Origin of the sequence: Acinetobacter sp. YH16053 (assembly GCF_013417035.1) — a bacterium.
Classification (GTDB): Bacteria; Pseudomonadota; Gammaproteobacteria; order Pseudomonadales; family Moraxellaceae; genus Acinetobacter; species Acinetobacter towneri.
This window is the reverse complement of the sequence record NZ_VPEP01000005.1, coordinates 115,343-216,337: the sequence shown is the minus strand read 5'-3', so window position 1 is coordinate 216,337 and position 100,995 is coordinate 115,343. Positions and strand designations below refer to the sequence as shown.

Sequence of the window (100,995 nt, the reverse complement as noted above, 5' to 3'; positions counted from 1 at the left end):
AGTATTTGGATTGTCACTGCTTGCTCCAAAGTTAACATGTTGAGCAGTCCAAAAAGACCACTATATTAACCAAGGGGGTCAATTTTCAAATGCTGTTGGGGGGTCATTTTTACATTGCCGCTAACATAGCAGAGATTTTGAGTAATGACTGTGATCCAGAAGTTAGAAAAGCATGTGTTGCAGTGGATGAAGATTTTGCAAAAATGCTAGTCACAGATGATGATATAGAAATTCGTAAAGCTTGTGCTCAATATTATTCTGGTGCTATTCAACTGATGGCGGATGAAGAACCTGAAGTTAGAAAAGTTTGTGCTGAACATTACCAATGCGCTTTAGGGTTGATAAATGACAGTGTTGAAGAGGTGAGAGAGGTTGCTAGATTGACTATCGACAGTAATAGAAACCTTGAATTCTCGTTTGATTAAAAAATAGCCATTTGGTGTGGATTTAAAAATAAGGATACAATTGAGGATATAATAAAAATTATTTTTAAAAAAATACATATAAAACAGAAATTTACTTAATATGTTCGATCTCCGCTGAGCGCACCAAATTAGTATATAAGCATTGAACTGTAATATAAAAAATAGTTGAAAAGTATATAAAAAATTAAGATAAACATTCGATCTTATTTGCCATAGCCTGATCACGTTTTTCAGCATATAAAACTCACATATTTTAAAACTGAAAAATCTGAGGGCAGCTTCGTGGGCTATATCGTTAAACTCATTCCAGAAAACTTATATTTTGTTCCGCATGATAATGAAATTGGTACCACGGAATTTCGCAGTAAAGCCGTCGCAGAAGGTTTGTTCTACGATTATGCTGAAGCAACAGCAATGGTAAAGCTATACAATAAAGATATGCTGCAAGATGTTGATTATGAAATTGAGTTAATTGAATAATCGTCGACTTCTTATTATTTGAAAGTATCGCCAAGTTATGCAGAAGCTAATCGCAAAGCTGGAGCTTTTAACCGCATAAAATTATGCCGTAACTGAAAATTAAATCAATTGAAATTTTGCTGTGTGAATGTGTTGAAATGTAGTGGGCTATTGCAGCAAAAAATAAGTTTCACTATATTAAAACTACAGTAGGTCATTCAATGTAATAGACGCTACGATGCAGTTGGACGGATCAATGACAGCTCGTTGAGTTTGTAACTCTTGTTCAAACAATAAAATCAGCACTAGCCTTCCAACATAAAAAAACTCGCAGCAATGCGAGTTTTTTCTGTGCTAGAATGAAAAACAAGCAAATTTACTGTGGTTTTGTAAGTTGTAAATAAAATTTTAAAAAATATGTGTTTGAATTTGTTAGATAATTTAAATTTAGATTAAAAAAATACTACATTGTCAAACAATCTAACAACTCACTTTTTTAAAAAATTTATAAGCTATGGTATAAAAAATTTCCGTCAAGAAAAAGGGAACAACAATGACGCAAATCATCGATATTAAAGTTAAAGACCAGTTTAGCCATATTTACGAAGCAAAAGCATTGCTACGTAATATCCCAGAAACTTCATTGGCAGCGGGTTTGGCACTATTTCACAAAATTGAACACATTATTGTGGAAGGTGAAGTGATTTTACCAAGCATCGAACTTTTGTTTGAAAGCCGCGAGTCTGATAGTATTTTCCGTGTGTTGGAGTAAATATTTGTGAGACTACTTTATTTTTAGAAAAGCTCATTTCGATGAGCTTTTTTGTGCGCAGGATTTTTAAAGCACACGTAAATAAAGTGCTCATTAAGTGTAAAACATATCGCTTTAAACCGTCTGATCTTCTACAAGTTGGATATTTACATCGTATTTATCAAACTCTTGAATAATTTTTTGAATGACCGCTTGCCCAATGTCATCATCGGGTTGAAAACTCAACTCTTGATTGGTTTGACTATCAAAACATTCAATTTGCAAGATTTGCCAGAGCTGGGCATCTGTACTTTGTTGAATCACTATGCGTCGCGGTTGTAAATGTGCTGAAATTTGACGCGGCAACACATTGGTAATCGCTAACTGTATTTGGCTTTCCTGATCTTTTGGGCTTAAAAAGGTAATCACCCAATTGCCAACTTTACTGAGTTGCATTGGATTGTCATAAGCATCAAACGCTAAAAAAAATGCATGATTCATCATGACCCTGTGCCTCAACAATTCTGGAAAATACTATATCGCTGATTTTTATGAGTCGGGGCTATGCCGCTAAAGTCTTAGCTTTTATAGGAATAATGGATCTAAGGTTTATATGTGTTTTTAAGGTGTTGAAAAGTAATAAAAATAAATTAATCCATATGTCCCTGAGCATGGTTTTAATTGTTAAAAAGACTTAAAACTAAGTAAAAAAATCTAAGCTTTAAGTCGGATTAAGCTTTTGCAGAGAGTGGTTGATTTGCTGCAAAATCTGATTGAGTGCTTTCGGTGGTAAACGAGTTTCTTGCAAAGAGGTAATCCATTGCATTTGGCAGAGTTTTAAGCTGCGAATATCCTGAGCTTGTAAAATTCGCTGAATCAGTTGTTTTGCCATTAATCCACAATGACGCTGCAAAGTATCCATCATTAGAAATTTTACATCTTCAAAACTCAAAGCGGTAATTTCAGGCTGTATTTCTGCTTGGGGTTCAGGTTGTTCAGCGGGCTGTTCTGTATTGATGGCAGCTGCAACACGTGCTTCTAAATATGCAGGAACTGAATTTACTTGAAGATGTTGGGTGTGGATTGGTTCTGCCAAACTTTCAGCATGCGCTTGCGGGGTGCTGCTTGCAAGTTGGCTATGAATTTCTGTGTGTAAAGTGGTAGATGATGGCTCTTGCTCTTGTTGCAGCAGAATGTTAGCCGTTTGCTCTTGGTGTTGCAAAGTGTCTTGCTCAAGCGCAGCAGGGGCAATCAGGTGCATATCTAATAGCTGTTCAATCAATTCAGGTGGTGCAAGACGTTGCTTGAACTGATCTCCGAGTAAATCAAAATCTTCAGTACCAATCAGTACCAATAAACGACGTTGACGTGCATTTAAATCACGTGTGCGCTGTTGTAATGCATCTAGACCGAGTTGAGTTTTTTGATAATTAAACATGAGCCTTAATTTATTTCCCCAATAAATTAAGGCAAAGCATAGACTTTGAAAATTACAATAATATGAATAATTTATGACAGGTAAATGCAATAAGATTCACTTGAAACATTTATAAAGTCAAAATGCTGGTATTTTCGAGCGCCTTGCGTAAGTAAGGATCTAAATCTTCTTGTCTTAATAACCATTGCACATAATCGGCAGGAAGGTCGGCAATTGCCGTACCACGATGTTTACCAAAATTGATAATTTGTGGAATACGTGCTTCTTCTGAGGCGATATAGAGTTCTTCAATACTTTGAATTTGTAGTTGATGAACTTCATGCATCAAAATATTGGCCGTTAAAATAATATCCATATCGGCACGATGCGCTTTTTTAATCATGTCACGCGCTTTTTCGCTGCCTTTGGTAATCATATAAATTAAAGCTGAAATATTGTGTGCTTCGGCGTTTGGCCATACGCGACGTGCAAGTGCCAAAGTGCAAATGGCTTTAATTTTAGAAGTATCCACACCACATTTTTCTAAAGCGCGAATATCGTAATCAATATTATGCCCAATGATATAGGTGGTTTCGGCAGGTAATTCAAAACTGCTGTAATGCGGTTGATCAATTAAATCCGATTCTAAAATATGATGCACCGCCATCGCTGCGAATGAAATAGGCTCATCAACTTGATACAACTGATCGAAAATTTTACTTTTATCTAGACTGATTTTGCCATCTTGAATTTGAATGGGGGCGTAGGCAATCTCAATGGGTTGTCCATTTAAAGTATGGGTTTCTGTGTCGAGAATAATAGCCTGCATGTCCTGATTCGCTTGCGTCATTCAATAAAAATGCAATCTAACATTAGCCGCTGCGTATGACAAATTGAATTGAAATTTAATAGACAACTGTATATGTGATCAATTTACTGATTTTTAACGTAAGTATTTAATTTTAAATAAAATACACTTGCATATTAATTATCCAAATCTTGCCTAATACGGTAAAGAAGCGTACAAATAAAGATTGCGAAGGATGCAATCAATAAGAATATGAAGATAAGGGTAAACAAATGAAAAAAATATGGTTAAGTGTGGCTTTGGTCAGTAGCAGTTTGTTTTTAACCGCCTGTAATGATGATCATGACGATACTAGCGTTGTAGTAATTGATGATGGTATTCCGAAACATAGTATTATCAATCCTTTGGTGCTTACACCTAAAGCTTATGATGCGTCAGATATGTCAGCAACAGCAGCGGAAAGTGTCATAATGACCTACAAAATGTTAGGGGTAAATGGAAATGAAGTACAAGCGACTTCTTTGTTATTTACACCTAAAACAGCACCACCAATCACGGGTTGGCCTATTGTGGTTTGGGCTCATGGCACGACAGGTGTGGCAGATGATTGTGCACCGAGTAAAGCACCTTTAAATATGTATATTAAGGGGATGATTGATCAATTACTGGCAGCAGGTTATGTCGTGGTCGCCCCAGACTATGAGGGTTTAGGTGAGCCAAGTGAAAATGAAGCCCATCCTTTCTTAAACTTGCAGAGTGCTGCATTTTCTATTACAGACGCGGTGGTTGCAGCACGTAATTATTTGGGTAATCAAGCCGCCAAACAATGGATGACTGTAGGACATTCGCAAGGTGGACATGCTGCTTTAGGTGCTGCGCAGTATGCTTCACGTGCTCAGTTAGATTATAAAGGTACGATTGCGATAGCACCTGCTTCTAATTTAGCTGCGATTTTGACAGTGGGAGAACAGCGAGCAGCTCAATTAACAAATTTAGAAGAAAAAATTAATACTTTAGCTATGCTGGATACTTATACAGCACTGATTACGGCGGGGCTAAAAAATAAAAATCCTAGTCTAGGCTATCAGCAAGTGTTTAAATCTCCAACTGATGGGATTGCAGCACTTGCAGACACGGAATGTTCAGATGTTTTAGGTGCAACACTAGGGGCAGCAATGGGGCAATATGCTGCAGGAAATAAGTGGAGTATCGATGGATATCCGCGGACGCAACCGAATTTCTTAAGCTTGCCAGATGTGAGTCAATTTTTATCGAAAGATTCGCAACCATTACAAGTCAAAGTTAATCAGCCAGTTATTATTTACCAAGGTGGGGCTGATGCGGTAGTACCTAAAGATGCAACAGATTTATTATTGAGTGGTCCAGCAGCTAAGCAATCGAATATTCAATACCATGTAGATATGACTTGGAACCATAGTACTGTGTATGTGAATAATATGGATGAGATTGTTAAAGATGTGCAATCGTTAATGCCTATTCAATAAGTCATTGAATTACGATAAAGATTGATTTGACCTGAAATAGCTCGTGTTTTATCTGAAACATGAGCTATTTTTATGTAAAACTGAGCAAAGTTCATTCTCTCAGTTCACAAACTTTATGCTACAATACGCGCCAATCTTAGCACGGCTTAAAAGCCCTAAATTAATAGGACCTCGCTAATGTTTGCCAATATTTCTATTGCCGAATTTGATCCAGAATTAGCTCAAGCGATCACCAATGAAGATGCGCGCCAAGAAGCTCATATTGAGTTAATTGCTTCTGAAAACTACTGCTCACCTGCAGTAATGGAAGCTCAAGGTTCAAAACTTACCAATAAATATGCAGAAGGCTACCCAGGCAAACGCTACTACGGCGGTTGCGAATACGTAGATATTATTGAACAACTGGCGATTGACCGTGCTAAAGAACTCTTTGGTGCAGATTATGCTAACGTTCAACCACACGCTGGTTCACAAGCAAACTCTGCAGTTTACTTAGCTTTACTTAACCCAGGCGATACTGTGTTAGGTATGAGCTTGGCACATGGCGGTCACTTGACTCACGGTGCAAAAGTAAGTTTCTCTGGTAAAACATATAATGCTATTCAATATGGTTTAAACCCAGAAACTGGCGAAATTGATTACGAAGAAGTTGAGCGTTTAGCGCTTGAACACAAACCACGCATGATTGTTGCGGGTTTCTCTGCGTATAGCCAAATTGTAGATTGGCAGCGTTTCCGCGACATCGCAGACAAAGTTGGTGCTTATTTATTTGTAGATATGGCACACGTAGCAGGTCTAGTGGCTGCTGGTGTATATCCGAACCCTGTGCAAATTGCTGACGTAACGACTACTACTACACACAAAACATTGCGTGGTCCACGTTCTGGTCTAATTCTTGCGAAAGCAAACGAAGAGATCGAGAAAAAATTACAATCTGCTGTGTTCCCTGGTAACCAAGGTGGTCCATTGGTACACGCAGTTGCAGCAAAAGCAATTTGTTTTAAAGAAGCAATGGCGCCTGAATACAAAGCGTATCAACAACAAGTTGTTAAAAATGCGCAAGCGATGGCTGAAGTTCTTATTGAACGTGGTTATGATGTAGTATCTGGTGGTACGAAAAACCACTTGTTCTTGCTTTCTTTAATCAAGCAAGATATTACAGGTAAAGATGCAGATGCATGGTTAGGTGCTGCGCACATTACTGTAAACAAAAACTCTGTACCGAACGATCCACGTTCTCCATTTGTAACTTCTGGTATCCGTATCGGTACTCCAGCGGTAACTACACGTGGTTTTGGTGAAGCAGAAGTACGTGATCTTGCAGGTTGGATTGCAGACATTCTTGACAGCAAAGGTGACGAAGCTGTAATTAATACTGTAAAAGCAAAAGTTGAAGCTGTTTGCGCGAAATTCCCAGTTTACGCAAAATAAGCATAGCCTTGAGAAAAGCCCCTCAAGGGGGCTTTTTTTATGGATGTAAAAAATTGATTTTTCGTTCAATAAGCTGAATTTCTGTTATAACTTAAGCGTATTGAATATGATTGTAGGCAAGCTGATGATGACAGTATTGTCGGAATGACAGGAATAAAAGTAAATGATTAGACCAAAGATTATTATTTCAGAACAAGATTTGCACCGTTTGGAAACGATGCTTGAGCATCAACCGAAATTGACGCCAACGATGCAACATCTAGAAGATGAATTGGCACGTGCTGAAGTGGTTGCGCCACAAGATGTACCGAATAATGTGGTGAGCATGAATGCCCGCGCATTGATTACCATTGCACCTGCAAAAGAACCGACTGAAATTACCTTGGTTTATCCGCATGACTTTAAAGGTGAGAAAGGGCAGGTGAATGTGGTTGCACCTGTCGGGACTGCCATTTTAGGTTTAGCTGAAGGTCAGGAAATTGAATGGCCACAGCCCGATGGTCATATGATGAAAGTCAAAATTGAGAAGATTTTGTATCAGCCAGAGCGTGAAGGCGATTATTTATAATCTGTTTATCATCCTGCGTTAGGAACATTGAAAGCCATGTTGATCATGGCTTTTTTATGCACTGGTGTTTTGAATCAGGCATCTTGTGACTGATGTTATGCGAATCTATAAAAAAGCATTTAAGCAGATCGAAATAAAAAATTGCAAAATATTACATGACCTTAGCCGAAAAACACGTACTATAAAATCATGTAAAGAGGGTTGTGATGGTCTATGGCTCAGTTTGAAGTGTTACTGCCTTTGCAAGAGATTACGGTGGATCGTGCAGAGCTTTTGGCGATTCAACGCAATGATTTAGTTCCGTTGTTGAATGATCAATATCGTCTAAATCATTATGCAGATCAGGTGATTCAAGCGCAGTCAGTTTTATTGGATGGGGTGGATCCACATTTAACTCAGCAATTGAGTGTGACCATTGAGCAGTTGATTCAGGCGCTTGGCAAATCTAAAAAAGTGTTAAAGCAACGTAAGTTTAATGCACTACAAAAGTGGCTAGGCATAGATTTGGAATATGGCGCGGGGCAAGTGCAATATTATAAAAACCTAGATCATTTATTAGGACAAGCAGATCGTTTAAGCCAAAAGCTGCAAATCGAAATTCAGAAATCACAATCACGTTTTCAGCAGTTGGTTGGTTTGCGTGAGCAAATGGCGAAATACATTCAAGCTGCCGATGAGTTTTTAGTGGAATATCCACGATTTGTGCGCAATCAGCATCCTTTGGATAATTTTAGCGAACGACTGGCCAAGAAAATTTATAGTTTAAAGACTTTGCAAAGTAGTAATGATATTGCGATTACTCAAATGCAACTTTCACAGCAACTCTCTTTTAGTTTGTTAGATCGCTTTAAAGAAGCGCAGCAGGTACTCATTCCTGCATGGCAATATCATGTCAAACAAAGTCAGCAAAGTGGCTCACACAGTCAGCTAGAAAAGCTGGATCAAAGTCGTGAGCATTTAATTAAGACATTAAGAAAATCCTTAGAAAAACCTGCGCAATCATAAGGCATGGTTTTGATTAGATAGAGGCGAAATATGACAACTTCTGAACAACGCAACGTCGCTGTGCAAGTGAGTGATGAACAGACTCAGCAACAATTTCAGCAACTCAATTTGCAGGAAATTGGCTTACAGCCTGATGACTTTCAGGAGGTGCTGGCTGCGCGTAAAGAATTAAGCGATCTTAGCCATCATTCGGTTGCAGAATATGGCAAAAATATCGCCACTAAAACGTCAAGTTATACCGATGAGCTTTTAGGTTTGGTGCAAAATAAGGATTTGGATGTCACAGGGCAAAAGCTGAATCAGGTGGTGCAGGTTGCACAGCAGTTAAATACCAACAGTATTTTAAATCCAAACAAAAGCAGTGGCTTTTTGGGTGGTTTATTCAATAAGTTAAAAGGCGCTAAACAAAGTTTTGATCAAAACTTTAACAGCACCAAAGCGCAAATTGATAGTCTGGTCACAGAAATTGAAAGCTCACAAAATGGTTTAAAAAACCGTGTAGATACACTGGATAAAATGTTTCATGGTGTGCAAGATGAATATAAACAATTGGGGATTTATATTGCAGCAGGTAAGTTAAAACAGCAGGAAATTCAGCAGCAAATTTCTGAATTTTCCGCGCAGCCGCAGGATCAGACCACGACTCAAAAAATTTATGATCTCAATCATCTTGCTAATAATTTAGAAAAGCGGGTGAGTGATTTGCAGGTGTTGCAACAATCTGCCATGCAAACTTTGCCGATGATTCGGATTATCCAGTCCAATAATTTAATGTTGGTCGATAAATTTTATGCGATTAAAAACATTACCTTACCTGCGTGGAAAAACCAGATTAGTTTGGCGATTTCTTTAAATGAGCAGAAAAACAGTGTGCAACTGGCCAACAGTATTGATGATGCCACTAATGAATTGCTGCGCCGTAATGCAGATTTATTGCATCAAAACTCGGTTGATACTGCCAAAGCCAATCAGCGTTCGGTGATTGATATTGAAACCCTTGAACACGTACAAAATACCCTCATTAAAACAGTGAACGATGTGATCCAGGTACAAAAAGAAGGCATGCAAAAACGTGCAGAAGCGACTACGCGTTTGCGAGCCTTACAGGAGAATCTGAATCAATTGGTGATTGGTTCAAGTCAACAGTCTGGTCAATAAATGCATTTTGACAATGACTTCATTTAATCTGAAATTTACCTGATAAGGAGTCGGATTTGCCCCCACTTGATGAATATGCCATTCAGCCACAGCAGCTAAAAACAGGTGTTGTGGCATTACAGCAGCGTCAAAAAAAGCTCAGTTTTTTGGCTGTGCTGTCTATGACGGTGGTGCTTATATCGGCAATTGGCTTTTTTATTCAGCAAGATGTGATTTATAGCTTCTTTGGTTTAAGCACTGAAGTTCAGCAATTACACATGCCTGCAAGTGTCGATGCGACTTTGGCAAATTTAGGGCAGCAACCTGATTATTTTTTCAGTTTGTTGAACTGGTTGGGTTGGTTGATTTTAAAACTGTCGGTGTCATTTATTGGTGCATTCGTTCTAGTTCATCTACTCAAGAAAATTCGTTTTTTTTATATTCGCTTTCAGTCCTTTGTCTTGAAATTTGTAGCTTGGTTGCTGAGTTTTATCTTACTATGGTCGGCATTGAGTTATGTTCAGCATGACCGACAAGATGATACACAGCAGGTATATGCCAAAATTGTGCATTATGAAAAGCACATTCAAGAAAGTGAATTGGCGCGTTATTTACAAAATGCAGACATGGCAACGCCTGTTAAAGCCTATTTGTTGGCGCAAACGGCATTGATGCATCATCCCGCAGATAAAGATGCAGCCATTCCGCAAGTGTTGACCTTGGTCAAAGCAGAGCAGCAAGATCCGCAATTTTTACATTATGGATTTAAACCTGAACAATTATGGACGATGCAGCAGCAAGTTTATGGCAAAGCTTTAACGCCTATGGCGCAAAGCGTACATAAGCAAGTGCAGCAAGCACAGCAATTAAATACGCTGGTTTATTATATGAATCTCGCGGTTATGGCGCTTATGTTAATACTGTCTGCGGTACTCTGGTTTTTATCGCGACATTTACAGCAGCGTATTCTGCGGATTCAACAACAACTTGAATAAAAAATGATTAGGCTCAATTGCTTAAGGCAGACATTCAGTTTTTATGTTAATGTCTAAATTGAATAGCTTTAGGTATTTTAAATGAAATAGTAAGCTTGAAACTCACTATCATTTAAAAAAACGATCATAAATATAAAAATAAACCGTTTCCCCTATGTAACTATTTTTCGTAAGATGACATCAACAAATAAATTTACTCCCTTGGAGACGTTAGCCATGTTAGACCAAAATACTTCTACACAACTTAAAACTTTATTAGAACGTCTTGAAAGCCCAATCGAGCTTGTCGCGACTTTAGATGGTTCTGATAAATCTGCCAAAATTAAAGAATTGGTTGAAGAAATTGCAGCACTTTCGCCACAAGTTACTGCACGTTTTGACGGTAACAACGCACGTGCACCAAGTTTTGGGATTGCAAAAGTAGGTGAGCAACCGCGCGTATTCTTCGCAGGTTTACCAATGGGGCACGAGTTCACTTCATTAATTTTGGCTTTATTGCAAACTTCTGGTTATGCACCAAAAGTATCGGATGAAGTATTAACGCAAATCAAAGAATTGAATCTTTCATCTCACTTTGATGTGTTTGTATCGTTGAGCTGCCACAACTGTCCAGATGTAGTACAAGCTTTGAACCTCATTGCGATTTACAACCCTGGCACAACAGCAACCATGATTGATGGTGCATTCTTCCAAGAAGAAGTTGAGCAGCGCAAAATTATGGCTGTGCCGATGGTATTCCAAGATGGCAACCACATTGGTCAAGGTCGTATGACTTTGGAAGAAATTGTAGCTAAATTAGATACAGATTCTGCGAGCAAAGATGCAGCGAAACTGAATGCCAAAGAGGCGTTTGATGTCTTGGTAATTGGTGGCGGCCCTGCAGGGAATACATCTGCAATCTATGCAGCACGTAAAGGTATTCGTACAGGTATTGTGGCTGAGCGGATGGGCGGTCAGGTGATGGATACCATGGATATTGAAAACTTCACTTCTATCCAAAAAACACAAGGTCCAAAGTTTGCGGCAGAAATGGAAGCGCATGTGCGTGAATACGATGTCGATATTATGAATCTACAAAAAGTATCTGCCATTAAAGGTGCTGATGAAACTGCCAATGGTTTGGTCGAAGTGACTTTGGAAAATGGCGCAACACTTGAATCGAAAACGGTGATCTTGTCTACAGGTGCACGTTGGAGAGAGATGAATGTACCTGGTGAAGCAGAATACCGTACCCGCGGCGTGGCATACTGCCCACACTGTGATGGCCCGTTGTTTAAAGGCAAACGTGTTGCAGTGATTGGTGGTGGTAACTCAGGTGTAGAAGCAGCGATTGACCTTGCAGGGATTGTAGAGCATGTGACTTTGGTAGAGTTTGATACTAAATTACGTGCAGACCAAGTCTTGCAAAACAAATTGAACAGCTTGCCAAATACTACTGTAATTACCAATGCATTATCGACTGAGGTGATTGGTGATGGCGCACAAGTGACTGCGTTGAAATATAAAGACCGTGCGACAGATGTTGAGCATACTGTTGAACTTGCAGGAATTTTCGTACAAATTGGTTTATTACCAAATACGGACTTCTTAAAAGAGTCAAAAGTAGAGCTGACGAATCGTGGTGAGATTGTGATAAATGAGCGCAATGAAACCAATGTAAAAGGTGTATTTGCGGCAGGTGACTGTACAACTGTACCGTACAAGCAAATCATCATTGCAACAGGTGAAGGCGCGAAAGCATCACTTTCAGCATTTGATTACATCATCCGTTCAGGTCAATAAGTCTGAACGAATACATCTGAATACGCGGATTAACCATCCTTAAATTGTATTCGCTAAAAAGATAGCGCCTGAGTTCCCCAATACTCAGGCGCTATGTTCAGTAAAGTGCGTTATCGCACAGTATTAAAAGTTTATTTATTCTATTTTTGGTTTTAAGAACTGAGTCGGCTAACAACTCAGTTCTTTTTTTATTTTTAACATCCAGTTTGATTTACAGCAGTTAGATTCATTTCAGTCTAATTAGCCTTATTATTTTGTCCAAATAAATTCAACTGATTAAACTTTTCCTGTAGCTGCTCTTTGGTTTCGACATGCTCAGGATGCGGAATAATACATTCAATTGGGCAGACTGAAACGCAGGTTTGATAGTCATAAAACCCAACACATTCTGTGCAACGCGCCACATCAATTTCATACACCTTTTCACCCTCATAAATTGCTTCATTCGGGCATTCGGGTAAGCACATATCGCAATTGATGCATTGGTCGGTAATCAGGAGTGCCATCGCAATACTCGCTTAGTTTATTGCCACTTAGTTGGCTTGATAAGCCAACGATGAGGCAGAAATATCTGCAGTCGAATTTGGTAAGTTGCGAATCAGCAGGGCATAACGCATATCGACATCTGCAGGTATAGGGATTTCTACAATATGCCCTGAACCTTTGGCATCTTCAATCAGATTGCCTTTTTTATCTTTAATTTCAGTTAAAGTGAAATAGATATTGCCTTGTGGCGTCATCAATTCTAGAGAATCGCCCACTACAAAACGGTTTTTTACATCAATTTTAATGTAGTCACCATTACGTTCTAAGACTTCACCACAAAATTGCTGATGATCAAAACTTGATGAACCTGTTTCGTAGTTTTGGTATTCGCTGTGCACATGACGACGCAAGAAACCTTCGGTATAACCACGGTTAGCTAGGCCTTCTAATTGAGTCATTAATGCAGGGTCAAATGGTTTGCCTGCAAGTGCATCATCAATGGCTTTACGGTAAATTTGTGCAGTACGTGCGCAGTAGAAATAAGATTTGGTGCGACCTTCAATTTTTAGTGAATGGATGCCCATTTTAGTTAAACGGTCAACGTGCTGCACTGCACGTAAATCTTTAGAATTCATAAAGTAAGTGCCGTGTTCATCTTCTTCGGCAGCAAACATATCTTCGTCATTACGTTGTAATAACACAGGCTCGTTAAATTGATGCTGTGCCTGCATGTGTTGTTCATCTGCATCGGCAGTTTCAGAAAGATTTTTGACAGGAATTACGTCACCTGTTTCATCTTCTTTTGCATCGTGAATTTTATATTCCCAACGGCAGGCATTGGTACATGCGCCTTGGTTGGCATCACGTTTATTCATATAGCCTGAAAGCATGCAACGACCTGAATAGGCCATGCACAGCGCACCATGCACAAATACTTCAATTTCCATGCCAGGCACGTTGTTTTTAATTTCTTCAATTTCATCAATCGACAATTCACGCGAAAGAATGACACGGGTTAAACCCATATTTTGCCAGAATTTCACCGTTGCCCAGTTCACCGCATTGGCTTGTACCGATAAATGTACAGGCATGTCGGGGAAATTTTCACGCACCATCATAATCAGACCTGGGTCAGACATGATCAGCGCATCGGGTTGCATGGCAACCACAGGTTCTAGGTCACGAATAAAGTTTTTGAGTTTGCTGTTATGCGGTTGGATGTTCACCACCACATAAAACTTTTTGCCTAATTCATGTGCTTCTTGAATACCAATTGCTAAGTTTTCATGATCAAATTCGTTATTACGCACGCGCAAACTGTAACGCGGCTGACCTGCATAGACTGCATCTGCACCATAAGCAAAGGCATAGCGCATGTTTTTTAAAGAACCAGCAGGAGAGAGAAGTTCGGTGACGTGGGAAATGGTCATGATCAAAAAGCAATAGCAGAAATATGGCTTTATTGTATGAATCTAAATTTAGGATTCAACCTAGTAAATAGCTCGGGATTCAGAAGAAAACTTGTGCTGAAACGCTGGGGCTAATCTTGATATAGAAAGTTCCTCATCCTGAGCTATACAAAACGCACGAGAAGGGACTTTCAATACCAATTTGACAGATTGCTTATAATCAATTTCTGATGGATGAAAGCGTGTTAACGTACACGTTGCCCATGTTTATCAATCACCACTTCACCATCTTCTTTGCTGAAGCTTTTTAATTGTGGTTGAGTGAGCAAGTCTAAGACCAGTTCAGAAGGGCGGCACAGTTTCACACCTAACTCGGTCACGACAAATGGACGATTAATTAAAATCGGATGCTCGACCATCAATGCAATTAATTCCGCATCGCTGTGTGAGCTACCTTCAAGTTGCAACTGTTCGTATGGTTCTACATTTTTGCGGATTGCATCGCGCACGCTTAAACCTGCTTGTTGAATCATGCTAGTAAGTTCAGCTTGTGTAGGTGGGGTTTTTAAATATTCAATAATTTCAGGTTCTTGTCCTGTATTACGAATTAATTCTAAAGTATTGCGTGACGTTCCACAGGCAGGGTTATGAAAAATTTTGATGCTGTTGCTCATGCGTAGTGACTCGTTTTAGGTCGATAAAATTTCAATATTGCATTTATATATGGATATGCGTATATTCGCAATAGTTAATATTGAAGTGCAGATAAAAAATGAATCAAACTGATTTTTTTAAATGTTTGTCAGACCCAACCCGACTGGACATTCTGAAATTGGTGATGGCTCAACACAATATTTGTGTATGCGAATTGACAGAACAATTGCAGTTAAATCAACCGAAAATATCACGTCATTTGGCGTTGTTACGGAATTTATCTATTTTGCTAGATCAACGTCAGGGGCAGTGGGTGTATTACCGTTTGAACCCAGATTTACCCGAATGGGCGTTTGCTGTTTTAAATATTATCGCGCAGCAAGATGTCAGCCCGATGACGCACATCAACCCTACAATTTCAACACATTGCGAGTAAGCACATGGCACAGTCCAAACTTTCTTTTTTAGATCGTAATCTGACCTTATGGATTTTTATTGCCATGGGGCTAGGTGTTGCGATTGGCGTGGTATTTCCTGCAGTATCGGCAAGCTTAGATCAAATGAGTGTGGGAACAGTCAACCTTCCTATTGCGATTGGTTTGATTTTGATGATGTATCCACCATTGGCAAAAGTCGATTACGCAGCTTTGCCAGAAGTGTTTAAAGACCGCCGAACCTTGTTGTTGTCTTTGGTACAAAACTGGTTGATTGCTCCGTGTTTGATGTTCGCTTTGGCGATTATTTTCTTGCAAAACTATCCTGAATATATGACAGGTTTGATTTTAATTGGTCTGGCACGCTGTATCGCGATGGTCTTGGTCTGGAACAACTTGGCGTGTGGTGATAACCAATACGTGGCAGCGTTAGTCGCGTTTAACAGTATTTTCCAGATTGTATTCTTTAGTACTTATGCCTGGCTGTTTCTGAGTTTCTTGCCGCCGTATTTTGGCGTGGCAGGACAAGTGATTGATGTTGGTTTTTGGACAATCACCCAAGCTGTTTTAATCTATTTGGGTATTCCTTTTTTGATGGGCTTTTTAACACGCTTGATTTTAGTGAAAAGCAAAGGCTTAGATTGGTATCAAACGTCTTTTTTACCCAAAATTAGCCCATTTAGTCTGTTGGCATTGCTATTTACCATTGTGGCGATGTTCGCACTAAAAGGCGCAGAAGTACTGAGCTTGCCGATGGATGTTTTACGCATTTCCATTCCATTGATTATTTACTTCGTTACCATGTTCTTTATTAGCTTCTTTATGAGCAAATGGATGGGCAATGATTATCCACGGACGACCGCCATTTCCTTTACCGCAGCAGGGAATAATTTTGAATTAGCACTTGCTGTTGCCATTGCAACGTTTGGCTTGGCTTCTCCCGTTGCATTTACCACGATTATTGGCCCTTTGGTTGAAGTGCCTGTGTTGATTGCTTTGGTGAGTGTGTCTTTATGGCTGCGTAAAAAGTTTTATCAAAATGAGTCGATTGTCAGTTCAAAGTAATTTTCTTCATTTTGAGGTTTAAGATAAAAACATGGGCATGCGTTGCCCATTTTAGTTTTAAGAGTATGCAGCATGGTATTACCCAATATTGATTTAGATTTATTGCCTACACCAAGTTTTGAACAGGTGCAGGCAAAGCCGTTGAACCATCCGCCACGTATTTTATTGATGTACGGTTCAAACCGTGAGCGTTCTTATAGTCGTTTGGCGGTACAAGAAGCAGGCAGAATTTTGGAGCACTTTGGTGCTGAGGTAAAAATTTTCCATCCTAAAGGTTTGCCTTTACCAGAAGATGGCGATGCTTCACATCCCAAAGTCCAAGAGTTACATGAATTGCTGGCGTGGGCAGAAGGCATGGTTTGGTGTAGCCCAGAACGTCATGGTTCGATGAGCTCAATTTTTAAAGCACAAATTGACTGGATTCCACTTGCCGCGGGTGCAATTCGTGCCACACAAGGTAAAACGCTTGCTTTAATGCAGGTGTGTGGCGGGTCGCAGTCATTTAACAGTGTCAATCAATTACGTATTTTAGGACGTTGGATGCGGATGATCACCATCCCCAATCAGTCTTCTATTCCTAAAGCCTTTTTAGAGTTTGAGGAAGATGGCCGCATGAAAGCGTCTAGCTATTACGACCGTATTGTCGATGTGATGGAAGAGTTATATAAATTTACTTTGCTGACTCGCGGGCAAGCAGCATATTTGGTAGATCGTTATTCTGAACGTGTGGAAACTGCCGAGCAGCTATCGAAGCGTGTTAATCAGAAGTGTTTATAATCCAATTTTAGATACGTAAATACTGCATTACAAAAGGCTTAGAGAGCGATTATTCGGCTTCAAGTCGCTTTAAAATCTGACAATCATCAATGGTTGTTTGCGTGGTGCAGGCTTGTCTAAGTTGCTGAAGTTGTAGCTGAAAATGCTGCAACTCGGCAATTTTATCTTCTACATGCCTTAAATGTTCATCAATCAATTCATTCACAGCGCAGCAGTTTTGTTTCGGCTGTTTTTCTAATTCAATTAAGGCTTCAATTTCTTTTAAGTTCATATCTAAAGCACGGCAACGCTTAATAAAAATCAAACGCTTGAGTGCCTCATCGTTGTAATAGCGATAATTATTTTCGGCACGAAAGCTTGGGGTGAGTAAGTGTTTCTTTTCATAAAAACGAATTGTATCTGTGCTGACTCCAACTTTTTTAGCTAATTCATGAATTAAATATTGTGCCATACTTGACCTTGGACTAAGTCTATAGTTTTAAATGAGCATAATCGAAACAGTTTCATTTTGAAAGAAGGTGTGTCTATGGCATGTACGTGTAGTCATGAACCTGCGCCAATCAAACCGAATAGTAAATATAGAACCGCGTTATGGATTGCATTGGTGATCAATCTCAGCATGTTTTTTATCGAGTTGATAGGTGGTGCCTATGCCCATTCATCATCCCTATGGGCAGATTCACTGGATTTCTTTGGAGATGCTGTCAATTACGGGATTTCACTTGCGGTGTTAAGTGCAAGTTTGTATTGGCGTGCTACTGTGGCTTTGGTCAAAGGCATCACGATGGCCTTGTTTGGTGTGGTGGTGATGGGCAAGGTTATCTATGCCTATATACAGGGTATTCCACCTGAAGCCATAACCATGGGTATTATTGGGATCATCGCCTTATTAGCCAATGTGGTTACTGCATTGATTTTATATGCATTTCGAGATGGTGATTCGAATATGAAATCGGTGTGGTTATGTAGCCGTAATGATGCGATTGGTAATTTCGCAGTTATTTTGGCGGCAGTGGGTGTATTTGGTACGGGTAGTTTGATTCCAGATCTTGTGGTAGCCGTGATTATGGCGAGTTTGGGCTTAACAGCGGGGTATCATGTGATTCAGCAAGCTTTGGCTGAACGAAGAATGAATGTACCAGAATAAAGAATAAACGTAAAAAGCACTCCATCTGATTTGAGTGATTTAGATGGAGTGCTTTTAATTTTTTGTAGTCGCAATAATTTTAAAATTTGAAGTAAAAATAACGATAAGTTATTCCAAATTGCTATTTACAAAAAATAATATATAACTAAAATTAAAAATAAATTGATGTATTTAAAAATAATTTACACGATGAATAATATTTAATTTTTTTTAAATTGAGGGTTAAATGAAACTAATTAAATTATTTTCTATAGCAAGCCTGATTGCTTTGGCTGGCTGTAGTTCTAAAGTAGTGACTTATGATACTGCAGGGCAAGTGATTGGTTCATGTGTCGCTACACAGGGCTTTATTTTGGGGGCTAAAGCTGTGTGTTATGGTGGTGCCAACATACAAGGCATTAACTATTCTAAAGTAGATGAGCGCACGGGTTTATTGCCAACCATACCAAATAATTCGCAGATTTCACTGCAACAAGACTAATTTTTTAGAGGGGTAATACAATGAAAATTTCTAGTTTAATCGCATTAACAGCGGCTATTCTGATGACAGGTTGTGCTTCAAAAGTGACAACTTATGATTCGAGTGGTCGTATGATTGGTTCATGTCAGGCAGAGCGTGGGTTTGTAATTGGTGGTGGTGCACACTGTGAAGGACGTGCTAACCAAGAAGGTCGCAGTGTACGTTAATTGATGCTAATGACAAAAAACCGAGCTATTTAGCTCGGTTTTTTTAGATTCAACAGCTTTTATTTTTCAACGAAAGCACGTTCAATCACGTAATCGCCCAATTCACCCATACGTGGTGATTCTTTTAAACCATGTTGGTCAAGTAATGCTGCAACATCTTTTAAGAATGCAGGGCTACCACATAACATGGCACGGTCAGTTTCAGGGTTAAAACGTGGTAAACCAATTTTTTCAAAGATTTCACCTGATTCAATTGCCGTGGTCACACGTCCTTGGTTTGGATATTCTTCACGTGTAACGGTTGGGTAATATACCAGTTTTTCACGAATACCAAGTTCTTGGAAAAACTCGTGATTTGGTAATTCATTTAGAATTAAATCTTGATAAGCCAATTCAGAAATGAAACGTGTACCGTGAACCACAATCACTTTTTCAAAGCGTTCATAAGTTTCAGGGTCGCGGATGGTTGCCAAAAATGGAGCTAGACCTGTACCTGAAGAAAGTAAGTATAGGTTTTTACCAGGATTTAAATCATCCAGTACCAAAGTGCCTGTAGGTTTTTTAGAAACCAGCAATTCATCGCCCACTTTTACTTTTTGTAAAATAGACGTTAAAGGGCCATCAGGTACTTTAATTGAGAAGAATTCTAGCTCTTCTTCATAGTTAGCACTGGCAATCGAGTAAGCGCGCATTAAAGGCTTGCCATTTACTTCCAGACCAATCATCACAAATTGACCGTTTTTAAAACGTAGTGCGGTATCGCGAGTCGTTTTAAAACTGAATAAAGTGTCATTCCAGTGGTGTACGTGAGTAATCTTTTCGACGTTGAAAGCAGCCATTAAAGGTCTCAATAAATTATCAAATTAGAACAGCTTGCTATTCTAATCTAAAATCATTCTCTATAAACTGAATATATTTAATTGAGCTTATCAGAAAAAGTGATGAAGACTGATCTAAAAATGCCAATAATCGGATTTATGCACTCTCCCTACCGAGAAAAATTTGGTATTCCTCGTCAACCGAATCTGGTACAAGTCGAATCGTATATTGAAATGCAGGCGCCTTATAACGATGTGTTGGCATTTGAAGGGATCGAAGCGTTTAGTCACTTATGGTTAATCTGGCAATTTCACGACAATAAAAACCAAACCGATGCTCATCCAACCGTACAGAAACAGCAAAACCCCTGTTTTCGTGCACAAGTGCGTCCGCCACGTTTGGGTGGTAATCAAAAAATAGGTGTGTTTGCGACGCGCAGCATGTATCGACCTGCACCCATTGGTTTGTCTGTGGTGCAATTTAAACAGGTCAAAAAAGTGGGTAAGTCACTGCGAGTTTATGTGACAGGAGCAGATTTGTTGCATGGCACGCCTATTTTGGATATTAAACCTTATATTCAATATTCAGATGCTGTGCCTGATGCACAAAGTGGTTACGCGCAAGATGAACCCATAAGAAAAACAGTGCTATGGATGGACACAGCCGAAGCGCAAAAAAATCAGTTGCTCGAATCTGGCGTATTACAGCCACAAATTGTGCAGGAATTGGAACAGGTCTTGTCTTTAGATCCACGACCTGCATATCAGGATGATGCTGAACGAATTTACACCATGAATTTTGCAGATTTTGATGTCAGTTTCCGTGTTGATCAGCACGCAGTACATATCCTAAAAATTGTTTTAATCGCTGTCGATTAAACCAGCATATATAAAATAGCCACCAACGCCAGCATGTGCAGAATTTGGGCAGGGGCGAAATACAGTGCAAAGCGCAAACCACCAATGAGCGCGGCATTGACGCATTTGGCAATCGCATGTGCCACCACACCTAAAATTAAGGCATACAAAAGTACCTGCTGGCTCGGTGGACCTTGCATCACCACGGTTGCAATTGCGGCATGAACCTCAAATAACGAGGCGAGCAGGGTACCAATGATTAAACCTGCATCCCCAAGGGTTTGTTCCAAGCCGTATACCATCGCTTGAATTGCGGTCAATGTCGCCACAATAATTGCGGCTTCTTTAAGGCTAAACATACGGGTATCGGTTTCTGGCTTTGCCGTTGCCGTACTTTTATGTTTTTTGAGCAACCAGACACCCGCTACAACCAAAATCGCGATTCCGACCAAACTTGGAATAATTAATAACTTAAACCAAATCAGATTGACACCCGCCACAATAATCAACATTTGCGCTAAAGTCGCCACGCAAGACATCAGCGCTGCACCTGCGTTGGCACGTGCTTCACCACGACCTGCGCGTACTTCCATGCCTAAACTGGCAATGGTTGCTGTGCTTGATACAAAACCTGAAGCAATCGCAGACAACATGAGGGCATTGCTGCTTGAGAGTAAGCGCTTAGCGATATGCGCTAAAGCCTGCACACTTAAAATTAAAATCAATAATTTTAAAATCACATAAGGATTAAGTACATTGCCCCATAGTGCGGTATTGGGTGTCAGCGGCAAGGCAATTAACACCAAAGCCAGTAAGAACAAGCCATCACGTAGTTCAGCTTCGGTAATCCACTGACTGACAATGCCATGCATGGTGTGCTTGGTCATGAGTAAACCTGTCAAAATAACCGATAAACCTGCTGCCAATGGAATATTCCATAAACACAATGCACCAATAAAATAGGTCATCACGAAGGCAAGTTCGGTGGTAGCGCCGGGGTCATCTTCCGTTTGATTTTTGAGGGAATATAAGCCAATTCCCCCAACAATCAACGCACCCACAATGGCAATGCTCGTGCCCAATAAGAAGCAAATGGCACCTAATAATGCGCAAATTCCAAAGGTACGTACGCCTGCAAAACGGTGATGTTGTCCATTTTTTTTACTGCGTTCACGCTCTAATCCAATCAGTAAGCCACAGCCAAGTGCTGCTGCAAACATGGTGAGCAGTTCGGGAAAATTGGTTGTAACCAAAGATGGAGGAGTCAGAAAATCCACAGCAACATTCCAAATACAAGGTGTTATTTTAAACATCATATATTTGAATTGTGTTTATCGCCATTTATGAATCTATTTTCACTCTAAAATTATGGCTTAATCGAACCATACAAGATTACTGTATTAAAGAAGTCATTCAGCCCTGAAAGCAAACTCTGCTATAGTAAACCCAGATTTTGGGGCATATAACAATGAATTTTAATTTTGAAATAGACAGTACTTGGTGCTTAGAACAATTAGTCAAAGATGGTAAAATTACCGAACGTGATCAGGCTTTGGTACAAACCACGCATCGTCAACGTGATCAATTAAAATGGCATCCGTTACAATGGATTGCCAACTTTAATTTGGTCGATCAAAGTCATCCCCAAACCACTTTAACTTTAAACCGTTTATGCCAATGGCTGGCTGATAAATCAGGCTTGCCATTCTATATTATTGATCCGTTAAAAGCCGATGTTGCTGCTTTAACAGCTGTGATGTCGCAGGAATTTGCACTGCGTAACCGTATTTTAGCGGTGGAAGTGACTGCAGATGCGGTGTTAATTGCGACAGATCAACCTTATAAAAAAGAATGGGTTGCCAACTTAGAACATAGTTTATTGCCCAAAAAAATTCAGCGAGTTTTACTCAGCCCAGATCAATTACAGCGTTATTTGATCGAATATTACCAAGTGAGTCGCGCAGTACACTCATCACAAAAATCTTCTGCACATGACCGTGAAAATAAAGGGGTCGAGGCTTTATTGCAATTGGGCGATACCCAAAACCCAGATGCCAATGATCAACATATTGTGAAGTTGGTGGATTGGGTGCTGCAATTTGCCTTTGAACAAGGCGCAAGTGATATTCACCTCGAACCACGTAAAGACACAGGCAAAGTACGTTTTCGTATTGATGGCGTGTTGCACACCATCTATAACATGCCTGCCAATACGCTTACCGCAGTCATCTCACGGATTAAAATTTTAGGGCGTATGAATGTAGCCGAAAAACGTAAACCGCAAGATGGACGTTTAAAAACCCGAACTCCAAAAGGACAAGAAACTGAACTGCGTTTATCGACCTTACCAACGGCGTTTGGCGAAAAACTGGTGATGCGTATTTTTGACCCAGAAGTATTGGTACGCAGTTTTCAGCAATTGGGTTTTGATAGTCGTTTGTTGAATGAATGGCATGCCCTGACTGCACATAGTCACGGCATTATTTTGGTTACAGGCCCTACAGGTTCGGGTAAAACCACCACGCTGTATTCATCGCTAAAGCAATTGGCTACCGATGAAGTCAATGTCTGCACCATTGAAGACCCGATTGAAATGTTAGAACCGAGTTTTAACCAAATGCAGGTGAATACTGCAATTGATTTAGGTTTTGCCGATGGTGTGCGTGCCTTAATGCGTCAAGACCCTGACATTATTATGGTCGGAGAAATTCGAGATCAGGATACCGCAAATATGGCGATTCAAGCGGCACTGACGGGGCATTTAGTTTTATCGACACTGCATACTAATGATGCGCCGTCAAGTTTGACTCGTTTGCATGATTTGGGCGTGCAGCCATTTTTGACTGCTGCCACAATTTTAGGCGTTTTGGCACAGCGTTTGGTGCGTAAGCTATGTCCGCATTGTAAGCAGGAAGGCTCAATAAATGAAAAAGACTGGGAACATTTGACCTTTGACTACATTATGGAAATGCCTGCACAAGTGTTTAAACCTGTCGGATGCGATGAATGTCGTCAAACGGGCTATAAAGGTCGGGTCGGAATTTATGAGTTTATGCCTTTAAGTTTAGACACCAAACAGCTCATCAGTGCCAATGCCAATTTAAATGAATTACGTCAGCAAGCTAAAAAAGAGGGCATTGAACCGTTGCGTATTGCAGGCGCACGCAAAGTTTTAGAAGGCATGACCACTTTAGAGGAAGTGTTGCGAGTCGTGCCATTAAATTAGCAGATTCAAACTTTTTACGATGAATTTTAAAAAATGGAAATCTTAAGATTCAGCTCATCTTGCTTTGTTTTAATCACCATAACGAAATGAGCAACACAAAAAGGTGAAGCAATGAAATTTACAATGAAAGCAATGTTGATGGCAGGTTTAATGGCAATGGCTTCAATCACCATGGCAAACGACAGCATTAACACCCAAGCACTACATCAAAATGTAACTGTAAAACAAGCTTTAAGCCTGAAAGATGACAGCAAAGTGCAGTTAAAAGGTTATGTGGTGAAATCTATTGGTGATGAAAAATATCAGTTCCGTGATAACACAGGCACTATTACGGTCGATATTGATGATGACTTATGGAATGGCAAAGCCGTTTCTGCCAAAACGCCTGTTACCTTAATTGGTGAAGTGGATATTGATCACAAGCCTGCAAAACGTATTGAAATAGATGTCGATCAGGTTCATTTCTAACATTCAATGCGTGCGCATGATTTACTTCAAGCAGCATTCATCACTGAAAAACCACATACCTCACAGGAGGGATGTGGTTTTATAATTCTTAGATTCTTAATTGAAGTACATCAAAAATAACAGAGGATGGCATGCGACTACTCTTGGCTGAAGATGATGTATCACAAGCAGAAAGTATTAAAACCTGGCTGGAAATGGATGGTTATAATGTCGATTGGGTCGAGCGTGGCGATCACGCCATTTTAGCCATTCAGCAGCATCATTATGATTGTGTGTTGTTAGACCGTGGGTTGCCTAAAAATAGCGGTGATGAAATTCTGCACGCTTTACGACAGCAGCAACAGGACACACCTGTTATTTTTATTACTGCGCGCGATAGTATTCAAGATCGGGTACAGGGACTTGATTTAGGTGCCAATGATTATTTGGTCAAACCGTTTAGCCTTGAAGAACTCTCGGCGCGGGTACGCAGTCAGTTACGCAATGCGCAAAGTCATCCGACACAGCAGCTTGAATTTGCCAACTTGGTTTTAGACACGCAAAGCAAACAAGTGAAAGTAGATGATCAACAGGTCAATTTAACGGCCAAGGAATTCCAGATTTTACATAAACTGATGCAAAACCCGCAGCATGTGGTGACTCGTGAACAGCTCGAAGAGTCTTTATATGCATGGGGCGATGAAATTGAAAGTAATGCGATTGAAGTATTTATTTATCAATTACGCAAAAAAATTGGCAGTAGCCGCATTAAAACCATACGAGGTTTAGGCTATCGTATGCAGCAAGATAACTAATTCAGTTTGATCTCCGCATGTCTAAACAGGTCATTTCTTTACAATCCAAACTGGTTAAAAGCTCCGTTTTAAGCTCGGTCTTGGCGGGTGGACTCGCCCTGATTTTATTATTGGCGGTTGCCAGTTACCAAACCATGCAAGTCCATGACGAGATTATGGATGAAATAGCCGATATGTTGCTGCGAGCAGACTTGCGTGACCATGCAGGCAATCAGGTCGATGAGTTGAGTGAGCAATTTCATATTGCCTATCAATTGGGATTAGATGATCTGATTTTGACCACCTCTGAAGATGAACATGACATTTCTCAGCTTCACTTGCCTCAGCTTGCCGTGGCATCTGAGCATGGTTTTTCATTTCACTGGCAAGATGGGCAAATTTGGCGCAGCTATGTGGCAGAGGAAGATGGCTTGCATGTGATTGTCGTGCAGCCGCTTAAATATCGCTTTAAGGAAATTGCTGCAACCAGTTTGGGCTATGCCGCTATTTTATTGCTGTTGTGGTTGCTGCAATGGGCCATTGTACATTTTATGATTGGTCGTCAATTTAAGCGGATTCAGCAACTCTCCCAACAAATTGCAGAAAAAAATCAACATGATTTGACGCCAATTATCCCCACACAACCTGAATTGAAAGAACTGCAACCGATGCTGCAGCAATTGAATAAATTGTTGGGGCGGGTAGAGCAATCTTTAATTGCAGAACAGCGATTTACTGCAGATGCTTCGCATGAATTACGTTCTCCTTTATCTGCTATTCAATTGCGTTTGCAGGTGCTAAAACGTAAATACCAACAACAACCTGAGTTGGCACAAGATTTAGAGCAAATTCAGCGTGATGTCAGTCGTGGTACACAAGTATTGGAAAATTTGCTGTTATTGGCACGTTTAGACCCGACAGATGCGGCATCGTTAAATAAAAGTGCGGTATCTATAGCAGACTTGGTGCAGGAAGTTTTACAAAGTCTGACGCCGTTTATTCAGGAAAAAGCCATTCAGATTCAGTCAGATATTCAACCGATACAAGTGCAAGGCAATCCTGAATTGCTATTTAGCTGCCTGCGCAACTTGATTGACAACGCAGTGCGTTATGCAGCACCTCAAGGACGTATTTGGATTGAAGCGAAACCGCATGAATTGATGCAGGAAATTTGCATCGCCGACAATGGTCATGCAGTGACTGATGACGTTTTGGCACGTTTGGGCGAACGCTTTTACCGTGCTTTAGGCAGTAAAACTCAAGGTTCTGGTTTAGGACTGTCGATTTGTAAGAAAATTATAGAGTTGCATGCAGGAAAAATTGAATTTTCACGTGCTGAACAAGGTGGTTTAAAAGTGCGTATTTTGTTGCCTAAAGCCCAGTTGTAAATATGATTGGTTTTAGGAAGCAAGTTAAAATTAAACAAGTCAGAACTTAAAAGCAGTATGCGCTGATTCATACTGCTGTTTCCACGTTTATTATTGTGTTGATTATTTTAATTATTTTGTGAGAATAAGACGATTGTTACGGGTTAAGCGTAAACGATATTCTTCGCCTGCATGCAAAATACGAATTTCGCGTCCTAGCGCAAACAAGTTATTTGAATGTAACATAGGTAGGGCATGCTGAGTGTCTGAATGACGTGAAAATAAATTAAATGGGGCGTTCATTTTGAGTTACTCCGTGGTGTGTAAGAATTGTTTTAAATGATAATCATTATCATATAAGCCTGTCAACGGATTATTTTTGATTTTATAAAAGTCTACAATTTGCAGTTAAACGTACATTGCAGAAAAGGAAACGGGTTCATGTCCAAGCCAAATATTCATGTGGCAATTGCGCTGTTATTTCATCAAAACAAAGTGTTAGTGGGTTGGCGCGAAGCCAAACAACATCAGGGCAATAAACACGAGTTTCCTGGTGGAAAAGTGGAAGCAGGCGAAACTCCTGTAGATGCCTGCCGCCGTGAGGTGTTTGAAGAAGTTGGTATTGGCATACAGCATTGGCATGCCTTTGATATTATTTGCCATGAATATGATGATGTGATTGTCAATCTGCATATTTTTCAGGCTGCTGTACCTGCGGCTTCATTAAAAGATATTCAAGTGCCTTGGACATGGTTTAGCCGTCCGCAACTTTTAGAGCTGAATTTTCCGCAAGCCAATCGTGCAATTGTGCAACGACTAGTGTGGCAACAGGCAATTAAAGTCAGTGAAGATTTAAAACATTTAGCAAATTTGCCTAAGCAAAAACTGCTGTATTGGCGGGTTGAACCCAATGCTGCATGCAAGGTCGAATTGTCAGAATATTGCATTGAGCAACTGGGGCAAGTGATTGTCAATTTGGAATTGTGGAAGCAATTAAATACGATTCAGCAACACGCCATTGCAGCAATTCATTTAAAACAATCGCAACTGATGCAATTACAAAAGGGCGATTTAAAAGTTGGGCAGCGTTATATTGCAGCGTGTCATGATATTGTTTCGGCACAACATGCACAGCAAATTGGTTGTGAAGCAATTTTACTCAGTCCTGTTTTAGTAACCACCACGCATCATGATGCCACACCTTTAGGATGGGAAAAATTCCAGCAGATCGCTGAATTTGTCGATATTCCTGTTTTTGCTTTGGGTGGCTTAACTCAAGATGATTTAACTACCGCAGAGCAGCATCATGCCTATGGCATTGCAGGTGTACGTTTTATTTGATTTTTTCTAGTTTGCGCAAATAAAAAAATCGCTGATGTAATCACACTCAGCGATTTTTAGTTTATTAAATTATCGTCCTTACAAATCTTTCAAAGCTTGTTGGGCTTCCGCAAGGCTTTTGGCATTATTTTGTTGCTGTGCTGCTTTTTGAATGACTAGCCATAATTGACGTTTCATAGCATCGCTTTGTGCATAGCTTAAACCACGACGTGCCAAGGCTTCTGCATTAGCGGGTTGCTTCTTTTGGTTGGCAATTAAAGCCAAATATAAATAGGTTTCAGCCGCTTGCGGGGCAAGTCGCTGCGCTTGCAAAGCTGCTGTTTCGGCCTGATTGAATTGACCTTGTTTATAAGCGGTCTGGGTTTGCTGCATCAACTTTTGAAAAGCAGGCAAACTACGACCATCCTCTAATTTTTGTTGCACGGTTTGTTGTGGCACCACCACTTGCAACGATTGACGCTTAATTTCTTCACGTTCATAAGGACGAATCACCACACCTTCTGGTGTCGTCACAGTTTTAGGTTTTTCAGGCACAGGCTGAGGAGCAGGCGGTTCAGGTAAACTCTGGCAAGCTACAATCGTTGCCATCGCACCCATAGCGAATGTGGTGAAAAAAACTTGTCTTAAACGTGATAATTTCATAAGCGTAACTGACCGATATCCTCAAGTTTAATTGATATAACTGCCACTTGAGATGACACGACCATCGGTATTGTCATCTGTTACGGGTTCAGTTTCACGGATATAATTTTCGATACTGTCACTGGTTTCAGGAGCTGTTTGCTGAGTTTCAGTATCGGGTTGGTAAACGGGTTCAACTTGATAGTGTGAAAAACCACATGCGGTTGCCTGACGCGGTACATTATTACGATTCACTGGAATATACATCGCACCTTCACAGCCTTGTGCAGATAAATGCCCAGAACTGCGGTCAATCCAATGCCATTGAACTTGTTCGGTCTGACGTAAGTTGACAGGTTTTTGACGCAATTGCTGCATCACATTACTCCAGACAGGCAAAGCACCAGACGAGCCTGTTAAGCCTGTGACTTTGTTATCATCCAAACCAAGCCATACAACGGCTAAATAATTGCCTGAATAGCCCGCAAACCATGAGTCACGGGTATCATTGGTTGTGCCTGATTTACCCGCCAATTTTAAATCTGTCGATAAGCTATTATATGCCGCACGACCTGTACCAGAACTCATGACTTGCTGTAAACCATAATTCAAAATATAAGCGGCAGAAGGATCAATGGTTTGTTGCACAGTTAAACCATAACGATCCAGTAAACGTCCATTGGCATCGACTACGGTGCGAATCGCTTTGGTCGGATATTTAAAACCACCTGTGGCAAAGTTACCGTAAATGTCCATCACTTGCATTGGTGATAAATCTACCGCACCCAAGAAAATAGATGGATATTGCGGAACCGCATCACTTGGTACACCAAATTTAATGAGGTGATTACGGAAGGTAGATAATCCAAACTCCTGTCCCAAACGAACTGCAGATAGGTTATAAGACTGAGATAGGGCTTGTGACATAGACACAATCCCATGATCGCTGCCGCTATAATTACGTGGTGTCCAAGATTTACCATCAATTGGGATGCTGATTTGGCTGTCTTCTACAGGACTTGCCCAGTTATATCGACCAGACTCAATCGCACTTAAATAAATAATTGGTTTGAGCAGTGAGCCAACTTGACGTTTGGCATCCAAGGCACGGTTAAAACCCGTAAAATCTTGCGTAGAACCTACCGCTGCCACTAACTCGCCATTTTCAGGATGAGAAATTAGCACCGCGCCTTGTAATTCTTTTAAACGCTTTGGATTGGCTTTGCTTAAACGCTCAACCGATGCTTTAAAAGCATTTTGTACGTTGGTTTGTGCAATCGGATCAAGCGTCGTGAAGATACGCAAACCCTGATTGGTCAAATCTCCTTCTTGATATTCAGTACGTAATTGACGGCGGACAATATCTAAAAAGTCAGGGAAACGGGCAGGGCCAATGGTCGGTTTTGTAATGACATTTAAGGGACGCGCAGTTTCTTTTTCATATTGTTCTTGGTTTAAATAACCCATCACCAACATATTGTTTAGTACAATGTCACGACGTTTTTTGGCAGCTTCAGGGTTGCGCCAAGGATTATATAATGATGGACCTTGTACCAAACCGACCAAAAAGGCTTGTTGTGAAATGTTTAGCTCACGCAACGGCATACCAAAATAAAACTGTGAAGCTAGACCATAACCATTAATAGAATAGTTACCGTTTTGACCTAAATTCACCTCATTTAAATAGGCTTCTAAGATTTCATCTTTGCTGTAATGTAGTTCAATCAGCATGGCCATGAGTGCTTCATTGGCCTTACGTTTTAAGGTGCGTTCTGGGCTTAAATAAAAGTTTTTCACCAATTGCTGCGTAAGGGTAGAACCACCCTGACGTTTGCCACCAGTGACGTTACTGACAATAGCACGCGCAGTACCACGAATTGAAACGCCGTGGTGTTGATAGAAATTACGATCTTCAGTGGCAATAAGGGCTTCAATCAGCGGTTTAGGTACTTTATTCAGTTTAATCAGCACACGATCTTCATTGTGCTGTGGATAAATTCCGCCAATCAACATCGGTTCTAAACGTGCAATACCTGTATTAGATGGTTTGGTGGCGCTCACTTCACTAATTTGATTGTTGGCAAAACTGACTTTTAAAACCTGTTCAGGTTCGACACTGTCTCCAAAGTCAAAACCACGGGTATGCACAAATAAAGTATTACCATCGCTGACATAACTGCCTGATTTAGCGTAATTATCTGTATTTTTATAGCCAAGTAGTTTTAGTTCTTGAGTAAAGTCGGTCTGGCTGACAGGTGCATTGTTATACACTTCTAATGGGCGTGCAAAAACCTTGGCTGGAATATCCCAACGCTGTCCTTCAAATTTGTCTCTGACAATATTATCCAGACGAATCAAGTAGATACTAAATGCAATAAATCCACCAATAACGATGATGCAAAATAGTAATGCAATTATGCCTATGCCACGCTCAGACTTCATAAATCGCGATAAGATCCTGATAAATTTTGCTAATCATGCGAAGCTTTTACTGAATTTGCAATAATTAATCTGTGACTGAAGGGAAAATATCGTCATAAAATTGAGCAGAAATGTAGTTTTAAAGTTTTTTTAAATCAACTAGGTTAGTGCTATGATAGGCGTCGAATCGTAGCGGAGCGATATCGCAGGTGCAAATTTCACATAAGAACTTTCGGAACATTGGACTGATTGGCCGTCCAGACAAATATTCTGTCGTAGAAACATTATGTCTGATTCACGACCATATTTTAGGATTGGGTTTGCATCCCGTTTTTGATTCAGAAACTGCTCAACTTGTACCTTATAACAACACCCAAACAGTCAGCCGTGCTTTATTAGGTGAAGTGGTCGATTTGGTGATTGTAGTTGGTGGTGATGGTTCATTGCTGCACGCAGCGCGCGCTTTGGTTAAATACAATACCCCTGTAATTGGTGTGAACCGCGGGCGTTTAGGCTTTTTAACCGATATTAAACCGACAGAAGTAATCTTTAAACTCGATCAGGTTTTGCAAGGACATTTCCAGTCAGACCGTCGTTTTTTACTGGAAATGGAAGTGCGCTCTAAAGGCGAAATCATTTATGAAGCGATTGCCTTAAATGATGTGGTGCTACATTCGGGTAAGTCGGTTCACATGATTGACTTTGAACTGAATATTGATGGGCAATATGTCTATCGTCAGCACAGTGATGGTTTAATCGTTTCAACCCCAACAGGTTCAACGGCTTATGCCTTGTCAGGCGGTGGCCCAATTGTGCATCCGAGCATGGATGCAATTGCATTGGTGCCTATGCATCCTCATACCTTGTCTTCACGCCCAATTGTGGTGGGTGGACACAGCGAAATTAAAATCAATATTCGTGAAAACCGTGTATTGCCAATGGTCAGTGCCGATGGTCAACATAGTGTTTCATTAAATGTCGGAGATAGTTTGCATATACGCAAACATCCTTATAAATTAAATTTATTACATCCACCAGGTTATGACTTCTATATGGCTTGTCGTACTAAGTTAGGGTGGAATCAAGATTTTGAATCAATGCAACAGCAGGATGAATGATGAATATTGAACAAATGCTTGCCGTACTCGATCCTGAAATTGTTGGACGTTTAAAAACGGCAATTGAAATTGGCAAGTGGCCAAACGGTGTTGCGCTGACCCAAGAGCAACGTCAAATTTGTATGCAAGCAGTGTATGCGTGGGAAATGAAAAACCTGCCTGAAACTGAGCGTAGTGGCTATATTGACCGTGGCACTAAAGAAGAAGGCGAGCAGTGTGATGACGATCATCACAAGCATGAAGAATTTAAACCGATTCGTTTTGTTTAAATGATGCAAAACTGCTTTCATGAAAATTGAAAGATGAAAAAGACACCTGAGATGGGTGTCTTTTTTTGTATCTTCAATGACGTTTTAGTTGTGACGATTTTGCCAAAGCTGCTGTGCATTTTGCATTGCTGCCGCATAATCATCACAAACGCCCATGGTATATAAAGCGATACCTATGGTTTCAGTAATGGCGACTTCACCATACTCATGAGTTTGCTGACCTAGCCAGACGGCTTTAAATACTGCCAAATCCAATTCTTCTTCTACAGGGCTACGGTTATCGGTCAGTTTAGGCAGTTCGTGTTCATATAAAGCGCCATTTTTGATGCCACAAATTAATGTCTTGGCATCAGGGTTGCGCTCAAATTCACCGCCTTCGCCTTTAATTACTGCACTGTTTTGATAACCCAACTGAAATGCGGCTTGTTGATGCGAGCTGCGATAGGCAGGGTGAAAAATCGCCTGCATGGTGGCTTTGGCATTAAAAGGGTTGATTAAACGGGCAAGGGTATGAATGGGTGAACGTAAACCCATCACATTGCGTAAATTAATCAACTCACTCAAAATCGGTGAAATAACATCCAATGGTAAGTAAGCAAAATTACGCTGTGCCAATTGCTGTTCAACGTCTAGGTCATTTTGGCAAATTGGATAATCTAAATATTGCAGTGCTTGTTCGGTATATAAACGGTTGATGGTATGCCCAGAAGCACCATGCATCACCACTTTATAGTTATGTTTTGCTAAAGTCAGCGCTGCCAATAAAAACCACGGATAATGTCTGCGTTTACCTGCATAAGATGACCAGTCTAAATCGACCTGAAGCGGTTTAAATTGCAGTTGATCACGGGTGGCTTGCACAAAACCTGCCAACTCCTCTACAGATTCTTCCTTCACACGCAGCAGCATTAAAAAAGCGCCTAATTGAACGTCCAAGACTTCATTGCGCAAAATCATAGAAAAAGCTTGATAGGCCTCGTCATAGGTCAGTGAACGTGCGCCTGTTTTGCCTTTGCCAATAATTCGAATAAATTGTGCGAATGGATGTTCTGCATCTTTATAAATATTTCTTTTATTGGGGTTTGTATTTGGCATAAGCGAGTTCACACACATCTTTAGTTAGTATACTAGTGTATAAACTTCGGCAACAGTTTGCAGCACTATTCACAGCTTCAGCTTGTACGAGCTGCCACAAGTTTCATTGCATATCTGAAATGACGATTAAAGTTTGACTGTAAAGTAAGACAATCTGTAGGGATAACACATGACAGCCTGTATAAAAATGCATAGCATGGATACTATTGAAAACAACAATTGAAAAATAAAGGATTGGATATGCTGGCTTATGATGCTGATTTAGAATTATTTAGAGATAACTTTCGACGTTTTATGCAGGAGCATATTGCACCGCATTATGCTGCGTGGGAACGTGAGGGCATCATGCCGCGCAGCGTGTGGAATCTGTTAGGTGAAAATGGCTTTTTATGTATTGATGTGCCTGAAGAATATGGCGGCTATGGTGTTCCAACGCATTATTCCCTAATGTTGGTCGAAGAGTCGGCACGTGCAGGTTATAGCGCACTCTCTACAGGTATTTCCTGTCACTCTGAAATTGCTGCGCCGTACATTTTGCATATTGGTACAGAAGAACAAAAACAATACTGGCTACCTAAAATGGTGTCGGGTGAAGTAGTTGGTGCAATTGGCATGACCGAGCCAGGTGCGGGTTCAGACTTACAAGCCATGCGTACTAATGCCATTTTGCAAGAAGATCATTATGTACTGAATGGCTCTAAAACCTTTATTTCCAATGGTCAGCATGCAGACTTGGTGGTTTTGGCAGTAAAAACTGATCCGCAAGCACGTGCCAAAGGCGTGTCGCTCATGTTGGTCGATACTCACTTGGAAGGCTTTAAAAAAGGCACCAATTTGGAAAAAATTGGTTTGCATTCACAAGATACGTCAGAGCTATTCTTCGACAATGTCAAAGTGCCGAAAAACCAACTGTTGGGACAGGCAGGGCATGGTTTTGCCTATTTAATGCAAGAATTGCCACGTGAACGTACCGCGATTGCAGCCACAGCATTGGGTGCTATTCGTGGTTCAATTGATGTGACCACACAATATGTGCAAGAGCGTCAGGCGTTTGGACAAGCCATTGGTCAGTTCCAGAATACCCGTTTTGTTTTGGCACAGGCTAAAATTGATGAATTGGCAACCGCTGCTTTTTATAATCAAAACGTCGAATTGTATATGCAGGGCAAACTGGACGTCGAAACTGCAGCCGCTTTAAAAAGCTTTGCGACAGATATGCAAATGAAAATTGCCGATCAATTGCTGCAACTGTTTGGCGGTTATGGCTATATGACGGAATACCCGATTTCTCGTTTCTTTGTCGATGCGCGAATCCAGCGAATTTACGGTGGAACCAATGAAATTATGAAAGAAATTGTCGCGCGTGGTTTATTGGGGCGTTAAAACAATGCCTAAAAGTCCAATTGAATAAAGATCAAGGATCATCTCCAGAGTCAGCCCAGTGCTGGCTCTTTTTTTATGAATTTGATCAGACTTAAAAGCAATGAGCTGATTGATAATTACACTTAAAAATAAAATTACACCGCTTAGAATTAGAGATGCAAAAAAGAAAAGCATAGTTGCCCAGTTTTAAGCGGTACGTTGTGCAAAGTTGCGGCTTAAGTGTATAGATTGGTGATGCTTTGATCAACTGTATGTTTTTAAATCTGAAACACTGAAAGTTGTATTGCGCAACATTTGAAAGCTAACTATTGTTATACTATTTGCAAAATGTTTATGAAGGGCGACATAACAATGATCCAAGACGATCAGAACACAACGACTTCTCTTGATCTCGCTAAAATCCGTGAAGATATTGACTCTGTAGATCAACAGATTCAGCAGCTGATTAACCGTCGAGCACGACTTGCTGAAGCGGTGGCGAAAGCAAAATTTGCAGCAGAAGAGAGCCCGTTGTTTTACCGTCCTGAACGTGAAGCGCAAGTTTTACGTAATGTTATGGAACGCAACGAAGGGCCGTTGTCTGATGTGACCATGGCACGTTTATTCCGTGAAATTATGTCGGCATGTTTGGCACTTGAAGCGCCACAAAGTATTGCGTTTTTAGGGCCAATTGGTACTTATACGCATTCCGCAGTACTTAAACATTTTGGTCAAGATGCGATTGTGCGTCCTTTGCCTACTATTGATGAAGTTTTCCGTGAAGTGGAAGCAGGCAGTGCACACTATGGTTTAGTACCTGTCGAAAACTCATCTGAAGGTGTGGTGAACCATACTTTAGATTGCTTTAAATCATCGCCATTAAATGTGATTGGTGAAGTAGAATTGCGTATTCATCACCAATTCCTTGTGTCAGAAAACACTCGTAAAGACAGCATTAAACAAATTTATGCGCATCAGCAAACTTTGGCACAATGCCGTAAATGGTTAGATGTACATTATCCGGGTGTAGAACGTGTGGCACTCAGCTCCAATGCAGAAGCAGCGCGCCGTATTCGTAATGAATGGCATTCTGCTGCAATTGCTTCTGAAATTGCGGCCAATATTTACGAACTCGAAATTTTACATAGCAATATTGAAGATAACCCAGAAAATACCACACGTTTCTTGGTGATTGGTCGTGAGAAAGTTCCACCAAGTGGCAATGATAAAACTTCATTGTTGGTGTCTGCACATGACCGCGCAGGGGCATTGCTTGAGATTCTTGCACCATTTGCGAAGCACAATATTAGCTTGACCAGTATTGAAACACGTCCTGCCTTGCCTGAAAAATGGGCCTATGTATTCTTCATTGACCTAGAAGGGCATGTCGAGCAAGACAATGTCCGTGCAGCGATTGAAGAAATCCGTCCATTGGTGAAAGAAATTCGTGTCTTGGGTTCTTATCCTGCTGCCGTGTTGTAATCGTATTTAATTCAGTGATGTGCATGTTTGTCATGCGCGCCACATTCACCACCTAGTCAACTGGAAGTGTAAAATGTCGTTTGTCCCAGCCAATGAAGGCATCTCGAAGTTAAAGCCTTATCAACCAGGTAAACCAATCAGTGAACTTGAGCGTGAGTTGGGGATTACAGATATCGTCAAACTTGCTTCAAATGAAAACCCATTGGGCTGTTCAGACAAAGTCAAAGAAGCCGTTGCAGCAGAAATTGCTGAAATTGGTCGCTATCCAGATGGTGGTGGTTTTATTTTAAAAGACCAAATTCAAAAACAATTTGGCTTTGCGCATGACCGTATTACTTTGGGTAATGGTTCAAACGATTTGCTAGAAATGTTTGCTCGCGCATTCGTTTCAGATCAAGATTCAGTGTTGTATAGCCAACACGCCTTTGCAGTATATGCTTTGGTGACGCAAGCGATTAATGCTCAAGCGATTGAAGTGCCTGCCAAAGGCTTCTCACATGACTTGGATGCTATGGCAGCAGCAATTCAAGACAACACCAAGTTAATTTTTATTGCTAACCCAAATAACCCAACAGGCACATGGTTTGAAGAGGCTGAATTTGAAGCCTTTATGCAAAAAGTTCCTGCACGGGTGATTGTGGTATTAGATGAAGCCTATGTGGAATATTTCCCAGAAAACTTCAACAGCCTTAAATTCCTTGAGCAATATCCAAACTTAATCGTGAGCCGTACTTTATCTAAGTGCTATGGTTTGGCGGCGCTGCGCGTTGGTTTTGCTTTAGCTTCTGCAGAAGTGACCGATTATTTAAACCGTATTCGTCAACCATTTAACGTCAATCACTTGGCAATGGTGGCTGCGGTTGCGGCATTAAAAGACGAAGATTTTATCGAAAAATCACGTATTGCCAACAAAGCAGGCATGGCGCAATTGGAAGCAGGCTTTAAAGCATTGGGTCTGAATTATGTGCCTTCACGTGCTAACTTTATTTTGGTAGATGTAGAAGCCGATCCGGGTCAAACTTTTAATGCCTTATTGAAAGAAGGTGTAATTGTACGTCCTGTGGGTATTACGACCCATTTACGTGTTTCAATTGGCACAGAAGCAGAAAATGCCAAGTTCCTGCGTGCATTAGCCAAAGTATTGGGCAAGGAAGCGAAGGCATAAAACATGGCGCAACCATTGTTTGAAAAAGTTGCATTTATCGGACTCGGGCTAATAGGCTCGAGTTTGGCACGTGTAATGCTGGCAGAAAACTTAAGTCGGCATATTGTGGCATCGACCCGTTCTGAAAAAACGCTGCAAGATGCTTTGGAATTAGGATTAATTGAACAAGGCTTTAACAATCCTGTAGATGCGGTACAAGGTGCAGATTTAGTGGTGTTGGCGCTACCTGTGCAAGCTACAGAAAAAGTCTTGCGATTAATTCAGCCACATTTGGCAGATAATGTAATTCTGACCGATGTAGGCAGCACCAAAGGCAGTGTCGTGGCTGCAGCCAAAGCGGTTTTTGGAGAACATTTACCTGCAGGTTTTGTACCCGGGCATCCAATTGCTGGGGCAGAGCATACAGGCGTGCATGCAGGCAAGGTTGATTTATTTGCCAATCACAAAGTCATTTTGACACCATTGCCAAGCAGTGCGCCGTGGGCAGTCAATAAACTGATTCAAATGTGGGAAAGCGCCAAAGCCGAAGTAATTTGCATGGATGTGGAAAAACATGATGAGGTATTGGCGTATACCAGTCATCTTCCACATTTAATGGCCTTTAATTTGGTCGAACAATTGGCAAATCGGGAAGATAATTTAGACATTTTCCGCTATGCTGCAGGTGGCTTTCGTGACTTCTCACGTATTGCTGCCAGCGATCCACAAATGTGGCATGACATTTTCTTGGCCAATAAAACTGCATTGTTAAAAGCGGTGGATGGCTTTGAAAGTCAACTCGCGATTATTCGCCAACTGATTGAACAAGAAGACTCGCATGCTTTAATGGGCTTGCTTGGACATGCACAAGCGGCACGACAGCATTTTAATCATATGCTCGCCAAGAAACCTTTTATGGAGAACAATAACGTGACACAACAATTTACGATTTTGCCGGGTGCTAAGACTTTCCAAGGTAAATTTACCGTACCGGGTGACAAATCTGTGTCACATCGTTCCATTATGTTTGGTGCAATTGCCGAAGGCACTACGCATGTGACAGGTTTCCTTGAAGGTGAAGATGCATTGGCGACTTTGCAAGCATTTCGTGATATGGGTGTGAGCATTGAAGGCCCTAAAAATGGTGAAGTCACCATTCATGGCGTAGGCATGCAAGGTTTAAAAGCACCTGCAAGCGCAATTTATATGGGCAACTCAGGCACATCTATGCGTTTGTTGGCAGGCATGTTATCTGCACAGCAGTTTGATTCTGTTATGACAGGTGATGCGTCATTGACCAAGCGTCCAATGGAACGTATTGCTAAACCATTGCGTGAAATGGGTGCACAAATTCAAACGACGGGTGAACGTGGCACACCGCCAGTATCGATTACAGGTGCGCAAGCGCTGAAAGGTATTCACTATGATTTGCCAATGGCATCTGCACAGGTGAAATCAGGTATTTTATTGGCAGGGCTTTGGGCAGAAGGTGAAACTTCAGTGACTGAGCCTGAACCAACGCGTGACCATACCGAACGTATGTTACGTGCATTTGGTTATGAAGTGAAAACTGAAGGTAACCGTATTTCATTGCAAGGCGGCGGTAAATTGGTGGGTACAGATATTCAAGTACCTTCTGATATTTCATCTGCGGCATTCTTCATGGTGGGTGCAGCCATTACAGAAAATTCAGATGTAACCTTAGAAGCGGTGGGCATTAACCCAACCCGTACAGGTGTGATTGAAATTCTGAAACAAATGGGTGCAGACCTGAGCGTGGAAAATGAACGTATTGCAGGCGGTGAACCAATTGCAGATATTCGTATTCGTGGTTCACGTACTTTAAAAGGTATTCATGTTCCTGAAGATCAAGTCCCTTTAGCAATTGATGAATTTCCAGCATTGTTCATTGCAGCAGCATGTGCCGAAGGTGAAACTGTACTGACAGGTGCTGCAGAATTGCGCGTGAAAGAATCTGACCGTATTCAAGTTATGGCAGATGGTTTAAAAACTATGGGTATTGACTGCACACCAACTGAAGATGGCATCATCATTCAGGGTAAAGGTAAAGCCGGCGACTGGTCACCAGTATTTACTGGCGGTGAAATTGAATCACATCATGACCACCGTATTGCCATGAGTTTCTCTATGGCAGGTTTGCGTACCTCAGGTGAAATTAAAATTGTCGGTACAGAAACTGTTGCGACCAGTTTCCCAACCTTTACTGAACTTGCTGGCGTGGCGGGTTTAAATATTCAAGTAACAGAATAAGCCAAAGTGATATAGGGGATGAGATGAAGCATCACAAACCCTATACTTTATGCTGAAACAGCCAAGCTTTTGCTTGGCTGTTTGCGTTTTATTGCTTATGCTAAACCCATACAAGAAAAAAGCCTTTGGGTTCGAGCATGCGCAAATTAAAATTTATGGCGAATTGTGAAAATAAACAAGAGTTACAAGATTGCACCTTGGCACAGAATTATGTTGCAAATTTACTTTCACAGAATTTATCCCAATATGGTTTTCAGACTTTGCCACAAAGCGGTGCGCAAGTGGCAGTGAGTGTAGATGAATACGCTTTACCATTGGCAGTAAACTGTCAGAGCCGTGATGAAGATGGGCATTTGATTTGTGTAATTACCTCATACCCAAATGAAGAGCAAGACTGGCTGGAGCGTATTACTGAGCAAAGCTTGCTAAATCAATTGGCGCAAGCAGTAGAAAACACCTTGAAAGAAGATCATTCATTTAGTGAGTTTGAATGGAAAGGTTAAAACAATGTAGATGCAAATGAGTCATTTAAAATTTATACTTGATTTATAAATCAAAATTATTCATTTTTTAAATGATATGTCATCTAATTGACACATCCTAACCGTATATTGAGCAGCAAGAAAAATACAACATAACAACCTGATTTTAACCCGCTTAATTTGGGAGAGTTAAGTGGGTTTTTTATTGCCCAGAGAATAATAAAATTAAACATCGCCTAAGTTACAGCGACTTAAAAAATATTTTTAAGAAAACTTTTTCCGATGCAGTTAAGCAAAAACACACATTGGAGTTTGCCTTGTGCTGCTGCTATAGTGAGCTCTGTATTTTTTATTTAGGTGGTTTATGCTCGCTTTAATTTCTCCAGCCAAGACTTTAGATTACGAAACTGCATTACCTAGCGATGTATATACTCAACCTAGATTACTTGAACATTCACAAGAATTAATTGATGTGGCACGTAAACTATCAGCGACTGAAATTGCCAGTTTAATGAGCGTGAGTGAAAAAATTGCCACTTTGAATGTTGAGCGTTTTCGTGACTGGCAAGCAGAATTTGATCTTGCCAATGCGCGTCAAGCCATGTTTGCCTTTAAAGGGGATGTGTATACAGGTTTAGATGCCTATAGTCTGTCTCCTGCAGATATTGAGTTTGCCCAACAACATTTGCGTATGCTTTCGGGGCTATATGGTTTATTGCGTCCTTTAGATTTAATGATGCCGTACCGCTTGGAAATGGGCACTAAATTGCATAATGCACGTGGTGAAAATCTATATCATTTCTGGGGTGAGATTATCACCAATTTGATTAATCAAGATTTAACGCAAAGTCAGTCTGATCTATTGGTGAATTTGGCTTCAGATGAATACTATAAAGCCGTTCAGGAAACAAAAATTCAGGCTGAAATTATTAAGCCAGTATTTCTAGATCAGAAAAATGGCAAATACAAAGTCATTAGTTTTTATGCCAAAAAAGCCCGTGGTTTGATGGCGCGTTTTATCATCGAGAATAAATTAGAACGCGCAGAAGACTTAAAAGCATTCAATAGTGAAGGTTATTATTTCGATGCAGACAGCTCATTAAAAGGTGAACTGGTCTTTAAACGTGATGAACAGGCGGCCTAAACTGTCGGTTTAATTCTTAAAACTCCCATCATGGCTAAAGTTTAGCTGATGGGAGTGTTGATTCAATCTGCATTTCGCCTATAACTGTTTAAATGCCTCAATCGCGCGCAGACGACTCTGTTTTAAATCTACTATCGGCTGAGGATAATTCAGTTTTAAATTTGGATTTTTCGCATAAGGTTCGTGAATGTGTTTGGCATCTAAATGTGCCAGTTCAGGTAACCAGCTGCGAATATAATCTCCCTGTGGGTCAAACTTTTGTGATTGGCTCACTGGGTTGAAAATCCGAAAATAGGGCACAGCATCTGTTCCTGTCGAGGCGCACCATTGCCAACCGCCATTATTAGCAGCTAAATCACCATCAATCAAATGCTGCATAAACCACTGTTCGCCCAAGCGCCAGTCAATCAACAAATTTTTGCAGAGAAACATTGCAGTAATCATTCTGACCCGATTGTGCATCCAGCCTGTATGTAGGAGTTGCCGCATTCCTGCATCTACAATTGGGATGCCTGTCTGTCCTTGTTGCCATGCCGCTAAATCTGTTGGATCATTACGCCACACAATTTGTGCAGTCTGGTCTTTAAAAGGTTGGCGTTGGGAAACTTTGGGATAATCAAACAAAATATGTTGATAAAACTCACGCCAAAGTAATTCATCTAACCAAGTTTGTTGCCCAATATTTTCCAGATGAAAATGCCCTTGCGACGAAGCAAAAACCGCAGCCAGACACTGCCGTATAGATAAAATCCCACAGTTTAAATAAGCAGAGAGCCGACTCGTACCAGACTGTGCAGGAAAATCACGTTGTTGCTGATAATCGTGCATTTTTTCACGTGTAAAATCATCCAACAAGTGATGTGCATGTTGTTCCGTGACTGCCCATAAGTTTTGTTGTGCCGTTGGAAGCGGGTCGAAACCTAAGTGTTCTAAACTTGGCACTGTAGAGAGATATTGTTTAGGAAGTTGGATGGGTAGTTGTGGTTGCGGCAGAGGAAAGCAACGCGGAATACTGACATTCAACTGTTGATAGGCATATTTTTTAAATGCGCTGAATACCTGATACGGTTTCATGCTCTGATTGCGCACCGTACCCACAGGAAAAAGCGTGCGGTCATGGTACAAAACCAAATCCTGACCGTGTTGGTTCAAGGTTTGTTGAACTTCAAGATCACGTTTTAGCTCATTCACTCCCAATTCAATATTGGCATAAATATTTTGAATCGGATGAGAGTCCTTCAATGTTTGGCATAGTTGGAGCAGTGTTTGTGCAATGTCAGCCCAAGATGGTGTAATTTGAACAATCAGTGGGATATTGAGTTGTGCGAGTTTTTCTTTTAGTACATTTAATTGACGCAAGTAAAAGTCAATTTTAATCGGCGCATCGTGATGCAAACGATATTGCTGAGGCGAAAGAACCACCACGCCAATACAAGCTCCTGCTTGGCTAGCATGCCAAAGCGCGGTGTGATCTGAAATTCTTAAATCTTGTCGGAACCAAACTAAATTATAGTTTTGCATGGGAAGAATGCTTGATGTGGTCGCTAGAAAGGTGACTTCATTATAAGCATGACTGGGTAAAATTGTCTTAAATGCGAAGGGTTTAATTGTCCAATAAAACGACAATGTGTTGTGTTGATTTTTTCTGTAATGATCTTTCCGAAATAGTCTGCCTGAAAGGATCTTTCAGTCATGTGCTTATCCTAAATTTTAGAATGACAAACAAAAAGGCAAAGTAAAAATACTTTGCCTTTTGTTTTGATCAATACTGATCTTAGTGGTGATGACCACCCGCACCGTGTACGTGACCGTGATCTAATTCTTCTTGAGAAGCTTCACGGATTTCAACGATTTCAACTTCAAACGTTAAATCTTGACCAGCAAGTGGGAAGTTTGCATCAACAATGACGTTGTCACCTTCAACTGCTTTTACAGTTACGATTTGAACGCCATCATCAGTTTGCGCTTGGAACTGCATGCCTGCTTGGATGTTGTCTACACCTTGGAACATTTGTGCAGGAACTTCTTGTACTAAGTCTGGGTTGTATTCGCCATAACCTTCAGCTGCAGGTACGTTTACAGTAAATTTTTCACCTACTGTTTTACCTTCTAACGCTTTTTCTAAACCAGGGATGATATTACCTGCACCATGCAAATAGGCAAGTGGTTCACCTTGAGATTTGTCGAGAGTTTCACCCTCTGCGTTAGTCAATGTGTAGTGGAAAGAAACCACGAGGTCATTTGCAATAGCAGTCATGTTATTGATCCATTCAATTTTTTAAGGGTACATCATAAAGTGAAACGTGGAATTTGTTATAGACATTTCTGCAAATTCTTCACTTTTCCGAGTTTTTTATGACATTTTTTAGTTAATCGGGGCAATTTTTATAATTTCAATGCAAATTTATGCGTCATACCTATAAATTTGCAGATTTTATGGCAGGCTCATTTTAAGCCCTTTGTATGATGTGTCGATGACAATAAAAAAGATGGGACATTGCCCATCTTGGTGATATTTAATTCTTGAGGATCATCGGCTTCTAACCGAGTGAAGTTTGCTCATCTTCTACAGGTTGATGGCTAAAGAAATTAAACAAACTGCCAAACCACATCATGATTCTTTCAAAAATATTGGCTTCAACAATGTTGACCTGTTCTTCAATTGCAAAGCTGTTAATCAATTGATTATTTTGATAAACGTGTACGGTTGCCAGTTTCATGACCTGTGCCAATGGCGCAGTCAGTAACTTTTCAGACAATTCAATATTGACATGCGTTTGTGTACGCTGTGCAGGTTCAAGTGTTTCTAATTCGCCCTGTGCATTCACAAGTTGTAGACGTTGAGTGCTTTGATCAAACTGCGCCAAGTTAATTGCATGTGGCTGTTCATACAGTGATGTCGTTACAAACTTTGGCTGACTGCTTTCAATCTTAAACATGCGTAAAGTCGATTTCACCACAGGCAATTCTGCAATCATTTGTTTGGGTTTAATCGCGACTTCATTACGGGTATAGCTATAGGCTAAATTTAATAATTGATGTGCCACCTCAGCGCGTTTTTGCGCACTCTTGGTTCCCATCACCACCACCACCAAACGACGTTCAGGTGCATCACTGTCCAGTGTTGGGCGGTTTGCGGTTAGGGCAAGGTTGTAGCCTGCAGCTTTGGTGAAGCCTGTTTTTAATCCATCTACACTTGGGTCTTGTTTTAATAAAATATTGGTCGCACGGTGAAAGTGCTGATTATAGGTAAAACTGGTCTGTTTTGAATAAGCCAAATAATCGGGTGTTTCAGTCACTATCGCTTGTGCTAAACGTGCCATATCTGCCGCAGAAGAATAATGATTAGGCATAGTCACACCAGATGGATTCTGAAAATGTGTATCTTGCATGCCCAAAGCTTGTGCTTCCTGATTCATTCGGGCGATAAACTGCGGCACACCACCTGCAACACGTTCACCTAAAGTGAGTGCAGCATCGTTAGCAGACATAATAATTAAGCCTGCCAATAGCTGATCTATCGAAATCTGTTCACCTGCTTTTAGATACATTCGTGATTCATCCCACATCACTTGCTGCACCACAGGTGTTGCGGTCAAGATTTCATCTCGGTCTAATTTACCTGCCTGAATATCTTTGAGCACAATATAAGCCACCATCATTTTAGTGAGTGAAGCAGGTGCACGTTGTACGTGACTATTGTGCTCTGCAATCACTTGCCCAGATTGTGGGTCTAAAATTGCCCATGCTTCGGCTTCGACACTTTCAGCTTGAATATTCAATAATGCGGCATGCGTGATTGCGCTGTATAGCCAACAGAGCAGCGCAATCAGATAGATAACACGTTTCAAAGAAGTTCCTTATTTACACCAATCCATTGGTGTCACAATGGTTTTAAGCAGCAAAAACAATGTCAATAGACTAGGGCATGCTATGCCTTTTTTGCGCAGTTGGCTAGCCATAAATGCAGACAAATCTCGTCTTGACGCATCAATTGCTAAAAAAATGTTAAGCTTGTGGTCAAGTTCTTATTTATACATTTTGTATTGCCCATTATGTTGCATTATCAAATCGAATTTGACGATTATCGTCAGCATCTTATGCATGTCACCGTGCGTTTTTTGGCTAATCCTACTCAGGTTTTATCACTACCTACGTGGATTCCAGGCAGCTATTTAATTCGTGAATTTTCCAAACATCTTGAATCGGTACGTGCTTATGATGAAGCAGGGCGTATCCTCAAAATTCAGAAATTTGAAAAGAATAAATGGCGCTTATTTAATATCGATCATGAATTGATTACGGTGGAATATGATGTCTACGCTTATGATTTGTCAGTGCGTGGCGCTTATGTTGATCAGACGCGTTTATACGTCAATCCTGCCTGTGCCTGTTTGGGCTTAGATGGGCAAGAAGATAAAGCTATTGAAGTTGAATTATTTTTACCAGACGAGCTGAAGCATTTTCAGCTTGCGACAGGTTTGGCAGCAAAAAGTTTGGTAAAAGGGCGTTATACCTTAAAAGCCAAAAACTATGCCGAACTGATTGATGCACCGTTTGAATTGGCAGAACAAACCCGTTTTAGTTTTACCGCAGCAGATATTCCACACGAATTTGTGGTTTCGGGCAAACATGCAATGAACGCTGCGCGTATGCAGCAAGATATTGAAAAAATCTGCGCTACACAAATTGCTATGTTTGGTTCTGCGCCATTTGAAAACTATACCTTTATGACCATGGCAACAGGCAATAGTTATGGTGGTTTGGAGCATCCAAACAGTACTAGCCTGATTACACCACGTGATGATTTACCTAAAGCCAATGAGCCTGAACAACCATCTAAAGATTATCAGCGCTTTTTAGGCTTGTGTAGTCATGAGTATTTCCATAGTTGGTTAGTCAAATTCATTCGCCCTGAAAACTTTGTTAATTATGACTTGAATCAAGAAGGCTATACCTCACTGTTATGGATTTTTGAAGGTTTTACTTCTTATTACGATGACTTGTTATTATTGCGCAGTGGCGTGATTGATCAGGCAGCGTATTTAGAATTACTTAAAGCACAAATTGATCGCTATTTACAAAACCCAGGGCGTGCGATTCAAACTGTGGCAGAATCAAGTTTTGATGCATGGGTGAAGTTCTATCGTCAGGATGAAAACTCGAACCATGCAGGAACCAGCTACTATAACAAAGGCTGTTTGGTTGCTTTGTGCTTAGATTTGGGCTTGCGTTTACGTGGTTCAAGTTTAGATGCCTTAATGCAGAAATTATATGCCAATGCGCAACAGGGCATTCAAGTGCATGAGCGTACAATTTTTGAGTTATGTAAAGAGTTGACAGGAGATGATTGGTCAGAGCAAATCCATCATTTAATCAACACGACAGATGAATTGCCTTTAGATCAGTTATTGCCTGAATTTGGTATTCAGTATCAGCTTAAGCAGGACAAGTCTTTGCCATTTGGTCTGAAACTGACAGATAAGCCTGAAGGGGTGTTGGTCCAAGCTGCGCGTCGTGAAGGTGCGGCTGCAAAAGCAGGGCTTTCTGCACATGACGTGATTGTTGCGATTGATGGCTTAAAGGCATCTGTAAAATCACTTGAGCAATATGCCAAACAGGATGCAGCTTATACTGTTCATGCATTCCGCCGTGATGAGTTGATGACTTTTGAACTGAATGCTGCGCAGATTGAATTGCCAGAAGTGGCATTAAGCGTTACAGATCAGGCAAAAGTAGAACAGTGGTTAAAAGGCTGAGTTAAAGTTTAATTTAAAGTTCAGCTATAAAAAAATGGATGCTTCGGCATCCATTTTTGTATCTTGAACAAGTTGAGTTTTGACTCACCAACTCATTAACGCGCCCGACGTCCACGGCTTTTGGTATTAGGGCGTGTAGTACCATTGGTCTTACGACGAGGTTTCTCACTTTCTTCCATTTGCCAAATACGTGGCGTACCTGATTTTTTCTTGGTAGTGCCATCTTTATTTTTCTTTTGATGGATTGGCTTGCCACCCGTACCACCAGGTTTTTTCACATAAGAACGCGAGCGATACGGTTCAGCAGCAGGCACATCTTTAAAATCAGGATACAACAACGGTTCGATTTCTTTAGTTTCACCGGGTTGTAAACCCAATTGTACCAAGTCAATCGAACCAATTTTGGTGCGGATTAAACGCAAAGTTGGAAAACCAACCGCAGCCGTCATACGACGCACTTGGCGGTTGCGACCTTCACAAATTGAAATTTCAATCCACGAAGTAGGTACAGAAGCACGGAAACGTACAGGAGGATCACGCTCCCACAACCATTCAGGCTCATCGACTTTATACGCTTGCGCAGGCAAAGTCATGCCATCTTTCAGTTCCACGCCTTTACGCAATTGTGCCAAGGCATCTTCAGTGACATCACCATCGACTTGAACCAAATAGGTTTTGTATTTTTTATTGGCTGGATTGGTAATAAACTGATTCAAGCCGCCATGATCAGTCAAGAACACCAAGCCTTCCGAATCCATATCTAAACGACCAGCTAAACGTAAGTCTGGATCATCAACAAAAGCCGACATGGTGAGATGTTTTTCATCTTCACGGAATTGAGAGAGAACGTCATATGGTTTATTTAAGATGACGATTTTCATAAGAAATGCTTCTTTAAATTCAATAAATTGGGAAAATTGAGAGTATTTAAAAGGAAAAACGGGCGATTTCCAATTAAATCGCAAATACAGTGCGTTTGAGATGGCTCTATTATGCGATAAGAATGGGGGAAAGTATTGCTTATTGATAAATATTTTTTTGGTGTGCTTGCCAAAATGAGCAGCAGTATCACAACGATTAAAAACTAGAAAGCTAAGCGCTAAAAAAGCCCAATGTTGGGCTAAAGAAGACAGCTTTTACAAACTTGGCATCACAGCCAATAACATACTTCCCTGATACTACTGCTCGCTTTATGCCGAATTAGTCCAAAATCAACCCGCTTGGCAGATTGAAAGTACAGAAATTGGCTAGGCACTTATAGTGAAAAGAACTTAAGATGAAATAAGTGTATATATTTTTAGGATCATGAGTTCATTAATGAAAATTTACCAAGTCGATGCTTTTAGCCATGAATTATTTAAAGGCAATCCTGCTGCCGTACTTGTTAGTAAAACATGGTTAGCCGATGATTTAATGCAAAATATCGCATTGGAAAATAATCTGTCTGAAACCGCTTTTGTCAAAATGATAGATGCGGAAAACTTTGAAATTCGCTGGTTTACACCCACAACAGAAGTCGATTTTTGTGGACATGCGACACTTGCCAGCGGCTTTGTTTTATTTAAGGATTATACCGAGACAAAGACAATTCAATTTCATGTGAAAAAATTGGGGATTTTTACAGTTCAGCAACAGCAAGATGGCAAAATTTGCATGAATTTCCCAATTCGTGCTGCCCAACAAGTTGAAGATTATCCCGATATTTTACGCCAAGCTTTGACTAAACCATTTAAAAACGTCTATATCAATGCGCAAGCCTATATTGTGGAATATGAATCGGTACAAGATGTGTTAGATGAACAGCCTAACCTTGAATTATTAAAACAATTGGGACAGTTGCTCACAGCCATTACGGCACAGTCGAGTGTTGATGTTGCGATTACTGCCTCTGCAAATACACAGTATGACTGCGTATCGCGTTATTTTGCACCAGCCATGGGCATTGCAGAAGATCCTGTTACAGGTTCAATTCATACTGCAATTGCACCGCTATGGGCAGAAAAATTACAGCAAACCGAACTTGTGGCATATCAGGCTTCTGCCCGAGGTGGCGTACTGTATTGCAAGATTTTGCCTAATGATCGCATCGAAATTTCAGGTTATGCGCAGTTATATTTGCAGGGCGAAATCATGATTTAAACATGCACAGCATTAGACCTTGTGTCTTGGAGATGAAGCTGAGATGAGAGAAGTCTGCTAGATTTTTTTCTTGGTTTTAACTTACATCATTTGCAAATATTTACTGTGGGTTTAATTGCAGCTTGTTATGCTGTTTGCGCTCAAGTTGAAAATTGTCATATTTCATGGCAAATCAAAAAATAGAATGAAATCAATCGGGAAAAAGAAGTTGCTACGTTTTAAAACTCTCACTTTATCTTTATGTGTACTGGCATTTAATGGCGTGATTTTCGCGCAGCCAGTTTTAGTAAAATCTAAGCAAGAAATACAAGAATATCAACTTGATAATGGCTTAAAAGTCATTTTGGCACCCAATCAGAAAGAAAATAAAGTCTTTATGAATATGGTGTATTTAACGGGTTCATTGAATGATCCACAAGGCAAAGGTGGTTTGGCACACTTGTTGGAACATTTGGCATTTAAAGGTACAGAAAACGTACCTGCCGAGGAGTTTCAGCGCCGTTTAGATCAATATAGTTTAATGCACAATGCCAGCACCGACTATTACTCCACTAAATACACCAACATCATTCGTCCTGAAACGCGTGCAGTCAATGAGATGATTTATCTTGAAGCGGAACGCATGGATAAATTGGTCATGCAGGAAAAATATGTGCCTGCCGAAATTGCGATTGTAAAGCGTGAACGCGAAGTGCGTATGGATCAACCGTTTTCAGTCTTGTTAGATCAGGTGTGGAAATCGGCCTATGGCAATCAGTATTTCGGACGCTTACCCATTGGCGATTTAAATGAACTGCAATCCATTAAAATGCAGGAGTTAAATCAATTTTATCGCACATGGTACGCGCCGAATAATGCCATTTTAGTGATGACAGGCAAGTTTGATCAGGCAGCGGTGTTAAAACAAATTGATCAACATTTTAGTCCAATTGCAGCACGACAAATTCCCAAACAAGTACAAGTGCCACGATTAGACAGCAACAAAATTCAGCAACGAAATTTCGTGGTACAAAAGGGCAGTCAACTGGCCAAATTTAATCTGTATTTAAATGGCAATGACGAAAAGATCAAAACCGCTTTGGTGCTCTCACCTTATTTACATACGTTGCAACCGAGTGGGCATTTATATCAAGCACTGGTAGAAACAGGTAAAAGTACGATGGTGCAGTCCAGCACTTGGTTAGATCAAGATTTTAATTTGGTGCTGATGGGGGCGTTGTATGCGCCCAATCACGACGCTAAGCAAGTACAAACTGGCTTGAACCAAAGCATCGAACAGGCAAAGAATTTTAATGATGCCGAGTTACAACGTGTGAAAAACCTGATCCAAAATCAGGCAGACAGCGTGATGAATGATGCGGTGGCTTTGGGTGGTCGCTTGAGTGATTATGTTGTGGCTTATCAGGGTGATTGGACACAATATTGGCGTGATTTGAATAGTATTCAACAGTTAAATGCAGATGAACTGAATCAGCGTTTAAAACAATTTTTTACTGCAGAACATCGCATAATAGGGGATATTCAACCCACTCCTGAAGAACAAAAACAGGCACTCATAGCAAAAAATAATCCAAATATTGCAAAAACTTTAGATCAGCAAGATGCACCTGTTGCACCTTTGAAAGATGTGAAAAGTTATCAGCAAGAAGTGACAGACTATGTGCAAAAATCTAAACAAGCTTTGATTCAAAATGAAAAAAAGATTCAGCGTGGCAGCTTAAAAAATGGTGCCAAGTATGCATTATTTCCAACTGCAACTCGTGATGATAAAACCTATGCCACCATTTCGGTAAATTTTGGTACGGCACAATCTTTATTTAAGCAGGGCGAAATTTTAGATTTAACCGCGTATTTGTTGCTGCGTGCATCTCAAGAGCATAGTTTGCAAGACATCGCCGATCAGTCAATTGCTGCAGGTGGTTCGGCTTTTGCACAAGCCGATGCTAATGCGATTCATATTCAAATTGTGGCAAAAAATGAAAAGTTTAATGCGTTTTTTAATTTTGTTTTAGATGTCATGCAAAACCCAAGTTTTGAGCAAAGTCAGTTTGATTTAATTCGTTCTCAAAGTTTATCCAGTTTAGAACGACCTTATACCGAGCCTGAAACTGTAGCAGCTTTGACTATGGCGCGTTTAATTGAAATTTATCCGCAGGGCGATTTACGCTATCACTTCGAGCCTGAATTTGCGAAGCAACAACTGCAAACTGCAACCCAAGCGCAGGTGCAGCAGTTATATCGTCAATTTTTTGCCATGAATCATGCACAGATTGCCATTACAGGTGAGTTTGATCCGAAACAAATCAAAAAAACTTTAACCCAGCGTTTAGGACAATCACGCAATACGGAAGCATATCAACGCTTAGATTCAGCCTATACGGCATATCCTGCGAAAAAGTTGCATGTATTGGCAGAACAGCGTGAATTTGGCAGTTATCAAAGTTTATTGACCTTACCTTTGGGTGTGAATCATCCTGACACACCTGCCATGATGGTGCTGAGTTATATTTTGGGTGAATCGCAATTGTCTTCACGTTTGGCACAAGAACTACGTGAAAAAAATGCATTGGTTTATGGTTTTAGTAGTGGTTTGAGTTTAAGTGAATTTGAACAATCGGGTGCGCTCAGTATTTCTGCGCAATACAGTGCAGGCAAGTCGGCTCAAGTGTCACAGGCGGTGCATAAAGTGTTGCAGGAATTGCGCCGTGATGGTGTCAGCTTGCAAGAAGTTGAAGCTGCAAAAGCCGATATTTTGAAAAAACGTGTGACTGCCTTAGAAGATGAACGCAGTATCCACCGTATGTTAGTGCCACAATTAGAACAAGGTCGTGATTTACGTTACCGTGAGCGACGTGATCAAGCGTTGGCAAAACTCAGTAAAGCCGATGTAGATGCTGTGATTCAGAAATATTTACGCTTAGAACATTTGCTTGAAGTAGCCGCCGATCAATATGGTCAAGCCAATGTTGAGGTGCTGCCGTTAAAGCCGCAGTCTAAATAAAGATTCAATTTAATTTTGAGCAGATACAAAAAACGCATCCATTTCGATGCGTTTTTTGTCTTCAAGTTTGCTATCTATGCTCAATTGGCTAAAGCTTTATAAACGATAAAACTGTTTGGCATTATGATGAAACACTTGCTGCAAAGCATTTGGATGATAGGCCGCAACAATATCACTAGTCGCATCAATTAAATTGACCAAAGACGTGCTCACTCGATCCATTGGAAAATTGGAAGCAAACATCAACCGATATATTCCAAAGCTTTGTAAGGCATGCTGAATCAGTGGTGCAGTTAAATCTATAATTTCCTGTTTTGAGGCTTCACGTTTTTGCAAGTGAAATTGATGTCCTAAAACAGGCATAAATAACCCTGAAATTTTGCTGTAAACATTTGGACAGTGTGCCAACTCGGCAATATCTTCTTGCCAACGAAACAGAATGTTTTCCCGTGCTGTTTTGGTCACGCCTGTATGTGTGCCAACTTGCCCGAACAGCCCTGCAGGTGTGCCCAAATGGTCAAGTACAATAGAAGTTTCTGGAAATTGTTTAGCCAGCGCCAAGACATCGCCCAATTGGGTCGAATACGTCCATGCATCAAAACTTAAATTATATTGCGCCAAAGCTTCAAAACCTTTTAGAAACTTTTTGTTCCGATATAAATGTGGTTCGTCTGCCCAAGAGAAAATCCCGTGATCTTCATGCACGGCTGCCATTTTACGAATTCCACGGAAGTTTGGAGAGGCTTTGTGATGTAATTTTAGAATTTTCTTAAAATTAGAATCGCGCGGGTCTGCAGTGGCGACAATCGCGCCCAAAGCCAAACCATTATTTTTAAAATCCAGACTTTCTATAAATTCGGTTTCACCAACTACACCTTTGCCTTTATGGTTGTGCCAATTGGCTTCAATATGCACAACTTTTTCAGCCGTATAAAAACCTAAGTCGCGGGCATAATGCTCAGGTAAATAGGGCGATGTGACGTGCTCGGTGCGTCCCAAAGTTTCAATGAGTGTTTTCGGTTTTATCAGGCGGATGGTTTTATCTAGCAAATTGGGATGCTTGCCCAAAAGCTTAACAGCAAGTCGTGCGCTGTGTGGCGTGTTATACGGATCCCACTGATGAATATGTGCATCAATGAGTGCAAATCCTAGATTCTGCATAATGATCCTGTTTTATGACGCTATTATTTCACTATTCAAAGCCATCATGTTACAAAAGGGAAGGGTTATTTATCGAAATCTACAAGTTTGAAAATTAGCCGCAATAAAAAAGCCCCGTAGGGCTTTGTTTATATGCAAAATTAATGATCGTGCGAGTGGTCGTGATCATGTTTATGGGTATGAAATTCTTCGTTGTGACGGAAGCGCAAATAGTTTTCAAACTGTTCGCAATATTCATCATAGTTATCTTCAAGCATCATTTGAAATTGCTGCAAGATATATGACATAACTTGGTCTTTGGCATCGCGCATTTCATTGCCATCTTTAAAATTATTGGCTGCCACCCAAGTATTAAAACGTGCAGTAGCAAATAACATGGCAGCACTCACCTGACCACGAATTTCGGCAGGTTTTACTGTGGAGCCTTTTTCAAAATGACAGAAGCCATTGGCCTGTTTAATAAATTCATCGGCACGTTCAAAAAAAGCCGCATTTAATGCTTCTTCTTCGGTTACATCGGTTGCTTCAATCTTTTGAACCATGAATTTTTCCTAAGCTAAAAATCTGAATGTTTCATTATAGGCAAAGCCTTGCAGAAACAAAACCTTTGCCTTAAGCTAAAAATAGCCTAAGCAAAATTGGAGTGGTTGATGCAAGATGCGATTGCGGTACAAAGTTTAAAAAGCGACATTGCTTTATTACGTCAAAATATTTGGCCACCCGTGCAACTTGCCCATGTTGAAGGCTTGCCGATTTATTATGGAACACGCGCAGAAGTAGCAGAATACTATAAACAATGGACAGGGTTGATTGAACGTGCACAGGATTTATTTCAGCCTTTTATGCAAGATGCAGTCATTGATGCGGTGCATTTACCCAGTCATTTGAACTTGCCCTTATTTTATTTTCATGTCGATCGGATTCGAGTGAATAAAACCCGCGCCAAAGAATCGAAAACTTTTCGGGGGATTGCCTGCCTGATCGAAAAATGTGGGCAATTTGAACCGCAGGAAATTCAGCTCATGCAGCGTTGGTTAGACAGTGATGACAATGCAGCACTGGTGGCACATCGTGAGTTTATTGATTTGCGTACTTATGTATTTCAGCATGGGCAAAGTGACTACACGCGCACCCGTTTTTATGTGAATGGTATTGTATTAAGTGTCGAACCATATTTTGAACTGGTCGATGCCCGAGATAAGCCACGTAAGCAGCGTAGTGACAGCTATCAAGACCCTTTAGCGGATAACCAAACATGGAAAGTGTTTGGTAAATATCGTTAAGCTTTTAGAAAGTGTGCAATATTAAGATTAAATATAAAAAAGCTCAAAATGAAATGCATCTCTGTTGAGCTTAAAGGTGATCATTGATTGATGATCAAACTTTAACTACGACCAAAAAGGCTGACTTTCAGCAAACTGCTGTAAATCCTGTTCGATCTGTATGGAAATATGACGCTCTTCAGACGCAATCCATCCCAATACAAACCATGTTTTCGGTTCCGCTTGGGTATGGCTTTCGAATAAACCTTGTGCCACCATCAAATCATTAAAATGTCCTAAAGTTTCCTGTAATGGTTTTAGAGTTTTTAAATATGTTTTGACATCATCTTCTGCAAATAAACTGCTCACAAACTCCACGGTATAGCGTAAGCGTTTCACACGCTTACGTGTGCGGTGTTTAGAGTCCACATCTAAGGTTTGGAAATGACCTGCATCATCACAAATTTGTTGATGCATTTTCTGCAAGCGTTTACGTAACACTTTTTTCAATGGTTTTGATTCTGTATCTGCAACCGCAGCCGAATGTGCAAAACTCATGAGTTGTAACAGTAATAAGGTTGTGGTTGGTGAGCGAAAAATTGCATCAATCGCAATATTTTCAGATGCTGCAGGTGGTAGCTCGGTAATAGGTGAGCCTGCGCTTTCAAGTTGCGGAATCAGACTTTCACGCAAAGCATCTTGATCACGGGTTGAACCTAACTGCTGAAAGAGGGTAGCCAATTGACTTTCCCAATTGTGATTTGCCAGTGCATCATATTCAGCAAAAATTTTTAAGGCACTGCGTAAACGTCGAATGGCAACACGCGCTTGATGCACATGCCCACTGGCATAATCTTGACTGGCAATCGCAGTTGCATTGGGTAGCAAGTGTGCCAAACAATTCTGGGTAATTTGCGCCAACAACTCATGCATATTTTCGGGGTGTTGCAATTGCAAGGTACTTTGCTGCTGTACAGGAATCATGGTTTCATTGTTATACAGCATATTGCCACGCTGCGATTTACTGCGTGTGTCGAGCCATAAATGATATTTTTTAATCCACGGCTGAATATAGGCAATTAAGTCTGCAATTTCACCTTGTTTCAGTTCAAACTCAACTTCGTAAATTTCAACCGAATTTTTGCTTTGGCGGATTTCACCTAAATCAAAAGCAACTTCAATTTGGCTGTTTTTATAATGTGCCAATTGGCTGTAGCGTAAAACATCGGTTTCAAACTGCAGGGTTAAATCTACCTCTGAACCGTCTAAGGCTTTTTTTAAAATCTTTCGTGCTTGTTTATGATTTTCATAACATGCCAAATCACACAATTCAGGCGCATCATGTCCTAATTCATGTTCAAGCTCAAAGCGTTCATAATGTTGTGGACTAGGCGCTTTTAAAGTTTGTTTCCAAATATCGCCCTCTAAACGCTGACGCAGGGCAATGCGTTGCTTGGCTAAGTGCTGTTCAGGACTATCATAATATTTAGCCCATAAGCGTTGTTGTTGAACCAGTTTGTTCTTTTTAAATGCTTTTTCAAATGCCGCACGATAGTTGTGTGGAATTTGAAATTTTAATTCTATTTCAGACATCGGGAATGCCCTCGATGAAACAAGATAAGTTCTCTTTACTATAGTGTAAATCTATAAATGAACAAGGGGAGAACTGTGAACAAAAGCTTGAAAAATAAAATAATTTGTATTCAGTTTTTAACACAAAGCAGCCGAATGAATATTCACAAGGTTGCCGTTGTATTGCAGTATTTTTAGCGTGTGCTTTGAGGATGTTAAGGATACTTATTTTAAGAATTTACGGCTCACCATAAATTGTTCTGTCGCTTCCAATAAACGCTGTGCATACACTTCCTGTTTTGCAGTGAGCCAACCTAAAACAAACCAGTCGCTCGCTTCCAATTCAGTTTGTTGAATGTATGCTGCAGAAGATGCCAACACTTGATATTCTTGTGCTGCAAGCTGTGCATCATTCAAAGCTTTACTATATTTCTGCAAATTTTTGACATCATAAATATGCGTCAAAATGGGGAAGCTAAATTTTAGTTCCTGAATACGCAAAGCCAGTTGATCTAAACTTTCAAAATCGTGAATATCACTGTGCTGTAATTGTTCATGCAACTGCTTATATTGCTGTTGCAACGTGTTTTGTGCGGCAGTTTTTAAGTCTAAACCCGAGTGATCGCTCGCGGCTAAACTAAACATCAATAATTCTAAATAGTGATGCACATTTTGCGTTGAACGGACTAAATTGACCAATTTTTCTTGGGCGTACAAGGTATCTTTTTTTAGGTTTTCTGCAGTCGTCGGGTTCTGTAAAAACGCGCCGAGTGTGGCTTGCATGTGTTCTAAGTGCTGTAAGTGATCAAAATGTTGTTTAAATGCTGCAATTTGCATGGCCCATTTGTCGCCTAAATGCTTAGACCAATCTTTAAATAAGGACAGCGTTAGTTGTAAATGCTGCAAAGCAAGCTGCGCCTGATCAATATGGTTTTGCTCGGCAACTTGTGCAGAAATTGCGGCAATATTAGGCAATAAATGCTGTAATTGTTGTGCAATTAACAGGCGTAAATTTTGGTCTGCATGGTCTTTTTTACTGAATTGAAATTCTTTGCTCTGAGCCGCAGGGCTGACTTTTTGCTGCACAGAAAGCAAATGTCCAATTTCTGCTTTATTGCGTACATCTAACCATAAATGAAATTTTTTAACCCATTCAAAACTAAATGCTAGCAATTGCTGAATTGAACCTTGTTTCAGTTCAAACTCAACCTCATGTACTTCAACTTCGGCACCTGCACAACGAATGTGACCAACATCTAAACTGATTTCAATGTCAGTATCTTCAATGGTCATTAGTCGTGAGGTACGTTGAATATCAGTTTCAAACTGTAGTTTTAACTGATCCCAATTTTGCCCCAAAGCTTGATTTAGCAATTGTTGTGCTTCGGGAATGTTTTGATAAATTTGCAGATCAAGTTGAGGTGGGGTATCTGGATTTTCAGTTGCTGCAAGCGGATGGTTATGTTCAAAACTATGAAAATGACTTTGACCTGCCGCTTTTAAAGTTTGTACCCATTGCTCGCCTTCTAAACGCAGTCTTAACGCCATACCATGATGGGACAAACTGTGTGTGGATGTATCAAAATAGCGTGCTTTTAATGGAATCTGGGTCGATTTTTTCGGGTCTAAAGTTTTGAGTAGTGCCGTGCGACGTGCGACTGGAATTTGAAATTTTAATTCAACTTCGACCATGAAAAATATCCTGAACGTAAAGCATGTTGCGCCAAAGCAGCGGCAAACAAATTGGTATTATAAATTTGTGAAAATTGCAGAACTAGGGTTTTGCAAAAGTGCGTTTGATTGTAACTAAAATATGCCAAGAAGTAAGGCTTGACCTTGGCTTTTTTAGGGTCTGTTGGCATTTCCTAAATGGCTTGCGCTGTAGGCTAAAACTGAGCAGATCAGGCATGAAACGTAGGGTATAGCGAGACTATTGCCAAGTTTCATAACGCAATCTGAGAAAGTTTTAGCCACAGCCTTTCAGGACAAGCATATTTTTTGCTGCTATTGCGTTATGAGTCAGTTATTTAGAACGACTAAATTTCCTGTCTCATGCCTTATATCAGCTGAAAAATATGCGTTGTCGCAAACATAGACGAAGTGTCAACAGACCCTTGAGTTTGGTTTTTTTTTGGCTTAGTTTAAAGTGTCTATTGAGCGTAGCAAAAATAATTCAAATCTATAAACATCAGGATGATGAACATGAACGCAGCATCAAAGCCCGAATTTGAGCCGACACCAGACCCCAAGTTTGAATTGCCAATTCAGGACTATTCAACATTTTACCGTTTTTATTTAACTGAACACCGCAACATCATGAGCCGTCGTTTGCACGTTGTTGGCAGCAGTATCGGTTTATATTGTGTGAGCAAGGCCATACGCCAGAAAAAAGCCAAATATGTACTCTATGGTTTGCTAGCAGGCTATGCCTGTGCATGGGTCGGGCACTTTGTTTTTGAAAAAAATAAACCTGCCAGTTTTAAACAGCCTGTGTATAGTTTTATTTCAGACTGGCGGATGTTTGCAGATGTTTTACGTGGTCATTTAAGTTTGCAAGATCGTGCTAAAGATAAAATTCCAAGTTGAATTGAGTGTTTAGTTATACCGTTTAGGCAAAAACTAGACGATATGTGATTATTTTCATAAAAAATGTACAAATAAAATTAATTTTTTGTTGAAATGATAGAGTGAATATTCTAATAATGTGTCATCAAATTTATTGATAAAAGTTTGTGACTTTCCAAGCCTAGAGTGACCTTTCTCTAGGCTTTTTTTATGCGAAAAATTTCAAGTTGCGTTAAATCAGAAATCATTCATCTTTAAGCAAGAATATATGGTAAGTAGATTACTGAAAGTAAGATATAAAAATATAGACACATGATCATTTGTCGCACCCCCACATGCGCTCTGGCACAAATGATCATGTGTCTAAATGGGTAACATAAATATGTCGTTATTCGCTATAGTCACCCATATGGATTTTAATATCCATATCTTATTGAACTGGTTACAGTTCTTGTTTTGCGCAGTTCAATTAAAGCTAAATCTAGCTTTTAGCGCTATCACTAGAATTTGGTATTTTTAACATTTTGACTTAATAAAACCCAAACAAAATAGAAGCTTATAGAGCCTATATAAAAAAACTTGTTGAGCCTGAGGTTCTGACGCATGCCGCCTGAATGTGTAATAATACAGACCTTGTATTATTTGTGGCTGAGATTATGCGCGGTTTATATTTGATTACCAATGATGATCCTATCGAACTGCTTTTGGCAAAATTAGAAGGGGCGATGGCAACTTATGAAGTCGCGGTGTTGCAATATCGCCGTAAAAATGTGCCTCAAGCTCAGCAGGCATACGAAATTGAATATATGAAATCGATGTGTGATCAATACAAAGTGCCATTTGTGATTAATGATGATCTTGAAACTGCAGTGAAATATGGTGTTGGCGTACATTTGGGTCAAGAAGATGGCTCTATTGTTGAAGCGGTTGCACGTTTACCACAAGATGTATTGATTGGTCGCAGTTGTAATAACTCGATTGAATTGGCAGAGCAAGCCATTGCCGATGGTGCAAACTACGTTGCTTTTGGTGCAGTCTATGCAACTGAAACTAAACCTGAGGCAAGTACACTTACATTAGACACGCTCACACTGGCGAAGCAACAACTCAATGTGCCAATTTGCGCGATTGGTGGTTTAACTGTTGAAAACAGTCAGCCTGTCATTGAAGCAGGTGCAGATTTATGTGCAGTGATTAGTGATATATTAAGACGTCCGATGCATACTGTTGCACAGCGTGTTTATGATTGGTCTGCACTTTTCAAAGCAGACACTTAAAGCAGACAGCTAATTTTTTATTTTATTTTTTGAGTTGAGTGCCTCCATGAGCTTATCTCCAAAGCAAGAACAATTGTTTAAACAAGCCAATAAGCATATTCCAGGTGGTGTCAATTCACCTGTACGCGCATTTAACGGGGTAGGCGGAACCCCTGTATTTATTGAAAAAGCCAAAGGTGCTTATTTGTACGATGTCGATGGCAAACGCTATGTCGACTATGTAGGTTCTTGGGGACCAATGATTTTAGGTCATGCCCATCCTGCTATTATTCAGGCGGTGCAAGCTGCAGCCGAAGATGGTTTGAGTTTTGGTGCGCCAACGGTGCATGAAACGACTTTGGCCGATATTATTTGCGAAATTATGCCTTCAATTGAGTTGGTTCGCATGACCAACTCAGGTACAGAAGCCACCATGACCGCAATTCGTTTGGCGCGTGGTTATACAGGTCGTGACAAAATCGTCAAATTTGAAGGTTGCTATCATGGACACTCAGATTCGCTGTTGGTCAAAGCAGGCTCTGGACTTTTAACCAGTGGTGAAGGTGAAGCGACTTCTGCGGGTGTTCCTGTCGATTTTGCCAAACACACGCTGACTTTACCGTATAACGATATCGCCATTTTAAAAGAATGTTTTGCAAAGTTTGGTGCTGAAATCGCAGGGGTGATTGTTGAGCCAGTTGCGGGCAACATGAACTTGGTTAAACCAATTGATGGTTTCCTGCAAGCAATTCGTGATGTCTGCGATGAACACGGCTCAGTCTTTATTATTGATGAAGTGATGACTGGTTTCCGTGTTGGCTTGGGCGGTGCTCAAGCACATTATAATGTTAAACCAGACCTAACCACGCTTGGTAAAATTATTGGTGCAGGCTTACCAGTAGGCGCATTTGGTGGTAAACGCGAAATCATGGAGTGTATTGCACCATTAGGTAAAGTGTATCAAGCAGGTACTTTGTCTGGTAACCCGTTGGCGATGCGTGCGGGCATTGAAATGTTTAAACATTTACGTGCCGAAGGTTTTTATGAAAACTTAACTGCGCAATTGGAAAAATTGTTGGCAGGCTTGCAAGCAGCAGCAGATGAAGCAGGTATCCCATTCAAGACACAACAAGTTGGTGCGATGTTTGGTTTGTACTTTACTGATCAAGATGACATCACCAGTTTTGATTCTATGCTGAATTGCGATGTCGATGCTTTCCGTAAATTCTTCCACGGAATGTTGCAACGTGGTGTGAACTTGGCGCCATCTGCTTTTGAAGCAGGCTTTATTTCATCTGCGCATAGTGATGAAGATATTGCCTACACCATTCAAGCTGCAAAAGAAACATTTGCGGAAATGAAGGCGTAATTTGACCTCTGCTTAACACTGTCCTAAAAGGCATAGATATCTCCAAAATATCTATGCTTTAGGTTAAATTGAAGACATACTCTTCAATTTAATATCAAAGGCTTAGATCAGCGTCTTGTTAAACACTAAAATAGCCTGGTCAAACTAAATATGAATCCTATTACTTCATTTGCTCCCGCCATCAAAGATATAGCTTCAGAACGGCTTTGTTGTGCAACTATCTTGCACTATGATTTCATTGTATTTTTCTATCCAAATTTTAAAAACCTTTAAAACAGTATCTTAAAAAATATTTATGCAACAAAGCCTCCTGCATGCTATAAAACCCACATTTCTAAAAGCAGGCTGATTTAAAATTCAGCAGATTGTCTGATTCAGGAATGTAAATCGGAAAATTCATCGGGAATTGATGTATTTTGCATTGTAATTCTGTGTCAGGCTTTTTATTATTGCCGCCTTGTTTTCACGATCGGCCCGGAATTGAAATTGAGTAATTTTCTAAGCGAACACCTGATTCATCGTGACGATGAGTTTATGGTGATACATAAACCCGCTGGCATACTCACCGTTCCAGGTAAAACAGCAGATTTGCAAGATTGTGTGATGAGTCGTCTAGTTAAAATTGAGCCGCGCACTTTGCTGATTCATCGCTTAGATCGTGATACTTCGGGTATTTTGGTATTTGCACTCACGAAATGGGCGCAAAAACAAATTTCGCGTCAGTTTCAAGAACGCCAAACCGATAAAGCCTATCAGGCATTGGTGGCAGGGCAACTGCAAGGTGAAGGCACTGTAGATGTGCCTGTGGTCTATGATCCTGCACATCCTCCATTACACATTGCCGATGCAACCCATAACAAACCTGCGTTAACGCATTGGCGTGCATTGGAGCAATTTGAATTGCAGGGGCAAATTGTGACTCGTGTGCAACTGACGCCGATTACAGGTCGTTCGCATCAACTGCGAGTACACATGCAATATTTAGGTCATCCAATTATTGGTGATACTTTGTATGCCACGCCCGAACAGCAACAACTCATGCCTCGTTTGTGTTTACATGCAGCAGAATTAAGTTTTCTGCATCCACAAACTGAGCAACGTGTACAGTTTACTTGCCCAGTCCCATTTTAAGCGAAAAAGATTACGCAAAGCCTGTGCTTTAGGCTCTCTTTTTAGTGCGCTTTATGTCAAAATATATTGCTATACGCCCTGAATTTTTGCTCAAATACTCAGCAGGTTTTGCGCAAAAATTTATACGTCCTAACTTCTAAATAAAGGTGGAAAAATTGCAGCAGTTTGCTATTGGTCAACGTTGGTTATCAGACACAGAAACGGAATTAGGACTTGGTGTTCTGATTGATGTAGATGAGCGATCGGTCAGCATTTTATTCCCTAAAAGTGATGAAACCCGTGTCTATGCACGCAATAACGCACCTTTATCGCGTATCATTTTTAATGTAAATGATGAAGTTCAAGACCAAGAAGGCAATGTGTGGACGGTTGAATCGGTCGAAGACCGTCATGGCGTATTGCGTTATAACGTAGTGCGTCGTTTGCAAGATGGCAGTGAAGAAAAGAAATCACTGAATGAAACCCGTATTGGTGCAAGTATCCAACTTTCAAAACCATTAGACCGCTTGCTTGCTAGCCAAATTGACTATAAAGAATGGTACGACTTGCGTATTGAAGCCTTGTTGATGCAAGCCAATATGCAAAGTAGCCCACTGCGCGGCTTGGTGGGTTCGCGTGTAGGTTTGATTCCACATCAACTTTATATTGCACATGAAGTCGGTAAGCGTTTTGCGCCACGTGTCTTATTGGCAGATGAAGTTGGTTTAGGTAAAACCATTGAAGCAGGTTTGATCATCCATCAGCAACTCAAAACAGGACGTGCGGAACGTATCCTGATTTTGGTACCTGATTCGCTGCAATATCAGTGGATGATTGAAATGCGTCGCCGTTTCAATCTGCAATTCTCTTTGTTTGATTTAACCCGTACGGCATCTATTAAAGAACACGATCCTGACCTGAATCCATTCTTGACCGAACAATGCATCATTGCTTCAGTCGATTTAATGATTGACCACGATGACTTACGCGAACAAGCCCTAGAAGCAGGTTTTGATTTGCTGGTGGTCGATGAAGCGCATCACTTAATGTGGAGCGAAGAAGAAGGTGGTAATGACCGTTATGATCTGGTCGAAGAATTAGCCGAACAAACCGCAGGGGTGTTATTGCTTACAGCAACGCCTGAGCAACTGGGTGTAGAAAGCCATTTTGCGCGTTTACGTTTACTCGATCCGCAGCGTTTTAGTTCACTAGACCGTTTCTTGGATGAAGAAGCGCAATATCAACATACGGCAAAAATTGCCGAAGTCTTAATGTCAGATGCCGCATTGGAAGAAAGCCATTTGGTTGCACTGGAAGGCTTGTTGGGACATCGCATTGAAGATAACCCAGAGCAGCGTTTCCGTGCCATCCACGAATTATTAGACCGTCATGGTACAGGGCGTATTTTGTTCCGTAATACCCGTGAAGCAATTCAAGGTTTCCCAGGTCGTGATTGTCAGCCTGCGCCGTTACCTGCGCCAGAAAACTGGTCTAAAGATGGTAAATTACGTGAACAAATGTGGCCAGAAGAAGCACAGCTCGATGGCAGTTGGATGGAAACTGACCCGCGTGTAATGTGGTTAATGGAGCGTTTGCGTAGCGACTTAAAACATAAAAAAGTGCTTTTAATTGCGCGTAGCGGCCCTGTGGTAGAAGCCCTTGAAAATGCGCTGCGCCTACATGCAGGTATTCGTACTGCAATGTTCCATGAAGGCATGAGCTTGTTAGAACGTGACCAAGCGGCAGCATATTTCGCAGAAGATTCTTATGGTGCACAAATTTTATTGTGTTCCGAAATTGGTTCAGAAGGGCGTAACTTCCAGTTTGCATCAGACCTGATTTTGTTTGACTTACCTGCCAATCCCGACGTGTTAGAACAACGTATCGGTCGTTTAGACCGTATTGGTCAAGAAAACCGTATTCAAATTCATGTGCCGTATTTGGTGGGGACTGCGCAAGAGCGTATGTTCCGTTGGTATAACGAAGCACTCAATATTTTCAGCAATATTTCACCCACTGCACAAACCTTGCAGGAAAACTTTATTGTCGATTTAAAAGACTGCTTATTGGCAGATTTAGGACAACAATTTGAAGATTTGCTGGAAGCAGTCAGCGTGCAGCGCGAAGCTTTGGAAGCTGAATTACAAGCTGGACGAGATCGTTTGTTGGAATACAACTCATGCCGTCCTGTGGTTGCACAAGAAATTGTACAGGCGCTTGAAGAATATGATGACAATACCACGTTGCCAATGTTTATGAAGCGCTTTATGGCATCGACCAATATTGACTTCGATGAACAAAGCAATGGCACGGTGATTATTAAACCAACTGATCAAATGCAGGTTCAAGGTTTGACCTTAGACGAAGAAGGCATGACCGCGACGTTCTATCGTGATCAGGCGCAAATTCGTGAAGATGCACAGTATTTGACCCTAGAGCATCCATTCACAGAAAGCGTGATGGAAATGATCAATACACAAGGTTTTGGTAGCACCAACGTTGCGGTATTAAAATCTGCCGCTTTGCCACAAGGTTCTGTGTTGCTCGAAGTCTGGTTCAAAGTGGATGTCATTGCACCTAAAGCCCTGAATTTGCCATCAAGCTTGCCACAGCAACTCATTCGTGTCTTATTGAGCGAAAAAGGGCAGGATTTATCGCAAAAAATTGCCCCTGAAATTTTAAAACCTTATTTACATCATTTAGATGGCAACAGTTGTCGTCAAGTGGTGAAAGCACGCCGTGACGCGATTGAAGCGCGTTATACACAGGCTTTGGAGTTGGCTAAAGCTGCATTGCCTGAATTTAAGCAACAAGCTAAAGATGTATATAGCAAAAAATGGCAATATGAAATTGACCGTTTAAGCTATTTGAAGCAATTTAACCCAAGTATTCGTGAAGATGAAATTACACGTTTACAGAAATTGCAAAAAGAAGGTGTTGCATTATTAGATGGTTTGTCGGTCACGCCTGAAGCAATTCAGGTGATGGTGGTGGTAAAGCCATAAAGAGTGCATTCAATACAGGTGTCTAGACGGTGTATTTGTATTGAGTCGGTTTTAATCAATCACTTTTTTAAATATTTGGCATCTTCTAAATTGCACGTTTTAAGTTGGGCATTGCGCCTCATTTTTACGGAGCAGTTTAGCGGGTGCTTTTTTAATATCGCAATAAAAATGTTGTGCGAGATTTTTCACATCACAGACTTAAACAAAGTAGCAACCAGTGCTTATGTGTCATTAAAATGACTCATAATTCATCTTTTTCAGCATTCCGGTCATTTGCAAAACCCAGTGGTATGCGTAGTTTAAAGGCTGTTGATCTTTTATCTATGATTGATGTGCCAAGTGTTGAATCTGTAAGCGCGTACGCATAGATCAAGTCACAGACCCGATATTCTTCTTTTAAGCGTATTTTAAATGACTAAAGCTGCAATTCATTTTACCCATGCCAATGGTATTCCTTCTGCCAGTTATCAAAAGTTTTTTCAATGTTTTGAAGCAGATTATCATTTAAAGGCAATTCCACTGATTGGTATGCAAGCAGAATTTCCTGTGACCTATAAGTGGACCTATTTGATTCATCAAGTGATTCAGGACATTGAGCAGCAGTTTCCAAAGCAACAAGTGATTGGTTTAGGGCATTCTTTTGGTTCATTATTAACCCTGATGTGTGCCTATCAGCGTCCAGATTTATTTTCTCAATTGATTATTATGGATCCACCTTTTGTGATTGGATCGAAGTCGGCATTATTTGAAATTTTACAAAAATTTAAACTGAAATATGTAGATCAACTCACACCTGCCGCCGTGACCATGAAGCGTCGAGATCATTGGGCTAGCCATGCAGAAGCCTATCAAGCTTTGCGGCATAACCGTTTATTTAAAAAATTTGATGCACAATGTTTTGAAGATTATTTTGCCAGCGGCATACAAGTCGATGCACAAAGAGGTGGTGTGACTTTAACAATTCCAAAACGGGTAGAAGCTGAAATTTTTAGAACCGTACCTGCATGGTGGTGGCGCACACCACGCAAAGCCCCGGATGTACCTGTGCATTTAATTACAGCAAGGCATAGCCCATTTTATTTGCAAGGTTTACCGCAAGGCATGCAAAAAACTTATGGAATTGAGTTTAGTGTGGTCGAGGGAGGACACATGTTTCCTTTGGAAAATCCTGAAACCACGGCAACACATGTGCAGCAATTAATTCAAAAACAACACGCTTAACAGCGAAGTCTAGCAATTAAATGCTCAAACGGGCGTGACCTGATTCAGGAAAATCGCCCGATTTATCCTGTGTTATGTTAACGAATTTTGGCATCATCCAAATGTCGTGCACCTTCTAAAATCATGCGAATCATGGTCATGGTTTGTTCAGCGGTTTCTTTACGTTCAGTCGCAGGCATATCAATGACTTTAGCGCCCATATTAAACACCAACTGGGTAATGGCTTTTGCGACAATATCGGGATGCGCTAACTTGCTGTTATTTAAACGTTCTAAACGAATTAAATCATCCTGCAATTCTTGCTGGAAATAATTCAATTGGCGCTCAACAGCTAGCTTATAAGAGGTTGAACCCGTATAACCTTCACGTAATAGCAGACTTAAATTGCCTTCATCGGTATCTAATTGTTCAATAAATACTTCAACCGAGCTGCGAATAATACTGTTTTGTTTAGATGCTTTTAAACGTGCTTCATGCAGAATTTGACGCAACACCACACCTGCACGATCAATCAGTTCAATCGCGAGTTCATCAATATCTTTAAAATGACGATAAAAACTGTTTGGTGCGATGCCTGCTTCACGTGCAACTTCACGTAAACTTAAAGATGCGATACTTTTTTGTGGGCCAATTAAATTTAATGCTGCCTGAAATAATTCTTGTTTGGTAATGGTGGCTTTACGCCCAACCGTACGCACGACAAGAGGCTCACGAACCGTTTCAGATTCTGGAAAAGTCACATCATGGTTTGTTTTCATGGCAGGCTGAGTCATATTTTCAATAATTTATAAGCTTGGAGGCATTATAGCGGTTGCGCCAGTACTTGTGAAATGATTAGAAACAATACAGGTGTATATACAAATATATATACATGTGTATAATAATTAAAATTTCATCGGGTGGTGCTGAATCATGCAGCTAACTGAAAAAAGAAAATCTCCCTTAACCAGTATTGCAACTGCAGTACTAGACCCTTATGCCGCCAATTTCTGGTTGCAAAAAATTAATCCATTATGGTCGGTGAATCAGTCACTCGGCAAAATTGTAAAAAAAGATACCGCTGCACAAGGTGTAGTGAGCTTTACTTTGCAATTCAATAAAAAATTCCAAATTGGCGCAGCAGGGCAGCATCATCCTGTTTATGTGACAATTCAAGGCGTACGCTATGAGCGAACCTATAGTTTGACTCAGCTTGATGCACAACACGTTTTATTGACGGTAAAAAAAGTTGATCAGGGCAAAGTCAGCACATGGCTGGTTGAGCAAGCCAAAGTTGGTGATACTTTGGAATTTGGTGCGCCTTATGGTGATATGCAACTGCCTGCACAAGCCCAGCCTTTAATTCTATTGGCAGCGGGTAGTGGTATCACACCAATGTATAGTTTGCTACAAGACATGGCGAAATCAGGTCGTCTTAGTAGCACTCCAGTAACTTTAATGTATTGGGTAAAAACCTTTGCAGACGCAGCATTTAAAGCACAGTTTGAAGCATGGGCACAACAATATCCAAACTTTAAATTTCAAGTGTTTTATACCCAAGAGCCGAGTGTGGCGCACAGCCGTTTAAATGCAGAACATTTACAAGACTTAGCACAAATTGAGCAAAGTGCAGTGTTTGCATGTGGCCCATCGGGTTTTACCACGCAAGCTGAACAATTATTTGCACAAGCTGCTTTGCTGAAAACAGAAGCTTTTAGCATGACCCCTGTGTTAAGTGACGATGTTGGTTTGGTACAAGTTACACTGACTCAATCGAAAAAGATTGTCACTATTCCAAAAGGCAAGTCCATTTTAGAAAGTCTGGAACAGCAAAATATTAAACCTAAATACGGCTGTCGTATGGGAATTTGCCATAAATGCGTATGCAACAAGGCTGAAGGTTCAACTAAAAACTTGGTCGATGGTGTTCAAAACAGCGAACCGAATAACCAATTGAAAATCTGCGTCAATTCAGCACAAACCGATTTAATTATTGATTTATAAGCGAGTTCCGATTATGAATATGCCAGTAAAAATAGAATATTTCCGCAATCCTAAAAACCGTGAACTCACTCAATTTGAATTAGATGAGCTTGCACGTGAATTAGACGCCATTAAACAAGAAGTTTTGGATGATATTGGCGAAAAAGATGCTAAATACATCCGCCGTGTTTATTCAACCATTCGTTATAGCTCAATGGCAGGTCGTGCCTTATTGTTCGCAGGATGGTTCCCGCCAGCATGGGTTTTGGGTACAGGCTTGTTAGGCTTTGCCAAAATTATGGAAAACATGGAATTAGGTCATAATGTCATGCATGGTCAGTATGACTGGATGAATGATCCTAAATTCAATGGTGCAAGTTATGAATGGGATACGGTAGGTACTTCAGACAACTGGCGTCAAACCCATAACTTTAAACACCATACTTATACCAATATTAAAGGTATGGATGATGATATTGGTTATGGTTTGGTGCGTTTGTTCCCAGAACAACGTTGGAGATCAGGCTACTTATTGCAACCTTTATACAGCATTCCTTTCTGCTTACTGTTTCAATGGGGTGTTGCCATTCAGAATTTAGAAATTGGTAAAATTTTGAATGGCCGTAAAAGCAAAGCCCAAGCCAAAAAAGAATGGCAACCTATGCAGAAGAAAATTGGAAAACAATTGTTTAAAGATTATGTGTTCTTTCCATTGATTGCAGGCCCTTCGGCTTTACCAGTGTTTACAGGGAACTTAGTTGCGAATGGTATTCGTAATATTTGGACATTCAGCATTATTTTCTGCGGTCACTTTACGAAGGATGTAGAAGTATTTCCAAAGTCTGTGATGCAAAACGAAAGCCGTGGTCACTGGTATATGCGTCAAATTCGTGGTTCATCGAATCTTACAGGTTCTGAAGCATTCCACATTTTGACAGGACATTTAAGCCATCAAATTGAACACCATTTATATCCAGATATTCCTGCACGTCGCTATCGTAAAATGGCGCCAAAAGTACAAGCTGTGTGTGAAAAGTATGGCTTGAACTACAACAATGCGAGCTTAGTTAAACAGTACAGCAGTGTGCTTAAACGTATTGTGAAATATGCTTTTCCATTTAAGAAATAAGTGACTTACAAATGAGTTGTTTAGTACGAATAGATTAAGTGATTGATCTTGGTTTAAAACTATACTTCTATTTTGAATTAGAGGTGATGCTGTAAAGTGTCACCTTTTTTATTGCTTTAGGTGTTGTAGTCGTTATTTTTATGCAGAATCATCAGCTATTTTATTAAGAGAAAACTCTATTTTTATTTTCTATTCTGGGTATAAAAAAGTAATCACCATAGGCGGCATCCGCTACATGTAACTTAAAAAACCCACAATTCAAATTGTGGTTTTATTATATCATTCATCAAAATCAAGCCAGTTTTTTATAAGTTACAATTTCTGGCAATGAATGATCACTACCCACCATATAAGAATAAGTCGCTAAACTCAGCATGGCATCATCTTCATCACTATTACCATACGCATAAATAGCTGCATAATTTTCTAAATCATATTGTTCTAAAATCCGTATTTTCTTTTGTTCCTGACTGCAATCAGGTGTTGAATATCGCCCTGTAAATTGCTGCTTTTCAATTGCTGTTTCAGTACAAATCAAAGCGACATTTAACTGCTGACAAATATACTGTAAATAAATATCTACACTTGCAGAAACAACCACCACTTCATCTCCATTGAATTGATGCTGCTTTAATTGTTGTAATAGTTGTGGGTTAAGATCATGTATTAAATCTACTGCGTAGCGCTGTGCAAGTGCTAATATTTCAGCTGTATTTGCATCTTTAAACATAGCATTAAACAATTTAGGGCGCATGGCATGTGTAGGATAAACTTTTAAATAGTAAGCCTGAATCCAAGGCAAGATTTTAAGTCCTTGCTTAAAAATATGCCGCTTAGATAAAGCATAGAAAATAAACCCTGTAAAACTGTCTTTGCTGCACAGGGTCCCATCAAAATCAAATAGGGCTAGATTTTTATATTTTTGGCTTTTTGCATGCATGTTTTATAACGTCCATTGACTCGCGTAGCAAACCAATTGGTGTTGTAATCTCGACTCAGTTTAGGCCCTGAAATGACCACTTGCGGCATCATGGCATAAAATGGCTCTTTGCCCGTTTGTGCTTTATAGAGTTTTGTAACCGCTAAATAGGTTGCAGTGTCTTCAAATTTCTTTTCTTTTTCTTTTTTTAAGTCTGCACGAATTTGGCGTGGGGTGACTAAAATATTATGTTTGGCAAAAACAGCAATTAATTCACGTTCAGATTCACTCTTTGCATTACGCACACCACCATCTTTAGCGTAAAGCAGCAAATCACCATCTAAATCTAATTCTGCTTCAGTTAAATCATTTAGCATGCTTTGGAATGCGGCATTGCGGCTCGAATACATGCCAGAGTTATAATCAGCAAAGCGGTATAGCGGTTGATCGTAATCGGCAGGGTACATCATTAAACGATGAATCCCGTAATATAATCCGCCATATTGAGTGTATAGATCGCTGCGTAACTCTGCGATGTTACCGCTTTGGCGTTTATGCTCTTTGGCATAGCTAATATGTACTTGCATCGAGCCTAAAGTAGTAATTGGATTAAGTTTTTCGCCAATATTTTGTCCAAACAGTTTGGCAGCACCTGTTAGCGCAGACACGTGATAATGTTTGGCCATATAGTCAAAAATTTCACGATACAATTCATCCAGTTCACGTTCGGTTTTCACACGACGCATTTGGCTTAAATAGTTATCTTCAGGGCTTGGGTGGTTTTTCAGTACATCCTGAAAATAGCCTGCAACCGTACCACCAATGGCTTCGCCCAGTTTATCTTTAAATTTCTCATCCAAACGGTCTTGCACTTCTTTAACTGCTTTTTCACCCAGACCATAGACTTGAGGGTCGGCTACAAAGTTGGATTCCTGATCCACGACGGCAATGATAGTGCACATATTTTCTTTGGTTTGTGGGATGCCCAATTGCTCTGAAATATCGTAAATATCTTTTGCCCAAGCACTACGCTCACTGACCCTATTCGGAATGAGTTTGCGGATTTGTTCTGCTTCAAGGGTTGGCTCATTGTCCTTAGACCACCATGCGCTATCTCCACAGGCAGCCAAGCTTAATGATAAAGCAAGCACGCTGAAGGGTTTCATCAAAGAAGTGAATACAGTGTCTTTCATAGTATAGGGAAAACTCGTTCCAAATGGATGAGCCCAAAGGGCAGATGCAGTATACTATGCCAATCGTTAAAGTTAAGAATATATATGTATATTGGTCCCTATCAACTGTCAAATAATTTGATCGTTGCCCCGATGGCAGGTGTCACTGATAGACCCTTTCGCTCACTGTGCAAGTACTTTGGTGCAGGGCATGCGGTCAGTGAAATGATGACCTCTGACAAAACTTTGCGCATGAGTAAAAAGAGTTTGTATCGTGCCAACTTTGATGGGGAACTTGCACCAATTTCTGCACAAATTGCTGGTTCAGACCCGCATGATTTAGCCGAAGCTGCGCGTTATCAAGTCGCCAATGGTGCACAAATTGTTGATATCAATATGGGATGTCCTGCTAAAAAAGTCTGCAATAAATTGGCGGGTTCGGCTTTATTGCAAGATGAAGATTTGGTGGCACGCATTTTAGATACTGTGGTTGCTGCGGTGGATGTACCTGTAACCCTTAAAACCCGTTTAGGTTTTTTGAATGGGCAGGAAAATATTTTGCGGGTTGCCAAACGTGCCGAACAAGCAGGTATTGCTGCACTGGCATTGCATGGGCGTACCCGTGAAGATATGTATTTAAACCGTGCACGCTATTCACTGATTAAAGAAGTGAAAAGCATGCTCAATATTCCTGTGATTGCCAATGGTGATATTGATAGTCCTGAAAAAGCCAAATATGTCTTGGACTATACAGGCGCAGATGCGATTATGATTGGACGTGCAGCACAGGGACGTCCGTGGATTTTTCGGGAAATTGCACATTATTTAGCAACAGGGGAGTTGCTTGCCGCACCGAGTATTGCAGAAGTTCAAAAAGTCTTATTGGGGCATTTAGCCGAGCTTTATGAGTTTTATGGGGAATATTCAGGTTGTCGAATTTCACGTAAACACATTGCTTGGTACACCAAAGGTTTACGTTCAAGTAATGAATTTCGTCAAAGTATGTATCAAGTAGAAAGTACGGCAGAGCAATATAAAGTAGTGGAAGATTACTTTAATCAGCTACTTGCGCATGGTGAAATCATGAGTGATGTGCAGGTTGAAGCGGTGAACTTATTAGATACAAAGTAAAAAATTAAAACTCAACCGTGATACACAGTTGAGTTTTCTGTACGTAAACTTAGCGTGCGTGAATCATTTCCAAAACCAACTGATTAATTAAATCTGCGGCTTCTAATTCACGTATCTGACTCACATTACTACCAGCCCAAAACGGAGCATAACCTTGCTCGCCTTGTATAACGGCTGCTGCATGCAACTGTTTTGCAAGATCATAGCTATACGGATAGGTGGGTACTGTTAAACGATCTGGCGTATCTACTTGTGTATGCCAATGATTAATTAAACCACGGGCAGAGCGTCCAGAGATGCTGTCGGTAATTTGAGTAATGTTTTGCTGAAATAAAGCTTGTCGATAAGCTGGATTGGCATTGGAACTTTTACATTGCACAAAGGCTGTACCCAGCTGTACCGTAGAAGCGCCCAATTTCAGCATTAACTGTGCTTGCTGACCATTCATAATGCCACCTGCGGCAACCACTGGCAGGGTACAATGTTCACGAATCAGTTGTACTAAATCGCTGGTTTTAATTGCACTATCAAAAGTTTGGTTAAAGATACCCCGATGTCCACCTGCCTCAATGCCTTGGGCGATAATGACATCAATTCCCGCTGCTTCAATGGCTTGAGCTTCGGCTAAGTTGGTTGCTGAAACCATAGTAATGATTCCTGCATCTTTTAAAGCCTGAATTTGATGCGCATGCGGAATCCCGAAGTGAAAACTGACGGCTTGTGGTTTAGTTTCTAGTACAAGATCTAAATATCCATCATGGTCTTTAAAACTTGGATAAATACAATTTAGTTGACTCGGTGCAGTTGCGCCATAGCGTTCAAAGATTGGCTGAAAATGTGCAATCCACGCTTGTGCAGCGACTTCATCTAGTGGACTTGATTCATGGCAAAAGAAATTGACCTGAAATGGAAAATCAGTCAGTTCTTGAGTGCGTAAAATTTGCTCACGTGCAGCATCTACCGTGTTTGCACCTAAACCGAGTGAGCCAAAACCACCTTGATTAGAAACCTCGGCTGCAAGTTCGGGAGTAGAAACGCCAGCCATTGGAGCAAGAAAAATAGGATGCTTTATATTCAGTTGTTCTAATAAGGTCATATTATTTACTCCATGTTTTTATCTACTTTGCCCAACTCTAGGTAGATTGGCAAATCATATCCGTCATTTCCTTATGAAATATTAAGATGAGCGATATCATTAAATTTGCAGATGCTTTCAGGCATAATAAGCCTGATGTATGAATTGATGAGTAAATTAATGAAGCCTTTCGTTTATGGTGGTTTGCTTGTGGTGTGTGGATTAAGTGCGTGTAGCAATCCACAGCAAACTCAAGTAAAAATTGATCCAAAGCAATATCAGGTTCAGGATGCGACTGCATTACAACAGCGTATAGATGCTTTAAATGTCAAATTGGCGCAAGACTTCAAACAATTTAAACAAGTCGAAAATATCGCATTTGCGCATCAATTCCCTTTAGATGTAAATAACTTACAAACTTTGAATCAGCATTTGGTCGCCAGTACTGCTTTAAAGCCGACTAAAATTGCTTATTGCGATATGATGAATGGTTATTTTGCTGAGTTATATCGCTTAGGACATAACAATCTAGATTTTCTTAAAGATGTAAAATTACCGCGTGCAGAGCAGGAAAATTTGGTTGAAAATTTTGTCAATGCAGAATCTTATTATGATTTTATTTTGAATCGTTACACCAGTTACCGCCAAGTACAACAGACCATGGGCTATGGTTGTAATTTAAAAGCGGCGTTATAGTTGCGGCAGGATTTAGGTTTACCAGGGTCTGTTGATATTTCATAAATGGCTTGCGCTGTAGGCTAAAACTGAGCAGATTAGGCATGAAACGCAGGGAATAACGGGTTTATTTTCAAGTTTCATAACGCAATCTGTGAAAGTTTTAGCCACATGAGCAAAAACAAAGCACTGCTTTGTTTGCTGCGCAAGGGAACAAGCATATTTTTTGCTGCTATTACGTTATGTTCCAGTCATTTAGAATGACTAAATTTCCTGTCCCATGCCTTATATCAGCTAAAAAACCTTGCGAGATATATCTCTCATGTCGCAAACATAGACGAATTGTCAACAGACCCTAATTAAATCGTGCTGAATAAAAAACTCCTGAGAACTTGCTCAGGAGTTTTTGTTTTATACAATCAAATTATTGTTGTGCTTTTTCTTTCACATTTGCAGCACCTTGTTCAACCGCACCTGCAGTCGCAGCAGTTGCATCTTTAGCAGCTTGTACAGTCGCATCAGCTGCGTTTTCTGTTGCTGTTGCAACATTGTGTGCAGCATTTTCAGTTGCTTGCGCTGCGTTATCTACCGCAGTTGCTGTAGCAGTAGCAGCTTCATGTGTTGCATCTTTGGCATCATGTGCAGCTTGAGCCGCAGCGTTTTCTAAGTGTTCACCCGTAGTTGCCCCTGTTTCTGGTGCTTTTTCTTTTGCACAACCTACAAGTGCTACAGTGGCAGCAAGACCTAAAGCAATAAGAAGTTTATTCATTATCATGTTTCCTTTTTTTACATCCACTTAAGATGGGATAATGCGAATATAACCAAAAAACAATCAATTTGAAGCTTAAAATTGTTCAAATAATGTAATGGGTTTAGATATTTTTTTTGTTGTGTAGATTAGAACGATAAATTAGAGAAAAATATGCCGCTGCGATTCATTTTTTCTGATAAGGTGAAATCTTAAGAATGGTTACAGTTTTTATTGTACAGTAATGCCATTCTGTAAGATTGGGATTGTAAAATGCTTAAAAAAGGGATTTATCAACATTATAAAGGGCAATTGTATCAAGTGCTGCATGTGGCTACACACAGTGAAACCCAAGAGAAATTGGTGGTTTATCAATGCTTATATGGCGATTATTCTATTTGGGCCAGACCGCTTGATATGTTCACGGAGAGTATTACTTTGGATGATGACCGTGAACAGGAACGCTTTAAATTGATTCAAGAAGTGTATTAATATTTGAAGTTATTTACCTATTTAAAACGATCCAATCTATTTTTAGATTGGATCGTTATGTGGATGCTCAAAGTTTAATAAAATCAATTATTGAATGGAAATACGGTTAAAGCTTAAATCGTATGCTAAATATTTACTCACAAAAGCTGCTTTATCACTGCGTCTTAATAAGTTGTCATAAATAAATTGTGGTACAGGATGGAATAAATCCCCAGAGCCATTTTCGTAAAATATTTTTAAATAACGTGAAGATGCACTGTATGTCCAGGATGTCACGGCAAGTGTTTTACCCATAAGCAACTCCTTTATTTTTTATATTATTTTTCACAGATTTAATCTGCTTATTTTGAACATAAGTGAAGTGTGAAATAAAAAGTATTACAGAATTGTAAAAATAGATTTGATCTTATTTTATGCTGTGTTGTTGATCAAAGTTATAAAACCACATCATAAGATGTGGTTTTTATAAATCTGCTTTCTTACTTTTTAAAGCATTATAAATGACGACATTGGTCTTCTTTATCGCCAGAAACGCGATTAGAACCGCCAGTAGGTTTTTGGCGATTATCTTCGCATTCTAAATTACCAGAAACACGATTATTTTTAACAATAATACTGCCAGTATTGTCTTTTAGCTGAATATTGCCATCGACACGATTGGAGCTGAGTTGAATATTTCGGCCATCTTCTAATTGAATGTTGCCATCAATACGGTTGGCCTGAGCATTTACTCGGCTAAATTGTCCTTTAGATTCTAAATTGCCATCAATCGTACTATTTTTAATTGCCGTATGTGAGTTGGAATGCAACATTAGGTTGCCCTTAATAGTCACATGATCAAGAACACATTGTTTATGCACTTTGACATTATCATCAATAGTTCGATTTTTAATGCTGCCATTACAGTTGAAATCAGCTAAAGCTGGCACTGAAAATGCTATTAATGTTGAAAGTAAAAATAATTTTTTCATAGAACAGCCCTCAAAAATAAATCTCATAACTGTTACCGGTACAGATTCGATTGTAGTGTTGTAATGTTTTTACATTTTCTATTCTAGAGATGAAATATGAATAAATAAGGTAGAAAAGGGTGATGTTCTGATTAAAAAAAACCACGCAAAATATGCGTGGTTTTTTTGAGTGGTTTAATCTAAAACTTAGATTTTACCTACTAGGTCGATAGATGGGGCTAAAGTTGCATCACCTTCTTTCCATTTAGCTGGGCATACTTCACCTGGGTGAGCGTGAACGTATTGAGCTGCTTTAACTTTACGAAGAAGTTCTTGAGCATCACGGCCAATACCGCCAGCATTGATTTCGATGATTTGGATTTTACCTTCTGGATCAATTACGAAAGTACCACGGTCAGCAAGACCAGCAGATTCGATTAATACTTCGAAGTTTTTAGAAAGCGTCCAAGTTGGGTCGCCAACCATTACGTATTGGATTTTTTTGATTTCTTCTGAAGAATCGTGCCAAGCTTTGTGCGTGAAGTGAGTGTCAGTAGAAACTGCATAGATTTCAACGCCTAATTTTTGGAATTCTGCGTAGTTGTCTGCAAGGTCACCAAGCTCAGTTGGGCAAACGAAAGTGAAGTCAGCAGGGTAGAAGAATACTACAGACCATTTGCCTTTAAGATCAGCTTCAGTTACTTCAATGAATTGACCGTTGTGGTATGCATTTGCTTTAAATGGTTTAACTTCAGTATTAATTAAGCTCATCATTGTCTCCATGATTAAGGTTTGTATTTCGTTGGCAATAGAGTATCTAATTTTGTTTTATTGCTGAAATGGTATTTTTACATTACTAGCATCGGAAAAACAAATGAGTATGTAAAAAGCGTACACTTTCATCACAGCATTATTGAGTCTTTATTAGGCCTCAAAATGATGATGATTGCATGACAACCTATTTTTCAGGTTCAAATACAACCCATTTCAAGCAATTGGTGAACATACATCTATATGGGGATGCTATTTTGAAATTCAAGGGGGGATTTAAAACTTTTTAAATACGCATTCTAAATCACTGTTCTTTCGCTTAAAGGCATTACAGCGTAAAATACGCGTTTGTGTTTTGGTTAGGAAGCGTATTCTGTGCAGAGTCATTTAAATGTAGACCACCTCGTTTTGGCGCGTGATCGTCATCGTTTAAATCGACTACGAAAAGGCAAAGATGCCAATCCAAAGCAATATCAGGAATTATTTGAAAAATCTAATTTAAAAGTGTTGGAGCGTGCGCAGCGCATTCCCGATATCAAGTTGAATCAAGATTTACCTGTGACTCAATCTGCCGAACAGTTGATTACTGCAATTCAGCAACATCAGGTCATTATTGTGGCGGGTGAAACGGGTTCGGGGAAAACCACACAGTTACCACAAATTGCAATGTTGGCAGGTCGTGGTTTAACGGGGTTAATTGGTCATACTCAGCCACGACGTCTTGCTGCGCGAAGTGTATCTCAGCGTATTGCCGAAGAAGTTGGCGAAAAGTTGGGCGAGTCCATCAGCTTTAAAGTTCGTTTTAATGAACAGGGTTCGCAAGATTCAATTGTCCGTTTAATGACCGATGGTATTTTGTTAGCAGAGCTTGTCAATGACCGTTATTTAAATAAATACGACACCATTATTATAGATGAAGCGCATGAGCGTTCTTTAAATATTGACTTCATTATGGGCTATTTAAAGCAACTTTTGCCACGTCGCCCTGATTTAAAAGTCATCATCACTTCTGCAACTTTAGATGTGCAGCGTTTTAGTAACTATTTTAACGGCGCACCTATTTTTGAGGTCGAAGGTCGAAGCTATCCTGTCGAAGTACGTTATCGTCCAATTTCTGAATTAAGCATTGGTGGTAGTGATGATGATGAGTTTGATGACTTTGAAGAAAACTTGCCACGCGCAGTGGTGCAAGCGGTAGAAGAATGCTTTGCCGATGCACAGGAAAAAGGTCATCCTGAACATGCCGATATTCTAATTTTTGCCAGTACTGAACAGGAAATTCGGGAGCTGCAAGAAACCTTGCATAAGCATGGACCGCGTCATACTGAAATTTTACCGTTGTATGCGCGTCTGGCTTTGGCGGAACAACAAAAAATCTTTAATCCTTCAGGTGGTGGTCGTCGCATTATTATTGCCACCAACGTCGCTGAAACCGCACTCACTGTACCCAATATCCGCTATGTGATTGATAGCGGTTTTGCACGTATTTCACGTTATAACTATCGCTCACGGGTGCAGCGTTTACCGATTGAAGCAGTATCTCAGGCAGCAGCGAATCAGCGTAAAGGACGTTGTGGTCGTATTGCGCCAGGCGTTTGTATTCGCCTGTATTCAGAAGAAGATTTTTTAAGTCGCCCAGAGTTTACTGAACCTGAAATTAAACGCACCAACTTGGCATCGGTCATTTTACAAATGCAAAGTTTGGGCTTGGGTACGCTCGAAGATTTTGATTTTATTGAGCCGCCAGATCATCGTTTAGTCAATGATGGGCGTAAACTGTTGATTGAACTCGGTGCGATGATTGAGAAGGGTAAAGCCCCTCTTTTAGATGGAGTGAGTAGCTCTGCTACACACGGGGATGACTCTAATCCCAATACTTCCGCTAAATCCAGCTCTAATAAAGGTGAGCTTCAAGGCAGCAGCTTAACCAAAATTGGTCAGCAAATGGCAAAAATGCCGATTGATCCAAGACTGGCACGTATGATTTTAGGCGGTGCGCATTTTGGGGTGTTAAATGAAGTCCTGATTATTGTAGCGGCATTGGCGGTACAAGACCCGCGTGAACGTCCTGCAGACAAGCAAATGCAAGCCGATCAAAAACATGCTTTGTTCCGTGAAGCAGATTCTGACTTTTTATTCTATTTAAAATTGTGGGAAACTTTACACGAAAACCGTGATGGCATGAGTGAAAACAAACGTCGTACTTTTGCCCGTCAGCATTTTTTAAGTTGGTTGCGTTTACGTGAATGGAAGAAAACTCATGAACAATTGGTGGATTTGGCGCGTGGCTTAAAACTGTCGTTTAATGAGAAAAAAGCCAGTTATGAAAATCTGCATCGGGCGTTATTAACAGGGTTGCTTTCTTTTATTGCCAATAAAACCGATGAGCGCAATGTGTTTATCGCGGTACGCCAACAAAAAGCACGAATTTTCCCTGCATCGACTTTGCATAAAACCAATACACCGTGGGTCATGGCATTTGAGATGGTAGAAACTTCGCAAGTGTATCTACGTACTTTGGCAAAAATTGAACCTGAATGGATTTTATTGGCTGCACGTGATTTGCTGAAGCATCACTATTTTGAACCACATTGGTCTAAAAAAGCAGGCGTGGTGAATGCCTATGATCAGATTTCGCTGTTTGGTCTAATTATCGAGCCGAAACGTCCTGTCAATTACGAAAAGGTCGATCAGGAAGCCGCCCATGAAATATTCTTACGTGATGCTTTAACCACAGGCAACTTGGGCATTACCCCACCATTTTTAAAACACAACCTGCTTAAACTGGAAGAAGTGGAACGGGTTGAAGATAAATTACGTCGTCGTGATTTAGTGGTTGATGAAGAAACTATTTATCAATTTTATGCCGCCAAAGTACCTGCAGAAGTTGCAAGCCGTCGTTCCTTTGAAGATTGGCGTGCCACAGTAGAGCCGCAAAATCCACGTTATTTATTTGTGGAAGATGATGCACTTTGGCTGAATGATCGTCCGACCACGCAGCAATTTCCTGACTATTTGCGTAATGGTGAGCTGCGCTTGGCGGCCAGTTACCGTTTTGACCCCAGCCATGATGAAGATGGCGCAACCGTTAAAATTCCAGTGCAAGCGTTGGCACAGGTCGATGAAAATATCTGGTCGTGGGGTGTTCTGGGTTGGTGTGAAAATTTAATTGAAGCCTTGCTCAAGACTTTGCCTAAAGATAAGCGTCGTCATTTGGTGCCTATTCCAGACACAGCTCGAAAGTTGCTACAACGTGTTGATGCGGTAAATTTACGCGAGCACATTTTTAGCTTTTTGGCATTCCAGTTACGCGCAGAGCACATCACCGAAAAAGACTTTAGCTTTGAGCGAGTAGATGCGTATTTATTGCCGTTCATTAAAGTGTTAGATGAAAAAGGGCGGGTGATTGAGCAAGGGCGTGATTTATCTGAATTAAAAGCGCGTTGCCGTACCGAAACTCACAGTCCAGTAAAACAGTTACACGGCGAATTCCAAACCTTCCCTGAACGATTTGTATTTGAAGCCTCGCAAAAAGTCACGGGCGTAGTGGTTAAGCAATATCAGGCGTTGGTACCAAGTAAAGCTTTTGCAGAACTTTCACAAAAAGATGAATCGGGTGTGGTGATTCAAACCTTTAATGATCAGCGCGAGGCGATTCATCAGCATCGTGAAGGGGTGATTCGTTTGCTGCATGTGCAATTAGGCGATTTATCACGGCAATTGAAAAAGCAAATTGCCAAACCATTGGCCTTGGCGTACTCACCTTTGGGTGATAAAGCACAACTTGAGCAAATGTTGATCTATGCGACCTTGCAAAGCATTATTTGTGACGTGCCAGTCAACTTGGAAGAGTTTCAAAACTTGCAGCTTGAGGTAAAAAAGACTTTTCTCAGTCATGGTCAAACCACGCTGCGTATCTTTAATGAAATTTATATTGCTTGGCAAGACATCCGCCGTCAGCTCCTTATGCTAGATGAAGCCGTGTTTGCCAAAAATATGGATGATATTGAAGATCAGCTGGACTTAATGCATCTGGCAGACTTTGTGTATAGCAAGCCTGTAGAGGTGTGGAGCGAATATCCGCGCTATTTGAAAGCGTTGTTATTACGTTTAGACCGCTTACCCAACAACTTGCAAAGAGACGATGCTGCCATCGCCCAAATTGACCCTTGGATGGACAAATTGTTTAAACACAAACAAGATGCCCGACTCAAGGAATTGTACTTTATGGTGGAAGAATTACGCATATCGCTGTTCTCTCAACCCATGAAAACCAAAATGCCAATTTCTGCAACTCGGCTGCAAAAAGTATGGGAAAAGCTCGGAATCAGTTAAGATATAAGTAATTTCTAGAAGGAGTTTTACATGGGCATTCGCATTACAGGTACTGGTCTTTATCACCCAGAAGATGTTATTACCAATGAAGAATTGGTCGAAAGTTTAAATGCTTATGTGGAACAGTATAATCAGCTCAATGCTGACAAAATTGCAGCAGGTGAGCTTGAAGAACGTCGTGGCTCAAGTGCTGACTTTATCGAAAAAGCCTCTGGGGTAAAACGCCGTTATGTGTCAGAAAAAACAGGTATTCTGGACATTAACCGTTTACGTCCAAATTTACGTGAACGTGGCGATGATGAAATTTCGCTACAAGCGGAATGGGGCGTAATTGCTGCAAAACAAGCCATGCAAAATGCAGGTGTGTCTGCAGAAGATATCGATGTAGTGATTTTATCTTGTTCAAACTTGCAACGTGCTTATCCTGCAGTGGCGATTGAAATTCAAACTGCGCTTGGTATTCAAGGTTATGCCTATGACATGAACGTGGCGTGTTCTGCTGCGACTTTCGGCATTAAGCAAGCGCATGATGCGATTAAAGCAGGCGCGCGTCGCGTGTTATTGGTGAATGTCGAAATTACATCAGGGCATAACGATTACCGCTCACGTGACTGTCACTTTATTTTTGGTGATGTGGCAACCGCTTCAATTTTAGAAGAGACAGATACAAAAGCAGGTTTTGAAATTTTAGATATGAACCTGTTCACCCAGTTCTCTAACAATATTCGCAATAACTTCGGTTTCTTAAACCTAAGTGAAAATGCAGATATTGATGATAAACGCTTCCATCAGGATGGCCGTAAAGTCTTTAAAGAAGTCTGTCCGTTAGTGGCTAAAATGATTACTGCGCAATTAGAAAAGAATCAGATTGCGCCAACCGAGGTGAAGCGTTTCTGGTTGCACCAAGCCAATGCCAGCATGAACGAACTCATTTTGAAATTGGTGGTTGGTAAAGAAGCAGCACAACCAGGTTTAGTACCTATTATTTTAGATGAGTTTGCCAATACTTCTTCGGCAGGGGTAATTATCGCTTTACACCGTACTGCACACGAAGTCGAAAACGGTGAATATGGTGTCTTGTGTTCATTTGGCGCAGGCTATTCAGTTGGCGCGATTTTGGTACAAAAACGTGATGCTGCATAAGCTTTGCCAAACCGTATAAGATCAGCAAACGCCTAAGTACAGGTATTAAAAAGTTCCTTCTCCTTCGGGAGAAGGCTTGGATCATCCGCGATATTCTCTTCACACAGACACATACAGAATAAAAACATCGAAAAACTTTATGAAAAATAATGCTTAGGTTAAGATGGAGCATCTTTTAATAGACCTATTTTGAAAACCTATGCAACCATTTGTTCTATATAACTCAGAGCAACGAAAAAAAGTTGAATTTGTTCCGCGTAAAGAAGGACATATCGACATGTATGTCTGTGGCATGACGGTTTATGATTACTGTCATATCGGGCATGCGCGGGTTATGGTTGCATTTGACTACATCATTCGCTTTTTGCGCAGTCAAGGTTGGAATGTGAAATATGTCCGCAACATTACCGACATTGACGACAAAATTATTAAACGTGCCAATGAAAATGGCGAGAGCATTCAAGCTTTAACAGATCGTTTTATTCAAGCCATGAATGAAGATGCGGCAAACTTAGGCTGTGTTGAACCTGATGCTGCACCACGTGCCACTGAATATATTGATCAAATGCAAAATATGATTGGTAATTTGGTCAATAAAGGCACAGCTTATCCTGCAAGTAATGGCGATGTTTATTTTCAGGTTGAAAAATTTGACAAATATGGCCGTCTTTCAGGTCGCAAGCTAGAAGACATGCAGGCGGGCGCGTCTGAGCGTGTTGATGTTGAAGTCGACAAAAAGCATCCATTTGACTTTGTTTTGTGGAAACATGCCAAAGAAAATGAACCATCTTGGGCTTCGCCGTGGGGCAATGGACGTCCGGGTTGGCACATTGAATGTTCTGCGATGTCGACTTGCTGCTTAGGTAATCATTTTGATATTCATGGTGGTGGTTCAGACTTAATGTTCCCACACCATGAAAATGAAATTGCCCAGTCTGAAGCATCAACAGGTGAGCAGTATGTAAATTACTGGATGCACGTTGGCTTTATTAATGTCGATGGCGAAAAAATGTCGAAGTCATTGGGTAACTTCTTCACCATTCGTGATGTGATGGAAAAATTCCATCCTGAAGTGATCCGCTACTTTATTGTGTCATCGCATTATCGTAGCCCTGTAAACTTCTCCGATGTAGCACTCAAAGAAGCCAAAACCGCATTATCACGTTTCTATCACTCATTTAAAGCTTATCAACAAGCGTACGGTACGCAAACAGTTGAGCAGTTAGATGAGGCTTTGGTGGAACGTTTTAATGCCGCAATGCGAGACGACTTTAATACAGCCGAAGCAATTGCAGTTCTGTTTGAAGTCAATAAAGAGCTGAACCGTTCAGTAAAAGAGCAGCAGGCAGATCAGGCGGCGGTGTACTATTCGACTTTGCGTCATTTGACCAATATTTTAGGTTTGGTGCAGCATGATGTTGACGAATTCCTGAAGTCTGATATTGGTCAGGACGCTTTAGGTCTATCTGAACAAGCCATTGCAGACTTCATTCAGCAACGTCAGGATGCCAAAAAAGCCAAAGATTTCGCCCGTGCTGATGAAATTCGTCAGTCTTTGCTCGATCAAGGTGTGGTCTTGGAAGATACCCGTCAAGGTACAGTATGGCGTCGTGCTGATTAATTGAGCACTTAGGAGCATAGAGAGTTGACAGTTGTATGAAATTCTCTATAATTCACTTCCATATTGCGGGAATAGCTCAGTTGGTAGAGCACAACCTTGCCAAGGTTGGGGTCGCGAGTTCGAGTCTCGTTTCCCGCTCCAAAATTTTAAAAAACGCTTATCAAAAGATAAGCGTTTTTTTATGGCTGTTTGTTACAGCTTGCTTGCAGTCAGCTTTATAGATGGGTTTGATCCATAATTTTTAGAGCATTTTCGTTGAAATATGCTTCTGAGCTAGTTCTATCTTTAGCTTTATCTGCAACTTTGAATCAATAAAATAAATAGCCTAAGCTCAAATATGATTGTTTTTCATTTGAAACTCGAGTCAAAAAGCGAGTTAATTAAAACAGCATACAAAAATGCGTTAAAACAAAAAACACACGCAGAATCAAAGTGTAGAATTGCATAGATATGCTAAAATTGCGAAAATTAAATGTGCTTCAATAAATCGCTTTTATTGAGGTGTAGAAAATACTCAATTTAAGTTGAACGTTGAATGCCAAACATGTCAAATACCATTGATTTCCAATCTGTAGCCTTAGACACTTTAAGAATAGAAGAACAAGCATTACAAGTCTTGGCGACGCAAATTGATCAGCGTTTTAGCCGTGCCTGCGAAATCATGTTGCATTGCAAAGGGCGTGTTGTGGTCACAGGTATGGGAAAATCAGGTCATATTGGTCGTAAAATGGCTGCGACGTTTGCCTCTACAGGCACACCGTCTTTCTTTATGCACCCGGGTGAAGCAGGGCATGGTGATTTGGGAATGTTGGTACGGGGTGATGTTTTAATTGCCATTTCCAACTCCGGCAAAAGTGATGAAATTATGATGTTGATGCCACTCATCAAACATCTGGAAGTTCCTCTAATCACAATTAGCGGTGATGATCGCGGGCCGATGCCACAAAATGCTGATGTCGCTTTAACATTAGGCAATATTCAGGAAGCTTGTCCACTTGGTTTAGCACCAACCTCAAGTACGACTGCAACCTTGGCATTAGGTGATGCATTGGCTGTAGCGTTACTTGATGCACGTGGTTTTACTGCCGATGATTTTGCTCGTTCACATCCTGCAGGCGCTTTGGGTAAGCGCCTGTTATTGCATGTGAAACATTTGATGCATACCGGTACAGAATTACCTAAAGTTGCACCAGATACACCAATGAACAAAGTGTTATACGAAATTTCAAACAAACGTCTAGGTTTAACCACAATTGTCGATGAAAATGACGTCTTGTTAGGCATTTTCACCGATGGTGATTTACGACGTTTAATTGATAAACAACAGGGCTTTGATGTGAATTTACAAGTTGGGCAAGTGATGACTCAACATCCTGCAACGATTTCACAAGAAGCACGTGCAGTTGAAGCTTTAGAGCAATTACGTGACCGTAAAATCAATCAGTTTGTGGTGGTGGATGATGCCAATAAAGTCATTGGTGTGATCAGTATGCATGACTTGATTCAAGCAGGGGTAAACTAAACAATGGCATCTTATATTTTATTAGAGCAAGCGCGTCATATTGAAGCTTTGGTTTTAGATGTCGATGGAATTCTAAGTGATGGTTTTGTCACCTTAACCAACAGCGGTGATGAAATTAAATCATTCGATATTCGTGATGGTTTAGGTATGAAACTGGTGCAACAAGCAGGTGTTAAAGTCATTATCATCACGGGTCGTAAAAGTAATATTGTCGAAAAACGCATGTCCGATTTAGGTGTAGATTTGGTCTACCAAGGACGTGAAGATAAAGGCACTGCATTGCAGGAAGCCTGTGCCAAGTTAGGTTTATCACCTGCAGATTGTCTCTATATGGGCGATGACTGGCCTGATCTTTCAGCGTTTTCGATTGCAGGGATGAAAGTCACAGTGCCAAATGGACATATTGAAGTGCGTCGTCGTGCCGATTTAGTCACACAGGCCATGGGTGGGCGCGGTGCGGTACGTGAAATCTGCGATATGATTTTAACCGCCAAAGGTGTGTACCAAAGCTTACTTGAAAAATATCTCAGCATCCCTCATTAATTAAGTCATACATTCAAAGGTTTGAGTTACAGCCCCACTTATGGATACTAAAGTTTTATACGTTACTGCGATTGCAATTGCAGCTGTAAGTGGTGGTTATTACTATTACAGCGGTAAAGGCAAAAAACTGGAAACTGACGCTGCTCGCTCTATGACTTATAGTGCAGAGCAAATTCATCTGACCCAAACAGATGAGCAGGGCAATTTATATGTGCGTGCGCAAATTGACCGTTTAGAGCAAGACATGCAGCAAAAAACCTCTAAGCTGGAAAATTTGAATGCCTCTATGTATAAAGCGGGCGCGGTGGATGCCACTTTTTTTGCTAAACAGGCACAAGGTTTTAATGACAATGAAAAGGTTGTGTTGTCAGATCAAGTGCTAGCAACCAAGTTACTCGCTCAAGGCAAACTGACGCTTGAAACAGTCGAGTTGAATGTGTTTCCTAAAACACGTGAAATCAGTACCGAAAAACAAGTGACTGTACAATCTCCACAGGCTGATTTTATCAGTCAGGGCTTAAAAGCCAATTTAAATGACGGGCAATACGAATTTTTTAATATTCGAGGAAAGTATGAACCATAAATCTAAGCTTACAGCTCCTAAAGCGTTGATAAAACAAGCAGCACTTGTGGGCTTGGCGGTGCTTTCATCGGCAGGTGCATGGGCAATTCCGTCAGACCGCAGTCAGCCTATTACTTTATTGGCAGACCGTGCGACCTTTAGTGAACGTACTGGCGTCACCACTTATACAGGCAATGTGGTGATTGAACAGGGCACCATGAAACTGCAGGCAGATTCGATTGTTGCTAATCTGAACAGCAAAAAAGAAATTAGTGTCATTACGGCAACGGGCAGACCTGCGCAATTCCAGCAAAAGACTGATCCAGCCAAAGGGCTTGCCAAAGGTCAGGCGCAAAAGATTGTTTACAATGCTGAAACAGGCATTATCACCTTAACGGGTGGCGCACTTTTAGAGCAAGATGGAGCCAGTATTCGTGGTAATACCTTGCGTTATAGTATGAACAAAGGCGATGTTGAAGCGATTGGTACACCGAACAAAACTGGTTCTGAAGCGGGTCGTGTAAAAATTGTGATTCCACCATCAAGTTCAAAATCATTCCCGGGAGCGCGTGATTAATGGATCAAACGAGCGCAGCACAGGACAGCGTCCAGCACGGTCAGCAGACTTTGTGTATTAAGCATTTAGCCAAAAACTATAATAAGCGCTGGGTGGTTAAAGACGTTTCATTTGAAATGAAAAGTGGTGAAATTGTCGGGTTACTTGGGCCGAACGGTGCGGGTAAAACCACCAGTTTCTACATGGTTGTGGGCTTGGTGCGTATGGATAAAGGCGAAATCCATTTAGATCAATTGGATTTGTCTGATCTTGCGATGCATGAACGTGCACGTAAGGGTATTGGTTATTTACCCCAGGAAGCTTCTATTTTCAGAAAATTGACCATTGCTGAAAATATTATGGCAATTTTGGAAACCCGCAAAGATTTAAACAAACAACAACGTCAGCAGCGTTTGGCTGAGTTGTTGGCAGATTTTAAAATCACACACATCAAAGATTCATTGGGGATGAGTGTGTCAGGTGGTGAACGTCGTCGTGCTGAAATTGCACGTGCTTTGGCCGCAGACCCTAAGTTTATGTTGTTAGATGAACCGTTTGCAGGGGTTGATCCCATTTCAGTCGGTGATATTAAAGATATCATTCGTACCTTAAAAGATCGTGACATTGGCGTATTAATTACCGACCATAACGTCCGTGATACTTTAGCCATTTGTGAACGTGCTTATATTGTTAGCGAAGGTTCAGTCATTGCAGAGGGTACACCGCAAGAAATTCTGGAAAATGAAATTGTGCGTGAAGTTTATTTGGGTGAAGACTTTTTTGTTTAAAGCTTGAATGTTCTAACCGTTATTGGTTTTCGTATGCTTACTGCATAAGTTGTAGAATAGAAAGTCGTGTAAACATTATTTAACCTTCTATACCTTTGAGGATAGAAGGTTTTTTCATGGTGGTTATCAGTCCAAATAAGCTATAACTCTAAATACGTTAGAGCGCTAAACACGTTATAATTATCAAGTTTTTATTTAACTGGTTGATTGATCTGGAGTGTTATGCCATTTACCATTGCTGCGCCCATCACTTTTGAAGAAGAAATTAAAAAAAGTCGATTTCAGGCAATTGCTGTGCCTGTAGATAATGAGCAAGCGGTAAAAACTTTTTTGGAACAGCAGCGTGATTCATCTACCACACATCAATGTTGGGCATGGAAAATCGGGCATCAATTACGTTTTAATGATGATGGCGAACCTTCAGGTACGGCAGGACGTCCTATTTTAGCCACAATTGAAGGCAATGAGTTGACTAATGTTTTGGTGTTGGTGAATCGTTGGTACGGCGGCATTAAATTGGGCACAGGCGGCTTGGTACGTGCCTATGGGGGATGTGCAGGGCAATGTTTGGCTCTAGCAGAAAAAATAGAACTGATTGAAAAAAAGACCGTGCAATTTTCCTGTCATTTTAATGAGTGGGCAATTTTACAATACGAGCTAAATAGTCAGCAGATTGAGTACAGCGAAGACTACACCGCCGAAGGCGTGTTGGTAAAGGCATTCATGCAAGTCGATCAAATAGACCCTTTAAAACTAAAATTACAAGATATTAGCCGTGGGCGTGAACAACTCAAAATCCTTGAGGATGATCAAGATGACTGAAGCAAATTCACCTGATCCATTATCGAAGTACCGTGAGCAGCATAAACACCGTTTAAACTACATGCCGTGGTTATATTGGTCATTAAAACCTAAACATCGTGTATGGGCAGAAGCTTGGCAGCAGGAATATCAAGCTTATTTAATGGCAATGGAAACGGTGGAGATTGGCAAAAACTGTTTTATTTCCCCTTTGGCACATATTTTTGCAGAGCCGGGGCGTAAAATCAGTATTGGCGATAATACCTTTATTGCAGCCGATTGTACTTTGCATGGCCCTTTAGAAATTGGCAATGAAGTCGCGATTAATCACCACTGTATTTTAGATGGTGGCAGAGTTGGAATTAAGCTTCATGATCAGGTGCGTATCGCAGCATATTGTCATTTATATGCATTTGATCATGGCATGGCTTTGGATCAGCCCATTTATCAGCAAGCGGTGCGTTCACAGGGCATTGAAGTTGGTAAGGATGTTTGGTTAGGTGCGCATGTTGGTGTTAAAGATGGGGTGAAGATTGCGGCACATGCAGTCGTTGGTATGAATAGCATGGTCACCAAAGATGTTCAGGAGCGGGAAATTGTGGTAGGAAACCCTGCCAAATTGATTCGTTATCGTGAGTAAATACGATGCAGCAAGGCTAAATCTTTAAACTTCATTACATTTTTTCATGTCCCTGCAACACGAGTTGTGTTAAGTTAAAAATAACAACTAAAAAATAGCCTGCAAAAGGCAGTAAGAGAGGCAATAATGAAACGTGTAATTGCTTGTATTGATTCTTCGCCTTGTATTAATGCGCTTGCTGAAGCTGCTGCGTGGATTGCAACACAAACTCAACGTGAATTGGTGTTATTACAAGTTTTGGATTATTACCCCGCCAGTTATCATTTGGGGGAAATTAGTGGCGTGATTGGTTTTGAAAGTAATGCCATGTTACTCAAAGAATTAGCCGAATTAGAACAAAAACAAAGTGAATTAGCACTCGATTATAGCAACAATTTATTGCAGCACATTTCCAGTATGATTCAGGAAAAGTTCGGCATTGTACCTACCCACATTCAAGAAAAAGGCGACTTTTTAGAACAAAGTTTTAGTGTGCTGAACGAAGAAGATATTGTGGTGATTGGACGTGTGGGCGAGAAATCTGCTGAACGCAATAAGGCATTAGGCAGTAATGTCGAAAACTTTATTCGTGGTGCAAATTGTACTGTGATGACTGTCGGAGAGCATTTTAAAGCACCAAACCGTTTTATTTTTGCTTATGAATATTCCCCAACTTGTATCAAAATGATGAAGCGAATTGCACAAAGTGATTTGCTTAAATTATTGCAATGTCATTTGCTCTATGTCGGTGATCACCCAGAAGTTTTAAATGAACCTGCAGATTTTTTAACTTCAGCGGGTTTAGATGTGGTGGTGGAATATCGTTATGGCGATGTGGCTGAAAATATCTTAGATTATCAACGTGAACATGGTATTCAGTTGATTGTACTGGGGGCATTTAGTCACAGTAAAATTCACCAATTTTTCTTGGGAAGCATTACCACCAATATTTTCCGTAACTCAACTGTTCCTTTGTTGGTGGCAAAGTAAAAATCGTAAATGATTCAAAAAAGATCATTTCAAAAGATTGTTTAGTTGAACTGATGTAAATGCTTGCTGACTGTCCATGGTTATCCGCATAATTTGTGGATAACTGTATGGACAGTATATGTAACATTATAATATATAATGTAAAATTGCTTTAGGTTGTTTTTTAACCTTGTGTGGACTTTACTTTACAATCGCTAAAGCAAAGCCATCATGTCCTTTGCTGCCTACAGTTTGTAATGCTGTGCACGATAAAATTCGCGAATGATTTTGCATGGCTTTGAACATGTCACGAATCCCTTCAATGCTTGGTTTGTGATTGTCAGGATTTAAAATTTCCCCTGCACGAATTACATTGTCTAAAAAGATAATTGTACCTGAGCGTGAAAGTTTAAGACTCAGTTCCAAATATTCAGGATAGCTTTGTTTGTCGGCATCAATAAAAATAAAATCAAAAGCTTCAGTATCTTCTGGCAGAGCTTTTAGAATTTCTGCAGCACGACCAACTTTTAATTCAACCTTTTGTTTTAATTGAGCGCGGTCAATATTTTCCTGTCCCAAAGCTGCATGGGTATCACGTCCTTCAATCGTGAGTATATAACCATCTTCAGGCAGCGCACGTGCTAGCCACATTGTGCTATAAGCTGCGAATGTGCCCAATTCCAACACACGTTTGCATTGATTCATTTGAATGAGCATTTGTAGCAACATGCCCTGATTTGCCGCAACTGCAAGGTGATCTGGAAAACCTTTGGCATCGGTATTTTCTAAAGTTTGCGTCAAAATTGGGTCTTCGGGAATTAAATGTGATTCGATATAGTGATCGATATCCGTCCACATTTGTTGCATAGCGTGCTCACCTTTGTTGCGATGTGTGCATTGTAAACTTTTCTGCTCAGAGTGCAATTTATTCGCGGAATGGAGCAGGTGATAATCTATTTCGCAATAAAAAAAGAGGTCAATTTGACCTCTTTAGGATTTAATTCTAAACAACACTGAATTAGAAATTACACATAGATGAATGGCGGCTTAAATCTGGCCCCCAAGTTCGATAACCTTGTGTATCAATATGAATTTGTCCTGAAGCGTATAAGCCTAAGCCCATGTTTAAACTTTGACCATATTGCTGCCAGAACTGACACAGTCTGTATTTGGTACTTTCAATATAGGCATAGTCTTCGGCATTCGGGAATTGTGGCCCAATTCTAAAATCAATGGCTGAGTTAAATAAGTGACGCGATGAGTTCGCACCACCTGCACATTGATTCAGTGGTAAATCTCGATAGACAGAAGTGACTTCAAAATCAGTTAAGACTTTAGAGGCGACCAAATATTTAAATACACGCAAGGTAGGCACCTGATTTTGCCACAATTCACGACTTGGAATCATAAATTGCGAACGTCCACAGCGTTGCCAGTCACGTGCGGTACGCATTAATTCAAAACTTGGAATAATATTGCCAACACCGTTGTGTTCCAAGAAGCGTTCATATTCACGAACTTGGCGTAAATTGTCACTCACTGCCACCCATGCATTATACGAATAAGGCACAATTTTAGGTGCTACCTGACGCTCATAGGTGATTTTTTCTTGAGGAATGAAAATTCGTTTTCCATCGGGCGTGGTGATCGTTGTTGTTCTGTTTGGGGTTGAACTACAGGCAACCAAGATAACGGGAACAATGCTGAACGAAAACAGCGCCTTGAAAAATTTCTTCATTAGGCAAATCAGATATTTATTTAAAGTGTCCGTATTCTAATCGAAAATGCGGGTTAAAATTTGAAAATATTGCAATCAAATGTGTGTTTTAGGTATAAAAAAAGATCAGCACAGGGCTGATCTTTTTCACAACAAGACGAACTTACTTTTCTAAGTATTGTAATTTGTCTGGTTTGCCATTCCATTCTTCACGATCAGCAGGTTGATCGCCAATTTGTGTAATGTTTGGCCAAGTCTGTGAAAGTTCAGCATTTAGCTCGATAAACACTTCCTGACCTTCTGGTAATTCATCTTCAGAGAAAATAGCGTTGGCAGGACACTCTGGTTCACATAATGCACAGTCGATACATTCGTCTGGATTAATGACAAGGAAGTTCGGACCCTCGTAGAAGCAGTCTACAGGACAAACTTCAACGCAGTCTTGATATTTACATTTAATACAGTTTTCAGTGACAACAAATGTCATGGCGACAGCTACCTAAAAATATGGTTCTAATTCAGAATAGTCTATTTTAGGCAAAAATCACTACAACTAACAATCGCTTTTACTGATATTTGATATAGACAGTGCTGCTAAATTTGATAAAAGGGGGATAAAACCATCAAAAAAACTTATAAATGACAAAGACTCTCAATTGAGAGTCTTTGTTTAGCTCAAATATTTTAGAAATAACAGCGGCTAAGCGTTCAATTGTTCCTTTAAAGCATACAATTGTTCCAGCGCTTGTCGTGGCGTTAAATTATCGACATCTATACTGCGTAATAAATCTAAAGCAGGTGATGGTTTTTCTACCTCTATTACACGTTCAATCACTTCTGGTTCAGCTGAGCTTGTTGCTGGTGCAAATAGGTCATCTTGAACGGCTAAATTGACATTTTTGTGCTGCTGTTTTTCTAAAATTCTTAAACGGTTTTGCGCTTCTTTAATCACATTGGCTGGAATGCCTGCCAATTTTGCCACTTGCAAACCGTGACTTTGGCTTGCAGGACCTTGTTGAACTTTGTGCAAGAGAATCAGGTTGCCATTCATTTCTTTGGCGGTTACGTGGTAGTTATCCACCCCAGATTCTTTGCTTAATTCGGTCAATTCAAAATAATGCGTTGCAAATAGGCATAAACATTTGATGCGTTTGCTTAAATCCAACACACATGCCCATGCCAAAGATAAGCCATCGTAGGTACTGGTTCCGCGACCAACTTCATCCATCAGCACCAAAGACTGTGAGGTTGCATGGTGTAAAATTTGTGAAGTCTCAGTCATTTCGACCATAAAGGTCGATTTACCTGTCGATAAATCATCGGCAGAACCAATACGGGTAAACACGCGATCAATAGGACCTAATACGGCTGTTTGGGCAGGCACATAACTACCACAATAGCCAAGTAGGGCAATGAGTGCGGTTTGACGCATATACGTTGATTTACCGCCCATATTCGGGCCAGTAATAATTGCCAAACGATGATTGTAGTCGAGTAAAGTATCATTCGGTGTAAAGGCGGTTTTACTCAAGGCCTCAACAACAGGATGACGTCCTGCAGTAATTTTAATTCCAATTTCAGGGCTATATTCAGGGCGTGCCCAATTGCGTAAACGTGCTTGATGGGCAAAGTTTGCCAATAGATCAATTTGTGCAATCGCGCTGCTCATCATTTGTAATTGAGCAATGTCTTGGCGTAACTCATCCAATAGCATTTCAAATAGCATCTTTTCACGGGCTAAAGCACGGGACTCGCTAGACAGGACTTTATCTTCAAAACTTTTTAGCTCTGGGGTGATGTAGCGTTCTGCATTTTTTAAAGTTTGACGACGGATATAGTGTTCAGGTGCTTGCTCGGCTTGGGCGCGAGTGAGTTCAATGTAGTAACCACTGACACGGTTGTAGCCAATTTTTAACGTTGGGATACCGCTTTCTTGGCGCTCTTTGACTTCTAAATCAATCAGGAATTGCCCCGCATGATCACGGATTTTGCGTAGTTCATCGAGTTCACTGTCAAAACCCTCTGCAATGACATTGCCATCACGCAATAGTACAGGTGGGTTTTCTACAATTGCCTGCATCAGCCGTTGATGCAGTCCATGAAAATCGCCCAGTTCTTCATTCAGGTTTTGAATGAGTGCGGATTGTTGTGCAGAAACAATGGGCTGTAAGGCATGACGCAAATAGGGAATTTGCGCACAGGCCTGACGTAGTTGTACCAAATCACGTGGGCGTGCGCTACCGAGTGCGACACGACTCAGCACACGTTCAATATCACTAATTTCTTTCAGTACCAAACGCACAGGCGACTCATGGTAACCTTGTATTAAGGCTTGAATTGCATCCAGTCTTGCATCTAACAATGCCGTGTCACGCAAAGGTTGCATCAAGGTACGACTCAGTAAACGGCTACCCATGGCAGTTTGGCAATCGTTAATCAGTTGGAATAAAGAAGTGCCGTGTTCAAATAATGGTTCAACCAATTCCAAATTACGTCGGGTCACAGGATCAAGCGCAATAAAATCGCTGCTTTGTTCTAATTGAATACTGCGAATATGTGGTAAAGCCGTTTTTTGGGTTTCTTTGGCGTAGTGTATTAACGCTGCCGCTGCTGCTTTGGCTAAGGGCAAATGATCAATACCAAAACCTGAAAGTGACGATACAGCAAATTGATCACAAAGCGTTTTTTGTGCATTGTTCAGGTTGAAATCGACATTTGGGCGTTTGGTCACAGGGCAGTCAAGCTGCTTTTTAACCTGTTCAATAATATTCGGATCGACAATATCTTCATCGACCACAATTTCGCTTGGCATTAAACGAGAAAGTTCAATCGCGAGTTGTTCAGGCAAATAATCCATTTGCTGAACTTTAAAAATCCCTGCACTTAAATCCAGCAATGCGATACCAATTTGGTTTTGCTGTAAGCATAAAGAGACCAAGTTGGAAGATTGATGACTGTTGAGCAAGGCATCATCGGTGAGCGTGCCTGGGGTGATAATCCGTACTACTCCACGCTCTACAGGACCTTTGCCTGTCACCTCGCCAATTTGCTCACAAATTACCACGGTTTCGCCTTTTTTGACCAAGCGAGCGAGATAACCTTCAGCAGCATGATATGGCACGCCCGCCATTGGAATAGGTTTGCCACTAGTTTTACCACGGTGGGTGAGGGTAATGCCTAAAAGTTTGGCAGCTTTGTGTGCATCATCAAAAAATAATTCGTAGAAATCGCCCATGCGATAGAACATTAAAGAATGTGGATGTTCCATCTTCACCCGTAAGTATTGCTGCATCATTGGAGTGTGTGAAGATAGATCAGCCATGATTTCTGTCATGTTCATGCAGTTGAAGTCCTTTAATTTGAAGCGTAATTTAAGTGTAAGTATGTGACTAGCTTATTTTACGCCATCTTAGTCAAATTAGTGAACCTGCATGTCATTGTTGCTCGCTCTCTAACGAGTCGAACATCGAGCGGTTTAAGCTTTTAAATGGATAATATTCAATTGATCGGGTGTGTTAGTGAGCACACAGCCATAAAAAATATCGCCCATAAAATCTAAACCCACAGTTTCAAAAATGATATCGCATAGCTCAAAGAGCTTAGCTGTTGAAAATGTATGATTTGCGAAGTTAAAAGTGAAAATTATTGTGTCATTTGGCTGAATTTTACTGAGTTTTTCGTGTAATTCATCGTTATAAAAAGCATCGAAATTTGATTGTTTTCTATGGATTCATTTAGAAAGTAGTGCATGTTGTAACATTATGCTTTGCATGGTCTTATTTCTAGCTAAAAGCCGTACTTTGGAAAAACTTCATCACAATCAAAGTAAAAAAAGCCATCATCTTTTCAGATCATGGCAAGCTATTATTCAAACTCAAGCTATGTGGAATTTAAAAATTCAAACTATATGACACGCCCAAAATATTTTGGCTCATGCTTAAATTGGCTTCGCCACCACCAAAATCAGCGGGGATAGAGTTGTTACCTTGCACTGTTTCTTTGAGTGCGTGTGTATAAGCCACACTTACATTTTGTTGATCATCGAATTGCCAAGTTGCACCAACACTTAAATGCTCTTGTACCACACCTGGTGCCAAAATATTTAGGAAGGTTTGATCATTTTTAACAGGCTGATCGTTATAGCTATAACCCGCACGTAAAGTCAGTTTTTCTGAGGCTTGATAAGTCGCTGAAATTTTATAGACATTGATGTCATCCCATCCAAAACCAGGACCTTGTGTTGTGCCAAATTTATTGTTTGCGAATAATTGATCCAGTTTATTGCCAACAGAATCTACATCTGAATAATTAATGCGTAAGTAATCTGTCGCGACTGATAAAGCAGGGGTAAGTTGATAATTTAAACCTACACCATAGCTTTCAGGTACGTCAAAATCACCTTGTTTGGCAAATAAACCTTCATATTTCTTAAAGCGGCTGGCATTAATTTTAGATGAATAGCTTGCACCAAGGGTCAGTTTATCATTTGGTTTTGCCGACCAGCCAATACGTGCACCTACGCCGTATGAATCGTCATTGCCACGATCGCTAATTGCCGCACCGTTTGACGAAGCACCACCAAAGACATCACCAGCAAAACCTTGTGCACTAAAACGTTGATATAAAATATTTGCAGCCAAGGCTATAGATTGATTTTCTGCATATTTCCAAGATAAAGCAGGTGAAATAAAGGCTTGGGTTAATGAAATACCTGCGCTTCCTGTATTATCATAAACTGCATAAGGATTATTTTTATAATTGGTATTCATGCCACCATTGCCATAAACCGCAATACCAGCAGTGACTTGTTCATTCACTGGGTGAACATAACCTACATCTGGAATTACAAAGTATTTACGGCTATTGCCATCATACTGACCATTTGCTCCATAACCATTTCCTGTAATTTCAGACTCACGATCTGGAGAGAAAATAGTTAAACCTGCATCAACACGCTTATCTAACCAGCTCAAACCCGCTGGGTTGCTTGCAATAGTCAGACTGTCCTGAAAATTGGCAATGGCTGTGCCTGCGTTTCCTTGAGATTTCACACTATATGCATGCATGAAATATCCTGTTGTTGCAAAAGCAGATGTTGAAAACAAAGGTGCGATAACAGCAATTGAGATAAAAGAAGATAGATATTTCATGAGAATATAGATCGAGTAAAAACAATATATGCGGCAGTATATTGAAAAGTTGTATTCTTGTATTTGAATATAAATTCATATCTTTATTCTATTTTTGAATATATAGCTATGAAACAGCAAGGGTATTCATTCTATATGTATATCAAAATGATGCTTCAACTCTTTTGACCAAAGAAGCTCCCTTGGGAGCTTCTTTATTGATTTACATTGCTTTAATTCATAATTATAAAGTGCTTTATGCCAAGTTTTCTAACACAAATTGTGGCGATTTAATAAATAATCGAATCAATGCTTGAGCAGAGCTCGACGGTTGACGGACACCACGTTCCCAACTTTCTAAAGTTCGGGCAGAGATACACAATTTTGCCGCAAGTTCAGTTTGTGAAATATTCATTTTTTGTCGAACTTTAATGATCTGTTGTGCTAAATCCAAACAAGCCGTTTGCTCTACAGTATGATTCACATGATTATGACTGTGTTGAAGCAGATGCATAGTTATCTCCTCCTTAGGGTCGAATAAACAAGTCAATGAGTTATTAAAATAAGTATTGTCCTACAGCTGCATAAATTTGATACTGCAAAATTTACACTTTAGAGTGAAGCAAAGATGGCAACACTGTAAGAAATGATAAGAAAATTCAAAAGTCAAAACGAGGCGGAGCACGACCTTGTGGTAGAATAAAAAGCGGCTCAGTTTGAAATAGTGTTGGTGTAAACGATGTTTTAAAAGACAAAATCCGAATTTGTGTTCGGATTAACACGTATCTAAGCTTGGTATCTAGTAAGGGAAGTGCAAAGCTATAGACTAAACAATATTCACATTCATGGTTTTCATGTGCATCTTGTTTGGATGATTCATGCGCATGTTGAGCTGAATGCCGTGTGTCAACTTTGTCTGTATGCGGTGAATGAGCCGTATGACTTAGATGAGATTCAGACGTAGATGTGCTGGCTGTGCGTTGTAGAAGATTTGCAGACAGCTGATTTGCAGAGCTTGGCTGATCAAAAAATAATGCTTGGGCAACAGTTTTACAGACAGAGGAAAAATGTTGTTTCTCTGGCAATAAAGGCTGTAGGAATACAGCGACTTGTAACAAGATTGCTGTTAATCCGAGCAATCTTCCCCACATCATCAACACTGCATACGTCTTTTATTGAATTTTCATGTAACACTATAACAAAAAATTTAACTGTTTAATGATAAAGCTTTGTTTATCACATGAACTGTGTAGTAAAAATACTGCTTTACTCAAGTGGTTTTGGGCTAAAGCAATGGATCGTTTCGTAATTTAGTCAATTAAGCTGTAATTGAGATTGTGGGTAAACCAGCTTCAATCCAAGCCTGCATGCCGCCTTGTACAGAAAATATTTTTTCAAAGCCCATACGCTGCAAAGATTGAGTTGCCAAAGCTGAGCGTGCACCTGTACCACAGATCAAATAAATATCTTTTTCAGCTAAATCGGCAAGTGCGCGTTCAACTTCACAGTAATGATTGACAACAGGGTGTTGTGCAATTTTCATTTCGAGCATGCCACGCGGAAAGTTCACAGCACGATCAATTGCACAGGCTTGATGTTCTTCTGGTTCACGTACATCAATCAAAATAATATCAGGATGTTTGCTATACACCTCATAGACATCTTGAACACTCATTTCGGTAATTTGGCTTTTCGCTTCGGTAATCAGTTGATCTGGTGTTTTCATGAAATCACTCACATTTTTTTTGATCCTATATAATATAAACTAATATATTAATTAAGTTTTGATTATTGTTAGCAAATGTGTCTATATGATTTCTCTTTGGAAATAGCCACAGCTAGATAAAATTAGACATGCTATGGTTTAAATCATTTGTTGGAATTTTCAAGTTTTATTTGCTTTGGAGTGTGCAATGTTTAATTTGATGATGTATCTGCCGTGGGGTAAAGTGCCTGAAATAAACGCACAGGATTTGTTACAACAACAGCAAGATGTGCAAATTGTAGATGTACGTACCCGAAAAGAATTTTGTGACAGCCATATTCAAGGTGCGTTGCATTTCCCTTTGAGTCAAATGAATGAATCTAATGTCAAAGCATTATCTTTAGCTCCTACAAAGCCTGTAGTGACTATTTGTCTATCTGCACATCGCAGTATTCCTGCAACCAGAAGATTGGCTAAAATGGGTTATCAGGCATCGCAGTTGCAAGGTGGCATGAAAGCATGGTGGAAACAACAAATGCCATGCGTGTCCTCTCAGGTCAAATAAACAAGTGCATTGAGACTATACTTCAATATGCGCAATGTTGACATTTCTAATGCAGCTGATTGTATAGCTTTGTTAATCTTTGCTTAAAAAATAATATCTTATTTAATTATAAGGTATATACTAGATTTAACACTTTTGTTCGATTGTTCAGGGGACGTAAAATGCCTGCAAGATTTTTTGGAATTTTTCTGGGTTTAATTGCAGCGGTATTAATCATTGGTGGATTATTCATCAATATGATCAGTGGTGAAGCTACCGTCGTAGAATACTGGATTTTATTGTTGCTTCCATGTTTCGGTGTGCCAATTTTATCTGCAGTGTGCCTAAAAGAAATTGATTAAGCACAAAAGTACAAGTTTTCTTTACATTAAAATTGATAGCTGATTGATTCATCGCATTTGATTTTAATGATACAAAAACCCATGAGATCATGGGTTTTTGTTTTTTATAGCAAAAATAGTTGGTCTTGAATCTTTATTTGAATATTTGCAAAGCAGCGTTGCAGAATTGGGCTGTTCAGCAGCCTAGTCATAGTTATATGCTATTAAAATCTAACGACAATATTTAAGCTCAATAACATGCAAGCATTCCATTATCAGGCATTGCCAATCGATGTTCACTTTGGCGTAGGTCATCTGCAAAAAATCCAAGAGATTTTACGTCCTTATGCCTATCAGCGTATTTTAATTATTACTACTGCAGGGCAACAAGCCGCAGGCGAGCGTTTATTGGCACAAATCCAAGACATGGCTGTAGCGGTCTATCCTCATGCGG

Annotated in this window: 96 protein-coding genes and 1 tRNA gene (1 of these 97 running past the window's edge); 60 read left to right on the top strand and 37 right to left on the bottom strand. The window is 40.3% G+C overall.

Annotated elements, in window-relative coordinates:
* Window positions 1–137: 137 nt before the first annotated feature.
* The 3 genes from FTV43_RS06870 (at window position 138) to FTV43_RS06860 (ending at window position 1,656) form a co-directional block, all read left to right on the top strand.
* A complete protein-coding gene (locus FTV43_RS06870) occupies window positions 138–425 on the top strand; it encodes a hypothetical protein (protein ID WP_179995171.1) in 288 nt (95 codons plus the stop codon).
* A 282-nt stretch (window positions 426–707) separates the two neighbouring features.
* Window positions 708–905: a hypothetical protein gene (locus FTV43_RS06865; RefSeq protein ID WP_004972905.1), complete on the top strand. Its 198-nt coding sequence runs from the start codon at window positions 708–710 to the stop codon at window positions 903–905.
* Window positions 906–1,437: 532 nt separating this feature from the next.
* The gene (locus FTV43_RS06860) at window positions 1,438–1,656 is read left to right on the top strand and encodes a hypothetical protein (protein ID WP_004972907.1); all 219 of its coding nucleotides are present in this window, start codon (window positions 1,438–1,440) and stop codon (window positions 1,654–1,656) included.
* A gap of 114 nt (window positions 1,657–1,770) precedes the next feature.
* On the opposite strand, the gene FTV43_RS06855 is transcribed toward FTV43_RS06860, so the two are convergent.
* The 3 genes from FTV43_RS06855 to FTV43_RS06845 form a co-directional block, all read right to left on the bottom strand.
* A complete protein-coding gene (locus tag FTV43_RS06855; RefSeq protein WP_096902517.1) occupies window positions 1,771–2,136 on the bottom strand; it encodes a hypothetical protein in 366 nt (121 codons plus the stop codon).
* A gap of 220 nt (window positions 2,137–2,356) precedes the next feature.
* Window positions 2,357–3,073 (bottom strand): hypothetical protein, encoded by a 717-nt coding sequence (locus FTV43_RS06850; RefSeq protein ID WP_179988940.1) that lies wholly within the window; start codon window positions 3,071–3,073, stop codon window positions 2,357–2,359.
* Window positions 3,074–3,182: 109 nt separating this feature from the next.
* The gene (locus FTV43_RS06845) at window positions 3,183–3,881 is read right to left on the bottom strand and encodes an exonuclease domain-containing protein (RefSeq protein WP_154321257.1); all 699 of its coding nucleotides are present in this window, start codon (window positions 3,879–3,881) and stop codon (window positions 3,183–3,185) included.
* Between the two features lie 251 nt (window positions 3,882–4,132).
* Here FTV43_RS06845 and FTV43_RS06840 point away from each other — a divergent pair, with 251 nt between their 5' ends.
* From FTV43_RS06840 to ahpF, 7 genes are all read left to right on the top strand, one after another.
* Entirely contained in the window at window positions 4,133–5,365 is a 1,233-nt protein-coding gene (locus tag FTV43_RS06840) for an alpha/beta fold hydrolase (RefSeq protein ID WP_179995170.1), read from the top strand.
* A 177-nt stretch (window positions 5,366–5,542) separates the two neighbouring features.
* Window positions 5,543–6,796, top strand: coding sequence for a serine hydroxymethyltransferase (glyA, locus tag FTV43_RS06835; protein ID WP_019836649.1), 1,254 nt, complete (start codon window positions 5,543–5,545; stop codon window positions 6,794–6,796).
* A 163-nt stretch (window positions 6,797–6,959) separates the two neighbouring features.
* Entirely contained in the window at window positions 6,960–7,364 is a 405-nt protein-coding gene (gene rnk / locus FTV43_RS06830; protein ID WP_004972920.1) for a nucleoside diphosphate kinase regulator, read from the top strand.
* Window positions 7,365–7,577: 213 nt separating this feature from the next.
* Window positions 7,578–8,369, top strand: coding sequence for a hypothetical protein (locus tag FTV43_RS06825; protein ID WP_004972923.1), 792 nt, complete (start codon window positions 7,578–7,580; stop codon window positions 8,367–8,369).
* 30 nt (window positions 8,370–8,399) lie between these two features.
* The gene (locus tag FTV43_RS06820) at window positions 8,400–9,527 is read left to right on the top strand and encodes a toxic anion resistance protein (protein ID WP_104852204.1); all 1,128 of its coding nucleotides are present in this window, start codon (window positions 8,400–8,402) and stop codon (window positions 9,525–9,527) included.
* 56 nt (window positions 9,528–9,583) lie between these two features.
* On the top strand, window positions 9,584–10,501 hold the full coding sequence (locus FTV43_RS06815; protein ID WP_179995169.1) for a hypothetical protein: 918 nt from the start codon (window positions 9,584–9,586) through the stop codon (window positions 10,499–10,501).
* Between the two features lie 216 nt (window positions 10,502–10,717).
* Window positions 10,718–12,283: an alkyl hydroperoxide reductase subunit F gene (gene ahpF / locus FTV43_RS06810; RefSeq protein ID WP_096901839.1), complete on the top strand. Its 1,566-nt coding sequence runs from the start codon at window positions 10,718–10,720 to the stop codon at window positions 12,281–12,283.
* 236 nt (window positions 12,284–12,519) lie between these two features.
* Here the strand turns inward: ahpF and FTV43_RS06805 are convergent, their stop codons facing one another.
* The 3 genes from FTV43_RS06805 to arsC form a co-directional block, all read right to left on the bottom strand.
* The gene (locus FTV43_RS06805; protein ID WP_004972931.1) at window positions 12,520–12,789 is read right to left on the bottom strand and encodes a YfhL family 4Fe-4S dicluster ferredoxin; all 270 of its coding nucleotides are present in this window, start codon (window positions 12,787–12,789) and stop codon (window positions 12,520–12,522) included.
* A gap of 27 nt (window positions 12,790–12,816) precedes the next feature.
* The gene (yegQ, locus tag FTV43_RS06800; RefSeq protein WP_131261785.1) at window positions 12,817–14,199 is read right to left on the bottom strand and encodes a tRNA 5-hydroxyuridine modification protein YegQ; all 1,383 of its coding nucleotides are present in this window, start codon (window positions 14,197–14,199) and stop codon (window positions 12,817–12,819) included.
* 224 nt (window positions 14,200–14,423) lie between these two features.
* Entirely contained in the window at window positions 14,424–14,852 is a 429-nt protein-coding gene (gene arsC, locus FTV43_RS06795) for an arsenate reductase (glutaredoxin) (protein WP_167846112.1), read from the bottom strand.
* A 98-nt stretch (window positions 14,853–14,950) separates the two neighbouring features.
* On the opposite strand from arsC, the gene FTV43_RS06790 reads away from it, so the two are divergent.
* The 3 genes from FTV43_RS06790 (at window position 14,951) to arsH (ending at window position 17,108) form a co-directional block, all read left to right on the top strand.
* Window positions 14,951–15,268, top strand: coding sequence for a metalloregulator ArsR/SmtB family transcription factor (locus FTV43_RS06790; RefSeq protein ID WP_179995168.1), 318 nt, complete (start codon window positions 14,951–14,953; stop codon window positions 15,266–15,268).
* 4 nt (window positions 15,269–15,272) lie between these two features.
* Window positions 15,273–16,331: an ACR3 family arsenite efflux transporter gene (arsB, locus tag FTV43_RS06785; RefSeq protein ID WP_179995167.1), complete on the top strand. Its 1,059-nt coding sequence runs from the start codon at window positions 15,273–15,275 to the stop codon at window positions 16,329–16,331.
* Window positions 16,332–16,403: 72 nt separating this feature from the next.
* Complete coding sequence (arsH, locus tag FTV43_RS06780; RefSeq protein WP_004972939.1) at window positions 16,404–17,108, top strand: arsenical resistance protein ArsH; 705 nt, start codon at window positions 16,404–16,406, stop codon at window positions 17,106–17,108.
* Between the two features lie 49 nt (window positions 17,109–17,157).
* Here arsH and cadR read toward each other — a convergent pair whose 3' ends face one another.
* On the bottom strand, window positions 17,158–17,559 hold the full coding sequence (cadR, locus tag FTV43_RS06775) for a Cd(II)/Pb(II)-responsive transcriptional regulator (protein WP_004972941.1): 402 nt from the start codon (window positions 17,557–17,559) through the stop codon (window positions 17,158–17,160).
* 75 nt (window positions 17,560–17,634) lie between these two features.
* Between cadR and FTV43_RS06770 the strand changes: the two genes are divergently transcribed.
* The 3 genes from FTV43_RS06770 to FTV43_RS06760 all read left to right on the top strand — a co-directional run bounded on the left by FTV43_RS06770 (window position 17,635) and on the right by FTV43_RS06760 (window position 18,942).
* Window positions 17,635–18,255, top strand: coding sequence for a cation transporter (locus FTV43_RS06770; RefSeq protein WP_004972944.1), 621 nt, complete (start codon window positions 17,635–17,637; stop codon window positions 18,253–18,255).
* Between the two features lie 226 nt (window positions 18,256–18,481).
* Window positions 18,482–18,736, top strand: coding sequence for a hypothetical protein (locus tag FTV43_RS06765; protein WP_004972946.1), 255 nt, complete (start codon window positions 18,482–18,484; stop codon window positions 18,734–18,736).
* A gap of 20 nt (window positions 18,737–18,756) precedes the next feature.
* On the top strand, window positions 18,757–18,942 hold the full coding sequence (locus FTV43_RS06760) for a hypothetical protein (protein ID WP_004972947.1): 186 nt from the start codon (window positions 18,757–18,759) through the stop codon (window positions 18,940–18,942).
* 59 nt (window positions 18,943–19,001) lie between these two features.
* Here the strand turns inward: FTV43_RS06760 and FTV43_RS06755 are convergent, their stop codons facing one another.
* A complete protein-coding gene (locus FTV43_RS06755; protein WP_004972950.1) occupies window positions 19,002–19,781 on the bottom strand; it encodes a ferredoxin--NADP reductase in 780 nt (259 codons plus the stop codon).
* Window positions 19,782–19,901: 120 nt separating this feature from the next.
* On the opposite strand from FTV43_RS06755, the gene tsaA reads away from it, so the two are divergent.
* Window positions 19,902–20,639: a tRNA (N6-threonylcarbamoyladenosine(37)-N6)-methyltransferase TrmO gene (gene tsaA, locus FTV43_RS06750; protein WP_218950784.1), complete on the top strand. Its 738-nt coding sequence runs from the start codon at window positions 19,902–19,904 to the stop codon at window positions 20,637–20,639.
* Here tsaA and FTV43_RS06745 read toward each other — a convergent pair.
* Window positions 20,636–21,838 (bottom strand): DUF4010 domain-containing protein, encoded by a 1,203-nt coding sequence (locus FTV43_RS06745; RefSeq protein WP_179995177.1) that lies wholly within the window; start codon window positions 21,836–21,838, stop codon window positions 20,636–20,638. The two genes, tsaA and FTV43_RS06745, sit on opposite strands and share 4 nt — an antisense overlap.
* 248 nt (window positions 21,839–22,086) lie before the next feature.
* Between FTV43_RS06745 and FTV43_RS06740 the strand changes: the two genes are divergently transcribed.
* The 4 genes from FTV43_RS06740 to FTV43_RS06725 all read left to right on the top strand — a co-directional run bounded on the left by FTV43_RS06740 (window position 22,087) and on the right by FTV43_RS06725 (window position 26,473).
* Window positions 22,087–23,844: a GspE/PulE family protein gene (locus FTV43_RS06740; protein ID WP_004972956.1), complete on the top strand. Its 1,758-nt coding sequence runs from the start codon at window positions 22,087–22,089 to the stop codon at window positions 23,842–23,844.
* Window positions 23,845–23,955: 111 nt separating this feature from the next.
* Window positions 23,956–24,312, top strand: coding sequence for a NirD/YgiW/YdeI family stress tolerance protein (locus FTV43_RS06735; protein WP_154320586.1), 357 nt, complete (start codon window positions 23,956–23,958; stop codon window positions 24,310–24,312).
* Window positions 24,313–24,443: 131 nt separating this feature from the next.
* Entirely contained in the window at window positions 24,444–25,106 is a 663-nt protein-coding gene (locus tag FTV43_RS06730) for a response regulator transcription factor (protein WP_096901847.1), read from the top strand.
* Window positions 25,107–25,123: 17 nt separating this feature from the next.
* On the top strand, window positions 25,124–26,473 hold the full coding sequence (locus tag FTV43_RS06725) for a HAMP domain-containing sensor histidine kinase (protein WP_179995165.1): 1,350 nt from the start codon (window positions 25,124–25,126) through the stop codon (window positions 26,471–26,473).
* Between the two features lie 111 nt (window positions 26,474–26,584).
* On the opposite strand, the gene hemP is transcribed toward FTV43_RS06725, so the two are convergent.
* Complete coding sequence (gene hemP, locus FTV43_RS06720; protein ID WP_004972965.1) at window positions 26,585–26,755, bottom strand: hemin uptake protein HemP; 171 nt, start codon at window positions 26,753–26,755, stop codon at window positions 26,585–26,587.
* Window positions 26,756–26,893: 138 nt separating this feature from the next.
* On the opposite strand from hemP, the gene FTV43_RS06715 reads away from it, so the two are divergent.
* Entirely contained in the window at window positions 26,894–27,793 is a 900-nt protein-coding gene (locus tag FTV43_RS06715; protein WP_179995164.1) for a thiamine phosphate synthase, read from the top strand.
* A gap of 78 nt (window positions 27,794–27,871) precedes the next feature.
* Here the strand turns inward: FTV43_RS06715 and FTV43_RS06710 are convergent, their stop codons facing one another.
* Both FTV43_RS06710 and mrcB read right to left on the bottom strand, forming a co-directional pair.
* Window positions 27,872–28,435 carry a tetratricopeptide repeat protein gene (locus FTV43_RS06710; RefSeq protein ID WP_225543317.1) on the bottom strand — a complete coding sequence of 188 codons (564 nt, stop codon included), beginning with the start codon at window positions 28,433–28,435 and terminating at the stop codon, window positions 27,872–27,874.
* Between the two features lie 27 nt (window positions 28,436–28,462).
* Window positions 28,463–30,856, bottom strand: coding sequence for a penicillin-binding protein 1B (gene mrcB / locus FTV43_RS06705; RefSeq protein WP_179995163.1), 2,394 nt, complete (start codon window positions 30,854–30,856; stop codon window positions 28,463–28,465).
* 179 nt (window positions 30,857–31,035) lie between these two features.
* Here mrcB and FTV43_RS06700 point away from each other — a divergent pair, with 179 nt between their 5' ends.
* Together FTV43_RS06700 and FTV43_RS06695 are read left to right on the top strand one after the other, a co-directional pair.
* On the top strand, window positions 31,036–31,953 hold the full coding sequence (locus tag FTV43_RS06700) for an NAD(+) kinase (RefSeq protein ID WP_208012375.1): 918 nt from the start codon (window positions 31,036–31,038) through the stop codon (window positions 31,951–31,953).
* Window positions 31,953–32,222: a YeaC family protein gene (locus FTV43_RS06695; protein WP_004972971.1), complete on the top strand. Its 270-nt coding sequence runs from the start codon at window positions 31,953–31,955 to the stop codon at window positions 32,220–32,222. The genes FTV43_RS06700 and FTV43_RS06695 overlap by 1 nt, the downstream gene beginning before the upstream one ends.
* 84 nt (window positions 32,223–32,306) lie before the next feature.
* On the opposite strand, the gene FTV43_RS06690 is transcribed toward FTV43_RS06695, so the two are convergent.
* Entirely contained in the window at window positions 32,307–33,317 is a 1,011-nt protein-coding gene (locus tag FTV43_RS06690) for a glycosyl transferase family protein (protein ID WP_179995162.1), read from the bottom strand.
* A gap of 240 nt (window positions 33,318–33,557) precedes the next feature.
* Between FTV43_RS06690 and FTV43_RS06685 the strand changes: the two genes are divergently transcribed.
* The 6 genes from FTV43_RS06685 (at window position 33,558) to yaaA (ending at window position 41,202) form a co-directional block, all read left to right on the top strand.
* The gene (locus tag FTV43_RS06685; RefSeq protein ID WP_131261776.1) at window positions 33,558–34,700 is read left to right on the top strand and encodes an acyl-CoA dehydrogenase family protein; all 1,143 of its coding nucleotides are present in this window, start codon (window positions 33,558–33,560) and stop codon (window positions 34,698–34,700) included.
* A gap of 351 nt (window positions 34,701–35,051) precedes the next feature.
* A complete protein-coding gene (pheA, locus tag FTV43_RS06680) occupies window positions 35,052–36,161 on the top strand; it encodes a prephenate dehydratase (protein WP_004972976.1) in 1,110 nt (369 codons plus the stop codon).
* Between the two features lie 73 nt (window positions 36,162–36,234).
* Window positions 36,235–37,326, top strand: coding sequence for a histidinol-phosphate transaminase (hisC, locus tag FTV43_RS06675; RefSeq protein ID WP_004972978.1), 1,092 nt, complete (start codon window positions 36,235–36,237; stop codon window positions 37,324–37,326).
* Between the two features lie 3 nt (window positions 37,327–37,329).
* Complete coding sequence (locus FTV43_RS06670; RefSeq protein WP_179995161.1) at window positions 37,330–39,576, top strand: bifunctional prephenate dehydrogenase/3-phosphoshikimate 1-carboxyvinyltransferase; 2,247 nt, start codon at window positions 37,330–37,332, stop codon at window positions 39,574–39,576.
* A 137-nt stretch (window positions 39,577–39,713) separates the two neighbouring features.
* Entirely contained in the window at window positions 39,714–40,079 is a 366-nt protein-coding gene (locus FTV43_RS06665; RefSeq protein WP_168417980.1) for a hypothetical protein, read from the top strand.
* A gap of 343 nt (window positions 40,080–40,422) precedes the next feature.
* Window positions 40,423–41,202, top strand: a complete 780-nt coding sequence (gene yaaA, locus FTV43_RS06660) for a peroxide stress protein YaaA (RefSeq protein ID WP_168417979.1) — start codon at window positions 40,423–40,425, stop codon at window positions 41,200–41,202.
* A 78-nt stretch (window positions 41,203–41,280) separates the two neighbouring features.
* Here the strand turns inward: yaaA and FTV43_RS06655 are convergent, their stop codons facing one another.
* The 3 genes from FTV43_RS06655 to FTV43_RS06645 form a co-directional block, all read right to left on the bottom strand.
* Entirely contained in the window at window positions 41,281–42,723 is a 1,443-nt protein-coding gene (locus tag FTV43_RS06655) for a deoxyribodipyrimidine photo-lyase (RefSeq protein ID WP_179995160.1), read from the bottom strand.
* A 253-nt stretch (window positions 42,724–42,976) separates the two neighbouring features.
* Window positions 42,977–43,459, bottom strand: coding sequence for a peptidylprolyl isomerase (slyD, locus tag FTV43_RS06650; RefSeq protein ID WP_004972992.1), 483 nt, complete (start codon window positions 43,457–43,459; stop codon window positions 42,977–42,979).
* A gap of 283 nt (window positions 43,460–43,742) precedes the next feature.
* Window positions 43,743–45,053, bottom strand: coding sequence for a D-alanyl-D-alanine carboxypeptidase family protein (locus tag FTV43_RS06645; protein WP_179995159.1), 1,311 nt, complete (start codon window positions 45,051–45,053; stop codon window positions 43,743–43,745).
* Window positions 45,054–45,257: 204 nt separating this feature from the next.
* Between FTV43_RS06645 and FTV43_RS06640 the strand changes: the two genes are divergently transcribed.
* Window positions 45,258–46,961 carry a M61 family metallopeptidase gene (locus FTV43_RS06640; protein WP_179995158.1) on the top strand — a complete coding sequence of 568 codons (1,704 nt, stop codon included), beginning with the start codon at window positions 45,258–45,260 and terminating at the stop codon, window positions 46,959–46,961.
* 95 nt (window positions 46,962–47,056) lie between these two features.
* On the opposite strand, the gene FTV43_RS06635 is transcribed toward FTV43_RS06640, so the two are convergent.
* Window positions 47,057–47,842: an rRNA large subunit pseudouridine synthase E gene (locus FTV43_RS06635; RefSeq protein WP_096901872.1), complete on the bottom strand. Its 786-nt coding sequence runs from the start codon at window positions 47,840–47,842 to the stop codon at window positions 47,057–47,059.
* A 436-nt stretch (window positions 47,843–48,278) separates the two neighbouring features.
* On the opposite strand from FTV43_RS06635, the gene FTV43_RS06630 reads away from it, so the two are divergent.
* Both FTV43_RS06630 and FTV43_RS06625 read left to right on the top strand, forming a co-directional pair.
* Window positions 48,279–49,100, top strand: a complete 822-nt coding sequence (locus FTV43_RS06630; protein ID WP_179995175.1) for a PhzF family phenazine biosynthesis protein — start codon at window positions 48,279–48,281, stop codon at window positions 49,098–49,100.
* Between the two features lie 184 nt (window positions 49,101–49,284).
* Window positions 49,285–52,101: a pitrilysin family protein gene (locus tag FTV43_RS06625; protein ID WP_179995157.1), complete on the top strand. Its 2,817-nt coding sequence runs from the start codon at window positions 49,285–49,287 to the stop codon at window positions 52,099–52,101.
* A gap of 96 nt (window positions 52,102–52,197) precedes the next feature.
* Here FTV43_RS06625 and FTV43_RS06620 read toward each other — a convergent pair whose 3' ends face one another.
* Entirely contained in the window at window positions 52,198–53,262 is a 1,065-nt protein-coding gene (locus FTV43_RS06620; RefSeq protein WP_096901876.1) for an amidohydrolase, read from the bottom strand.
* A 140-nt stretch (window positions 53,263–53,402) separates the two neighbouring features.
* Window positions 53,403–53,804 (bottom strand): DUF3144 domain-containing protein, encoded by a 402-nt coding sequence (locus tag FTV43_RS06615; protein WP_004973007.1) that lies wholly within the window; start codon window positions 53,802–53,804, stop codon window positions 53,403–53,405.
* 108 nt (window positions 53,805–53,912) lie between these two features.
* Between FTV43_RS06615 and FTV43_RS06610 the strand changes: the two genes are divergently transcribed.
* Entirely contained in the window at window positions 53,913–54,545 is a 633-nt protein-coding gene (locus FTV43_RS06610) for a hypothetical protein (RefSeq protein ID WP_179995156.1), read from the top strand.
* 105 nt (window positions 54,546–54,650) lie between these two features.
* On the opposite strand, the gene FTV43_RS06605 is transcribed toward FTV43_RS06610, so the two are convergent.
* Together FTV43_RS06605 and FTV43_RS06600 are read right to left on the bottom strand one after the other, a co-directional pair.
* Entirely contained in the window at window positions 54,651–56,117 is a 1,467-nt protein-coding gene (locus FTV43_RS06605; RefSeq protein ID WP_179995155.1) for a CHAD domain-containing protein, read from the bottom strand.
* Window positions 56,118–56,321: 204 nt separating this feature from the next.
* Entirely contained in the window at window positions 56,322–57,788 is a 1,467-nt protein-coding gene (locus tag FTV43_RS06600) for a CYTH domain-containing protein (RefSeq protein WP_179995154.1), read from the bottom strand.
* Window positions 57,789–58,298: 510 nt separating this feature from the next.
* Between FTV43_RS06600 and FTV43_RS06595 the strand changes: the two genes are divergently transcribed.
* The 6 genes from FTV43_RS06595 to FTV43_RS06570 all read left to right on the top strand — a co-directional run bounded on the left by FTV43_RS06595 (window position 58,299) and on the right by FTV43_RS06570 (window position 66,622).
* Complete coding sequence (locus tag FTV43_RS06595; protein ID WP_004973016.1) at window positions 58,299–58,682, top strand: DUF962 domain-containing protein; 384 nt, start codon at window positions 58,299–58,301, stop codon at window positions 58,680–58,682.
* A 635-nt stretch (window positions 58,683–59,317) separates the two neighbouring features.
* Window positions 59,318–59,938, top strand: coding sequence for a thiamine phosphate synthase (gene thiE / locus FTV43_RS06590; RefSeq protein WP_096900945.1), 621 nt, complete (start codon window positions 59,318–59,320; stop codon window positions 59,936–59,938).
* 46 nt (window positions 59,939–59,984) lie between these two features.
* The gene (gene hemL, locus FTV43_RS06585) at window positions 59,985–61,286 is read left to right on the top strand and encodes a glutamate-1-semialdehyde 2,1-aminomutase (RefSeq protein ID WP_179995153.1); all 1,302 of its coding nucleotides are present in this window, start codon (window positions 59,985–59,987) and stop codon (window positions 61,284–61,286) included.
* 486 nt (window positions 61,287–61,772) lie between these two features.
* Window positions 61,773–62,417, top strand: coding sequence for an RluA family pseudouridine synthase (locus FTV43_RS06580; RefSeq protein WP_179995152.1), 645 nt, complete (start codon window positions 61,773–61,775; stop codon window positions 62,415–62,417).
* Between the two features lie 146 nt (window positions 62,418–62,563).
* Window positions 62,564–65,401, top strand: coding sequence for an RNA polymerase-associated protein RapA (gene rapA / locus FTV43_RS06575; protein ID WP_179995151.1), 2,838 nt, complete (start codon window positions 62,564–62,566; stop codon window positions 65,399–65,401).
* A gap of 411 nt (window positions 65,402–65,812) precedes the next feature.
* On the top strand, window positions 65,813–66,622 hold the full coding sequence (locus tag FTV43_RS06570; RefSeq protein WP_104852176.1) for an alpha/beta fold hydrolase: 810 nt from the start codon (window positions 65,813–65,815) through the stop codon (window positions 66,620–66,622).
* Window positions 66,623–66,699: 77 nt separating this feature from the next.
* Here FTV43_RS06570 and fabR read toward each other — a convergent pair whose 3' ends face one another.
* Entirely contained in the window at window positions 66,700–67,380 is a 681-nt protein-coding gene (fabR, locus tag FTV43_RS06565; protein WP_179995150.1) for an HTH-type transcriptional repressor FabR, read from the bottom strand.
* A 154-nt stretch (window positions 67,381–67,534) separates the two neighbouring features.
* Between fabR and FTV43_RS06560 the strand changes: the two genes are divergently transcribed.
* A complete protein-coding gene (locus tag FTV43_RS06560; RefSeq protein WP_179995149.1) occupies window positions 67,535–68,605 on the top strand; it encodes a ferredoxin reductase in 1,071 nt (356 codons plus the stop codon).
* 13 nt (window positions 68,606–68,618) lie between these two features.
* Window positions 68,619–69,713: an acyl-CoA desaturase gene (locus FTV43_RS06555; RefSeq protein ID WP_179995148.1), complete on the top strand. Its 1,095-nt coding sequence runs from the start codon at window positions 68,619–68,621 to the stop codon at window positions 69,711–69,713.
* Between the two features lie 292 nt (window positions 69,714–70,005).
* Here FTV43_RS06555 and FTV43_RS06550 read toward each other — a convergent pair whose 3' ends face one another.
* Window positions 70,006–70,653 (bottom strand): HAD family hydrolase, encoded by a 648-nt coding sequence (locus FTV43_RS06550; protein WP_179995147.1) that lies wholly within the window; start codon window positions 70,651–70,653, stop codon window positions 70,006–70,008.
* Entirely contained in the window at window positions 70,620–71,825 is a 1,206-nt protein-coding gene (locus tag FTV43_RS06545; RefSeq protein WP_179995146.1) for a DUF1615 family protein, read from the bottom strand. The genes FTV43_RS06550 and FTV43_RS06545 overlap by 34 nt, the downstream gene beginning before the upstream one ends.
* 84 nt (window positions 71,826–71,909) lie before the next feature.
* Between FTV43_RS06545 and dusB the strand changes: the two genes are divergently transcribed.
* A complete protein-coding gene (gene dusB, locus FTV43_RS06540) occupies window positions 71,910–72,935 on the top strand; it encodes a tRNA dihydrouridine synthase DusB (protein ID WP_179995145.1) in 1,026 nt (341 codons plus the stop codon).
* 49 nt (window positions 72,936–72,984) lie between these two features.
* Here the strand turns inward: dusB and FTV43_RS06535 are convergent, their stop codons facing one another.
* A complete protein-coding gene (locus tag FTV43_RS06535; protein WP_179995144.1) occupies window positions 72,985–74,031 on the bottom strand; it encodes a nitronate monooxygenase family protein in 1,047 nt (348 codons plus the stop codon).
* Window positions 74,032–74,190: 159 nt separating this feature from the next.
* Here FTV43_RS06535 and FTV43_RS06530 point away from each other — a divergent pair, with 159 nt between their 5' ends.
* Entirely contained in the window at window positions 74,191–74,706 is a 516-nt protein-coding gene (locus FTV43_RS06530) for a hypothetical protein (protein ID WP_179995143.1), read from the top strand.
* Window positions 74,707–75,109: 403 nt separating this feature from the next.
* Here the strand turns inward: FTV43_RS06530 and FTV43_RS06525 are convergent, their stop codons facing one another.
* Window positions 75,110–75,454, bottom strand: coding sequence for a hypothetical protein (locus FTV43_RS06525; protein WP_004973048.1), 345 nt, complete (start codon window positions 75,452–75,454; stop codon window positions 75,110–75,112).
* Window positions 75,455–75,706: 252 nt separating this feature from the next.
* Between FTV43_RS06525 and FTV43_RS06520 the strand changes: the two genes are divergently transcribed.
* Window positions 75,707–75,925 carry a DUF1653 domain-containing protein gene (locus FTV43_RS06520; protein ID WP_004973051.1) on the top strand — a complete coding sequence of 73 codons (219 nt, stop codon included), beginning with the start codon at window positions 75,707–75,709 and terminating at the stop codon, window positions 75,923–75,925.
* Window positions 75,926–76,012: 87 nt separating this feature from the next.
* Here FTV43_RS06520 and FTV43_RS06515 read toward each other — a convergent pair whose 3' ends face one another.
* The 3 genes from FTV43_RS06515 to ahpC all read right to left on the bottom strand — a co-directional run bounded on the left by FTV43_RS06515 (window position 76,013) and on the right by ahpC (window position 77,646).
* Window positions 76,013–76,219: a hypothetical protein gene (locus FTV43_RS06515; RefSeq protein WP_004973053.1), complete on the bottom strand. Its 207-nt coding sequence runs from the start codon at window positions 76,217–76,219 to the stop codon at window positions 76,013–76,015.
* Between the two features lie 200 nt (window positions 76,220–76,419).
* Complete coding sequence (locus FTV43_RS06510; protein ID WP_257224098.1) at window positions 76,420–76,737, bottom strand: hypothetical protein; 318 nt, start codon at window positions 76,735–76,737, stop codon at window positions 76,420–76,422.
* Window positions 76,738–77,082: 345 nt separating this feature from the next.
* Window positions 77,083–77,646, bottom strand: coding sequence for an alkyl hydroperoxide reductase subunit C (gene ahpC, locus FTV43_RS06505; protein ID WP_004973058.1), 564 nt, complete (start codon window positions 77,644–77,646; stop codon window positions 77,083–77,085).
* A 375-nt stretch (window positions 77,647–78,021) separates the two neighbouring features.
* Here ahpC and FTV43_RS06500 point away from each other — a divergent pair, with 375 nt between their 5' ends.
* The 12 genes from FTV43_RS06500 (at window position 78,022) to FTV43_RS06445 (ending at window position 91,126) form a co-directional block, all read left to right on the top strand.
* Entirely contained in the window at window positions 78,022–81,981 is a 3,960-nt protein-coding gene (locus tag FTV43_RS06500; protein WP_179995141.1) for a DUF3418 domain-containing protein, read from the top strand.
* A 30-nt stretch (window positions 81,982–82,011) separates the two neighbouring features.
* Window positions 82,012–83,124, top strand: a complete 1,113-nt coding sequence (locus FTV43_RS06495; protein WP_179995140.1) for a beta-ketoacyl-ACP synthase III — start codon at window positions 82,012–82,014, stop codon at window positions 83,122–83,124.
* Between the two features lie 199 nt (window positions 83,125–83,323).
* Window positions 83,324–84,745: a cysteine--tRNA ligase gene (cysS, locus tag FTV43_RS06490; RefSeq protein WP_154320668.1), complete on the top strand. Its 1,422-nt coding sequence runs from the start codon at window positions 83,324–83,326 to the stop codon at window positions 84,743–84,745.
* A gap of 65 nt (window positions 84,746–84,810) precedes the next feature.
* A tRNA-Gly gene (locus tag FTV43_RS06485) sits at window positions 84,811–84,886 on the top strand.
* Between the two features lie 403 nt (window positions 84,887–85,289).
* A complete protein-coding gene (locus FTV43_RS06480; RefSeq protein ID WP_004973067.1) occupies window positions 85,290–86,267 on the top strand; it encodes a KpsF/GutQ family sugar-phosphate isomerase in 978 nt (325 codons plus the stop codon).
* Between the two features lie 3 nt (window positions 86,268–86,270).
* Window positions 86,271–86,810, top strand: a complete 540-nt coding sequence (locus FTV43_RS06475; RefSeq protein WP_004973069.1) for an HAD family hydrolase — start codon at window positions 86,271–86,273, stop codon at window positions 86,808–86,810.
* 40 nt (window positions 86,811–86,850) lie between these two features.
* Window positions 86,851–87,393 (top strand): LPS export ABC transporter periplasmic protein LptC, encoded by a 543-nt coding sequence (lptC, locus tag FTV43_RS06470; RefSeq protein WP_004973071.1) that lies wholly within the window; start codon window positions 86,851–86,853, stop codon window positions 87,391–87,393.
* Entirely contained in the window at window positions 87,383–87,949 is a 567-nt protein-coding gene (gene lptA / locus FTV43_RS06465; protein WP_004973072.1) for a lipopolysaccharide transport periplasmic protein LptA, read from the top strand. The genes lptC and lptA overlap by 11 nt, the downstream gene beginning before the upstream one ends.
* On the top strand, window positions 87,949–88,716 hold the full coding sequence (gene lptB / locus FTV43_RS06460; RefSeq protein ID WP_179995139.1) for an LPS export ABC transporter ATP-binding protein: 768 nt from the start codon (window positions 87,949–87,951) through the stop codon (window positions 88,714–88,716). The genes lptA and lptB overlap by 1 nt, the downstream gene beginning before the upstream one ends.
* Before the next feature lie 222 nt (window positions 88,717–88,938).
* On the top strand, window positions 88,939–89,538 hold the full coding sequence (locus FTV43_RS06455; RefSeq protein WP_096900925.1) for a YigZ family protein: 600 nt from the start codon (window positions 88,939–88,941) through the stop codon (window positions 89,536–89,538).
* Window positions 89,531–90,157 carry a DapH/DapD/GlmU-related protein gene (locus FTV43_RS06450; protein WP_096900924.1) on the top strand — a complete coding sequence of 209 codons (627 nt, stop codon included), beginning with the start codon at window positions 89,531–89,533 and terminating at the stop codon, window positions 90,155–90,157. The genes FTV43_RS06455 and FTV43_RS06450 overlap by 8 nt, the downstream gene beginning before the upstream one ends.
* Window positions 90,158–90,283: 126 nt before the next feature.
* A complete protein-coding gene (locus tag FTV43_RS06445) occupies window positions 90,284–91,126 on the top strand; it encodes a universal stress protein (protein WP_096900923.1) in 843 nt (280 codons plus the stop codon).
* 180 nt (window positions 91,127–91,306) lie between these two features.
* Here FTV43_RS06445 and FTV43_RS06440 read toward each other — a convergent pair whose 3' ends face one another.
* The 8 genes from FTV43_RS06440 to FTV43_RS06405 all read right to left on the bottom strand — a co-directional run bounded on the left by FTV43_RS06440 (window position 91,307) and on the right by FTV43_RS06405 (window position 99,677).
* Window positions 91,307–91,972, bottom strand: coding sequence for an O-methyltransferase (locus FTV43_RS06440; RefSeq protein WP_004973089.1), 666 nt, complete (start codon window positions 91,970–91,972; stop codon window positions 91,307–91,309).
* Window positions 91,973–92,123: 151 nt separating this feature from the next.
* Window positions 92,124–92,843: a D-Ala-D-Ala carboxypeptidase family metallohydrolase gene (locus FTV43_RS06435; protein WP_004973092.1), complete on the bottom strand. Its 720-nt coding sequence runs from the start codon at window positions 92,841–92,843 to the stop codon at window positions 92,124–92,126.
* 142 nt (window positions 92,844–92,985) lie between these two features.
* Window positions 92,986–93,309, bottom strand: coding sequence for a ferredoxin FdxA (gene fdxA / locus FTV43_RS06430; protein ID WP_004973093.1), 324 nt, complete (start codon window positions 93,307–93,309; stop codon window positions 92,986–92,988).
* 213 nt (window positions 93,310–93,522) lie between these two features.
* Window positions 93,523–96,162: a DNA mismatch repair protein MutS gene (gene mutS, locus FTV43_RS06425; protein WP_096900922.1), complete on the bottom strand. Its 2,640-nt coding sequence runs from the start codon at window positions 96,160–96,162 to the stop codon at window positions 93,523–93,525.
* A 550-nt stretch (window positions 96,163–96,712) separates the two neighbouring features.
* A complete protein-coding gene (locus tag FTV43_RS06420; protein WP_179995138.1) occupies window positions 96,713–97,972 on the bottom strand; it encodes an OmpP1/FadL family transporter in 1,260 nt (419 codons plus the stop codon).
* Window positions 97,973–98,207: 235 nt separating this feature from the next.
* The gene (locus tag FTV43_RS06415) at window positions 98,208–98,465 is read right to left on the bottom strand and encodes a DNA-binding transcriptional regulator (protein WP_004973099.1); all 258 of its coding nucleotides are present in this window, start codon (window positions 98,463–98,465) and stop codon (window positions 98,208–98,210) included.
* A gap of 145 nt (window positions 98,466–98,610) precedes the next feature.
* Window positions 98,611–99,105, bottom strand: a complete 495-nt coding sequence (locus tag FTV43_RS06410) for a DUF2946 domain-containing protein (RefSeq protein ID WP_171287380.1) — start codon at window positions 99,103–99,105, stop codon at window positions 98,611–98,613.
* 164 nt (window positions 99,106–99,269) lie between these two features.
* Window positions 99,270–99,677: a rhodanese-like domain-containing protein gene (locus tag FTV43_RS06405; protein WP_004973106.1), complete on the bottom strand. Its 408-nt coding sequence runs from the start codon at window positions 99,675–99,677 to the stop codon at window positions 99,270–99,272.
* Window positions 99,678–99,864: 187 nt separating this feature from the next.
* On the opposite strand from FTV43_RS06405, the gene FTV43_RS06400 reads away from it, so the two are divergent.
* From FTV43_RS06400 to FTV43_RS06390, 3 genes are all read left to right on the top strand, one after another.
* Window positions 99,865–100,221, top strand: a complete 357-nt coding sequence (locus tag FTV43_RS06400) for a rhodanese-like domain-containing protein (RefSeq protein WP_179995137.1) — start codon at window positions 99,865–99,867, stop codon at window positions 100,219–100,221.
* Between the two features lie 161 nt (window positions 100,222–100,382).
* On the top strand, window positions 100,383–100,562 hold the full coding sequence (locus FTV43_RS06395) for a hypothetical protein (RefSeq protein ID WP_096900920.1): 180 nt from the start codon (window positions 100,383–100,385) through the stop codon (window positions 100,560–100,562).
* Window positions 100,563–100,799: 237 nt separating this feature from the next.
* Window positions 100,800–100,995 carry the start of a maleylacetate reductase gene (locus tag FTV43_RS06390; RefSeq protein WP_179995136.1) on the top strand. The gene runs 872 nt beyond the window's last position, so 196 of the gene's 1,068 nt are visible here — the first part of the coding sequence; the start codon lies at window positions 100,800–100,802; its stop codon lies beyond the right edge, outside the window.

What these genes read in the sequence shown, in the direction of transcription:
- FTV43_RS06860 (WP_004972907.1), top strand. Translation starts at nt 1,438, where the DNA reads ATGACGCAAATCATCGATATTAAAGTTAAAGACCAGTTTAGCCATATT.
- FTV43_RS06855 (WP_096902517.1), bottom strand. Translation starts at nt 2,136, where the DNA reads ATGAATCATGCATTTTTTTTAGCGTTTGATGCTTATGACAATCCAATG.
- FTV43_RS06850 (WP_179988940.1), bottom strand. Translation starts at nt 3,073, where the DNA reads ATGTTTAATTATCAAAAAACTCAACTCGGTCTAGATGCATTACAACAG.
- FTV43_RS06845 (WP_154321257.1), bottom strand. Translation starts at nt 3,881, where the DNA reads ATGCAGGCTATTATTCTCGACACAGAAACCCATACTTTAAATGGACAA.
- FTV43_RS06840 (WP_179995170.1), top strand. Translation starts at nt 4,133, where the DNA reads ATGAAAAAAATATGGTTAAGTGTGGCTTTGGTCAGTAGCAGTTTGTTT.
- glyA (WP_019836649.1), top strand. Translation starts at nt 5,543, where the DNA reads ATGTTTGCCAATATTTCTATTGCCGAATTTGATCCAGAATTAGCTCAA.
- rnk (WP_004972920.1), top strand. Translation starts at nt 6,960, where the DNA reads ATGATTAGACCAAAGATTATTATTTCAGAACAAGATTTGCACCGTTTG.
- FTV43_RS06825 (WP_004972923.1), top strand. Translation starts at nt 7,578, where the DNA reads ATGGCTCAGTTTGAAGTGTTACTGCCTTTGCAAGAGATTACGGTGGAT.
- FTV43_RS06820 (WP_104852204.1), top strand. Translation starts at nt 8,400, where the DNA reads ATGACAACTTCTGAACAACGCAACGTCGCTGTGCAAGTGAGTGATGAA.
- ahpF (WP_096901839.1), top strand. Translation starts at nt 10,718, where the DNA reads ATGTTAGACCAAAATACTTCTACACAACTTAAAACTTTATTAGAACGT.
- FTV43_RS06805 (WP_004972931.1), bottom strand. Translation starts at nt 12,789, where the DNA reads ATGGCACTCCTGATTACCGACCAATGCATCAATTGCGATATGTGCTTA.
- yegQ (WP_131261785.1), bottom strand. Translation starts at nt 14,199, where the DNA reads ATGACCATTTCCCACGTCACCGAACTTCTCTCTCCTGCTGGTTCTTTA.
- arsC (WP_167846112.1), bottom strand. Translation starts at nt 14,852, where the DNA reads ATGAGCAACAGCATCAAAATTTTTCATAACCCTGCCTGTGGAACGTCA.
- FTV43_RS06790 (WP_179995168.1), top strand. Translation starts at nt 14,951, where the DNA reads ATGAATCAAACTGATTTTTTTAAATGTTTGTCAGACCCAACCCGACTG.
- arsB (WP_179995167.1), top strand. Translation starts at nt 15,273, where the DNA reads ATGGCACAGTCCAAACTTTCTTTTTTAGATCGTAATCTGACCTTATGG.
- arsH (WP_004972939.1), top strand. Translation starts at nt 16,404, where the DNA reads ATGGTATTACCCAATATTGATTTAGATTTATTGCCTACACCAAGTTTT.
- cadR (WP_004972941.1), bottom strand. Translation starts at nt 17,559, where the DNA reads ATGGCACAATATTTAATTCATGAATTAGCTAAAAAAGTTGGAGTCAGC.
- FTV43_RS06770 (WP_004972944.1), top strand. Translation starts at nt 17,635, where the DNA reads ATGGCATGTACGTGTAGTCATGAACCTGCGCCAATCAAACCGAATAGT.
- FTV43_RS06765 (WP_004972946.1), top strand. Translation starts at nt 18,482, where the DNA reads ATGAAACTAATTAAATTATTTTCTATAGCAAGCCTGATTGCTTTGGCT.
- FTV43_RS06760 (WP_004972947.1), top strand. Translation starts at nt 18,757, where the DNA reads ATGAAAATTTCTAGTTTAATCGCATTAACAGCGGCTATTCTGATGACA.
- FTV43_RS06755 (WP_004972950.1), bottom strand. Translation starts at nt 19,781, where the DNA reads ATGGCTGCTTTCAACGTCGAAAAGATTACTCACGTACACCACTGGAAT.
- tsaA (WP_218950784.1), top strand. Translation starts at nt 19,902, where the DNA reads ATGCCAATAATCGGATTTATGCACTCTCCCTACCGAGAAAAATTTGGT.
- FTV43_RS06745 (WP_179995177.1), bottom strand. Translation starts at nt 21,838, where the DNA reads ATGTTTGCAGCAGCACTTGGCTGTGGCTTACTGATTGGATTAGAGCGT.
- FTV43_RS06740 (WP_004972956.1), top strand. Translation starts at nt 22,087, where the DNA reads ATGAATTTTAATTTTGAAATAGACAGTACTTGGTGCTTAGAACAATTA.
- FTV43_RS06735 (WP_154320586.1), top strand. Translation starts at nt 23,956, where the DNA reads ATGAAATTTACAATGAAAGCAATGTTGATGGCAGGTTTAATGGCAATG.
- FTV43_RS06730 (WP_096901847.1), top strand. Translation starts at nt 24,444, where the DNA reads ATGCGACTACTCTTGGCTGAAGATGATGTATCACAAGCAGAAAGTATT.
- FTV43_RS06725 (WP_179995165.1), top strand. Translation starts at nt 25,124, where the DNA reads ATGTCTAAACAGGTCATTTCTTTACAATCCAAACTGGTTAAAAGCTCC.
- hemP (WP_004972965.1), bottom strand. Translation starts at nt 26,755, where the DNA reads ATGAACGCCCCATTTAATTTATTTTCACGTCATTCAGACACTCAGCAT.
- FTV43_RS06715 (WP_179995164.1), top strand. Translation starts at nt 26,894, where the DNA reads ATGTCCAAGCCAAATATTCATGTGGCAATTGCGCTGTTATTTCATCAA.
- FTV43_RS06710 (WP_225543317.1), bottom strand. Translation starts at nt 28,435, where the DNA reads ATGAAATTATCACGTTTAAGACAAGTTTTTTTCACCACATTCGCTATG.
- mrcB (WP_179995163.1), bottom strand. Translation starts at nt 30,856, where the DNA reads ATGAAGTCTGAGCGTGGCATAGGCATAATTGCATTACTATTTTGCATC.
- FTV43_RS06695 (WP_004972971.1), top strand. Translation starts at nt 31,953, where the DNA reads ATGAATATTGAACAAATGCTTGCCGTACTCGATCCTGAAATTGTTGGA.
- FTV43_RS06690 (WP_179995162.1), bottom strand. Translation starts at nt 33,317, where the DNA reads ATGCCAAATACAAACCCCAATAAAAGAAATATTTATAAAGATGCAGAA.
- FTV43_RS06685 (WP_131261776.1), top strand. Translation starts at nt 33,558, where the DNA reads ATGCTGGCTTATGATGCTGATTTAGAATTATTTAGAGATAACTTTCGA.
- pheA (WP_004972976.1), top strand. Translation starts at nt 35,052, where the DNA reads ATGATCCAAGACGATCAGAACACAACGACTTCTCTTGATCTCGCTAAA.
- hisC (WP_004972978.1), top strand. Translation starts at nt 36,235, where the DNA reads ATGTCGTTTGTCCCAGCCAATGAAGGCATCTCGAAGTTAAAGCCTTAT.
- FTV43_RS06670 (WP_179995161.1), top strand. Translation starts at nt 37,330, where the DNA reads ATGGCGCAACCATTGTTTGAAAAAGTTGCATTTATCGGACTCGGGCTA.
- FTV43_RS06665 (WP_168417980.1), top strand. Translation starts at nt 39,714, where the DNA reads ATGCGCAAATTAAAATTTATGGCGAATTGTGAAAATAAACAAGAGTTA.
- yaaA (WP_168417979.1), top strand. Translation starts at nt 40,423, where the DNA reads ATGCTCGCTTTAATTTCTCCAGCCAAGACTTTAGATTACGAAACTGCA.
- FTV43_RS06655 (WP_179995160.1), bottom strand. Translation starts at nt 42,723, where the DNA reads ATGCAAAACTATAATTTAGTTTGGTTCCGACAAGATTTAAGAATTTCA.
- slyD (WP_004972992.1), bottom strand. Translation starts at nt 43,459, where the DNA reads ATGACTGCTATTGCAAATGACCTCGTGGTTTCTTTCCACTACACATTG.
- FTV43_RS06640 (WP_179995158.1), top strand. Translation starts at nt 45,258, where the DNA reads ATGTTGCATTATCAAATCGAATTTGACGATTATCGTCAGCATCTTATG.
- FTV43_RS06635 (WP_096901872.1), bottom strand. Translation starts at nt 47,842, where the DNA reads ATGAAAATCGTCATCTTAAATAAACCATATGACGTTCTCTCTCAATTC.
- FTV43_RS06630 (WP_179995175.1), top strand. Translation starts at nt 48,279, where the DNA reads ATGAAAATTTACCAAGTCGATGCTTTTAGCCATGAATTATTTAAAGGC.
- FTV43_RS06625 (WP_179995157.1), top strand. Translation starts at nt 49,285, where the DNA reads ATGAAATCAATCGGGAAAAAGAAGTTGCTACGTTTTAAAACTCTCACT.
- FTV43_RS06620 (WP_096901876.1), bottom strand. Translation starts at nt 53,262, where the DNA reads ATGCAGAATCTAGGATTTGCACTCATTGATGCACATATTCATCAGTGG.
- FTV43_RS06615 (WP_004973007.1), bottom strand. Translation starts at nt 53,804, where the DNA reads ATGGTTCAAAAGATTGAAGCAACCGATGTAACCGAAGAAGAAGCATTA.
- FTV43_RS06610 (WP_179995156.1), top strand. Translation starts at nt 53,913, where the DNA reads ATGCAAGATGCGATTGCGGTACAAAGTTTAAAAAGCGACATTGCTTTA.
- FTV43_RS06605 (WP_179995155.1), bottom strand. Translation starts at nt 56,117, where the DNA reads ATGTCTGAAATAGAATTAAAATTTCAAATTCCACACAACTATCGTGCG.
- FTV43_RS06600 (WP_179995154.1), bottom strand. Translation starts at nt 57,788, where the DNA reads ATGGTCGAAGTTGAATTAAAATTTCAAATTCCAGTCGCACGTCGCACG.
- FTV43_RS06595 (WP_004973016.1), top strand. Translation starts at nt 58,299, where the DNA reads ATGAACGCAGCATCAAAGCCCGAATTTGAGCCGACACCAGACCCCAAG.
- thiE (WP_096900945.1), top strand. Translation starts at nt 59,318, where the DNA reads ATGCGCGGTTTATATTTGATTACCAATGATGATCCTATCGAACTGCTT.
- hemL (WP_179995153.1), top strand. Translation starts at nt 59,985, where the DNA reads ATGAGCTTATCTCCAAAGCAAGAACAATTGTTTAAACAAGCCAATAAG.
- FTV43_RS06570 (WP_104852176.1), top strand. Translation starts at nt 65,813, where the DNA reads ATGACTAAAGCTGCAATTCATTTTACCCATGCCAATGGTATTCCTTCT.
- fabR (WP_179995150.1), bottom strand. Translation starts at nt 67,380, where the DNA reads ATGAAAACAAACCATGATGTGACTTTTCCAGAATCTGAAACGGTTCGT.
- FTV43_RS06560 (WP_179995149.1), top strand. Translation starts at nt 67,535, where the DNA reads ATGCAGCTAACTGAAAAAAGAAAATCTCCCTTAACCAGTATTGCAACT.
- FTV43_RS06555 (WP_179995148.1), top strand. Translation starts at nt 68,619, where the DNA reads ATGAATATGCCAGTAAAAATAGAATATTTCCGCAATCCTAAAAACCGT.
- FTV43_RS06550 (WP_179995147.1), bottom strand. Translation starts at nt 70,653, where the DNA reads ATGCATGCAAAAAGCCAAAAATATAAAAATCTAGCCCTATTTGATTTT.
- FTV43_RS06545 (WP_179995146.1), bottom strand. Translation starts at nt 71,825, where the DNA reads ATGAAAGACACTGTATTCACTTCTTTGATGAAACCCTTCAGCGTGCTT.
- dusB (WP_179995145.1), top strand. Translation starts at nt 71,910, where the DNA reads ATGTATATTGGTCCCTATCAACTGTCAAATAATTTGATCGTTGCCCCG.
- FTV43_RS06535 (WP_179995144.1), bottom strand. Translation starts at nt 74,031, where the DNA reads ATGACCTTATTAGAACAACTGAATATAAAGCATCCTATTTTTCTTGCT.
- FTV43_RS06530 (WP_179995143.1), top strand. Translation starts at nt 74,191, where the DNA reads ATGAAGCCTTTCGTTTATGGTGGTTTGCTTGTGGTGTGTGGATTAAGT.
- FTV43_RS06525 (WP_004973048.1), bottom strand. Translation starts at nt 75,454, where the DNA reads ATGAATAAACTTCTTATTGCTTTAGGTCTTGCTGCCACTGTAGCACTT.
- FTV43_RS06520 (WP_004973051.1), top strand. Translation starts at nt 75,707, where the DNA reads ATGCTTAAAAAAGGGATTTATCAACATTATAAAGGGCAATTGTATCAA.
- FTV43_RS06515 (WP_004973053.1), bottom strand. Translation starts at nt 76,219, where the DNA reads ATGGGTAAAACACTTGCCGTGACATCCTGGACATACAGTGCATCTTCA.
- FTV43_RS06510 (WP_257224098.1), bottom strand. Translation starts at nt 76,737, where the DNA reads ATGTTGCATTCCAACTCACATACGGCAATTAAAAATAGTACGATTGAT.
- ahpC (WP_004973058.1), bottom strand. Translation starts at nt 77,646, where the DNA reads ATGAGCTTAATTAATACTGAAGTTAAACCATTTAAAGCAAATGCATAC.
- FTV43_RS06495 (WP_179995140.1), top strand. Translation starts at nt 82,012, where the DNA reads ATGGGCATTCGCATTACAGGTACTGGTCTTTATCACCCAGAAGATGTT.
- cysS (WP_154320668.1), top strand. Translation starts at nt 83,324, where the DNA reads ATGCAACCATTTGTTCTATATAACTCAGAGCAACGAAAAAAAGTTGAA.
- FTV43_RS06480 (WP_004973067.1), top strand. Translation starts at nt 85,290, where the DNA reads ATGTCAAATACCATTGATTTCCAATCTGTAGCCTTAGACACTTTAAGA.
- FTV43_RS06475 (WP_004973069.1), top strand. Translation starts at nt 86,271, where the DNA reads ATGGCATCTTATATTTTATTAGAGCAAGCGCGTCATATTGAAGCTTTG.
- lptC (WP_004973071.1), top strand. Translation starts at nt 86,851, where the DNA reads ATGGATACTAAAGTTTTATACGTTACTGCGATTGCAATTGCAGCTGTA.
- lptA (WP_004973072.1), top strand. Translation starts at nt 87,383, where the DNA reads ATGAACCATAAATCTAAGCTTACAGCTCCTAAAGCGTTGATAAAACAA.
- lptB (WP_179995139.1), top strand. Translation starts at nt 87,949, where the DNA reads ATGGATCAAACGAGCGCAGCACAGGACAGCGTCCAGCACGGTCAGCAG.
- FTV43_RS06455 (WP_096900925.1), top strand. Translation starts at nt 88,939, where the DNA reads ATGCCATTTACCATTGCTGCGCCCATCACTTTTGAAGAAGAAATTAAA.
- FTV43_RS06450 (WP_096900924.1), top strand. Translation starts at nt 89,531, where the DNA reads ATGACTGAAGCAAATTCACCTGATCCATTATCGAAGTACCGTGAGCAG.
- FTV43_RS06445 (WP_096900923.1), top strand. Translation starts at nt 90,284, where the DNA reads ATGAAACGTGTAATTGCTTGTATTGATTCTTCGCCTTGTATTAATGCG.
- FTV43_RS06440 (WP_004973089.1), bottom strand. Translation starts at nt 91,972, where the DNA reads ATGCAACAAATGTGGACGGATATCGATCACTATATCGAATCACATTTA.
- FTV43_RS06435 (WP_004973092.1), bottom strand. Translation starts at nt 92,843, where the DNA reads ATGAAGAAATTTTTCAAGGCGCTGTTTTCGTTCAGCATTGTTCCCGTT.
- fdxA (WP_004973093.1), bottom strand. Translation starts at nt 93,309, where the DNA reads ATGACATTTGTTGTCACTGAAAACTGTATTAAATGTAAATATCAAGAC.
- mutS (WP_096900922.1), bottom strand. Translation starts at nt 96,162, where the DNA reads ATGAACATGACAGAAATCATGGCTGATCTATCTTCACACACTCCAATG.
- FTV43_RS06420 (WP_179995138.1), bottom strand. Translation starts at nt 97,972, where the DNA reads ATGAAATATCTATCTTCTTTTATCTCAATTGCTGTTATCGCACCTTTG.
- FTV43_RS06415 (WP_004973099.1), bottom strand. Translation starts at nt 98,465, where the DNA reads ATGCATCTGCTTCAACACAGTCATAATCATGTGAATCATACTGTAGAG.
- FTV43_RS06410 (WP_171287380.1), bottom strand. Translation starts at nt 99,105, where the DNA reads ATGATGTGGGGAAGATTGCTCGGATTAACAGCAATCTTGTTACAAGTC.
- FTV43_RS06405 (WP_004973106.1), bottom strand. Translation starts at nt 99,677, where the DNA reads ATGAAAACACCAGATCAACTGATTACCGAAGCGAAAAGCCAAATTACC.
- FTV43_RS06400 (WP_179995137.1), top strand. Translation starts at nt 99,865, where the DNA reads ATGTTTAATTTGATGATGTATCTGCCGTGGGGTAAAGTGCCTGAAATA.
- FTV43_RS06395 (WP_096900920.1), top strand. Translation starts at nt 100,383, where the DNA reads ATGCCTGCAAGATTTTTTGGAATTTTTCTGGGTTTAATTGCAGCGGTA.